This is a genomic window from Enterocloster sp. 210928-DFI.2.20 (assembly GCF_020554465.1).
Classification (GTDB): domain Bacteria; phylum Bacillota; class Clostridia; order Lachnospirales; family Lachnospiraceae; genus Enterocloster; species Enterocloster bolteae.
In genome coordinates this window covers 115,344-230,686 of the sequence record NZ_JAJCHK010000003.1, presented here as the reverse complement: position 1 = coordinate 230,686, position 115,343 = coordinate 115,344, and the positions used below count along the sequence as shown (strand labels likewise).

The following is a 115,343-nucleotide window of genomic DNA, read 5'->3' as shown; positions in this document are numbered from 1 at the left end:
GCTGTTTTTGATGGTGCTCATAGATGATTTTATCACCCCTCTCCTGGGGCAGCAGCATCCTGATTTTACGGTTCTGAACCATGTTATGGCAGGGCTGGCAGCCTTTTATGTGGCCGGGGTTATTTGTACCTACACTTATAACCGTCTGATGATAAATATTGGCCAGGGCGTCCAGAAGCGTATCAGGGATGAGATGTTTGAGCATATGCAGACGCTGCCTGTACGGTATTTTGACCGTCATCCCCATGGAGAGCTTATGAGCCGTTATACCAATGATATCGACACCCTGAGACAGATGATTAACCAGGCTCTGCCCATGGTATTGTCCTCCTTTGTCACCATCATAGCCATATCCGCGGTGATGATAGGTATCAGCGTTCCCCTCTCTGTCCTGGCAGCAGCCATGATAGTTCTCATGCTCTTTGTCAGCAGGACTCTGGCAGGCCGGTGCGGACGATATTTCGTGGCGCAGCAGCTGGCTATCGGAAAGGTGACGGGATACATTGAGGAGCGTTTAAGCGGACAGAAGGTCATCAAGGTATTTAACCATGAGGAGGAGACCAGGGAGGAATTCGACAAGCTGAATGACCGGCTCTATGACAGCGCATTCCACGCCAACAAGTACGCCAATGTTATTATGCCGGTCATTACCAACATAGGCAACCTGCAGTTTGTGCTCACAGCTATCGCAGGAGGAATTCTGTCACTAAGCGGCCTGGCAGGGCTGACCCTGGGCCAGATTGCTTCTTATCTCCAGTTTACAAAGAGCTTTAACCAGCCCTTTGCCCAGATATCCCAGCAGTCCAATTCCATTATCATGGCCCTGGCAGGGGCAGAACGTATTTTTAATATGATGGATGAGGAACCGGAGACAGACCGGGGAGATGTGACCCTTGTCAATGTCCGTATGGATGAAAGCGGAAAAATGACAGAGGTACCGGAACGGACCAGCCTGTGGGCCTGGAAATGTCCCTGTGAGGACGGCACGGCCGCATACACAAGACTTACCGGTGATGTGCGGTTTCAGGATATGGACTTTGGATACGAGCCGGGGCATGCAGTGCTCCATGACATCAGCTTGTATGCGAAGCCGGGGCAGAAGCTGGCTTTTGTGGGAGCCACAGGGGCGGGAAAGACCACCATAACCAATCTGATTAACCGTTTTTACGACATACAGAAGGGCTCTATCACATATGATGGTATTGATATCCGCCATATAAAGAAAGACGACCTGCGCCGCTCTCTTGGCATCGTGCTCCAGGATACCCACCTGTTTACCGGTACAATCAGAGAGAATATACGATATGGAAAGCTGGATGCCACGGACAGGGAGATCTGCGATGCGGCGAAGCTGGCCAATGCCGACCAGTTTATAGAGATGCTGCCGGAAGGATACGATACCATGCTTACAGGAGACGGCGAGGAGCTGTCCCAGGGCCAGCGCCAGCTTTTAGCCATTGCGCGGGCAGCCATTGCAGATCCTCCGGTCCTGATTCTGGATGAAGCCACTTCCAGCATTGATACCAGGACAGAGGCTATGGTGCAGAGAGGCATGGATGAGCTGATGAAGGGCAGAACCGTATTCGTCATAGCCCACAGGCTTTCCACCATCCGCAATTCCGACGCTATCATGGTACTGGACCATGGACGTATTGCTGAGCGGGGAGACCACGAGAGCCTGATAAGGGAGAGGGGAATGTATTACCAGCTGTATACAGGCGGGCTGGAGCTGGAGTAGGAGAGGCGCCCGGCCACAGGGAGGTGGCAGGGAGGTGGCAGGTGACGTGGCCGGCCCAGCCAAACTGCTTTCCATGTATTGACTTTCCACGGAGAATGCAGGTATAATTTCCTGTATTGGATTCTGCCAAACGGGAATCCGTTAAAAACTAGGAGGAAATGTTATGAAGAAAAAATTAAGCCTATTGCTGTGTGCAGCCCTGACAGCCACTACCCTGGCCGGTTGCGGCCAGGCACAAAGCAGTCCTGCCGGTACAGATGCCGGTACAGAAGCTTCGGCAGCTGGGACCGCCGGGTCAAAAGAGGGAGAAAAGATCCTTACCTATGCAGTGATGGAGGAACCGGAAACACTGGACCCTACACTGAATAACTACAGCACATCGTCCACCTTCCTGCAGAATATGTTCTGCGGCCTGTTCCAGCTGGAGGCAGACGGAAGCCTGAGCAATGCCATGTGTGACACATATGAGGTAAGCGAAGACGGGCTGACCTACACCTTCACATTGAAGGACGGACTTAAATGGTCCGATGGAAGTGATCTGACGGCAGGAGACTTTGAATATTCCTGGAAGCGCGTCCTGAATCCTGATACGGCTTCCCCGGCTGCTTGGGAACTGCACTATCTGAAGGGCGGGGAAGAATACAACACACAGGGCGGCTCTGCCCAGGATGTGGGGGTAAAGGCTGTGGATGACAAAACCCTGGAGGTAACCCTGAAAGCACCTACGCCATATTTCCTTTATCTGACAGCGTCCAGCAACTTTTTCCCTGTCAAGCAGGAGGTGGTGGAGGGACAGGATCCCTGGACCAAATCCGCGGATACCTATGTGTGCAACGGTGCATTTACCCTGGAGAAGATAAATCCCCAGAGCAGCTATGTGCTGAAGAAAAATCCCAATTACTATGACGCTGATTCCGTCAAACTGGACGGAGTGGAAATCGTGATTATCCAGTCTCCGGAGTCAGCCCTGTCCGCATATAATGCAGGTGAGATTGACGCTATGGGCGATAACCTGGTAACTTCCCAGGCCATTGACCAGTATGGGAATACAGAAGAACTGAAAGGATATGACAAGATTGGAACCAGATATTACGATTTCAACTGTTCCAAAGAGTATCTGTCCAATCCGGATGTGAGAAGGGCCCTGGCCATGGCTATTGACCGCAGGACAATCTGCGAGTCCATCGTTCCGTCAAAGCCTGAGCCGGCCTACGGATTCGTGCCTTATGGGATACCATATGAAGGCTCCTCCGAGGATTTCCGCACCGTATCAGGTGATTTGATTCAAGAGGATGTGGAAGCTGCAAAGAAACTCCTGGCAGACGCGGGATATCCCAATGGAGAGGGACTGCCTGTTCTGACCTTTATTGTTACCAACACAAAAGAGAATAAGGACATTGCCCAGGTAATCCAGTCCATGTGGAAGGATAATCTTGGAGTCCAGGCAGACATTGTTACCTTTGAGTCCAAGGTGTACTGGGATGAGCAGAAGGCCGGAAACTTTGATGTTTGCTTTGACGGATGGACCGGTGACTATCTGGATCCGGACACAAACCTGAACTGCTTTACCCAGGCCCGCGCCTATAACCAGAACCGCTGGAGCGGGGACAATGCCATGAAGTATGACAGCATGATAGAAGAATGCCGGAACCTGGCGGACAACAGCAAGCGTATGGAGATATTCAAGGAGGCGGAGGCCATCCTGATGGATGAGATGCCCATTATACCGCTGTATTATCTGAATGCCATCGTCCTGGCTAAGCCTGATGTGACCGGTCTGGTGAAGAACGCAAACGGCCATACCCTGTTCAGAAATGCGGATAAGCTGTAATGGCTATGATTTAAAACAGAAGATTGGCAGCGCCGGATATCTCTCCTTTGGCAAAGGTAAGGGATCCGGCGCTGCTTTTTGCATGGATATAAAGCGTATTTACTCCGTTTAAAAGCAGGGGAGATATTGAAAGCAGTACCTTTATATGTTATACTGGACCAATCAGATTGTTTCTGAACAATCTATATAAAAATCTTTTCCGGCATAAAATCCAATGTTTTTGCCGGGTACTGGCGTATCTGCCGGGATTTCCGCTCATATCACATAAATCAAATAGTTCATGGAGGACAATGCCTATGGGAAAATGGCACAAAGGGCGTATCAGACGTTTTTTTAGGGAAGGAAAGAAAAAAGTGGATTTGCAGCTAAAACAGCTGGCAGACAGCGGAAGGCCCCTGGATATAAGCCTGACCAATGACTTCGCCTTTAAGAAAACATTCCGCAACAAGACTGCGCTGACAGGGCTTTTAAGCAGTCTGCTGGACATTCCGGCAGGTGAGATCACCAGTCTGGAATTCCCGGACACATTTCTCCACGGGGAATATGCTGATGACCGGGAAGGAATACTGGATGTAAAGGTGCGCCTGAACCACTGTAAGAAAGTGAATATAGAAATACAGCTTTTGTCACATCCTTTCTGGGAAGAACGGAGCCTCTTTTATATCAGCCGTATGTATACAGAAGACTTTTTGAAAGGCCAGAATTATGATGCGTTGGAGGAGTGTATACATATCAGCATCCTGGGATTTCCACGGAAAGGAACAGAGCATTTTTATTCGGTCATACGGCTTATGGATGATAAAACCGGGTGTGTCTATAGTGGCAAAATCAGCCTGCGTGTGCTATACTTAAGTCAACTGGTTTCCTGCAGTGAGGAGGAAAAACAAACAGAGATATATCACTGGGCAAAGCTTATATCCGCCCGTGACTGGGAGGTGCTTAAAGATATGGCAAAGAGAAACCGTTATATGAAGGAAGCGGTGGAGGAACTGGAACGCCTGAATGCCGACAAAGAACTGCGTTATCTGTACCTGGAGCGCCTTAAGGCAGCCAGTGACGAAGCTACCATGCAAAGCTATTATAAGAGGCTTGCAGAAGATGCGCAGAAGAATGGGCTGGAGCGGGGCTTGTCGCAGGGCTTGTCACAGGGCATTAAAGCCCTTATAAAAGATAACCTGGAAGAGGGGAAAGACAAAAAAGTCATACTGGCCAAGCTGGAGAAACATTTTTCATTGACAGAAAAAGAGGCGGAGGCCTATTTTGATATGTATAACAATATGAGTTAGGAAACAGAACCGGCCAAAAGGCCGGTTCACTGTTTCTCTATTCTGTTTTACCATGGGATAGGTCAATTATTTCTCTGTATGAGGCAGCCGTCCCCTGAGAAAACGCTTTTTTAATTCTGAGAGGCTAAATGGAATCAGAGGATAAATATAGCTCTTTCCGGCAATGGTTCTGTTGAATATGATGGCACAGGCGGACAGGATGATTCCGATGACAAATCCCCATATATTCAGGATGGATGTCAGTATTAATATGATGATACGCATGAATTTCATGGCATATCCTAATTCAAAGCTGGCCTGGGAATAATTGGCAATGGTAACAAAGGCCATGTAGAGCATGGTCTCACTGTTGAACCAACCTGATTTTACTGCATATTCGCCCAGAACAATACCGGCAATCACACTGAGGGGGGTGGTCAGCATATTGGGGGTATTGACAGCCGCCAGCCGCAGGCCGTCAATGGCAAATTCCAGTATGAGAAGCTGCCAGATTAAAGGCACATTAAGCGGGTCCGAAAGCCGGATAAATGCCAGCCAGTCCGGTATGAGCTCCGTATTCTGCATGAACAGAAGCCATGTAGGGGTTAGAAGCAGGGACAGCAGGGATATGGTCATCCTGGACAGACGGAGGTAAGTGCCTGTTATAGGAGGAAAGTAGTAATCATCTGCCTCCTCAATGATATCAAAGACAGAGGAGGGAAGTATCATGGCAGAAGGAGAGTTGTCTACCAGGATGATGATATTTCCTTCCAAAATTGAGGCGGCAGCTGTGTCCGGCCGTTCTGAAAATTTAAATTTCGGGAATGGATTGAACCATTTATAGGGAAAGAGACACTCTGCCAGGCTTTCCTGATTCATGGTCAGCGCATCTACCTTCAGATTCTGAATCCGTTTCTTGATTTTATCCAGGAGCTGCTTATCAACCCTGTTTTCCATATAACAGATGGCAATGTCAGTGTGGGAGCTCTCTCCGGCAGATGTTATTTCCACGGTAAGCCTGGGATCGCGGATTCTCCGCCGAATCAGGGCCGTATTAAAAATCAGGGTTTCCACAAAGCCATCTCTGGAGCCCCGCATGACTTTATCCTTTTCCGGTTCGCTGACACCGCGGGAAGGATAGGTGCGGCAGTCAATCGTAATACATTTATCATAACCGTCAATAAAGAGGCAGGATACACCGGACAGCAGCTGGACGGTCATATCCTGGTCATTGGAAAGCAGTCCGATCTCGCCGTATGGAACATACTGTTTGGAGAAGCCGTGGGCGTCCTTTGGCATATCCTCCGGTTTGATGGTGGAGAACACCTGCAGAATTTTCAACAGGGATTCATCCTTTGTAAAACCATCTATGAAATAAAGACATGCTTCCCGGCCGCCGATGTGGACTACGCGGTAAACCACGTCAAAATTCGTCTCTACATTCAGCTTCTTGTGAAGGTAAGTAATGTTGTCTTTTAAATTTTGGGAAAATTCCATGGTTTCTTCCTTTCTGTGTGACTTCAGATAAAAATTATGGCTTAAGTTAGTATGTACCGATGAAAGATAAATATACAGAAGACATTTGTCTTTGGTCTGCGGACGGATGGGAGAAATTTATATAAAAACTTGTATATAGGGGAAAGGAATTCACTAATATGCACAAAAATGATTGACAAATCATGGGAGCGGTGGTATAGTGTCCATGTAAGAAGCACAAAGGAGTGCCTTACGGGTTTTTGTTTGGTATGGGGATGCCAGATAAACTAATAGTGTGACGGTTTTTGATCGTGACTGAGAGCTGCCTTCTGTGGGGGAAGGGCGGCTCTCATTTTTTTGTCCGGATGCTTCCGGCATTCTGCCCCGGTAATGGCAGCGGGTATAAAAACTGTCATCCGGGGCTGTTTGAGGAGTGTTTTGCCGGAAGGAATCAGATTGATTTTTTCCACAGTCCGTGAAGATTACAGTAAGCGTAAGCAGCAGCAGGAGCGTCCCCTTCTTCCAGGGTGAAGGATGCCACTGGTTCGCAGTCAGGGGTCAGGGGAACACGCATGACACAGCCGGCTTTTGTCACAAGGCACACCCATCCGATGCTATGTTCCTGACCCATGGGATGGAAAATGTTTCCAACCTTGACTGTTACATGGAGTCCGTCCTGTTCCACTACCGGAAGATGTTTTTCCGCTGCGCCCTCAGTGGTTGTGGGCTCCAGGATTTCAAAGGGTTTGCAGGAATCAGGGAGAGCTGCATTGGGAGCCGGTGAAAGGGCCTCCAATACGATATTGTGGTTTTTGTCAGTCAGGAATAACGGTTCATTCTTCATGAAAATCCTCCGTTCTCAATCGTCAGCAGGCCGGCCTTATGGAATCGGACCTGCAATTTTTCTCAGTTTCCATATTATTTTCCCGAAAATAGTGCACTCTATTCATAAAGCATTTAGGCAGACCTGGCAGGGAAGATAACTTACTATTGACATATTTCCTACAGGAATAGTATGATATACTCATGGCAGGATAAAATTTAAGACAAAGGACGTGAACATACATGCTAGTATCGACAAAAGGCCGTTATGCTCTCCGCACTATGGTGGATTTAGCCATCCACGGAGACGGCGAGCCCGTTAAAATAAAAGACATAGCCAACCGGCAGGGGATATCCGGTAAATATCTGGAGCAGATTATCTCTATCTTATCCAGAGCCGGATTTGTGCGCAGCATCAGGGGAAATCAGGGGGGTTATTATCTGGCCAGACCGTCATCGGACTATACGGTGGGTTCCATTTTGAGAATCACAGAGGGAAGCCTGGCTCCGGTGGACTGCTTAAGCGGAGATAAAAACCCCTGTACCAGGCAGATGGACTGTGTGACCCTGCGTCTGTGGCGCGAGCTGGATGAGGCCATCAGCGGAGTGGTGGATAAATATACGCTGGAGGATTTGGTACAGTGGCAAAAAAGCATGAAGGATAATTATGTGATATGATAACTAAATGAAACAGGAGCGAATTTTCCTATGGGACAGATTCTGAGAATCTCAGCTTTTATCAATCAATGGAAGAAAGACAGGCGGGTAAGAACCGGTATCACAGTGGCTGCGGTGTTTGTATCCGCTCTCATCCAGTCCTATGCACTGCAGGTTTTTGTGCGGCCGGCCGGTATCATATCCGGTGGATTTACAGGCATGGCCATGCTTGTGGAACGGCTGGGGGAATTGAACGGGCTTAATATTCCCATGCAGGTCACCATGATTATGCTGAATATTCCGGTGGCAGTCCTGTGCTGCAAGGGAATCAGCTTCCGTTTTACCATATTTTCCCTGGTCCAGGTATTCTTAAGCAGTATTTTTCTGCAGATATTCAACTTCAGCCCCATCTTTACAGATGAGGTGCTGAATGTTATTTTTGGCGGCGTCATCTTTGGAAGTGCAATCGTCATTGCTCTCAGGGGAAACGCGTCCACCGGAGGCACGGACTTTATAGCCCTGTTTGTATCCAACCGCACCGGGCACTCCATCTGGTCCTATGTGTTTTTTGGAAATGCTGTTATGTACTGCTTTTACGGCGCCATTTTCGGCTGGAAGCACGCGGGATACTCCATTATCTTCCAGTTCATCTCCACACGCATGATTTCCGCCTTCCACCACCGCTATGAGCTGGTTACCCTTCAGGCAACCACCATGAAGGGGCAGCAGGTGGTGGACGCCTATATCAGCCATTTCCGCCATGGAATGTCCTGTGTGGAAGCTATGGGAGGGTACAGCAAAAAGAAAATGTACCTTTTAAATACAGTCATATCAGCCTATGAGGTAAACAACGCCATCCACATCATGCAGGAAGCAGATGAACATATCATTATCAATGTGCTGAGGACACAGCAGTTTGTAGGCAGGTTTTACCGGGCGCCCCTGGAATAGGGCCGGTATGAATCATTATAAAACGAAGAGGGATATCTGCGGCTAAGCCAGCCCGCAGATATCCCTTATGATTTCTCCTGCAATAACAAGTCCGGCCACAGGCGGTACAAAAGAAATGCTTCCGGGAGTGGCGCGGCGGCACCCGGTATCCTCCGCTGTCTGTCCGGGGGTAAGAGGCTGTTCCGGCGACCAGCAGACCTTTAGTTCCCTGATGTTCCTGGCTTTTAGTTCCCTGCGCATTACCTTGCAGAGGGGGCATACAGAGGTCTGGGAGATATCGGATATACGAAAGAGTTCCGGGTGAAGCTTGTTGCCGGTACCCATGGAAGCGATCACAGGGACAGCGTGGGAGGCGGCAAAGCCTGCCAGGGCAAGTTTGGCTGTCACGGTATCTATGGCATCCAGGATATAATCCACAGAGCTGCCCTGTCCCATCTGGTGCTTCATACGTTCAAAAAGGCTTTCTATATTATCGGGAAGCACAAATTCCTCAAAGGTAATAACCTGTGTGCCGGGACAGATGTCAGCAATTTTGTCCTTCATGACCCGGGTCTTAAACTGCCCCATGGTACTGTGGAGCGCAATACTCTGCCGGTTAATGTTGGTGAGGGAAACCGTATCATTGTCCACAAGAATCAGGCGCCCCACCCCGCACCTGGCCAGGGCCTCCGCTGCATGGGACCCAACCCCTCCGACTCCGAATACAGCCACTGTGGAGTTCTTAAGCTTACTCATCCCCTCAGTGCCTATGAGCATCTCAGTTCTGGAAAATTCATTTATCATCATAGAAACAACTCCTGTATTTTATTTGTTTTTATGATTGTATAATAGAATTGAGGGGATGTAAATGGGGAGTTTTCCCCAAACTCTTCCCTGGTTCATGTACCTATCCGGCCCAATTCCTCCCTATATTTTTCTGTCAATCTGTGGTATATTAAATCAAAACAATTATTTTCAATGGAGGCCAGACATGAAAGATGGATTTTTAAGGGTAGCAGCTGCCACGCCAAAGGTCAGGGTGGCTGACCCACAATATAACGCACAGCAGATTATGGACTTGATTGGTCAGGGATACAGCAGGGGAGTGAAGCTTATGGTGTTTCCGGAGCTTTGTCTTACCGCGTATACATGTGCGGACCTGTTTGGTCAGAAGGCCCTGCTGAGAAGGGCGAAGGAAGAGCTGGGCCGTATTGTCCGGTTTACGGACGGAAAGGACATCCTGGTGTTTTTGGGGCTTCCCTGGGAGCGGGACGGGAAGCTCTACAATGCAGCGGCAGCCATCCAAAAGGGCAGACTTATAGGCGTAGTGCCCAAGCGGAACCTGCCCAATTATTCGGAGTTTTATGAGGCTAGGAATTTTTGCCCGGGCAATGAACGGCCGGTGATGACCTGCTGGAACGGAGAGAAGGTCCCCATGGGCACCAACCTTTTATTCAGGTGCAATACCATGCCGGAACTTACGGTGGCAGCTGAAATATGCGAGGACGTGTGGGTGCCATGCCCGCCCAGCATCAGACATGCCCTGGCCGGGGCCACGGTGGTGGTAAACTGCTCTGCCAGCGATGAGACCACAGGCAAGGACATGTACCGCCATGATCTGATATGCAGCCAGTCAGCCAGGCTGGTGTGCGGGTATGTCTATGCCAATGCGGGGGAGGGGGAATCCACCCAGGATTTGGTGTTTGGCGGCCAGAATATTATAGCTGAAAACGGGACCTGTCTGGTGGAGTCCAGACGGTTTATCAACGAGAGCATATGTGCTGATATGGATTTGGAACGCCTGGACAGTGAGCGCAGGCGCATGAGCACATTCCCGGACCCGGCAGCAGCCAGGGAGGAAGGCGGGTATCTGACCGTGGAGTTCAGCTTTGATGCGGTTTCGGAGGACAGCGCAGGGAGTCAGGATACCCAGACCCATGGTTCCACGCAGCCGGGCGGTGATGTGCTCCGGTACGTGGACCCGGCTCCCTTTGTGCCCAGGGATGAGAGACAGAGAAACAGGCGGTGTGAGGAGATACTATCCATTCAGGCCATGGGTCTTAAGAAGCGTCTGGAGCACACGGGATGCCATGAAGCAGTGATAGGACTGTCGGGAGGGCTTGACTCCACGCTGGCTCTGCTGGTAACTGTGAGGGCTTTTGACAGCCTCAGGATCCCCAGGTCCGGCATACATTGCATAACCATGCCCTGCTTCGGGACCACAGACAGGACTTATAATAATGCCTGCACCCTGGCCGGAAAGGTGGGGGCAAAACTCCGCGAAATTAATATCAGGGAGGCGGTGACACGCCATTTTGAAGATATCGGCCATGATATGGACAAACATGATGTGACCTATGAGAACAGCCAGGCCAGAGAAAGAACCCAGGTTCTCATGGATATCGCCAATGAGGTGGGAGGCCTGGTAATCGGGACCGGAGACATGTCGGAGCTTGCCCTGGGATGGGCTACCTATAACGGCGACCACATGTCCATGTATGGTGTCAATGGGTCGGTTCCCAAGACCCTGGTCCGTCATCTGGTCCGCTACTATGCGGATACATGCAATGAAAAGGAGCTGGCGGATGTGCTCCTTGATGTGCTGGATACACCTGTGAGCCCTGAACTTCTGCCCCCGGAGGACGGCCAGATTTCACAGAAAACAGAGGATTTGGTGGGGCCTTATGAGCTTCATGACTTTTATCTTTACTATATACTCAGATACGGATATGCCCCGTCCAAGATTTACCGTCTGGCAATCCAGGCATTTAAGTCTCAGTATGACAGGGAGACGATCCTTAAATGGCTGAACGTGTTCTACAGACGTTTCTTCAGCCAGCAGTTTAAGCGTTCCTGCCTTCCGGACGGGCCTAAGGTGGGTTCTGTGGCGGTTTCCCCCAGAGGGGATTTGAGGATGCCCAGCGATGCATCGGGCAGGGTGTGGCTGGAGGAACTGGAAGGCATCAAATAAGCAGTGTCAGGAGAATGAATACGGATGATTAACAGTACATCAAACAAGCAGGTAAAGCGTGTTGTGAGCCTGAGAAGCAAAGCAAAGGCCCGGCGGGAAGAGGGCATGTATGTGGTGGAAGGCCTCAGAATGTGCAGGGAGCTGAACCCGGAGGATGTGGATGCCCTGTATGTTACGGAGAACTTTGCAGGGGACGCGGATAACAGGAAATGGATGGGGCGGTTCCGGCCGGAGACAGTCAGCGATGTGGTCATGAATGTTATGGCAGATACGCAGACGCCCCAGGGAGTGCTGGCCGTGGTGAGGCAGAAGCGCTATACCATGGATGACATTGTAAAACCAGCACCAGACGGCAGGTCTCTGGCCATCATGGTACTGGAGACGATACAGGACCCCGGAAACCTTGGTACCATAATCAGGGCAGGAGAGGGCGCTGGTATCACCGGCATTGTTATGAATCATGATACGGCAGATATATATAATCCAAAAGTGATACGATCCACGATGGGATCCATATTCAGGATGCCCTTTGTGTATGCAGATGACCTGCAGGATGCCTGCCTGCTCATGAAAAACAGGGGAGTGCGTCTTTTTGCGGCCCATCTGAAAGGTATGAATAATTATGACCAGGAAGATTATACTGACAATGTGGGCTTTTTAATTGGAAATGAGGCCAATGGTCTTACGGAGGAAACCACCTCGCTGGCAGACTGCCTGGTGAAGATTCCCATGGAGGGAAAGGTGGAATCCCTGAACGCTGCAATTGCTGCTTCCGTTCTTATGTTTGAGACAGCCAGACAGAGAAGAAGCTGCAGCGTCCCGGCGGAGACAGCATAAGGAAAGGACTTTTGGCCATATCTGCCCGCAGGAAGGAGAAGGTGCATATGTTATCAGTTGGATGGCTTGTATCATTTTTGATTTTTCTGGGAGTGGAGCTGGCTTTCGGATGTCTGACTTCCCTGTGGTTTGCCGCAGGGGCCATAGGCGGATTTGCGGCAGCTCTGGCAGGGCTGCCCATGGAGGCGCAGCTGGCAGTGTTCGTGGCCGTATCATTCCTCACGCTTATTCTTATACGTCCTTTGGCATTTATTCTGGGCAGACGGGAAAGGGCAGGTGGACATCATTAAGCTGCAGCTGGATTTGAGTAAGGAATATGGAATTGTCCTGGAGGGCGGAGGGGCAAAAGGCGCTTATCAGATAGGCGCCTGGCGCGCCCTCAGGGAAGCGGGCATCAGGATAAAGGGCGCCGCGGGTACTTCGGTGGGCGCCTTGAACGGTGCCCTTATTTGCATGGATGATTTTGAAAAGGCAGAGCGCATCTGGGAGAATATCAGTTACTCCAGGGTCATGGATGTGGATGATGAACTTATGGAACGTCTGACAAAATTCAGCCTTAAGAATATTTCCAGTCTGGCGCCCCTTAATGTGGGGGAACTCATAGCCGGGGCCATACGGGTTCTGAGGGACGGCGGCTTTGATATTGCTCCCCTCAGGGCTTTGATTGAGGATGTGGTGGACGAGGAAAAGATACGAAATTCTGACAGGGAGCTCTATGTGGTAACCTACTCCATTTCTGACCGGCATCCCCTTATTGCCGATGTGAAGGAGGCTCCTGAGGGAGGAATAGCGGACCTGCTTATGGCCAGCGCCTATCTGCTGGGCTTCCGTCAGGAGCGGCTGGGCGGCAAGTATTATATGGACGGCGGCGGAATTAATAATGTGCCGGTGGATGTGCTTCTGGACAGAGGTTACAGGGACGTGATTGTTCTGCGGATATATGGTTACGGTGTAGACACGGAAAAGAAGCTGGAGGTGCCGGAAGGAGCAACCCTGTACCATGTGGCGCCGAGGAGGGATTTGGGCGGCCTTCTGGAGTTTGACAGACGCCGGGCGAGAAGAAACATGCTGCTGGGGTATTTCGACGGAAAACGTATGCTTTATGGCCTGGCGGGACGTGCCTATTATATTGATGCGCCGGAAGGCGAGCCTTACTATTTTGATAAAATGATATCGGAGATACAGAGCCTCCTTTCTTACATGGAACCGGAGCTGCAGGAGGCAGGAGAGGCAAAGCACGGGCGGGAGGAACAGAAGGACCTCTCTCCGGGATACCGTGTTTATACAGAACAGGTATTTCCCCGGCTGGCAAAGGAACTGAAACTGAAGGAGGGATGGGACTATAAGGAGCTGTACCTGTCCATACTGGAGGATTTGGCAAAACAATACCGTATAAGCCGTTTTAAAATTTATACAGTGGAGGAACTGCTGCGCCTGATTCATAAAAAAGCTGGTGCCGCTGCATTAAAAGCCATGATTCCCATACTTGACAGCAGCACTCAGGTGTAGTATATTATGCATAAAGATGCATAAATATAAATAACTATGCGTTTTTGAATAGAAATGCATGGTTATTTATTGCAGAAAATCAAGCCGGGGCCATGGCAGGACATGGGCGGCATAACAGGGAGGACGCTATGGACTTAAAAGGAAGACATTTTTTGACACTGAAGGATTATACACCGGAGGAGATTACATATCTGCTGGATTTGGCAGCGGACCTGAAGGATAAAAAGAAACAGGGGGTTCTGGTAGATTCGCTGCGCGGAAAGAATGTGGCCCTTATCTTTGAGAAAACCAGTACCAGAACGCGGTGCGCCTTTGAGGTGGCAGCCCATGACCTGGGTATGGGGACCACTTATCTGGACCCGTCTGGGTCACAGATTGGAAAGAAGGAAAGCATTGCGGATACAGCAAGAGTTTTGGGAAGAATGTATGAGGGCATCGAATACCGCGGTTTCGGACAGGAAATCGTGGAGGAACTGGCAAAGTACGCCGGTGTGCCTGTCTGGAACGGCCTGACCAATGAGGACCACCCCACCCAGATGTTGGCGGATCTTCTCACCATACGGGAGCATTTGGGATGTTTGAAAGGCTTAAAGCTTGTGTATATGGGAGATGCGCGTTATAATATGGGTAACTCCCTGATGATTGCCTGCACAAAGATGGGCATGCATTTCGTGGCCTGTGCTCCGGCTAAGTATTTCCCGGACCCATCTCTGGTCAAGGAATGCGAGGCCTATGCGGCGGCCAGCGGCGGTTCCGTTACTCTCACAGAGCATGTGGCGGAAGCGGTTAAGGGAGCGGATATCATTGATACGGATGTGTGGGTATCCATGGGTGAGCCTGACGAGGTATGGGAGGAGAGGATTGAGGAGCTGACTCCATATAAGGTGACAAAGGCTGTCATGGACCTGGCCGGACCTAATGCCATTTTCCTGCACTGCCTGCCCTCTTTCCATGACCTTAAGACCAAGATTGGCAAGGAGATGGGAGAACGTTTTAATGTGTCCGAGCTGGAGGTAACAGACGAAGTATTCGAGTCAGGCCAGTCGGTTGTGTTTGACGAGGCTGAGAACCGGATGCATACCATCAAAGCAGTTATGCTTGCAACGTTAGGAGAATCATAATATATGCAGGGACAGAGAGGACGGAGTGAACGCCATTCCGGGGTATTCCTGGACATGGTGCACCTGATACTTGGGATTGCCATTGTAATCCTGGCTGTGCTGTCATTCATTAACCCGGAGGGAAATCATATGCTTTTCCCTCTGGTGTTTTTGCTGGCAGCATTGTTAAATGCGGTAAACGGAATATTTGAGCTTAAGACCAGGGGAAGGGATAAGAAAAAGTTCGGTGCCAGCATCCTGCAGCTGGCTTTGGCGGCAGGTCTTATGGTCCTTGGCATCGTAAGCGCCATCAGTATCTGGGCATAGAGGAGCGGCATATGAAGACAGAGATTTTGCGGATGCTCAAAAGCACCGAAGATTACCTGTCCGGACAGCAGCTGTGCGGGATGCTGGGAGTTTCCCGCACTGCTGTCTGGAAGGCTGTAGGTGAACTGAGGGAAGAAGGATATGTAATAGAGGCGGTCCGGAACAGGGGATACCGGCTTGTGGAAGGTGCTGACGTCATAACCCAGGCTGAGCTTGCATCCATGCTGCACACGCAGTGGATTGGGACCAGGCTGGAATATTTTGATGAGACGGATTCCACCAATATAAGAGCCAGGAAACTGGCAGAAGAGGGAGCGCCCCACGGAACACTGGTGGTTGCAGACCGCCAGACCGCCGGAAAAGGGCGGAGGGGGAAAAGCTGGGTCTCCCCGGCCGGTACAGGCATCTGGATGAGCATGGTGCTCAGGCCGGTCATGTCTCCCATGAGCGCATCCATGCTGACCCTTATCGCGGGGCTGTCAGTGGTCAGGGGCGTGAAGGAGAGCACGGGACTTGAGGCCATGATTAAATGGCCCAACGATGCGGTTCTGAATGGCAAGAAGATATGCGGAATCCTCACGGAGATGAGTACGGAAGTGGAATGCATCCGCTATGTGATACCCGGTATTGGAATCAATGTAAATATAGATGACTTTCCGGAGGAAATCAGGGCAACAGCCACCTCCCTTAAGCTGGAGGCAGGCAGGAGCATTAAGCGCAGCTTAGTCATTGCCGCAGTGGCGGACAGTTTTGAATATTATTATGATATCTTCATGAAGACATGTGATATGTTGGGTCTCAGGGATGACTACAATAAGGCCCTTGTCAACCTGAACAGAGAGGTCCTGGTGCTGGACCCCAGAGGTCAGTACAAAGGAAAGGCCCTGGGCATTGACAATGAAGGCAGCCTTCTGGTCAGACGGGAGGACGGAAACATATCAGCCGTCATTTCAGGGGAGGTATCGGTAAGAGGTATATATGGATATGTATGATACAGGACATTTGTATGACCGCCTCCAGGTACTGGAGAGGGAGGAGATGCCTCTTGGACGCAGGGAACGTCTCAGTGCTGTGGAACGCCCCCTGCTGGCCTGGTATTCATCCAGGGCCCGCTCCCTTCCATGGAGGGATGATCCGAAGCCATACCGGGTATGGATATCGGAAATCATGCTCCAGCAGACCAGGGTAGAGGCGGTCAAGCCCTATTTTGAGCGCTTCATGGAAGCGTTTCCCACTGTGTCCCATCTGGCACAGGCAGAAGACGATCATCTCATGAAGATGTGGGAAGGCCTGGGATATTATAACCGGGCCAGAAATTTAAAGGCAGCGGCCCAGATGATTATGTCAGAATACGGCGGCTGCCTTCCTGCATCCTTTGATGAACTGATACGGCTGCCGGGAATCGGAAGCTATACAGCAGGGGCCATTGCATCCATTGCCTACGGCATTCCGCTGCCGGCCGTGGACGGCAATGTGCTCCGCGTCATTTCCAGGCTCCTGGGGGACCGGGAGGATATAAAGAAAGCCTCGGTGAAGGCTGGCATCGAGGCAGAGCTTAAAGCCGTGATGCCGCAGGATGAGGCCAGCCATTACAACCAGGGTCTCATAGAAATCGGGGCCCTGGTGTGCATACCCGGCGGCGAACCCAGATGCAGCCAGTGTCCTCTGGCCTCCATCTGCCTTACAAGAAAGAACGGCTGGTGGAAGGAGATTCCGTACAAATCTCCGGCCAAGGCGAGGAAGATCGAGGAGCGGACCGTTTTTATCATAGAATACCGGGATAAGGTGGCCATACGCAAGCGCCCTCCCAAGGGACTGCTGGCCTCCCTTTACGAGCTTCCCAACATTGAGGGAAAGACTTCCGGGGAGACGGTGCCGCAGGTGCTGGGACTTGACAGGGAGCAGGTGGCGTCGGTGGAGCTGCTGCCGGAGGCAAAGCATGTGTTTTCACATGTGGAGTGGCATATGACCGGGTACAGGGTGGTTCTCTCACAGGAGGAGGAGCCCTTATCCTGTTTCATGGTATCCAGGGAGGAACTGGAGCACACATACGCTTTGCCCAATGCATTTAACGCATATACAAAGCTCATTGGATAAGATTGACAAAAATGGTTACACTGAAAGGGAGGAATGCAGGATGAAAAAAATGTTGTTTGTATTCAATCCCCGTTCCGGCAAGGAACAGATCAAGGGACAGCTGATGGAAATACTGGATATTTTCACCAAGGCCGGATATGAGCTTCGTGTCCACGTTACCCAAAAGCAGAAGGATGCCATGGAAGTGGTGGCCCGGCTGGGTAAAAAGGTGGATGTGGTGGTGTGCAGCGGCGGAGACGGCACACTCAATGAAACCATATCCGGAATGATGAAGCTTAAGAAAATGCCGCTTCTGGGCTATATTCCTGCCGGATCCACCAATGACTTTGCCACCAGCCTGGGAATACCAAAACGCATGCCCCTGGCTGCCTGGGATATTGTGGAGGGAACCCCCTTTGCCATTGACACCGGAACCTTTTGCGAGGACATGAATTTTATGTATATAGCGGCTTTTGGGGCTTTTACAGAGGTGTCCTATCTGACATCCCAGGACAGGAAGAATCTTTTGGGACACCAGGCCTATATGCTGGAAGGCGTAAAGAGCCTGGCAGGACTGAAGCCCTATCATATGAAGGTGGAGTGGGACGGACAGGTGCTGGAGGAAGATTTTGCCTTTGGCATGGTGACCAATACCATCAGTGTAGGCGGGTTTAAGGGGCTGGTGAACCAGTCTGTGGCCCTCAATGACGGTCTCTTTGAGGTGCTGCTCATACGGATGCCCAGGACACCGGTGGATTTGAGCAATATCATATCCTACATGTTTCTCAGGGAAGAACCCAACGAGTATGTGTATAAGTTCAAGACATCCTCCATACGCCTTACTTCGGAACAGGAGGTGGACTGGGTGCTGGATGGCGAGTATGGCGGATCCAGGACCGAGGTCACCATTGGAAATATCAGGGAGAACGTGCAGATTCTGTTGAGAAATCATCCGGAAGAGGGATCAGGGCGGAAACAGATAGAATAAAAATAAATGTCGAAAATTGTTGAAATAAGGTTTTCGATGGTATATAATGATAAGTTGTGGGAGTTTCCACATTTACCTTTAAGCGAAAGGACGTTTATCAGTGGAAAAGGACGATTTTTTAAAGAAGCTGGAAAAGCTGGTCGAACATGCAAAAACCAAACACAACACATTGGATGCAGGGGAGATTAATGATTTTTTTACCGGGGATAATCTGTCACCGGAACAGATGGACCAAATTTACAGTTACCTGGAGGGCCGCAACATTGACGTGGTTCCCGTACTGGACGAAGCGATGCTTACCGAGGACACTGTTCTGCTTGATGACATTGATTTGGACCTGGATTTAGACGACGACAGCTTCATTAAAGATGCAGAAGAGGAAGAAATCGACCTGGATGCAGTGGATCTGTTAGAGGGAATCGGAACAGAGGACCCGGTCCGCATGTATCTCAAAGAAATTGGCACCGTGCCCCTTCTTACGGCAGACGAAGAGCTTGATTTGGCCCAGCGCAAGGCTGACGGCGATGAGTTTGCAAAGGAGAGGTTAATCGAGGCCAACCTGCGTCTTGTGGTCAGCATTGCAAAGCGCTATACAGGCAGGGGCATGAGCTTCCTGGACCTGGTACAGGAGGGCAATTTAGGACTGATCAAGGGCGTGGAAAAGTTTGACTATACAAAGGGTTACAAACTAAGTACATATGCTACATGGTGGATCCGCCAGTCCGTTACAAGGGCTTTGGCAGATCAGGCGAGGACAATCCGAGTACCGGTGCATATGGTAGAGACCATCAACAAGATGTCCAAGATGCAGAGAAAGCTGACGCTGGAGCTGGGCTATGAGCCTTCTGTGACAGAGCTGGCAGAGGCTCTTGATATGACGGAAGATAAGGTCATGGAAATCATGCAGATTGCCAGGGAGCCGGCTTCCCTTGAAACACCCATTGGTGAGGAGGACGACTCCAATCTGGGTGATTTTGTGGCGGACAACAATGTGGTGACTCCGGAGGGCAATGTGGAATCCGTGATGCTGCGGGAACACATTGACGCTCTTTTGGGAGACCTTAAGGAGAGGGAGCGCCAGGTCATTGTACTGCGGTTCGGCCTGGAAGACGGTCATCCCCGTACATTGGAGGAAGTGGGCAAGGAATTCAATGTAACCAGGGAACGCATCCGTCAGATTGAGGCCAAGGCTCTGAGAAAGCTGCGCAATCCGGTGAGAAGCAAACGAATCAGGGATTTCCTGTAAGACTTACCGTGCATAGGCCCAGAGGGGTTTGGGCCTGCTGTTATGATAAGAAAATTCGGGAGTATTTTAAAAAGAGGGGCCGTAAACGGGCGGCCTCTCTTTTTGGCAGGTAAAAATAACAGAGGGTTCAGGAAAGGACAAAAAAGGAATGACACAGCCAGGACAGAAGCGCAACTACCAAAAGGAATTGGACCGGCTTATAGAGGGACTGCGGGAAGAGGGACGGGTCCCTAAGCTGCTGCTGCACAGCTGCTGTGCTCCCTGCAGCAGCTATGTGCTGGAATATCTGAGCCAATATTTTGATGTGACCGTGTATTATTATAATCCCAATATTTTTCCTGAGACAGAGTATGAGGCCAGGGTGAAGGAGCAGGAACGGCTGATACGGGAAATGGAGACGGAAAGGCCGGTCAGGTTCCTGGCAGGCAGCTATGAACCGGAGGAATTCTTTTCAGTTGCCAGGGGCCATGAGAAGGATCCGGAGGGTGGGGAGCGGTGCTTCCGCTGCTATGAACTGCGGCTTGACCGCGCCGCCAGGGCAGCGGTTTCAGGAGACTTTGATTATTTCACAACCACCCTGTCCATCAGCCCTTTAAAGAATGCCCAGTGGCTCAATGATATCGGATGCAGACTGGCCGGGCAGTATGGAATTCCTTATCTGGTTTCGGATTTCAAGAAGAAAAACGGCTATAAGCGTTCCGTGGAATTATCCGCGTTGTACGGACTTTACCGTCAGGATTACTGCGGCTGTGTTTATTCCCGGGCAGAAGCAATTGAAAGACAAAAAGCGCCTGCCGTGCAGCGTCTGCAAAGTTCCTTCGTACGAATGAACACGCGTGGTCAGGAATGATGCCGGAGCTTTTTTCTGACATCAAGATTGTGAAAAAGTTGCTTAGGATTTTTCCGATTAACTTGACATAGGAAGTCAGATGTAATAGAATCTTTCATAAGGGACATGGGCAGTGGCAGTGTCCAGAGTACAAAATAGTGAATAAGGAGAGTGTATTATGATCAGCAAAACATTAACGGTTGTAAATCCATCCGGATTACACTTAAGACCAGCAGGAGTTCTTTCACAGACAGCTATGAAGTTCAAGAGCGACATCACAATTGAATGTGGGGAGAAGAAGATTGTTGCTAAGAGCGTTCTGAACGTTATGGCAGCCGGAATTAAGTGCGGCACTGAGATTAACCTGATTTGTGACGGCGAGGACGAGGAAGAGGCTATGAAGACCCTGACCGAGGCCATTGAGAGCGGATTAGGCGAGATGTAATCTGCCTTTTGCAGTAACATAATTAAATGAAATTCACAAGAATGACCGCAGGCGGTACCTAGAGACAGGTGCCGCCTTTTTTGTTTTGAAATTAGTTTATCAAATCCCCCCCATTTTTGCAAAGAAAGGAAGAAAGACCTATGGAATCCAAACAGAAACAGCCAGGACTGTATGAACCACGTTTTGAGCATGATAACTGCGGCATCGGCGCAGTGGCCAATATAAAGGGGATAAGGAGCCACCGCACAGTGGACCAGGCCCTTCATATTGTTGAAAATCTGGAACACAGGGCAGGAAAAGACGCTGAGGGCAAGACAGGAGACGGCGTGGGTATCATGCTCCAGATTTCCCACGGATTTTTTAAGAAGGTGACTGAACACCTGGGCTTTCAGATAGGAGACGAGAGAGCGTATGGCGTGGGTATGTTTTTCTTCCCCCAGGATGAACTGATCCGCAGCCAGGCCATGAAGATGTTTGAGATTATTGTGCGCAAAGAGGGTATGACCTTCCTGGGATGGAGAGAGGTACCCACTGCGCCTGAAATTCTCGGCAGGAAGGCCGTGGACGTGATGCCCTATATTGCCCAGGGCTTTGTGGGCAAGCCCGCCGGAATGAAGGCAGGACTGGATTTTGACAGAAAGCTTTACATTGCCCGCCGTGTTTTTGAGCAGAGCAATGAAGACACCTATGTGGTATCCTTAAGCAGCAGGACCATTGTCTATAAAGGTATGTTTCTGGTGGGTGAGCTGAGGCTGTTTTTTTCGGATCTCCAGGATGAAGATTATAAGTCAGCCATTGCTATTGTACATTCCAGATTCAGCACCAACACCAATCCCAGCTGGATGCGGGCCCATCCCTACCGCCTTATTGTCCACAACGGTGAAATCAATACCATCCGCGGCAATGTGGATAAGATGGTGGCCAGGGAGGAGAACATGGAATCCGAGTATTTCAGATACGACATGCACAAGGTGCTGCCCATTATAAACCAGGAAGGCTCTGATTCCGCCATGCTGGACAATGCCCTGGAATTTATGGTTATGAGCGGCATGGACCTGCCCCTGGCCGTCATGGTCACCATCCCCGCGCCCTGGGAAAACGACAAGTACATGGACAGCGAAATCAAGGATTTCTACCGGTATTATGCCACCATGATGGAGCCATGGGACGGACCTGCTTCCATCCTGTTTACGGACGGCGACGTGGTGGGGGCTGTGCTGGACCGAAACGGGCTTCGTCCCTCCCGGTATTACATAACAGAGGACGGCTATATGATACTGGCCTCTGAGGTGGGAGCCATAGACATTGACCAGACTAAGGTGGTGAAAAAGGACCGCCTGCGCCCCGGAAAAATGCTGCTGGTGGATACAAAGCAGGGAAGGCTTATTGATGACGATGAGCTTAAGCACTACTATGCGTTCCGCAACCCATACGGGGAGTGGCTGGATTCCAACCTGTGGAGCATAAAGGACCTGCCGGTGCCAAACAAATGCATACCCGCCATGAAGGATGAAGAACGTCTGAGGCTTCAGAAAACATACGGTTACACATATGAGCAGTATAAGACCATGATTCTCCCCATGGCTCTTAACGGGGCAGAGGCAGTGTCCGCCATGGGTGTGGACAGCCCCCTGGCCGTGCTTTCCAAGAAGCACCAGCCCTTATTCAACTATTTTAAGCAGCTTTTTGCCCAGGTGACCAATCCGCCCATTGACGCCATACGTGAGGAAATCGTGACATCCACAACCGTCTACGTAGGCGAGGAGGGCAATATTCTGGAGGAGGCCGCAAAAAACTGCAAAATCCTAAAAGTGGAGAATCCCATCCTGACAGAGTTGGATTTACTTAAAATTAAGAACATGAAGAAGCCTGGGTTCAAAGTGGAGGTAATTCCCATTACCTATTATAAGAATACCTCCCTGGAAAAGGCCATTGACCGCCTGTTCCTGGAGGCGGACAGGGCTCACAAGGACGGTGCCAATATCATCATACTCTCAGACCGGGATATTGATGAGAACCACGTACCCATCCCCTCCCTGCTGGCTGTATCAGCCCTGCAGCAGTATCTGGTAAGGACCAAGAAACGCACCAGCGTGGCTCTGATACTGGAAAGCGGCGAGCCAAGGGAGGTCCATCATTTTGCCGCCCTTCTGGGGTACGGGGCCTGTGCCGTCAACCCCTATCTGGCCCATGAGTCCATTCGTTCCCTGATTGATTCCGGCATGCTGGACAAGGACTATTACGCGGCTGTCTGCGACTATGATCTGGCTGTGCTTCACGGCATTGTGAAGATTGCCTCCAAGATGGGCATTTCCACCATCCAGTCCTATCAGGGCGCCCAGATTTTTGAGGCCATCGGCATCTCAAAGGATGTGGTGGATAAATATTTTACGGACACTGTGAGCCGTGTGGGAGGTATTACATTAAAGGACATTGCGGGGGATGTGGACGTCCTTCACTCCGCTGCCTTTGACCCTCTGGGGCTGGATGTGGATTTGACCCTGGAAAGCGCGGGCAGTCACAAGTCCCGCTCCGGTGAGGAGGATCACCTTTATAATCCGCTGACCATCCATCTCCTTCAGGATGCAGCCAGGTCGGGTAATTATGATATCTTTAAACAATATACGGCCCAGGTGGACAGAGAAGATAAGATGTACCATCTGCGCTCCCTGATGGATTTTAAGTTTCCTGAGGACGGAGGCATCCCGCTGGAACAGGTGGAGTCTGTGGAATCCATTGTCAGGCGTTTTAAGACAGGGGCCATGTCCTATGGGTCCATCTCCCGGGAAGCCCATGAATGCCTGGCCATAGCGATGAACCGTATTCACGGCAAATCCAACACAGGAGAGGGCGGGGAGAGCCTGGACCGCCTGATTCCCGGGCCGGCAGGGAACAACCGCTGTTCCGCCATCAAACAGGTGGCTTCCGGGCGTTTTGGGGTTACCAGCCGATACCTGGTAAGCGCCCAGGAGATTCAGATAAAGATGGCCCAGGGAGCAAAGCCGGGCGAGGGCGGCCAGCTGCCCGGAGGCAAGGTCTATCCGTGGGTGGCAAAAACCAGACACTCTACCACGGGAGTAAGCCTTATATCGCCTCCGCCCCATCATGACATCTATTCCATCGAGGATCTGGCCCAGCTCATATATGATTTAAAGAATTCCAATACCAGGGCCAGGATATCCGTCAAGCTGGTATCTGAGGCTGGAGTGGGAACCGTGGCCGCCGGCGTGGCCAAGGCCGGGGCCCAGGTAATCCTGATCTCAGCCTATGACGGAGGGACAGGAGCCGCCCCCAGGAATTCCATTTACAACGCAGGACTTCCGTGGGAGCTGGGTGTGGCAGAGGCCCATCAGACCCTGATTATGAACGGACTTCGCGACAAGGTGATTCTGGAGACGGACGGAAAGCTTATGACCGGAAGGGATGTGGCAATGGCCTGTATGCTGGGGGCGGAGGAATTCGGCTTTGCCACGGCGCCGTTAGTGACCCTGGGATGCGTGATGATGCGTGTCTGCAACCTGGATACATGTCCTATGGGCATTGCCACCCAGAACCCGGAGCTGAGAAAGCGTTTCAGGGGCAAACCGGAGTATGTGGTGAACTTCATGCTGTTCATAGCGCAGGAGCTGCGCGAGTACATGGCAAGGCTGGGTGTGCGCACTGTGGATGATCTGGTGGGGCGTACAGACCTTCTAAAGAGGCGTGAGAACCTTCCCCTTGGCCGGGCCAATCAGGTGGATTTAAGAAGGATACTGGATAACCCTTATGAAGGTCAGAAGGTGGCCGGATACAGCGGGAAACAGGTCTTTGATTTCCGTCTGGAGGATACCATGGATGAGCAGGTGTTTTTGAGAAAATTTAAGAGCGCTCTTGGAAACGGCCAGAAAAAGCGCATTCAGGTGGAGGTGACCAATGTGAACCGTGCCCTGGGGACCATATTCGGCTCCGAGATAACCAGGAAATACCCGGAAGGGCTTTCTGACGATACATTTACCGTCAGCTGCAGCGGAAGCGGGGGACAGAGCTTTGGCGCATTTATCCCAAGGGGACTGACCCTGGAGCTGGCAGGGGATTCCAATGACTATTTCGGCAAGGGACTTTCCGGAGGCAAGCTGGTGGTATTTCCTCCGAAAGGCGTGCTCTTTCAGGCTGAGGAGAATATCATAATCGGCAATGTGGCCCTATATGGAGCCACCAGCGGAAAGGCTTTCATAAACGGAATCGCAGGGGAGCGCTTCTGCGTCCGGAATTCAGGTGCCACCGCTGTGGTGGAGGGCATGGGAGACCATGGCTGTGAATATATGACAGGCGGCTGCGTGGTGGTGCTGGGAGCCACGGGCAAGAACTTCGGGGCCGGCATGAGCGGCGGCATCGCCTATGTGCTGGACGAGGACCGCAGCTTTTACAAGCGCCTCAATAAGGAGCTGGTATCCTTCGAGGAAGTGACCGGCAAATATGATGTACTGGAACTGAAAGGCCTGATTGAAGAACATGTGGCCTGTACCAACTCTCTGAAAGGCAGGCGGATCCTGGAGCATTTCAGTGAATACCTGCCTATGTTCAAGAAGGTTGTTCCCCATGATTACCGGCGCATGATGAATGCCATTGTGCAGATGGAGGAAAAGGGACTGAACAGTGAACAGGCGCAGATTGAGGCATTTTACGCCAATTTAAGAGGGTAAGGAGGCAGAACAAACATGGGTAAATCAACAGGATTCTTGGAATATGAGAGAGAAGTGGGAAGGGGGAAAACTCCTGAGGATCGGATTAAAAACTGGAATGAGTTTCACGCTTCCTTAAGCGAGGAGGAACAGAGACGCCAGGGGGCCAGGTGTATGGACTGCGGTGTGCCCTTCTGCCAGTCAGGCATGATGATTGGAGGGATGGTCAGCGGATGCCCCCTGCACAATCTGGTGCCTGAATGGAATGATCTGGTGTATACCGGCAACTGGAAACAGGCATACAACCGGCTAAAAAAAACCAACAGCTTCCCGGAGTTCACCTCCAGGGTATGTCCGGCACCCTGCGAAGCGGCCTGCACCTGCAGTCTGTACGGAGATGCAGTGACCATAAAAGAAAATGAGAGAGCTATCATTGAAAAAGCATACAGCAGCGGATATGCCCTCCCTAATCCGCCCTCCATCCGCACCGGAAAAAAGGTGGCGGTTATCGGATCCGGTCCCGCGGGGCTGGCAGCTGCGGACCAGCTGAACAAACGGGGGCACAGCGTCACAGTATTTGAGCGGAACGACCGTGTGGGCGGCCTGCTGATGTACGGCATACCCAATATGAAGCTGGAAAAATGGGTGATTGAGCGCAAGGTAGATGTGATGAAGAAGGAGGGAATCACCTTTGTGACGGGAGCGGATGTGGGCAGGAATTACCGGGCCGGCAAAATCAGGAAGGAATTTGACCGCATCATCCTGGCCTGCGGGGCCTCCAACCCAAGGGATATCGACGTGCCGGGCAGGGACAGTGCAGGCATATACTTTGCGGTGGATTTTCTGAAAGCCACCACAAAGAGCCTGCTGGATTCCGGACTGGAGGACGGAAGTTTTATATCGGCAAAGGATAAGCATGTGCTGGTAATCGGAGGCGGAGACACTGGAAATGACTGTGCAGGCACATCCATCCGGCACGGCTGCGTCTCAGTCACCCAACTGGAGATGATGCCCAAGCCTCCCGCAGAGCGGGCGGAGAACAACACCTGGCCGGAATGGCCCAGAATCCTCAAAACAGATTACGGCCAGGAGGAAGCCATAAGCATATTCGGTTCAGACCCAAGGCAGTACCAGACCACTGTAAAGGAATTCATAAAAGACGGGGAAGGCAAGGTGTGCAAAGCCATAATCACAAACCTGGTTCCCAAAAAAGACGAGGAAACAGGCCGCACCATCATGGCAGCTGTGGAAGGCAGCGAGCGTGAAATTCCTGCCGATCTGGTGCTCATAGCCGCCGGCTTCACAGGAGCCCAGGCCTACGTGGCAGACGCCTTCGGCATAGACCTGGACGCCAGGACAAATGCAGCCACAGAACCCGGCACCTACCGCACCAGCGCAGACCAGATATTCACAGCCGGCGACATGCACAGAGGCCAGTCCCTGGTCGTATGGGCCATACAAGAAGGCCGTGAAGCCGCCAAAGCCGTAGACCGTGATATGATGGGGTATACAAACCTGGCCTAGCTACAAGCAGTGCGCATAGAGACACGGAAGGCCGGGAGGGCAAGCTCGCTTACCCTCCCGGCCTTCCGTGTCTCTATGCATACGGCGCCAGCCGTCCATCTTGAAGGAGCGCAGCGGATTCAAGATGGCAGCACTGCGAACTCACGGAACCGCCAAGAGCCGCCAAAGCTGACGGACAGAGTGATATCATAAAAAATAGAATCATAAAGCATAAAATCATAAAGCAAACACACAATCATAAAGACAACACATGGACACAATAGTCATAACAAGAGCAGATGAATCCACTTGACAGATTCAACATTAAAAATTAGAGTGGAAGGAACAAGAATATTCATAGTAGGCTGATAAAGTGCACTCGACAAACAGAATTTATGGAGGAATTTTTATGAAAAAGATATTAAGTTTTCTTATTGCTGGTATTATGGCCTGTTCTTCAGCCGGTTGTTCACAAAAAAATGCAAATCCGATTAGCTTACCAGAGGAAAGCACCATACAGTCAATTGATGTAACGGTTGGAGAAGAAACGGAAAAATATTCTGACAGTGAGTGGATAAGCCAATGTATATCGTCTATGAACAATGCACAAGCAACAGCGAAAGAATCCGTACAGGATATACCACAAGCTGATGAGTATATAAAAATTGATATAAACACAGAAGATGCAAAAAGCACACTGTTTGTCTATTTAGAAAAAAATGATTATTACATTGAACAGCCCTATCAGGGCATTTACAAGACAGACTCAGCATTTTATCAGACAATAACAGGAAATCATTAATCTCCAGACTACCCAACTATTTAAGAGCATTTTATTGGTAAACAGTGCCTTTGGCGGAAAAGGGGAACGAAAAGGCGAACGAAAAAATACATTTACAGAAGAGGAGAATAGGAATGAAAAACACAGATAGAGGTTATTTTGAACGCTTTTCCTTTGGCGATAGCCCCGAAATGGCAGACGAACTTTTAGCCCTGGTACTTGCCGGAAAGAAAACGGCAACAGTTTCGGTTATATTGGAGGATGAGCAGGCGCCAAGCGTTGGTGATTTATCACTGGTACTTGACGGTCGGAGCACTCCGGCTTGTGTGATTAAGACAGTGCATGTTGAAACCGTCAGGTTTTGCGGCCTGACTTGGGATATGGTAAAACTTGAGGGTGAGGACGAAAACTTTGAACAATGGAAATCGGGCAATATACGCTATTGGACACGGGACGCTGCCAAGCGCGGTTATACTTTTACCGATCAGACACCTATTACGTTTGAACGCTTTGAGGTTGTGGAGGTGCTGTAACAAATAACATATAGTCGATATTATGACACTATGAAAATAAACAGACATATGTTAAAGTAAATCAATCAGATCATATCAAATTATATCAGAGAATATCAGAGTATATCAGAACATATCAGAACATACCCCCGCACCCCCATAAAGAACTCAGTAAAAAAATCCCCACAGTTTCTATTTGACGTCAATAGTCAAAAACTGTATAATTGAGTAAGAATTTGGAAACCTGTGGTGTAACCCAGGGCAGGAGAAGGTTATGATTGCATTGAAAGTAGAGGATGTAAAGACATTTACATCCAAACTGTTCCTGAAGGAAGATTTTGACAGCTTCCTGGTTAAGGAAGTGAACATTGTCACCTACAACAATTTTTCCATCGACGGACACATCAGACAGGGATATTATACAGATGAAGAGCTGGAGGAGAACCAGATTGAATTCTTTTCCTCCTGGAAAGTGCTTCGCCCCGTATGTTTTTCACTAATAAAAGGAAAAAAGCTGCCGGGGAGTTTCCATATCGTCCTGCTGCTTCCTCCTTCGGACACGGAAAAATTCGCTTCCACTTCCGGAAGCGGGATAAGCAGTGAGCAGATACAGGGACTTTATCTGAATATCCGTTACGAAGACGGAGCATTATATTGTGTGACGGGAACTTCGCTGCACCTTTTTACCATGGACAAGACCCTGGAAAATGAGTGGGATAAGGCAGTAGCAAAGTTTATGCGTTCCCATGAGATAGTATGTACCTAACGTACCCGCAGACCCAGTAACGGTACTGTGCTGCGTAAGCCCCGCTGTTTAAAGAGGGATTTACGCAATACAGTACCTATATTTAGTATGTCCCAGGAGAAGGGGGAGGATAACATATGGATAAAATGGAATTGTCTAAGAGACTGGAACAGCTGGTCGGTGAAGCGGCCGCCCAGGAAGGTCGTCTGGAGATGACCCAGGTGCTGGACCATTTCCGGGATGTTCAGATGACGCCGGAAGAGATGGAGGATGTCTATCTGAAGCTGGAGCGCAAGGGTGTCCACATACAGGCTCCCGAGGAACCGGAAGAGGAATTGCCGGAGGGGGACTTTCTTTTAGACGATGATGCCGAGCTGGACCAGCCGTCTCTGGCGAAGGAGGAATTCAGATGGGGAAGAGACCGCCTGGATCCGGATGAGATGCTGGATGGCGGCAGTATGGTTTCCGGCGGGGATGAGGAAGAGGAGGAATACGACGGATATGGCCAGGAGCGGCTTCTGGAAGGCGTGTCCACAGCAGACCCAATCCGTGAATACTTAAAAGAGATTGGTTCCATTGCACTGCTTACACCGGAGGAGGAATCAGACCTTGCAAGACGCAAGTCAGAAGGTGATGTGGAAGCGGGCCGCAAGCTGGTGGAGGCTAACCTGCGCCTGGTGGTCAGCATTGCCAAACGATATACCGGCAGGGGTATGAGTTTTCTGGACCTGGTTCAGGAGGGGAATCTGGGGCTTATGAAAGCAGTGGAAAAGTTTGACTATGCCAAAGGTTACAGGCTCAGCACCTATGCCACATGGTGGGTGAAGCAGTCCATTACCAGGTCCCTGGCGGACCAGTCCAGGACCATCCGGCTTCCGGTCCACATGGTGGAGGCGGTAAATAAAATCCGCCGTGCCCAGCGCAGCCTGTCTGTGAAGCTGGGACGTGAACCGTCTATGGAGGAAGTGGCTGAGGAAGTAAACATGTCCGGGAAAAGAGTGGCGGAGCTGATTCAGGCATCGGGAGATACCGTATCCCTGGAGACCCCGGTAGGTGACGAGGAAGGCTCCAATCTGGGGGATTTTGTGGCAGATGACGCCAATGCCTCCACAGAGGATAAGGCAGAGAGTTTTCTTTTGCGGGAGGAGATTGACAGCATGCTTCAGGGGCTGAATCCACGGGAGCGTGAGGTCATCATTCTGCGTTTCGGCCTGGAGACCGGGCATCCCCTGACCCTGGAGGAAGTGGGGAAACGGTTCAACGTGACCAGGGAGCGCATTCGGCAAATTGAGACAGCGGCTCTCAGAAAGCTTCGTAATCCTTCTAAAAGCAAGAAAATCAGGGATTTCCTTCCGTAAAAAAGGGATATAAGTGTAAGAGATAAAACGCACCATTCGTGCTTTACCTCTTACACTTTTTTTATGATTATGGAAGTAACTGCTCTGGTTAGACCCTTTTTATGTATGTGGATTGATGCTATTATCAAATTTTCATTAAATCTCATTTTGTTACCTGGTTGTAACCCAAATTTGGTAGACTAAATTTAGTTGATTACGGATTTATCCCAGATGATACAGGTGATAAAGATAATGAGAGGAGTGACAGGGTGAACAGTCAAAAAAGGGGTGGGGGAAGAATGAGGACATTATATGATTTACAGAAACGGTGGTTAGCGTTCCTGCTTGCGGCAGCTATGGTACTAACAAATGCGGGTACCGGAATAAATACTGTTTATGCGGCAGACTCGGCAGAAACTGTTGCATTTACGATGGATGGTACCAAGTTGCTGAATGCAGTCCGGGAGTCTATTGTCAGTGATAATCAGGTGTCTGTCAGTGACCTTGATTTTACCAATGGAAAGGTTGCAGAATTCGAAAGCATGTTTTTCGGAGAGGGAAAATTAATGGAAGTATTCCCGGAACCGGAAGGCGGAAGTGTGGATGTGGAGTTAAGAGTGTTCATACGAGTGCCGGAAGATGCTGATGATATGTATATGGTAACAGGTGCTGAAGAGATTATTTTTTTATATGTGAACAACGGGGAAGATACCATTAGCTGCACCACCAATATCATAAGGTTTGATAATGGAGAAGAAAAGGTCAAAAAGACCAAACGGATTACTGTAAAGAATTTTGATGCGGCATATGGGGATGAGGAAGTTAATTACATTTCTAAGCCTGTAGAGGAGACGACAGCTCCTGATTCCACCGTACCATCTAAAGAAGAAACCGCAGATGGCACTACCACAGTTGTTCCGGATGAGAGTGAGACAAGCGCACCAGCAGAGGAACATACGACTGCTTCAGAAGAGGCAGGCACGGCTTCGACAGAGGGTGAGACTGAGACTTCTACAGAAGCAGCTGAAGCAGCTCCTACCGGTGAAGCAACCACAGATTTGGAAACTACTGAGGAAAAAACTCAGGAAGCAACTCAGGAAGCAACAGAAGCAGAGACAAGAGAAACAGAAGCTCCGGAGACGGAGGCAGCAGTTGAACCGGAAGCAGCAGATGGTGAGCCAGTGGCATCTATTATCCGCCGTTACGCTCCTGTAGTTGGTGACAGTGAAACCGGAGATGTTTCGGAACTGCCGAAGGCAGAGATGGTAAAGGAGTCTGAAACAGATACAGAATCAGAAGTTGTTGATAAAACAGAGAAAAGTACAGAAAAAGCAACGGAGACGGGCAACCAGGAAGAGACAGAACGTACATCAGAAGAGAAATCGGATGACACAACAAAAGCAGCACAGGAAGTAATTACATCAGCAGCGGATGATACCGCAGAGGAAACAGCGGCTGCACCCGGGAATAGTGAAAGCAGTGAAACTATACCAGAAAGCAGTGAAACTGTACCAGAAACTATAGTCGAAACAGATGTGCCGGAAAAACAGCCGGTAGCAACACCATCTAACGGAACTGAAAAAGAGACACAAAATGACACTGTAAAAACAGGCATAAGTGGTTTGGTTGGTCTTGGTAACTGTGCCACAGCAAAAGCATATAGAACAACGCTCAGTAAGCTGAATATCATGGCTGAGAGGGTCATTGTCTCCACTGTAGCGGACGATGGAGCTGTGATAGCAGTATCTGGTTCGGAAAAAGCCATGGAAAATATTGCGGATGTTAAGGCCGAAGTTATGAGCGATACTGATGGCTTTGTAGAAAGGTTAAACTCTGAACTAGCTGCTTCAGGTGAAAAGGTTGACTGGATTGCTGTTTATGATGTAACTGTAATAGATGGCACTGGAAATGAAACACAGCCCAATGATGAGGTGAACGTATCCATACAGGTTCCGGAGATAGTTGGAAATGAGAGTGAGGTCGGCGCGTTCCATGTAAAAGAATTTACAGAGGGTGCGCAGGAATATGAGATAGAGATAAAAGACGCGGTTGTAGATGCGTCTCAGGGAATGGTAGAGATGGAGACGGACAGCTTCTCTCCTGTAGGTGCTTTCTCTGTTATGTCGGCGGCTGCAGGTTCTACCTATAAATCCTGGGAAGACAGCAGTTGGAAGACAGATCCGATTATACTTGCTCCCACATCAGATGGTATCGAATTTTCATATGAAATATTAAATTCTAATTATAAAAATTTTGAGGCAGTCATAGAAATTACCATTGGGGAAAATGTGGACGCCGATGAACTGAATATTAATCTTCAAGATTATATCATGGAAGAGATTATCCCCAATATAGATGATTATATGTGGAATGAGACACAGGCAGGTGATAAATATCAATTTAATGTAAAAATCATTAATAAGTCCCAGCTTGATTATCAATACAAAGCTAATAGTTTTGTTTATACAATTCTCAATGACGGCGAGGATTCTGGCTTCGATTCATATACCGGTCAGATCATTCCTAAAGGAACTGTAGTGTGGAACATGGGAAATACAGCTCTTGCCTCTCTGTTCAACTGCACAGTAGACAGGGTTCCTTCCTATAACAAATGGAATCTGGACAATTTCAAATTTACAGATTCAAAAGGAATATCCCATGACTATACCGGAGTTGAGGATTTGGTCCGGTATTATCTTGATTTCTACAATGACAAATATGATTTGCAGGTAAAACAGCTTGACCAGTTTCCGGATTATGTGATAGCCGAGATTTTTGGATTTAATCCCACGCCTAATTGGGATATAGGATTTCAGGGCCAGAATGTTGGAGCGCGTACAACGGATTATGAATTAGCCGAAGTGGCTTACAATTATTTTTATAATTCATGTCTGCGGTTATTTGTAAATACAGATAGTTATGATAGGGATGGGCTGGACCGGTATTATTTAGAGAGTGTGGATGCATCAACCTATTCACTTGGAAGCCATATGCGAAGCCGTAATGATTATGGCACCACTATGATGGAACCGTACTTTGCAGGTGCATTTTCCAACATTCAATCCGGTTCTTCAAATAAATTGGAGAATAATATAGTCATGGCTTTGGATGGTGACTATACAACTGATGCATATCAGGTGAATCACTTTGGTTTCACATTTGGTTTTCAGCTGGAAAAGCCGGCGCCAGTATCAGGAACCGTTGTATTTAATGGTGAAAAGGTATTGACTGGACGTGATTTTTCGGAGGATGATGAATATACCTTTTCCTTGAAAAAGAATGATTTTGAAGTTGACAGGATTACTATAAAGCCGTTTGAAAACACCAGGTTTAAACTGGCAGACATGCTTGCCGCTGACGAGACAGGAACACAGGTTGTGTATTCCATCTCTGAAGTGGGAGGTGGTACCACTGTCAATGAGGTGACTTATGATAATACCGTATATCAGGGGATGTATGAAATAATTTTTGATGAATCGAATAACACATTGATTGCCGTATATGCTGGCGGAAGTAATCTGGAACAAGGCGTGATTTTTACTAATGTATACAGCCATGGTTTCACACCAGAGACTCCAGGCGGAGGCAGCGGCGGCGGGGGCGGCGGGGGCGGAGATAATTCAGGCGGACACCGTGCCACTCCGGATATTAATGGTCCCGGCATAACCATTAATCCGGAGGAAGTGCCATTGGCTTCTCTTCCTGATGCGCCTGTTGTTATTGATGAAGATGAAGTTCCTCTGGCACCATTGCCGAAAACCGGTCAGGGGACTGGCGGAACCACATTTACTATGCTGTTGTCTGGTCTGCTCCTTGTTCTGACAGCCATAAGTAAGAAAAAGAGGGAAGAATCCTGATGGTTAATTAAAACAGGGCTTAACCAACCAATCAAAAACGCTCTCCGTGCAAAAGAATCCGGAGAGCGTTTTTGACTCATTATTCGTCCATGTCAGGGCCGGTTAAGGAACACAGATATCTTATCGGACAGAATCATAATAACGATTTTTCACCAGGCTGTTCATAAAACCATCAACATCCATTTCCGCTCCGGTACTGCAAATCCTTACAGTAGTTAAAACAAAATCATTTGACTGGAAAAAGCAGTGAACATTTGACCAGTGTTTCTGATAGTCCCCAACATAACCAGTCAATTGGACATGGCTCCATGGGCCAGAACGGTATTCTTTAGTATCTCTTAAAACAACAGTTGCTTTTAATGTGGTTTGGACCGCATCAGCATTTCCGTCCTGAAAACTGGCATCTGTTGTGCCCTCTGCCGTTCTGAAATAGTCGGCTTAGTTTCTATAATCGTTAATGCTGAAGCCAATCAGCCGGGTTCCTTGCGTATCCTCAAAACGGGCAGAATTTCCATCAATCCATTGCCATGTATGGGCCAAATATGTGCCGTCGTTGTTTAAATACTTCCAATACTCCCCTTCCTGCTGTGTCCAGATAGGATGCGGAAAATGTGTTCACAGTATAGGCGTCCGTAATGGCGGCCGCAGAAATCCATAATGGCCGCTGCATAAATCCTGTCTTTGACATTTTAAGTTTATTTTGATATAGTTACTTATTATAGCGATGCAGGCGTACCTGCATGAGCTGAGTAAAATAGGTTGAACAGGTCTGCTGCTGATGTTTCTGCGTACAGTTTCATCGAAAAGGCAGTTGGCGGGTTCACTGTTTTGTTCGGCTCTTTTTATTTTGGGAGGAAAACATATGAACGCTGTTATATGAAACGTATTACAGCCCCAAAACTGCCGTCAGATGGAAAACCCATCAGGATATATTACATTAAAACGAAAGGTGAATTAATATGAATCTGAAAAATAATAATCAATTACATTTTGAACCGGTAAATAGTGAGAACCGAATGGAAGCCGAAAATCTGTCGGTCTTTTCTGAACAGTCCGGATTTATCGAAAGTGTAGGCGAATGCTTACAAGAAGCGGACAACTTAAATCTATGGCGGCCTGTTTGTATCTATGATGGAGATATACTGGTTGGCTTTGCGATGTACGGCTATTTTCCTTCCCCTTTTCCGGGACGGTTATGGCTGGATCGGCTGCTGATTGACAAGAGATATCAGGGAAAAGGATATGGGAGGCAGGCCGTGCTTGCCTTGCTTGACAGACTCCATGCCGAATATTCAGACAGCACGGTATATCTCAGTGTGTATGAAAATAATACAAGGGCAATCCGCCTTTATGAACAGATTGGTTTCTGCTTTAATGGCGAATATGACACGAAAGGCGAACATGTGATGGTGTATCTTTGGGAGAAAGGAAGGGAGGGAAAATAAAATTTTTGTTATGATATAAGATACTTTTTAATTCCGTAAAAATTAAGGAAAGATACATATATAAGTCCGCCTCTTTATGATAAAATTGCAATATATAATTGAGCGATAGATGTTTGGTAATACGAATGGATGGAAGATTAAACTGCACATACCATGGGAGGAGAATTCTATGAAACGATACGCACAACTTGCATTTTTAAAAGCACTGGTAATTACGGTTGGCTTTGATTTGATTTGTATTATTTACGGGGTGATATCCGGTAATCCATATAGAATTTCATTGCTGGGTGGCGTGCTCCTTTTTGCAGTCCTGTTCTCTATCGGGTTAATAGAATATTTATGGAAGAACCGAAAGAATTAAGGAGGTTACAGATGAAAAAAGTCACATGGTTAAGAACTTTAGTGACTGTAGTGTTATCAGTAACAGTTGTTTCAATGGTATATGTCTTTACAAAAGGCTGGCCTCTTATGCGTCCTCCCAGGATGGAAGATATCAAAGAGGTGACAATGACAGATACAGAATCCGGAGTTAAAAAAGAGTTTGTTGATGAAGAAAATAAAGAGCTGGCTGTTAAACTAATAAATTTTTTAAATTATGTTCCTTTTTCCACGGCATCGGATACATATGAACCGCTTATAATAATCACCTATGTTTTGGACGATGGTACTGAAATAAAAATATCCGCAAACAATACGGAGGTTTTCTTTAATGGTAATGGTCATCAATTAAAGGATGCTGAAATCTTTGGTAATTTAACGAAGGCAGTTTTCTTTTCGGAAGAGACTGCAAGAGAGAGTGCGCAATAAGGAGAGGGCAATGAAAAAAATAGCTTTGGCACTAAGTATAATATTTATAATCTTAACCTTTGCCGGAGTTGCCTATGTTCTCTATAACAGAGGACAGGTAAATGCAGGATATGCTGTTGTACCTATGGTGTTTTCACTGACTTTTACGTCTTATTACAGGAATAAAAAGTAACATCCTTTGGTGAATTACGCCGCCATTGGAGACAATGAGCCGCGCCCCGGAAACGCCTTGTATTCTCATGGTTTTTCCGGATTTTTCCGGTTTTTTTCCAGACTTTTCCGGGCATTTCTCCAAGGATGCATGACATTTCCCCGCTGCTGTGGTAAACTGTTGGTATCTCAACAAAAAGGCGGTGAAGCTATGTCAAAGAAGGGCTATACCAAGGTGGAGAGGGAACAGGTGGGGCGGGATTTGCTGACGGTGGGCCTGGAAATGCTGTCCCAGCGAGGGCTGAAGGGAACCACTCTCCAGGACATACTCCAGGCTGTAGGCATCTCCAAGCCATTCTTTTACGGCAATTATTACACTTCCCTGGCCGAGCTGGTCATCCATATCATCGACTATGAAATTTCACTTTTGCTCCGGGAAGTACGGAACACTGCGGGAAATAAGGGGATGAGTCTGGAGGAGACTATCTATCATTTTTTGGATATGGTGGTCCACAGCCGTCAGCACCATTTCTTTGTGATGACCCAGGAAGAAGAAATGTGGGTTTATAAACATTTAAGCCCGGTAGAGTTTGAGGTTTACCAGCAGGGACAGGCGCGGTTTTATGAACAGGTACTGGCTCTCTGGCAGATTCCCCAGGAAAAATGCAGTCCCAAAGAGCTGGGCAACCTGATCCTCTCAGTGGTACTGATCTATAACTCGGCGGCCCGGTCGCTCCCTTTCTTCTTTCCGGAGGAGCTGGAACAGACGGCCAAGGCCCAGGCAACCGCCCTATCCCGTTATCTGGCCTCTCTGGCCGATGCGGACAAATGACAACAAACAGCGCACCATTTAAGCGGTGCGCTGTTTTTCTATGCGCAGGTCTTGCTTTTTTTCCGGCTTTTATGTATAATTCACTTAATTACTAATTGAAAACAAAAGTAATTAAATGCATACATCGACTGGTCAGGTACCGGTGCAGTGGGATTTGAAAGGATAATAAAGATAAGAATTACAGAACCGTTTATCAGGCTGATTTTCATATGGATTTTATATAAGCCGGATGGAAAGGAGAAACACATGAGCGGCTTATACACTAGATTTATGGAATGGATTATGCCGTTTCTGGAAGCAAACTGGCAGCTCTTTCTTATTATGGCAGGGGCGTTGTTCCTGCTGGGGGCGATCTTCCGCTGGAAATGGGTCTGCGATCCTCAGGGGGAAGATGGATTGGGCTTTCGCGCTTTTGTCTATCGGAACTTTGGAGAAAAAGGGTATCGCATCCTGCAGGGAATCGGCGGAGCTGTCATTATCCTGTGCAGCGCGGTGCTGTGGGTACTGATGTAAAATCAATGATAGAAAAGGAGAATTATCATGGGACTGTTTGGATTTGACCCGGTAAAAGAGGCCGGCGGCTGGGAAGCTGCCATGACTGAGGAAGAAATTGCTGAGATGGAGAAAAAGGGATATGATATGTCCTCTGTCCGAGGCAGGCAGACGGAGATGGCCGTGCAGGAGGAGGCGGACAAGGCCGCATTTGCGGACCGGCGGAAAGCTGCCGCCGTCCCTACGGATTTGAATAAGCTGACGCCTTACCGCTCCACCCCACGCAGTGCGGAAAGCTGCTTCTTTCGGGATGTGGCCGGAAAGGCGCCCTTCTTTGGCAGGGAGAAATGGCGGGAGAAGTATGCCAATGCCCCCATGGTCTACGGTGCGGTGGTACAGGCCAACAGCGACCTTTGGCTCCCCGGTACAGGAGAATATCTTCCTGAGGTTTTTGTATTTGCCCTGGACAGCCCCCATATTTACGATGTGGAATGGCTGAGGGACACGGCGGAGAAAATCAGTGAGATGAAAGTAAGCAGCGCCGTACCCGCGGACTGTCAGGAGTTCATCCACATCCTGCGGGACGATCAGAGCGAGTTCTGCTTTCCGCTGGGGGCTTCTCTGGCTGACGGCGCAGACGCATGGTGCGTCACCTTTAAATTCGACAAGCAGGCGATCCTGCCGGGAAACCGTCTGCCGGAGGATGGGATTGTGCCGTTTTTGCTGGAAGCGCGGCCGAAAAAGCAGATGCCCATTCAGCTTACACCAATTCCCGGAAAATATTATCAAGCATGATAGTTGAGAAAGAGCTTCGGACCGCCATGAATCCTTCCATTCAAAGACTGGATTATTAGCACTCAACAAAAATGAGTGCTAATTTTTTATTGACATTTTATTCGTCTCGTACTAAAATGTATTTTGTGAGTAAACATTGCAAAACATGAAGAACTATTATTATATAAGAAAGAGGCGGATAAAAGATGGCAAAGAAAGGCAGTTTATCAATTACAAGCGAGAACATTTTCCCAGTAATCAAGAAATGGCTGTACTCTGACCATGACATTTTCTACAGGGAGCTGATTAGCAATGGCAGCGATGCCATTACCAAGCTTAAGAAACTGGAGCTCATGGGCGAGTACGAGAGACCGGAGGATTTGGAGTACAAAATCCAGGTGTCCGTGAATCCAAATGACAAGACCATAAAGATCACAGACAATGGACTTGGCATGACCGAGGACGAGATTGACAAGTATATTAACCAGATTGCATTTTCCGGTGTTCAGGATTTCATGGAGAAGTACAAGGACAAAGCCAATGAGGACCAGATTATCGGTCATTTCGGACTGGGCTTCTATTCTGCGTTTATGGTTTCCGACAAGGTATCCATTGACTCCCTGTCCTACCAGAAGGATGCCAAACCAGTCCACTGGGAATCAGAGGGCGGCATTGACTTTGAGATGGAGGAAGGGGATAAGGCTGAGGTGGGAACCACCATTACCTTATATCTGAACGAGGACAGCACCGAGTTCTGCAACGAGTACAGGGCCAGGGAAGTGATTGAGAAGTACTGTGCATTCATGCCTGTGGATATCTTTCTGGACAATGAGACAGCGGAGCCACAGTATGAGACCATTGAGAAGGACGAGCTGACCGACAAGGATACCGTGGTGGAGACCGTAATCGAGCCTGCCAGGACCGAGGAGAAGGAAAAGGAAGACGGTACCAAGGAAACCGTGGAAATCGAACCTTCCAGGGAAAAATATAAAATCAACAAGCGCCCTGTGGCCTTAAACGACACCAATCCTCTGTGGAACAAGCATCCCAATGAGTGCAGCGAGGAAGATTATAAGAGCTTCTACCGCAAGGTGTTCAGGGATTACAAGGAGCCGCTGTTCTGGATACACCTGAACATGGATTATCCATTTAATTTAAAGGGCATCCTGTACTTCCCGAAAATCAATATGGAGTATGACAGCCTGGAGGGAACCATCAAGCTGTACAACAGCCAGGTGTTCATTGCAGATAACATCAAGGAAGTGATCCCGGAGTTCCTGATGCTTTTAAAGGGTGTCATCGACTGTCCGGATCTGCCTCTTAACGTGTCCAGAAGCGCTCTGCAAAATGATGGATTTGTGAAGAAGATATCCGATTACATTACAAAGAAGGTAGCGGACAAGCTGTCCGGCATGTGCAAGACAGACAGGGAAAATTATGAGAAATATTGGGACGACATTGCACCCTTTATCAAGTTCGGATATATCAAGGATGAGAAGTTTGCCGAAAAGATGGGAGATTTCATCCTGTACAAGAACCTGGAGGGCAAATACCTGACCCTTCAGGACTGCCTGGATGAGAACAAGGAAAAGCATGAGAATACCATTTTCTATGTGACCAATGAAAAGGAACAGAGCCAGTACATCAACATGTTTAAGGAAGAGGGCATTGACGCGGTGATTATGCCTGCTGCCATAGACAGCCCGTTTATCTCACATGTGGAGCAGAAGAAGGAAGGCCTTAAGTTCCTGCGCATTGATACGGACCTTAACGCGGCGTTCAAGGAAGAAGTAAAGGAAGACGATGAGGAGTTCAAGAAAACATCCGAGGAGCTGACGGAATACTTCAAAAAAGCCCTGAACAATGACAAGCTGGACATCAAGGTTGAGAAGATGAAGAATGCGGGAGTGGCTTCCATGATTACCATATCCGAGGACACAAGACGTATGCAGGATATGATGAAGATGTACAGCATGGGCGGTATGGATATGGGCATGTTCGGGGGTACGGGAGAGACTCTGGTGCTCAATGCCAACCATCCTCTTGTGCAGTATGTACTGGGTCATAAGGAAGATGCCAATACATCCAAGATCTGCGAGCAGCTGTATGACCTGGCAAGCTTAAGCCACGGCCCTCTGGCTCCGGAGCGCATGACAGCATTTGTAAGCCGCAGCAATGAAATCATGATGATTATGGCTGGCGAAAAAACAGATTCTGAAAAAACAGAGTAATCCTGCATAACACACGGTATTATAACAAGAACCATTACAAAAGTATGGGAACTGGTTGCAAGAGGGAACTTTTGAAACCAGTTCCTATTTGCGTTGCACGGGCATTCTAAATCGGTTATACTGGAAATATCTTATAGTAGGAAGGAGAGGGGTTGTATGAGAGGTAAACGTTTTACGGCAGTGCTGCTTAGCGCAGTACTGACTGCGGCAGGCGCGATGACTGCCTGGGCGCTTCCCACGGGGCTCAGCACCATCGCGGGCAGTACGGTGAGAAGCAGCATGGCTGGATTTGAGGCCACATTTCCGGCAGGTTTTGAGGTGGGAAGGTATGGAGGTAACCTGGGATTAGATTATCTGTCCTATATGGAAGAGGACGGGGTGAAGATTGATTTCATTGCCGCTGCCATTGATGAGGAGAATGAAAGCTATCTTGCCATGGCCGGCATAGTGGCAGACCTGGAAGGCGAGAGCCTGGAGGGAGTCATGCAGGAGATGCTTCAGATGCTGGGCCAGGATGCATCCTATGGTTCCTATGTAGCCATGGGGACGGCCGGCATAGCAGGAGCTGGCTATTACTCTGTTAAGATTAATTACGGAGCCCTGATGGCGCAGTATATGTCTGCCTGGATGGGAAGTTATGACATGACCCCGGAGGAAAAGCAGGAATATGACGCCTACATGGAAGAACTGTCCAACCGTATGTTCCTGGATGTCTACATGAGGGAGATTGGCGGAAACTGTTACATGCTGGTCCAGATCTATTCCGGTGACCAGGCAGGAAACGCAGCCCTGCTTTTAAGCCAGATGCAGCCATACGCAGGAGGCGGCTGGAGCTATACGGATGCAGGCGGATGGCAATATCACCACGGGGACGGTACCTTCGGCACCAATGAATGGGCCTTGGACGAGAACGGCCTTACATACCGTCTGGACGGCAACGGCCAAATCATGTACAAAGCATGGATTGAAGAAAACGGAAGGTGGAAATATGTGGATGAATTCGGCCACATGGTGACAAACCTGACCAAGACCATAGACGGCAGCCAATATACCTTTGACGCCCAGGGCTACATGGTAGAAGGAAGCCAGCGGCCGGCTCAGGCCTATGAAACAGGCACCATATCGGGAAAGACCTACAGCAACCGCTGGGCCAATCTGTTTATGAAGTTCCCTGAGGCAGCAGAACTGATGCTGGGCGACGGAAGCTATTACAGCTATCCCTTGGAGGCTGGTGAGAATATGTACTACTGGTACGATGGAGGAACCGGCTACCTGCTTACCATAGACTACACCGATTCCACCCAGCAGCTGGACCGCTACCTGGAATGGCTCATTGATTATGCGGGCTATTATGATTACACAGTTGACAGCACAGGTACTGTAAACATGGGCGGCTACGAATACAAGTATATAAAGACCTCCGGCCAGAACAGCGACGGCACCACGGAGCATGAGGACACCTACTTCCGCCAGATAGACGGCAAACTTATGGAAATCTCCATCGAATACACCGGCGACCGTCAAGCCACCATTGACCAGATTTTATCAGCCATAGAGCAGGCCCGCTGAGAAGCCGGAATGATATAAAAAACCGGAATGAAATTTCACACAGACAATAACATTAACAATCACACCAGCATCAGCCGTATTTTTTACCTCCCCATTTAATCCTTATGAATGGGAGCAGGCAGGGCAGGAGAGGCAGGGGTATCTGCGGGGTAAGAAGGCCAAAAGCCTTCTTACCCCGCAGCCGTCCAATCATCCGCAGCCGTCCAATCATCCGCAGCCGCCCGTTTCCACCAACGGGGCTATCACCCCATCCGGTCCTTCTTCCAAAAAATCAGTCCAAAAAATCTCCATAAAACTGGAAACATATAAGCATTGCATTTTACCATCCATACTGTTATAATAAGTAGTAATGAATACTACATGTGAAAAGACATGGATAAGAAAAACCGGAGGACATAATTATGACCTATAAGATTATCGGGGATAGTTGTCTTGATTTAACAGAGGATATGAAGAAGGATCCCAGATTTCAGATGATTCCGCTGACACTGCAGGTAGGCAGTGCCCAGGTGGTGGATGATGAGACATTTGACCAGAAACGGTTTATAGAGATGGTAAAGGCGTGTCCGGAATGCCCAAAGACAGCGTGTCCGTCACCGGAGACCTTTAAGGCTGCATTTGAGGAGGCGGAAGCGGAAGCAGTATTTGTCATCACTCTGTCCAGCCACCTCAGCGGAAGCTATAATTCGGCGGCAGTGGCAAAGAAGCTGTATGAGGAGGAGATGACGGAAAAAGGTATGGCGGAGCAGGCCAAGAAGGTGGCTGTTATTGACTCGCTTTCCGCATCCTCAGGGGAGTTGAATATTGCCCTCTTTATCCAAAACCTGTGCGATTCCGGACTGGAGTTTGATGAGGTGGTGGAGAAAACCCTGGCATACAGGGACGGCATGAATACTTACTTTGTGCTGGAGAGCCTGGATACACTCCGCAAGAACGGGCGTCTGTCGGGCCTGCAGGCTTTTTTTGCCACAGCCCTCAACATCAAGCCTGTTATGGGCGCGGATACAGGAACCATCATCAAGCTGGACCAGGCCAGGGGAATGAACAAGGCCCTTCAGAGAATGTGCGATATTGCGGTAAAGGAAGTGGCGGACGCGGCCAGTAAGATTGCGGTTGTCTGCCATGTGAATAACCCTGAGCGGGCTGAATACGTAAAGGATGAGCTGGCTAAGAGGGTGGGATTCAAGAAGATTGTGGTTACCAACGCGGCAGGCGTGGCCACTGTATATGCCAATAATGGAGGGATTGTACTGGCAGTCTGATGTCCGCCAGGAGAGGTTTTATGAAGAGAACAGGATGTATTGTGGCAGCAGCCTTATTATTAGGGCTGCTGCTGGCCGGTATTACGGGATATTTAATATGGCACTCAGCACAGGACAAATATGTCAGGGCTGAGATGGTAGGTGTCTCGGGAGGCACCGGCGTGGCTGGCGTGGAGGCGCCGGAACCGGAGGAAGGGGACGGGGCAGAAACAGGCGGCGCCGCAGATTCGGACGGCGCCCAAGGAACAGACGGCCTGCAAGGAATGGACGGCGCCCAAGGAACAGACGGCCCGGATGCAGCGGATGGCGGTTTATCCGCCCATTCAGACAATGCTGAAGCACAGGGGCCCGGAACAGGAACATCGGATGAGGACTCTCCGCTAAAACTTGTATTTGCAGGGGATATCCTTCTCTCAGACCACGTGCTGGGCGCATACCGGAAAGCAGGCAATATAGGCGGAGTGGTGGACAGCGGATTCCGCCAGGTGATTGACGGCAGCGATATCTTTATGGCAAATGAAGAATTCCCCTTCAGCAGCCGCGGAACAGCTGCTGCTGATAAGCAGTTTACCTTCCGGCTGCCGCCTGAACATGTATCCATGTTTCAGGAGCTGGGAATAGATATCGTGACCCTGGCCAACAATCACGCTCTGGATTTCGGTACAGATGCCCTGCTGGATACATGCAGCACCCTGGATGATGCCGGAATCCTGCGGGTGGGAGCCGGAGCCAATCTGGAGGAAGCCAAAAAGCCGGTATTCATGGAGGCAAAGGGCCGCAGAATCGGGTTCCTGGGCGCGTCCAGGGTCATACCGGAGGGTTCCTGGAACGCCACTTCCAAGGGACCGGGCATGCTCACCACCTATGATCCGTCCTTGCTGTTGGAGGAGATCAAAAAGGCCAGGGAAGTCTGCGATTACCTTGTGGTATATGTGCACTGGGGAATTGAACGTGACGAGCGGCCCCAGGAGTACCAGAGGACCCTGGGACAGCAGTATATAGACGCGGGAGCCGACCTTGTGATAGGCAGCCATCCCCATGTACTGCAGGGGCTGGAATATTATAAGGGCAGGCCTATCGTGTACAGCCTGGGTAATTTTGTGTTCGGCAGCAGCATTCCGAAAACAGCTCTGCTGACCGTGGAATGGGACGGGGAAGACGCGCTGCTGCGGCTGGTGCCGGGCACATCCTCTGGAGGATATACCAGGATGCTGGAGGATGAAGGAGAAAAGGCGGGTTTTTACCAGTATATCACATCCATTTCCTATGGCGTGACGGTTGGGGAGGATGGAATTGCGGCGCCGGTGGAGGAAAAGGCGGCAGAGTAGGAGGAATCAGGGACATACCTTTTTCCCTGCCAGGTGTTCCTCTCCTTGAAACGGCGGTGCAGGGTGTTTAATACCAGCCGTTTGTTGCCGCTCCACAGAGGGGCCAGGAGAAGGGATTTTGGACCGTCCCCTGTCAGGCGGTGAATGGTCAGTTCAGGGGGAAGGATTTCCACACAGTCTATGACAAAATCAATGTATTCCTCCATTGTGAATATGGGAAAGGGATTGGTGCGGCAGTAATCTGCCAGGCCGGTCCCTTTTAAAATGTGGAGAAGCTGGAGCTTGATTCCGTCTATGGGGCTTTGGGCCAGATAATGTACGGTTTCCGCCATCATGAGCCTGGTCTCGCCGGGCAGGCCCAATATGACATGGACAATGACGGTCAGGCCAGCTGCCTTAAGGCGTCTGAGGGCGTCCTCAAACACAGGAAGTCCGTAACCACGGCGGATAAAGGCGGCGGTGGAATCATGGATGGTCTGGAGGCCCAGCTCCACCCATACCGGTTTCACACGGTTTAAATCCTTTAACAGGCCGATAACCTCAGGCTCCAGACAGTCCGGCCTGGTGCCGATGGACAGGGCTGCGACGGCAGGATGGGAGACTGCTTCCCCAAACAATTGCTTCAGATAGGGCAGGGGAGCGTACGTATTGGTGTAGGACTGGAAATAGGCAATATAAGAACCCTGTGAGCCGTCAGGCATCTTTCTCTTTACCTGAGCCATGGCCTGCTCGATCTGCCGGGAGACAGCCGTCTGTCTGGAAGCGGCAAAATCACCGGAGCCGCCTTGGCTGCAAAAGATACAGCCCCCTGTTCCCAGAGTGCCGTCCCGGTTGGGACAGCTCATGCCTCCGTCCAGGGACAGCTTATAGATTTTCCGGCCGAACTGCTGCCTCAGCTCATAGTCCAGGGAGTGATATGGTTTTCCGTTCCATTCCATTGTAAATACCTGCTTTCTTACATGATACTGTTTTAAGAGATTATAACAGCAAAGCATGTCCGGTGTCATCTTTATTTAAAAAAACATATAAAGACAGGAGAATATTGTATTGTTGTTTTTGTGCCATGTGTGATAAACTGAATTCAGAAGTTTCAGAAAAGATAGGAGAGGTAAGTCATGAAGGTAAACGAGACAGTAAAACTGCTGGAGAGCGGCGCCGCCAGGACTCTTATGGCGCAGCTCTACGGGGAAGACGGGGTAGAGGCTAATGTAAAGCGCTATGAGGATTTGCTGGCCGGGTATGAGAAGATGTTTGGCGGGGAAGGGGATGTGAAGCTGTTTTCCTCACCCGGCAGAACGGAAATCAGCGGCAATCATACAGATCACAACCACGGCAAGGTGCTGGCAGGCAGCATTAATCTGGACTGTGTGGGGGCGGCCGGAACGAATGAATCCAATCAGGTACATATTGTCAGCGAGACATATAACCAGGATTTTACCATTGATCTGAACCATCTGGAGCCCAGTGAGAAAAAGGCGGGAACCGTGGACCTGGTAAAGGGACTTCTCCAGGGATTTAAGGATTCCGGCTACCGTGTGGGCGGATTCAACGCGTATATCACCAGCAATGTCATAAGCGCGGCAGGGGTCAGCTCATCAGCCTCCTTTGAGATGCTGCTGTGCTCCATGCTCAACACATTTTTTAATGAAGGCCGTATGAGCACCGTGGCATATGCCCATATCGGCAAGTTCGCTGAAAACAACTACTGGGACAAGGCGTCCGGCCTGCTGGACCAGATGGCATGTGCTGTGGGCGGCCTTATCACCATTGATTTTATGGAGCCGCTGGTACCTAAGGTGGAAAAGATAGACTTTGACTTTGGTTCCCAGGACCACAGCCTGATAATTGTACAGACCGGCAAGGGCCATGCTGACCTGAGCGCGGATTATTCCTCGGTTCCCGCGGAGATGATAAAGGTGGCCAGGTATTTTGGAAAAGAGGTATTGTCCCAGATTTCCGAGGAACAGGTGATAGACAACCTGGCAGAGGTACGGCAGTTTGCCGGGGATCGATCCGTGCTGCGCGCACTGCATTTCTTTGAGGAAAATAAAAGGGTGGAGGCAGAGGTCCTTGCCCTTAAGGAGAACCGTTTTAAGGATTTCTTAAACAATATAACGGCATCCGGCAATTCCTCATGGAAATGGCTCCAGAACTGCTTTACCAACAGCGATTACCAGGAGCAGGGAATCACGGTTACCCTGGCGCTTACGGAGCTGTTCATTGCAGAAAAGCAGAAGGGGGCCTGCAGGGTCCACGGAGGAGGCTTTGCCGGCGTTATCATGGCAGTGCTGCCCAATGAACTTGTGGACGAATTCATACACTATATTGAAAAATGCACAGGAGAGGGAAGCGCTTACCGAATGAGCATCCGCCCATACGGAGCCATCTGCTTTAATGACCTGATTTAGCCGCGTACTGCTTTTTTCGACATAAAACGCCGTGATTTACGGGGCTCACGCTTACAGTTCCCGCGGATTCCTGTGGTAAGGCGGGGGGATTTGCGGTATAATGATGTCAGAGTATGCGGGTATCAGACATGCTCTGGAGCAATCAGAACAAGAGGAGGACTGAGCGGGTATGATTGGCGAAAAAACATTGGAACTCCTGAAGCAGGTATTGGCTGAAAGCAGCTATACGGTTGCCATCTGCGGTTCCGGGATGATGGAAGAGGGAGGCATTCTGGGACTTAAACAGGAAGGACGGGCTTATGAGATTGAACAGAAATATTCGGAATCACCGGAGGAGCTGTTTCACATTTCCTGTCTGTCCAGAAGGCCGGAACGATTCTATGAATTTTACCGCGAGGAGATACTGAAAAAGATTCCTGACATGACTCCGTCTGTCAGGGCGCTGGCCAGGATGGAGGAAGAGGACAAGCTTCAGTGTATTGTTACCACCAATATTTTCGATTTGCCGGAACAGGTGGGCTGCCGGAATGTGATTTACCTTCACGGAAGCATATACAAAAACAGGTGCCCCCACTGCGGCAGGCTGTATTCCATGGAAGAGATCAGGGATTCCAGACATGTTCCTCATTGTAAGAACTGCAAAACCATGATACGTCCCGGAACCTCTCTCTACGGGGAGATGGTGGACAGCAGCATCATGAGCCGTACCACGGAGGAGATAGCCAGGGCCGACGTGCTCCTGGTGCTGGGAACCAGTCTGCGGTCAGAGGTATACAGCAACTACATACGGTACTTCCAGGGCAGGAAGATGGTAATTATCCACCGTATACCCAGGCCCCTGGATGAGAAAGCCGATATGGTCATATACGACCTTCCCCAGAATGTCCTTCCCCTTCTGGTGGATGGCGGGATTTAAGGGAGCCGGAAATACCTTCCGGGAACATTGGCAGCTGAGTGGGATAAGATGGGAAATTAGTAAAGGCCGGAGATGGTTCCGGCCTTTTGCACGTCTATGTCTGTTTATTTTCTGTGGAAGGAATCCAGCAGCTGGTTCTTTGTGTGCCACAGCTCATTGGACAGGTCCACATGGACTGTGTGGGGGTTGATGAGACGCTTGGACTCATCCCACAGGGTATCCAGCTCTTTTTTACAGTAGGCCTGGATATCCATTACCTTCGGAGACTGGTACACGCACCTGCCGTCCAGGAAAATGGGGATCATCAGTTCACGCATGGTATAGCTGTCTGGCGCCAGCATGGTCTTTTTCCATGTCTCTAAGGGGTCGAAGAGAAGGAGGGAATTGCGAGTGTCGAATTCCTCGCCCACCAGACAAATCAAATCTGCTATGATTTTGCCGGTGGCCTTATCATAAATCCTCTGTATGGTCTTGTTGCCCGGGTTGGTGATTTTCTCCGCGTTTTCGGACAGCTTGATTTTCGGCACAAACTGGCCTGTGGCCTTGTCCATCACAGCAGCCAGTTTGTATACGCCTCCGAAGGACGGACAGTCTTTGGCTGTAATCAGGTTGGTGCCCACTCCCCAGGAATTGATGGTGGCTCCCTGCATTTTCAGGGAGTTGATCAGGTTCTCGTCCAGGTCGTTGGAGGCGGAGATCACTGCGTCCGGGAATCCGGCCTCGTTGAGCATCTTTTTGGCCTTTTTGGACAGGTAGGCCAAATCACCGCTGTCCAGACGGATGCCGTAGAAGGTAAGAGGAATACCGGCTTCTCTCATCTCCTTAAATACCTGGATGGCATTGGGAACGCCGGAACCTAAGGTATCATAGGTATCCACCAGCAGAATGCAGGCGGAAGGATAGAGCTTGGCATAGGTGCGGAAGGCGGTCAGCTCGTCGGGAAAGCTCATAATCCAGCTGTGGGCATGGGTTCCCTTTACCGGGACATCGAACATTTTCCCGCAGAGTACATTGGAGGTGCCGATGCATCCGGCTATCATGGCTGCCCTTGCTCCGTAGGTGCCGGCATCCGGTCCCTGGGCCCTGCGCAGTCCGAATTCCATGACGCCGTCGCCCTTGGCCGCGTAGACGATGCGCTCTGTCTTGGTGGCAATGAGGCTCTGGTGATTGATGATATTGAGCAGCGCTGTCTCGATGAGCTGGGCCTGCATAATGGGGGCAATGACCTTGACAAGGGGTTCCCTGGGGAAAACCACGGTACCCTCCGGAATGGCGTAAATATTGCCTGTAAAGCGGAATTCATTGAGATAGCTCAGAAAGTCCTCCTCAAACATATCCAGGCTTCTCAGGTATTCAATGTCGCTGTCATCAAAATGCAGGTCCTCAATGTACTCAATGACCTGCTGCAATCCGGCACAGATGGCAAAGCCGTTGCCGTGGGGATTGGTCCTGTAAAACATGTCGAATACAACGGTTTCGTTGGCGTCCTTTTCTTTGAAATACCCCTGCATCATGGTTAGCTCATACAGGTCTGTGAGTAAGGTAAGATTTCTCTGCTCCATATAGGTTCCTCCCTGGGCGCAGCCGGTGTGCTGTACGCAGGGTATGCGGTGCGGCAGGATTTTGACGGCTGTGCAGTAATATTGGTTAGTAGTATAACACATATTCTGGAAAAGGCAAACGAAATGATAAAAATTTAACAATCAAAGGCGGAACAACTGATATGTCAAAATAAACGAAAATCAGATACACGGTTGACATTTTACGCATGCATTATTATAATAAAGAAGTTAAATGAAAAAGGCATAGATGGAGACAGTAGGCCTGCAGGAACGCCTCAGAGAGCCGGAGATGGTGGAAACCGGTGCAAGTAATGCAGAACTGAAGATCACTCCGGAGCTGTCCGGCTGAAGGGATGCGTCAGCAGCGCATGATAGGCCGGGACGCGTTTCCCGCGTTAAGGGAACTCATATGATGGTATGCAGTAATAGGTGGTTAAACGAAGCGGTTTATGGCTTTCGTCCTGTTCGGGACGGAAGCCTTTTTTGCTTCATGGAAGGATATACAATCTTTTTCACATACCAGAATAGAAATCTATCATGAATGGAACGGAGGAAGACGTTATGTATGACAAAGTCCCCACAGACCTTAAGTTTGTGGAACGGGAAAAAGAAGTGGAGAAGTTCTGGGAAGCAGAGCACATCTTTGAGAAAAGCATTAAAATGAGGGAGGGCTGCAAGCCCTATGTATTCTATGACGGACCGCCAACTGCCAACGGCAAGCCTCATATCGGCCATGTGGAGACCCGTGTAATCAAGGATATGATTCCCAGATACCGGGCCATGAAGGGGTATATGGTGCCGAGAAAGGCCGGATGGGACACCCACGGCCTGCCTGTGGAGCTGGAAGTTGAGAAGAAGCTGGGACTGGACGGCAAGGAGCAGATTGAGCAGTATGGTCTGGAGCCGTTTATCAAAGAATGTAAGGAAAGCGTCTGGAAGTACAAGGGCATGTGGGAGGATTTCTCCAACACCGTTGGCTTCTGGGCTGATATGGACAATCCCTATGTAACCTATGACAACAGCTTTATCGAGTCTGAGTGGTGGGCTCTTAAGCAGATTTGGGACAAGGGTCTTTTGTACAAGGGCTTTAAGGTGGTTCCCTACTGCCCGCGCTGCGGCACCCCGCTGTCCTCCCATGAGGTGGCCCAGGGTTATAAGGATGTAAAGGAGCGTTCCGCCATTGCCCGCTTTAAGGCCAAGGGAGAAGACGCATATATCCTGGCATGGACCACTACGCCGTGGACCCTTCCCAGCAACCTGGCCCTGTGTGTGAACCCCAAGGAAGACTATGTAAAAGTAAAGACAGGCGACGGCTACACCTACTATATCGCTCAGGCCCTGGCAGATACCGTGCTGGGTGAAGACTATGAGGTGCTGGAAACTTACAAGGGCAAGGACCTGGAGTTCAAGGAATATGAGCCCCTCTATGACTGCTCCGTGCCCCTGTGCGAGAAGCAGCACAAGAAAGCCTACTATGTGGTCTGTGCTGACTATGTAACACTGACAGACGGTACCGGCATCGTACACATTGCACCTGCCTTTGGTGAGGATGATGCCAACGTTGGCCGCAAGTACGACCTTCCCTTTGTGCAGCTGGTGGACGCCAAGGGCGATATGACGGCGGATACGCCTTTTGCAGGCACCTTTGTGAAGGATGCGGACCCCATGGTGTTAAAGGATCTGGAGTCCAGAGGGCTGCTTTTCTCAGCCCCCAGCTTCGAGCACAGTTATCCCCACTGCTGGCGCTGCGGAACCCCTCTCATTTACTATGCAAGGGAGTCCTGGTTCATCAAAATGACTGCTGTGAAGGATGACCTGATCCGCAACAACAATACCATTAACTGGGTTCCGGATTCCATCGGCAAGGGCCGCTTCGGGGACTGGCTGGAGAATATTCAGGACTGGGGTATTTCCAGAAACCGTTACTGGGGCACCCCGCTCAATATCTGGGAGTGCGAGTGCGGACACCAGCATTCCATCGGAAGCATCGAGGAATTAAAGAGCTTATCCGACAACTGCCCTGATGAAATCGAGCTTCACCGCCCATATATTGACGCTGTAAACATCAAGTGCCCCAAGTGCAATAAGCCCATGAAGCGTGTGCCTGAGGTGATTGACTGCTGGTTTGATTCCGGAGCCATGCCCTTTGCGCAGCACCATTATCCCTTTGAGAACAAGGAACTGTTCGAGTCGCAGTTCCCGGCCCAGTTTATCTCCGAGGCAGTGGACCAGACCAGAGGATGGTTCTATTCCCTCCTTGCTGAGTCCACCCTGCTGTTCAACAAGGCGCCTTATGAAAATGTAGTTGTCATGGGGCTTGTGCTGGATGAAAACGGACAGAAGATGAGCAAGTCCAAGGGCAATGCAGTGGATCCCTTTGATACTCTGGCAGCCCACGGCGCAGACGCCATCCGCTGGTTCTTCTACACCTGCAGCGCTCCCTGGATTCCAAAGCGTTATCAGGATAAGGCAGTGACCGAGGGACAGCGCAAGTTCATGGGTACCCTTTGGAACACCTATGCTTTCTGGGTGCTGTATGCCAATATTGACAATTTTGATCCCACCAGATATACCCTGGAATACGACAAGCTTCCGGTCATGGACCGCTGGATGCTGTCCAAGATGAATTCCATGGTAAAGACAGTGGATAACAGCCTGATGAATTACCAGATTCCTGAGGCAGCCAGATCTCTCCAGGAGTTCGTGGATGACTTAAGCAACTGGTATGTGCGCAGAAGCCGTGAGCGCTTCTGGGCAAAGGGAATGGAGCAGGATAAGATTAATGCCTTCATGACCCTGTACACGGCCCTTGTGACCGTGGCAAAGGCGGCTGCTCCCATGATTCCGTTTATGACAGAGCAGATTTACCAGAATATCGTGAGAAAGGTGGACGGGAACACGCCTGAAAGTGTACACCTGTGCGACTTCCCGGAGGTGAATGAGTCCTGGATTGATGCGGAGCTGGAATCCGACATGGATGAAGTGCTGAAGGTGGTTGTCATGGGACGTGCGGCCAGGAATGCGGCCAACATCAAGAACCGCCAGCCCATTGCCCGGATGTATGTGAAGGCCGACCATGAGCTGTCAAGGTTCTATGTGCAGATTATTGAGGAAGAACTGAATGTGAAGCAGGTGATTTTCTCCGATGATGTAAGGGAATTTACCTCCTATACCTTCAAGCCCCAGTTAAAGACCGTGGGACCAAAGTACGGCAAGCTGTTAAACCGTATTCGCCAGACTCTGACCGATATCGACGGCAGCGCTGCCATGGATACCCTGAATGAGAAGGGACAGCTTACCTTTGACTATGACGGCCAGGAAGTGGTGCTGACAAAGGACGACCTGCTGATCGATGTTTCCCAGAAGGACGGCTATGTGACAGAGGAAGACAACTATGTGACCGTTGTGCTGGATACCAACCTGACTCCTGAACTGATTGAGGAGGGCTTTGTGAGAGAACTCATAAGCAAGATTCAGACCATGCGCAAGGAGGCCGGATTTGAGGTCATGGACCACATCAGCGTATTCCAGGATGGAAATGACCGGATTGCAGAACTGATTAAGGCCCATGCGGACGAGATCAAAACAGAGGTCATGGCGGACCATATCAGCATCGGCGCCATGTCCGGCTTTGTTAAAGAGTGGAACATTAACGGCGAAAATGTAATGCTCGGTGTTGAAAAGACCATGAAATAATGGTAAGATTGTGAGGCGGGGCCCATAAAACCCCGCCCCGTCTGATAATTTGGGAATGATTTACATACAATAGTTCTGTAATAGAAGAGGAACTTAAAGCAGGAGGATAATGGCCGATGAATAAAGGATTTGATAAGGAAACGTTCAAGCGCAGTGTGGTGGACAACGTAAAGAACATGTTCCGAAGGACCATTGATGAGGCGACTCCCCAGCAGGTATTTCAGGCAGTGGCCTATGCTGTGAAGGATGTTATCATTGACGAGTGGATTGCCACTCACAAGGAATATGAGAAAAAGGACGTTAAGACAGTATACTACCTGTCCATGGAGTTCCTCATGGGCCGTGCTCTGGGCAATAATATCATCAATATCTGCGCCAGGGATGAGATTAAGGAAGCCCTGGATGAGATGGGCTTTGATTTAAATGTGATTGAGGACCAGGAGCCGGACGCAGCCCTGGGAAACGGCGGCCTGGGACGTCTGGCGGCCTGTTTCCTGGATTCGCTGGCAACCCTGGGATATCCGGCATATGGCTGCGGCATCCGTTACCGCTACGGCATGTTCAAGCAGAAGATTGAGAACGGTTACCAGGTGGAGGTGCCGGATAACTGGTTAAAGGACGGCAACCCCTTTGAGATCCGCAGGCCGGAGTATGCTTCCGAGATTAAATTCGGAGGTTATGTGCGCATTGAGAACCAGGGCGGAGTGAACCATTTCGTACAGGACGGATACCAGTCTGTCCGCGCGGTGCCCTATGACCTGCCGATTATCGGATACGGCAACAATGTGGTGAATACCCTGCGTATCTGGGATGCAGAACCCATCAACACCTTTAATTTGGATTCCTTTGACAGGGGAGATTACCAGAAGGCAGTGGAGCAGGAGAATCTGGCCAAAACCATTGTGGAGGTCCTTTACCCCAATGACAACCACTACGCAGGCAAGGAACTGCGCCTGAAGCAGCAGTATTTCTTTATTTCCGCCAGCGTACAGAGGGCGGTTAAAAAGTATAAAGAAAAGCACGATGACATCAGAAAATTCTATGAAAAAGTAGTGTTCCAGCTGAACGACACCCACCCGACGGTTGCCATCCCTGAATTGATGCGGATTCTTCTGGACGAGGAGGGACTTACATGGGATGAGGCGTGGGAGGTAACCACCAGGACCTGCGCTTATACAAACCACACCATCATGTCAGAGGCGCTGGAGAAGTGGCCCATTGAGCTGTTTTCACGGCTTCTGCCCAGAATTTACCAGATTGTGGAGGAAATCAACCGCAGGTTCCAGAACCAGATTCAGACCATGTATCCGGGCAACCAGGAGAAGCTGCGCAAAATGTCCATTATTTACGACGGACAGGTGAAGATGGCTTACATGGCGATTGCAGCCAGCTTTTCCGTCAACGGCGTTGCCAGGCTTCACACAGAAATCCTTAAGCACCAGGAGTTAAAAGACTTCTATGAGATGATGCCGGAGAAGTTCAACAACAAGACAAACGGCATAACCCAGAGACGGTTCCTGCTTCACGGCAATCCGCTGCTGGCAGACTGGGTCACCTCCAAAATTGGCGATGAGTGGATTACCGGCCTTCCCCACATCAAGAAGCTGGAACTCTTTGCAGGGGATGAGAAGTGCCAGTTTGAGTTTATGAACATCAAGTACCAGAATAAGCTGCGCCTTGCCAGATATATCAAGGAGAATAACGGCATTGACGTGGACCCGCGCTCTATTTTCGACGTGCAGGTCAAGAGGCTTCATGAGTATAAGCGCCAGCTGATGAACATTCTCCATGTGATGTATCTGTACAACCAGCTGAAGGATAATCCTGATATGGATATGATTCCCAGGACCTTTATCTTCGGCGCGAAGGCAGCCGCAGGCTATAAGCGGGCTAAGTTGACCATCAAGCTCATCAACTCAGTGGCGGATGTCATCAACAATGACAAGTCCATTAACGGCAAGATTAAGGTGGTGTTCATCGAGGATTACCGCGTATCCAATGCAGAGCTTATATTTGCGGCGGCTGATGTCAGCGAGCAGATATCCACGGCCAGCAAGGAGGCTTCCGGCACCAGCAATATGAAGTTTATGCTCAACGGGGCCCTTACCCTGGGAACCATGGACGGAGCCAATGTGGAAATCGTGGAGGAAGTGGGAGCGGACAATGCATTTATCTTCGGCATGTCCTCCGACGAGGTTATTAACTACGAGAACAACGGCGGCTATTACCCCATGGATATCTTTAACAATGACCAGGAAATCCGCCGTGTGCTCATGCAGCTGATTAACGGATACTATGCACCGGATAACCCAGAGCTGTTCAGGGATATCTATAACTCTCTCTTAAATACCAAGAGCAGCGACAGGGCTGATACCTACTTTATCCTCAAGGACTTCCGTTCCTATGCCGAGGCGCACCAGAGGGTGGATAAGGCTTACAGGGACCAGGCGTGGTGGGCTAAGGCAGCCATCCTTAACACGGCCAACTGCGGAAAGTTCACATCTGACCGTACCATTGAGGAGTATGTGAAGGATATCTGGCATCTGAAGAAAGTGACCGTAGAAATGTAAATGCTTGCTCCGGCAATCCTGATTATTGGGGTGCCGGAGCTTTTTTGGATGACGCATGAGGAAGGGAAACAGAAATGAAAATACGCGACATACTGGCAGAAGGAAAGCCCACCCTCTCCTTTGAGGTGTTCCCCCCAAAGACAGAGGATGCATATGATTCCGTGGAGAAGGCAGCCGCGGAGATTGCAAAATTAAAGCCCTCGTTTATGAGTGTTACATATGGGGCAGGAGGGGGAACCAGCGAATATACGGTTGGAATCGCCTCCGCCATCAAGGAGGAATATGGAGTGACGCCCCTGGCTCATCTCACCTGTGTTTCATCCACCAGGGAAAAGGTGCACCATGTGCTGGGTGAGTTAAGGGAGCGCGGCATTGAAAATGTACTGGCCCTGCGCGGGGATATCCCCCAGGACGGCAGCACGCCAAAGGAATACCACTATGCTTCAGAACTGATACGGGAAATCAAAAAGGCAGGTGATTTCTGCATCGGGGCAGCATGTTACCCGGAGGGCCATGTGGAATCAGCCAACAAGTCTGTGGACATAGATTACCTGAAGCAGAAGGTGGAGGCCGGATGCGATTTTGTCACCACCCAGATGTTTTTTGACAACAGCATTCTTTACAGCTATCTGTACCGCATCCGTGAAAAGGGAATCCAGGTGCCTGTGATTGCCGGCATCATGCCTGTGACCAACGCAAAGCAGATACGGAGGATTACCCAGATGTCGGGGACCTACCTGCCATCCAGGTTCATGTCCATTGTGGACCGGTTCGGGGACAATCCCGCGGCCATGAAGCAGGCCGGAATAGCCTATGCCACGGACCAGATCATTGACCTGATTGCCAACGGAGTCAACGGTATCCATGTGTATTCCATGAATAAGCCGGATGTGGCCATGAAGATAAAAGAAAACCTGTCGGAGATTTTATAGGGCTGAATGCAACACTGGAAAAAAACTCATGAGAAAAAACTCACGAGAAAAAACCTCATGACTATATCCGAGAGAATAAAACTTAGAAGAACGAATACCAGAAGAACGAATGTCGGGAAAACGAATATCAGAAGAACGAACATCGGGAGAAAAGACATATGGACATACAGGACGTAGACAGGAGGGAGGTCCTCCGCTATCTGGGGTACAGGGGTCAGGAGGCTGACGGGGCAGTGGCGGCCATGGTGGAGCAGTCCATGGCGGAATTATGGGAAGCTGCCACACCCAGGCATCTGTACCGGGAATATCCCTTGTCACTGGGAGAGGATTACAGAATTGACGGGGGATGTTTCAACGCCAGGAGCAGGAACCTGTGGGGGAATCTGAAGGACTGCGATCAGATTATTGTGTTTGCGGCCACCCTTGGCTGCGGGGCCGACCATCTGATTCAGAAGTACAGCCGTCTCCAGATGAGCAGGGCCGTGGTCATGCAGGCAGCGGCAGCGGCCATGATTGAGGAGTACTGCGACCAGGTGTGTACTGTGATAAAGTCGGAATATGAGGCAAAAGGCCGTTATCTGCGCCCCAGGTTCAGCCCCGGTTACGGAGACTTTCCGCTGGAATGCCAGGGTATGCTGTTAGAGGCCCTGGAGGCCGGAAAACGCATCGGCATCAAGCTGACGGACAGTCTTCTCATGATGCCCTCCAAATCTGTTTCAGCGGTCATGGGAGCCAGCAGGAAACCTTACCGCTGCGATGTAAAAGGCTGTGAAGCCTGTGCCAAGACGGACTGCCCCTACCGGAGGTGACAGGGAAAAGCCCTTTAAGGCGGCATAAAAATAAAATAAAAAGGGGAATTATATTATGATTCGTTTTAATTGTGATTACAGCGAAGGCGCCCATGAGCGCATACTTAAGAAACTGGCTGAGACTAATCTGGAGCAGACGCCCGGATACGGGGAGGACCATTACTGCGCAGAGGCCGCAGGCATCATCCGCAGCCTATGCGGACGGGAAGATGCAGCGGTCCATTTCCTGGTGGGAGGAACCCAGGCCAATCTGACGGTCATAGCATCTGCCCTGCGTTCCCATCAGGGGGCGGTGGGGGCTGTGACGGCCCACATCAATGTACATGAGACAGGCTCCATAGAGGCCACCGGACACAAGGTGCTGGCCCTGCCCTCTGAGGACGGCAAGATTACGGCAGAGCAGGTGGAGGAGCTGTACCAGGCCCATATCCGGGACGAGAGCTTTGAGCACACGGTGCAGCCAAAGATGGTATATATCTCCAACCCCACGGAGCTGGGCACTATTTACACCAGGGCTGAGATGGAGAACCTGTATGGGGTGTGCAGGAAGTACGGCCTGTACCTGTTTGTGGACGGCGCCCGTCTGGCATACGGCCTGGCGGCGCAGGGGAATGACCTGGACCTTAAGTCCCTGGCAGCTTCCTGCGACGTATTCTACATCGGAGGAACCAAGGTGGGGGCTCTTTTCGGGGAGGCCGTGGTTATATTGAACGATGAGCTGAAGGCGGATTTCCGCTACCATATCAAGCAGCGGGGCGGTATGCTGGCCAAGGGCCGCCTTCTGGGCATACAGTTTGGAGAGCTTTTGCGGGACGGCCTGTATTTTGAGCTGGGAGCCCATGCGGACAGGCTGGCAGACAAGATACGCTGCGCCTGTGTCAAAAAGGGATATCCCTTCCTGGTGGAAAACACCACAAACCAGGTATTTCCCATCATGCCGGATGCCCTTTTGGAGTCGTGGAAGGATAAGTACAGTTACACCAACCAGGGAAGGGTGGATGAAAGCCATACGGCTATCCGCCTCTGCACCAGCTGGATTACCAGCGGGGAGCAGGTGGACATCCTGGTAAACGACATTTTGAACAGTTAAGAGGACTTGCGGAGAATGATGATGACAATATTAGAAGAGATGAAGGTACGCCGCCTGTTCTGCGACGGCGGAATGGGGAGCCTGCTCCAGGCCCAGGGCCTGAAACCGGGAGAGCTTCCGGAAACGTGGAACCTGACCCGCCGGGATGTGCTTATATCCATACACCGGTCCTATCTGGAGGCCGGCGCAGACATCATGACCACCAATACATTTGGCGCCAACAGGCTTAAATTTAAAGATGATTTGGAGTCCATCGTGACAGCCGCAGTGGAAAATGCCAGAACCGCGGTCAGGGAAGCAGGACACGGATACGTGGCCCTGGACCTGGGACCTACGGGGCGCCTGTTAAAACCTTTGGGGGATTTGGATTTCGAGGATGCGGTGAAGCTTTATAAAGAGGTGGTATCCATTGGCGCCAGGGCGGGAGCGGACCTGGTTCTTATAGAGACCATGAGCGACAGCTATGAGCTGAAGGCCGCGGTGCTGGCTGCCAGGGAGGCGGGATTCAGGCCGGATACAGGGGAACGTCTGCCTGTGTTCGCAACCGTTATATTTGATGAAAAGGGAAAGCTTCTGACCGGCGGAAACGTGGAGTCCACCGTGGCCCTGTTAGAGGGATTGAGGGTGGATGCCCTGGGAATCAACTGCGGTCTGGGACCTGTGCAGATGAAGGGTATCCTGGAGGAAATTCTGAGGGTGTCCTCCCTTCCCGTGCTGGTAAACCCCAATGCAGGCCTTCCCAGAAGCGAGAACGGGAAGACGGTGTACGACATAGACGCTGAGGGCTTTGCCCTTGTCATGGAGGAAATCGCGGCCATGGGCGCTGTGGTGGTGGGAGGGTGCTGCGGCACCACCCCGGAGCATATACGCCTGATGACACAGCGGTGTAAGGACATGCCTGTGGTGTGGCCCGAGAAAAAACACCGCACTGTGGTGTCCTCCTATGCAAAGGCAGTGACCGCCGGCCGTAAGACAATCATTATCGGGGAGCGCATAAACCCCACCGGCAAGTCCAAGTTCAAGCAGGCCCTGCGGGACCACAACCTGGAATATATCCTGAAGGAGGGGGTCAGCCAGCAGGACAACGGGGCGGATGTGCTGGATGTGAACGTGGGACTTCCTGAAATCCATGAGCCGTCCATGATGGAGGAGGCTGTGAGGGAGCTTCAGGCCATCATCGACCTGCCTCTTCAAATCGACACCTCGGACATGGAAGCCATGGAGCGCGCCATGCGTATATACAACGGAAAACCGCTGATTAACTCTGTCAACGGCAAGGAAGAGTCCATGAGCCGCATATTTCCGCTGATGGCAAAATACGGCGGAGTGGCGGTGGGACTCTGCCTGGATGAGTCCGGCATTCCCGATACGGCAGATGGACGTCTGGCCGTGGGCAGGAAAATCATAGAACGGGCAGCGGAGTACGGAATCGGGCCGGAGGATATCATTCTGGACGGACTCTGCATGACGGTCAGTTCCGACAGCAAAGGGGCCCTTACCACCCTGGAGACCCTGCGGCGCATCCGGGATGAGCTGGGAGTGGGAACCGTGCTGGGGGTATCCAACATATCCTTCGGACTGCCCCAGAGGGAAATCATCAATGCCGCATTCTTTACCATGGCCATGGAATGCGGGCTGGGAGCTGCCATCATAAACCCTAACTCCGAGGCCATGATGCGGGCTTACTACAGCTTTAACGCGCTTATGGACCGGGATCCCCAGTGCGGCCAGTATATCAGCGTGTACAGCGGACAGAGCGCGGGCCTGGGCCAGACCATTGGAAAGAGCGGCAGCCAGAACGGGATAAAGGCAGACAATCATTTTGGCTCAGGAGAGCATCAAGGAGGAGGAAGCCAGGGGCCGGCTCTGACAGCAGCCATTGAGAGAGGCCTGAAAGAAGCCGCCCACAACGCGGTGACGGAACTGTTAAAGGAGAGGGAGCCGCTGGATATTATCAACAGTGAGATGATACCGGCCCTGGACCGTGTGGGAAAAGGGTTTGAGAAGGGAACCGTGTTCCTGCCCCAGCTTCTTATGAGCGCGGAGGCCGCCAAGGCTGCGTTTGAGGTCATCAAGGCAGCTATGGATGGAAGCGGACAGGCCCAGGAAAAGAAAGGTACCATCATCCTGGCAACGGTGAAAGGCGACATCCATGATATCGGCAAGAACATCGTGAAGGTTTTGCTGGAAAATTACAGTTATGAGGTCATCGACCTGGGAAGAGACGTGCCGCCGGAGGTCATTGTAAAGGAGGCCGTGGAGCGTCAGGTTGCCCTGGTGGGCCTGAGCGCCCTCATGACCACCACTGTGCCCAGCATGGAGGAAACCATCCGCCAGCTAAGGGCTGCATCCGTCACTGTCAAGGTGATGGTGGGAGGCGCTGTGCTGACGGAGGATTATGCCAGGACCATAGGCGCTGACGCCTATTGCAGGGATGCTATGGCATCGGTAAATTATGCGGAGCAGGTATTCGGCGCTTAGAGCGCCGGGAAGCTCCTGGGTTTTCATAGACTGATACGGGAATCCCCATCCACCTGAGGAACTATCTGCCCCAGCTGTTTCAGCTGACGTGTAATGTGGTAGACAGTGAACAGGTTGAGGGGATTTTTGTGTTCGTCAATAATCAGTTTGCCTCTGAGCATGAACCACAGCCATGCACCGTCCTTCCTGCGAATCCGTATGATGCAGCTGCGTACGGTGTCGTCTGTGGAAAATACGGTCATGGTCTCCTGGAATGTATGGGTGTCATCCGGGTGCAGCTGCCTGAGGAACGATAAGGAGCTTCCGGACAAAAGCTTGTATTCGGACAGACTGCAGTAGCCAAGGGCGTGAAGCAGCCTGGAATTCATATATATGACCTCCGGGGATTCTGCCTGGTAGCTGGTCAGGAGGATGCCGCCGTTTACCACCTGGTTCAGAAGCCCCAGCTCATTATTGCCGTACAGCTCAAAATAGTGCTGGTCCGTTACATCCTCAATGAGACAGCCGCAGTAGCCTTCGTGGAATTGAAAGCACTCTATCTTAAGGTACTTGCTGCGTTCCGGGCTGAAATCATAAAACATCTGCCGTCCGCCGTGCATGGCTGTTTCATAGTAGGCGGGAAGGCGCCGCGTATCGGCGTCCGGGTAATGGCTCAGGAAGCTTTTTCGGTAGAGGATGTTTCTGGAACGGCATTCCAGGCGGGCACAGGCTTCATTTACATATACATAGGAAAAATCACAGGCCTGTCCGTCCTTTGCCTGAATTTGAATGATGGCAAAGGGGAAGGGGATGCTGTCATATATAAGTTTTGCGTGCTCCAGTTTGTCCTCCAGGGATAGGTCGGAGCTGGGAGCCGGATTCAGTTCCCGGAAGGAAATCATATTCTTTCCGTGGCTTTTGGCGTAGTAAAGCTCATCATCCGCTGCCCGTACCAGCTTGTGGTAATCATCCATGGAGGTAAGGACTGTGCTCACGACCCCTGCGCTGATCGTCACAAAGGGGGAGGCGCTTCGGTTGGCAGCGGGAATCTTTAAATCAGCCACAGATTTCCTCAAGCGGTCTCCAACCTTGATGGCGTCAGAGGGGTGGACATCACAGAGCAGTATTTGAAACTCTTCCCCTCCAAACCGGCAGATCAGGTCGTTCTCACGGTGGATGCTGCCGGACAGGGCTGCGGCTACCTTTTTCAGGCATTCGTCGCCCTGTACATGGCCGTATGTATCATTGTACTGTTTGAAATAGTCAATATCTATCATGATGACAGCCACAGGTACATGAAGCCGTATGCTATAGGGAATCAGCTCCTCCAGCCGGAGGGAATAGCCGTTGCGGTTGAAAAGCTGTGTCAGCGGGTCCTTGTCGGCCCGTTCCTGAAGACAAACCTGTTCATCCCTGGCCTTTCTTACCATTTGCAGGTTGCTCACAATAATGTGGCAGCGCATCTGGGACAGAAACAGGCTGATGAAGCTGTAAAGGAACAGGTTGGAATACAGGGCCGGCGGTACATGGTGGGCCCTGAAAGCCGGAATCGCGGCCAGGGCGGTAGCCAGCACTGAGGCCAGCGCTTCTGTAAGGGAATAGATGGGGCCGGCGGCAATGTAAATGTAAAACATAAGGACGCTTTCTGCTGTCAGGCGGCTCTGCAGGCAGATGTGGTTCACTGCAATGCAGTACAGGGCAAATATGGCAGTGAAAAAGTATGTATGGTGTTTCAGCCTCCGCCTTGTGGAACAGGTCCGCTGCTGTTTCAATAAGTATTTGCAATATACAATATTAAAGGCGATGAACAGAAGGAACAGCAGCATGGTAAAGCTGAGCATGGAAGCAGCTCTGCCTGTAAAGTCTGTGGCCAGATATACGATTAGACTGAAGGCTTCCATAATGATTAAAAGGATGGAATAATTCAAGGTCTGGCTGATGTTCATGGTCTGCACCGTATCGTAAATTTCGTCCGCATACAGACATCCTTTGCCATGGTCCTGTGCGGGAAAGATACAGGATAAATTTTTCTTTACATATTCTAACATAGTATAATATACAACCCCTGTCTTAATCGTGATTGCCATGCCCGTACCTGACTGGCCTGTCCGCTGTACAGCAGGCATGCAGCAGTTATAAGTAAAACCGGCGCTGGTATCATGCGTATTTTTTTGTTTGCGTCAATTACATAATACTGATAATATATGAGGGATATTGGGGAAATATTACCAAAGAACATGAAAAATCCGCAAAAAAAGACAAAAGTCGTTGTTTTTCCAATAACTCCCAGACACAGGACTCCTAATATGTGATAATATAGTTTTGCAACAGAAATGTAACAGATTTGTAATATCTGTAAGAAAGAAAGCGAGGACATACTATGTTATCAGTTTCATCTATGGCACTTGCTGCAATGCTGGGTTCTGCATGCGGCACTAATATGGCAAATATAAATGACTGCAACGCAGCACTTTACAATACGGGAAATTGTCCCCAGGCAGTACAGTACCAGAAGGGCGGACAGGACCTGAATTCCATGCTGTCACAGATGGGAGTCGGCATGATGCCTGGAAATTCCCAGTGCGGTGTTAATTAAGCGTATTGATTAAATACATTAATTAAATACATCGGATCCATATTCCGTTTCATTATCACATAATCATATTCCTCAAAAATAAATCCCGGAGAAAGGCAGAACTGCCTGTCCTCCGGGATTATTTTCATGTCCGGGGCAATAATAAGCCGTACCCGGACATAAATATATACAGAAAATTAATTCACTTTTCCGGCTGCATGGGGTAGAATATCGTTACTGTTGTTCCGGAAGGGACGCGCGTGCAGTAAGGTCACAGAAGGTGAAAAGGAGTATTTCCAGTGAATCGAGATAATGTGAAAATCATTTTAAAAGGAATGTGGATAGGGGGGACCATGACGGTGCCCGGAGTAAGCGGAGGGTCCATGGCCATGATTATGGGGGTTTATGACAGACTCATTTCATCCATCAGCTCCTTTTTCAAGGAACCTGCAGGAAGCATGGCCTTCCTGCTCAAATTCGTCCTGGGGGCAGGAACCGGAATGGTGCTGTTTTCGCGCTTTATCAGCTACCTGTTCACAACCAGGGCCGATGTTCCGCTCCGGTTTTTCTTCCTGGGAGCGGTGGCAGGAGGTGTTCCCATGATATACAGGGAGGCAGGCGTGAAAAAACTGGACCTGGGAGCGGTGGCCTATCCTGCCATAGGCATCCTGGGGGTGGTGCTTCTGGCGCTGATTCCCTCCGGACTTTTTACACCGGACGGAAGTTTCGGGCCCGCGGCCCTGCTCCTTCAGCTGGCTGGGGGATTCATCATTGCGGTGGGGCTGGTCCTGCCCGGAATCAGCGTGTCTCAGATGCTCTATATGCTGGGAATCTATGAAACCATTATAGGAAACATCAGCTCCTTTCATATCCTTCCCCTGATACCGCTGGGAGCCGGCGTGCTGGGCGGCATTTTCCTGACCACCAAGGTGCTGGAGCGGCTGATGTCCCGTCATCCCCAGCCCACCTATCTGATTATCCTGGGATTCATGTTCGGTTCCCTGCCGGAACTTTTTCCAGGTATCCCAACAGGCGCGGATCTGGCAGCGGCCCTTATAGCCGGAGCTGCGGGTTTTGCGGCTCTGTATGTGATGTCCATGAAAGAACAGAGAACCTAAAGGGCCGGAGCGCGGCCGGGGCGCGTCAGAAAGCAGTTTTCAGACACACTCTACACGGTTCTGCCGTCTCCCCAGAAAACCAGGCATACGGTGCCGGGACCGGTATGGGAGCCGATGACAGTGCCGATATCCACGATGAAAACCTTTCCGTTTAAATGAGGGAAGGTTTCCTCTACCAGGCTGGCCACTGCCTCGGCATCTTCGGGGCAGGAGGATTGGGACAGGAAGCATTTTCCTTTATAGGCAGCGCCCTGTTCAGCATGTTCCTTCATCCGCTCCACCATTTCCCGGATAACGCGCTTCTTGCCCCGGTACTTATCCCGGGGAATCAGTTTGCCTTCCGCATTCACTTCCAGCAGGGGACATATGTTGAGCATATTGCCAAAGAAGGCAGCTGAGGCAGAGATGCGTCCTCCCCGTCTTAAATGGGTCAAATCAGAGGTGAAGAACCAATGATGGACCCTTTTTTTATTCTCCTCAATCCAGGATACAAGTTCCCTGTATTCTGCACCTGCCTGCATCATCTCCCAGGCCGTGTCCACCAGAAGTCCGTAGCCCGCTGAGGCGCAGCAGGAGTCAATGACGGCAATCTGCCGGTCCGGATAACGCTCCAGCATCTCATCCCTGGCAATGACTGCCGAATTATAGGTGCCGGATATGCCGGAGGAGAGGGTCATGTGGATGATATCCTTTCCTTCTTTTAATATGGGCTCAAACATGGCTTCGTATTGTTCCGGGTTCACCTGGGACGTGGTGGGCATGGCGCCCTGCCTGATGTTCTCGTAAAAATCCTCAATGGGAATGGACTTTCCCAGGTCGTCGTCATATTCCATGCCGTTCATCCGGAAATGAAAGCAGGAGTAGGGGATGCCTCTCTCTGTCAGATAAGACGCCGGCAGATCGGCTGTGGAACAGCAGGTAATCATATAGGAATTCGTCATGGTTTGCTCCTTTTAAAGTGGGAAAAATTAGCTGTCTTGTGTTGAAAAAAGTATAGCATGCCAGGGGTGCGGTGTCAAATGCAGTGGAAAAACAGATGGAACTGTGCTATGATGTAGGTTGTGTCAAGACAGATTTGCGTATAGCCATGGAAAGGAATGGTAACCATAATGTATAAATGCTGTATATTCGACCTGGACGGGACCCTTGTGAATTCAATCTATGCCATCCAGAAGTCAGTGAATGATACCCTGAGTTATTGGAACATGCGTGAAATCAGCGTGGAGGAGAGCCGGCTTTATGTGGGGGACGGTTATAAGAAGCTGCTGGAGCGGTCCCTTATTGCCTGCGGGGATAAGGAGCTGACCCATTATGAGGAGGCGGTGGAGCGGTATCAGGACATTTTTCGGGAATGCTGTATGTACCGTGTGGAGGCATACGAGGGAATCGGGGAGCTTCTGGAGTTTTTAAAGTCGCAGGGCATTTTCATTGCAGTGCTGTCCAACAAGCCCCATCCCAGAACACTGGATAATGTGCAGGGAGTGTTTGGAAAGGGGTATTTTGACCTGGTCTACGGAGAGCGGGAGGATAAGGGAATCAAGAAGAAGCCTTGCCCTGACGGCGTATGGGCCATAGCGGAGGAACTGGGACTTTCAAAGAGCGAAATCCTCTATCTGGGGGATACCAACACGGACATGGAGACCGGGGACAATGCAAAGGTGGATACAGTGGGAGTGACCTGGGGATTTAGGACAAGGGAAGAGCTTATGGCTTTCCATCCGGCGCTTATTGCGGACCATCCGTCCCAGGTTGTTCAGTATATAAAGGATGTGAATGGAATTGAATGATAGAATGCCCCTGAGATACAGGGGAATTACGTGGCTTATGGCCTTGCTTGGTTTCGCGGTCATGGCCATAAGTATATGGGGATGCGCCGCCGGACAGAGGCCGCCTGAATCAGGAAAGGCGCCTGCTGCCGGCCAGGAGGGAAAGGATGACCGCATCCTTGTGGTAACCACCATCTTTCCCTACTATGATTTTGTGCGCCAGATTGCAGGGGACCGGGTGAAGCTTAAGCTGGTGGTGCCCGCGGGTATGGACAGCCATTCCTTTGAACCTACGCCTGCTGATATGATTGCCATGCAGGAGGCCGATGTGCTGATCTGCAACGGCGGCGAGATGGAGCAGTGGGTGGAGAAAGTGCTGGGCTCCCTGGACACCAGCCACATGAAGGTTCTGACCATGATGGACTATGTGGACGTGGTGGAGGAAGAGCATGTGGAAGGCATGGAGGAGGAGGAAGAACACCGCCATGAGGACGGCTTTGAGATGCACATTGAATACGATGAGCATATATGGACCTCTCCTGTCAATGCCCGGGCCATTGTAAAAATAATAAGCCAGACCTTGTCAGAGGCAGCTCCCCGGGAGAAAAGCCGTTTTGAGGATAATACCCAGGCATACCTGAAGGAACTTAAGGAACTGGACAGCCAGTTCCGACAGGTGGTAAACCAGGGGCGTCTCCATATGATTGTGGTGGCAGACAAGTTTCCCTTCCGCTATTTCGCGGATGAGTACGGCCTTTCCTACCGCGCTGCCTTTTCCGGGTGCAGCGGGGACACGGAGCCCAGCGCCAGGACCATTGCCTATCTGATAGACAAGGTAAAGGAGGACCGGATTCCGGCTGTCTATTACCTGGAGCTTTCCAGCCACAGGACAGCGGAAATCATTCAGGAGGAAACAGGAGCAATGCCCCTTCTTCTCCATTCCTGCCACAACGTGACCAGGAAGCAGTTCGACGAGGGCGTCACCTATCTCCAGCTTATGAAACAGAATGTGGAGAACCTGCGGTATGGGCTGGAATAACCTGAGCCGGGATAATCCGGGCTGGAATAACCAATTGTAAAAGGGGTAAAATATGTCACCATTAATTCAATGCCAGCATGTGGACTTCGGATACGATAACCAGGATGCTGTGACCGATGTAAATATGGAAGTGGACCCCGGGGATTATCTGTGCATCGTGGGTGAGAACGGATCCGGCAAGAGTACACTGATGAAGGGGCTTTTGGGCTTAATCAGGCCTACGGGCGGCAAGCTTGTAACGGCAGATGAGCTAAAGAGGACCGGTATCGGCTACCTGCCCCAGCAGACGGCCGCCCAGAAGGATTTTCCTGCCACTGTCTCAGAGGTGGTCTTAAGCGGCTGCTTAAACCGCAGGGGAATGCTTCCGTTTTATTCTAAGAAAGAAAAAGAGATTGCGGACAGGAACATGGAGAAGCTGGGGATCACACCCATCAGGAAGCAGTGCTACAGGGAGCTGTCCGGCGGGCAGCAGCAGCGGGTACTTATAGCCAGGGCCCTGTGCGCCACCAGCTCCCTGCTGATACTGGACGAGCCCATCACTGGGTTAGACCCCACGGCCATCCAGGAGTTTTACACCATGATCCGGAGGTTGAACAGGGAGGACAAGGTGGCTATACTCATGGTGTCCCATGACCTGAGAAATGCGGTGGAGGAGGCCAATAAGATCCTTCACCTGCAAAAGCGTGTCCTGTTCTACGGGCCTGCCCACGACTATATGAACAGCCAGGCAGCCGGCCATTTCTTCCATGAAAAGGAACAGGGCAGATGCAAGCCCACAGCCGGATGCCACACGGTGAAGCTGCACATGCACAAGGAGGATAAATCATGAATCTGATACGAGAAATGCTTTCCTACCCGTTTCTGGTAAGGGCTCTTGCGGGCGGCATGATGGTATCCCTGTGCGCGTCCCTGCTGGGAGTGAGCCTGGTGCTCAGGCGGTACAGCATGATTGGGGACGGCTTGTCCCATGTGTCCTTCGGGGCCCTTTCCATTGCCCTGGCCATGGGATGGTCCCCCCTTAAGATATCCATTCCGGTGGTGGTCCTGGCTGCTTTTTTCCTGCTTCGGATTACGGAGAACAGCCGGATTAAAAGCGATGCGGCCATTGCCCTCATATCAGCCAGCGCCCTGGCGCTAGGCATCATCGTCACTTCCCTGACCACGGGTATGACCACGGATGTGAGCAGTTATATGTTCGGAAGCATCCTGGCCATGAGCAGGGAGGATGTTTGGCTCAGCGTGGTGCTGTCCCTGGTGGTGCTGGGGCTGTTTGTAATATGCTACAACCGCATATTTGCAGTGACCTTTGACGAGAATTTTGCCAAGGCAACAGGGGTCAATGTGGGCCGCTACAATATCATTATAGCTGTTCTCACGGCAGTGACCATTGTGCTGGGAATGAGGATGATGGGGGCCATGCTTATATCCAGCCTTGTGATATTTCCATGCCTTTCCTCCATGCGGGTATTCAAAAGCTTTGGAGGCGTCATGGTGTCCTCGGGCCTTCTGTCCCTGGCCTGCTTTTTCGCAGGCATGGTGGCATCCTACCAGTTTTCCATACCGGCCGGGGCCAGCGTGGTGGTGGTGAATCTGTGCGCTTTCCTTTTGTTCATGGCGTGGCAGTCCCTGGGCCGCCTGAGAGGCTGATGCCTCCGGCCGGGGCCGGCTGTTTTATCCGCCGGCTATATCCTGTTTTGCAGTAGACAGTCCGGGGCTAAAGTGCTAAAATGCTCTTTATGCGGAGGGATCCGCGGTAAAAATAACTTATGGGATTTAAAATGAGGGGAACATGAATGAGAAGCTGTTTGGAAAAAAACCAAAACATTACCGTTTAAAAAAACATATATCACAGACCCAGTTCATTGCCTATGGGTTTTTCCTGATTATCATGACAGGAAGCCTGCTTCTGATGCTTCCCATAGCCAGCAGGGACGGGCAGAGCGAGCCATTCCTCAACTGCCTGTTTACGGCAACCAGCGCTTCCTGCGTGACGGGGCTGGTGGTGGCAGATACCTGGACCCAGTGGAGCCTGTTCGGCCAGATGGTGCTGCTGGTGCTGATTCAGCTGGGGGGATTGGGATTTATCAGCATCGGCATTTTCCTGTCTATTGTTCTGAGAAGGAAAATCGGACTCAAAGAGCGAGGGCTTATGCAGGAAAGCGTCAACACCCTGCAGATTGGCGGCATGGTGAAGCTGGCCAAGAAAATCATCATCGGCACAGCTGTTTTTGAGGGAGCAGGCGCTGTTATACTGGCCTGCCGGTTTATTCCGGAGTACGGTCTGGTCCACGGTACCTGGTATGGAATATTTCATTCTGTTTCGGCCTTTTGTAATGCCGGCTTTGACCTGATGGGACACACCAGCCAGTATAGTTCTCTTTGTAATTATGAGGGGGACTGGGTGGTTATAGGAACTATATCCTTCCTGATTATTACAGGCGGTATCGGATTCATTGTCTGGGACGATTTGTCCAGGAAGAAGCTGGATTTCCGCCACTACATGCTTCACACCAAAATCGTGCTGGTTACAACGGCAGTTCTTCTGATTACCAGCACCATACTCTTTTATCTGATGGAGCGCAATAATATTTTAGTGGGAATGAATGGTTCGGAGTCCTTTCTGGCCTGTTTCTTCAGCGCGGTCACACCCAGGACAGCCGGATTTAACAATGTAGACACGGCAGCCCTGACAGACGGAAGCAAGTTTTTGTCAGCCATCCTCATGTTCATCGGAGGAAGCCCGGGCTCCACGGCCGGCGGTATCAAGACCAGCACCCTGGCAGTGCTTCTGCTTTACGTCCATTCCAATATCCGCCAGACATACGGGGTGGAGATATTCGGGAGAAGGCTGGAGGACGAGTCCATCAGGCAGTCGGCCTGTATTCTGACCATCAACCTGGGTCTGATGCTGGCAGCCACCATAGCCATTATGGTGTCCCAGAACCTGCCTATGTCGGATGTGTTCTTTGAGACATGTTCCGCTATAGGCACCTCAGGAATGAGCACAGGAGTTACCAGAAGCCTGAATTCATTTTCCCGGATTGTTATTATACTGCTTATGTACTGCGGACGAATCGGAAGCTTGTCCTTTGCCCTGGCATTCACCAGGTCCAACCGCAAGCCCCATGTGCAGCTGCCGGCAGAGCGGATTACCATAGGATAGAGAGGGGTATTAGAGATGAAATCAATTCTTGTTATCGGAATCGGAAGGTTTGGCCAGCACCTGTGTGAAAACCTGGCCAAGCATGACAATCAAATCATGGCAGTGGACATATCAGAGGAGAAGCTGGAGCCCGTCCTTCCTTATGTGGTCAGCGCCAAGATTGGAGACTGTACCAATGAGGCCGTGCTTAAGAGCCTGGGAATCGGCAACTTCGATATCTGTTTTATCTGTATCGGAAATAATTTCCAGAACAGTCTGGAGGTTACCAGTCTGATTAAGGAGATAGGGGCAAAGTACGTTGTCAGCAAGGCGAACCGCAATATTCACGCCAGGCTGCTGCTAAAGAACGGGGCGGACGAGGTGGTTTACCCGGACCGGGACGTGGCAGAGAAGGTAGCGGTGCGTTACAGTGCCAACAATGTGTTTGACTATACGGAGCTGGCAGATGGCATTTCCATCTATGAAATCAAGCCCCTTCCCCAGTGGGTGGGAAAGAGCATAAAGGATTCCGATATCCGGCGGCTGTACGGCATATCGGTTATCGCGGTGAAAAACCCGGACGGACACATGAGGTTCATGCCCGGTGCCGACCATGTCATAGCAGGGGATAACCACCTGATGGTGATTGGAAAACAGGAGGATGCGGAGAAGATTGTGAAGCATCTGACGAAAAATGTATAAGAAGGATGATGAGTCCAACGGATAATAGGGCCGGAGAAATGGCTGCCTGTGTTGACAGGCTGCTGTTTCTCCGGTTGTTTTCGTTCTGCGGTGTCTGTAACTGCTGAAGAGGGCCAGAGGTGGGGAGAGGGGAAGTTTGAGTGTTAAATGTAAGACGAATTTTCAATAAGACGTCGGAAACATTATTGCCGGTATAAGGTTTTTTTAGTATAATTATGCTATGCAAATCCTGTAAATAACACTTTAATTGGAAGTTATACATAATAAAGAGGAGGTGCACACTGTGAAAGAACTGTCAATAGGACAGATGGCCCGGCTTAACGGGCTGTCAGAGCAGACGCTGAGGCTGTATGACAAGGCAGGCCTGTTTTCACCCATGTACCGGGATGCGGAAAACGGCTACCGTTACTATGATATCCGCCAGAGCGCCCAGCTGGATATGATTCAGCATATGAAGGCCCTGGGCATGTCCTTAAAGGACATCAGGGAGCAGATGACCCATTTTGAGCTTGATATGTTCAAGACAATCCTGCACCGGAACCTGGAGGAGCTGGAGTTGAGATCCAGGGAGCTGATGTACCAGAGAAGGGCCATAGAGCGGACCCTTGAAAGCTATGAATGGTATGAAAACGCGCCGCCGGACGGGACCATTGTGCTGGAATACATACCCCGGAGACTGACGTATATGACGGATTCAGGAGTGAATTTCTATGATTACGACATTGATGTATATGAAAAGATACTGAGGGATTTGAAGGAGAACCTGATTGCCAACCAGCTCTCCCCCATTTATTTTTACAATGCAGGCACCGTGATGCGCAGGGAACACCTGATGGAGGGGAGGTACTATTCCACGGAGATATTTGTGCTGGTGGACCGGGGCTTTGTAAAGGACAGCCTGATTACGGAGATACCGGCCAGCACATACCTGTGCATTTACTGCAATGGATTTGAAAGGGAAAAGGAGTATATGGGCCGTCTGGTGGAGGAAATCAGGACAAAGGAGTATCAGGTGACAGGCGACTATATCTGCGAGGTGGTGGCGGAGGTGCCCATGGATATGCAGGAGAGAGGCATGTTCCTGCGCCTTCAGGTGCCGGTATCTTTCAGGAAAAATAACCCTTGACCTGATACCGTGTATAAGCTTTATACTATTAACAGAAGCTAATAACACGTAACTTATTTTCAGGAAAGGGGTTTAAGAATCATGATGAATTGCGAGAAAATCCGTGTGGTACAGTATGGCTGCGGCAAGATGGCCAAGTACATCCTGCGCTATCTTTATGAAAAGGGCGCTGAGATTGTAGGGGCAATTGATGTGAATCCGGCCGTGGTAGGAATGGACGTAGGTGATTTTGCAGGGCTTGGCACAAAGCTGGGCGTGGTGATAAGGGAGGACGCTGATGCGGTCCTGGATGAGTGCGACGCTGACATTGCCGTGGTTACCCTGTTCAGCTTCATGTCGGATGTATATCCCTATTTTGAGAAATGCGTGTCCAGGGGAATCAATGTGGTGACCACCTGCGAGGAGGCCATCTATCCATGGACCACGTCCTCAGCCGTTACCAACAAGCTGGATAAGCTGGCTAAGGAAACCGGCTGCACCATAGTGGGAGCCGGTATGCAGGATATTTTCTGGATTAACATGATTGGCTGTGTGGCGGGAGGCGTACACCGCATTGACAGGATTGAGGGAGCCACCAGCTATAACGTTGAAGATTACGGTCTGGCACTGGCAAAGGCTCACGGCGTGGGGCTTACACCGGAGGAGTTTGAAGCTCAGATTGCCCACCCGGAGACACTGGAGCCCTGTTATGTATGGAATTCCAATGAAGCGCTGTGCAATAAGATGGGATGGACCATCAAGTCCCAGTCCCAGAAGTGCGTGCCATATTTCTATCCCACGGACCTGTATTCAGAGACCATGGGAATGACCATACCAAAGGGAAACTGCATCGGTATGAGCGCCGTGGTCACCACCGAGACCTTCCAGGGCCCGGTTATAGAGACCCAGTGTATCGGCAAGGTATACGGACCGGATGACGGTGATTTGTGCGACTGGAAAATCATAGGCGAACCCGACACCACCTTCTTTGTACAGAAGCCGGCCACTGTGGAGCATACCTGCGCCACCATTGTAAACCGGATTCCGACCATTTTAAATGCTCCGGCAGGTTACATTACGGTGGAGAAGCTGGAGGATGTGGAGTATCTTTCCTATCCGATGCATATGTATTTGGATATGTAAGAGGAGATGTAAGAGGAAACTGGCCGGCAGAATCATGGACTTAACCGGCTGAGCACGGCGAAAGCCGGTCAGGCAGAACGGAGATAAAGAAAAAAGAATGGGCAAGGGCCCGCGGTACCGGGACAACAGCCAGGCAGGCGAGAAGGTCTGCCTGGCTGTTTGCTGCATTTTTTCTCAAAAACTCTTGCCTGACCCTTTGGAACGGTTAAAATATGGATAAAATGAAAGTGTGATACGGCAGAATAGAAACAGAGCGGTAATAGAATAGCAATAGAATAGGGCCATATGTCTTGACTTTATCCAGTGAATGTGCAACAATATTCAATTGACAGGCTTTACAAACAGAGCTTTGCCAGGACAGGGCGGCGGATGGTTTCACTTGCTTTCAGGACTGGCAGGGCTTCGGATATTGAGAAAGAGGGAAAGAATAAAATGACAAAGATTGATATTATCTCCGGATTCCTGGGAGCGGGCAAGACTACGTTCATTAAGAAGCTCCTGGAGGAGGCCATTGCCGGAGAACAGGTTGTCCTGATTGAAAATGAGTTTGGCGAGATTGGAATTGACGGCGGTTTTCTGAAGGATTCAGGCATTGAAATCCGGGAGATGAATTCAGGCTGCATCTGCTGCTCTCTGGTAGGTGATTTTGGTACATCCCTGGCTGAGGTTCTGACACAGTACAAGCCGGAGCGCATCATCATCGAACCGTCCGGTGTGGGCAAGCTGTCAGATGTGATGAAGGCAGTCATTGACGTATCAGCAGATATGGATGTGGAGCTAAACAGCGCTGTAACCATTGTGGATGCGGCAAAATGCAAAATGTACATGAAGAATTTTGGAGAGTTCTTCAATAATCAGATAGAGAATGCAGGAACCATCGTACTGAGCCGTACAGACATTACGGATGCCTCTAAAATACAGAAGGATGTGGACATGATTCGCGAGAAGAATGCAAATGCTGTCATTATCACCACTCCTCTGGACCAGCTTGGAGGAAGCCAGCTTCTGGAGATTATTGAGAAGAAGGATACTATGCTGGATGATCTGCTGGCAGAGGTGCGGGAGAGCCGCCATCATGACGGTCATGGCGAGGAGTGCTGCGGGCACCACCACGGCCATGATGAGGAATGCCATGAGCATCACCACGATCACGATGAGGAGTGCCATGAGCATCACCATGACCATGATGAGGAGTGCCATGAGCATCACCACCACGGTCATGATGAGGAATGCCATGAGCACCACCACGGCCATGACGAGGAATGCCATGAGCATCATCACCACGATCATGATGAGGAATGCCATGAGCACCACCACGGCCATGACGAGGAATGCCATGGGCATCACCACCACGATCACGATGAGGACTGCCATGAGCATCACCACGGCCATGACGAGGAATGCCATGGGCATCATCACCATGATGGCTGCGGTCATGAGCATCACCATCATCATGCAGACGAGGTGTTTACCAGCTGGGGAATGGAAACCATTGTTCCGGTGACCCATGAGCAGCTGGAGGATATTCTGAAACGTCTCTCCTCCACCAGGGAGTTTGGAGATGTGTTAAGGGCCAAGGGAATGCTTCCCACAGAGAATCCCGGTGAGTGGCTGTATTTTGATTTGGTGCCGGAGCAGTATGAAATCCGCCAGGGCAGACCGGATTATACAGGCAAGGTATGTGTGATTGGCGCCAGCCTGAAAGAGGAAGAGCTGAACAGCGTGTTCGGCAGAGGCTGATTGGATAAGGGGAAACAGACATGGCTTATGAGATAGAAGACGATATTATGCCTTTGTTTTTAATCAATGGCTTTCTGGAGGCCGGCAAGACCCAGTTTCTGGATTTTACCATGCAGCAGGATTACTTTAAAACAGAGGGAAAGACCCTTCTCATTGTGTGTGAGGAAGGCGATACGGAGTATGACGAGAAAAAGTTAAAGAAGAATAAGACGGCAGTGGTGTTTGTGGATGACATGGAGAAGCTGACCCCCCAGTATCTCAATGAACTGGAGGTTATCTACCAGCCGGAACGCGTGCTGATGGAGTGGAACGGCATGTGGAACCAGGATGATTTAAAACTGCCGGATGACTGGACCATTTATCAGCAGATTACCATTATTGACGGTTCTACCTTTGAACTCTATGTGCAGAACATGAAGCCGCTTCTGGGGGCCATGCTGCGGGGATCGGAGCTGGTTATCGTGAACCGGTGCGACGGGATTGGGGATGACAAGCTGACCGCGTACCGCAGGACCATACGGGCCATGAGCCGGGAAAGCGAGATTGTCCTGGAGGACAAGGAAGGGGAAATCGAACAGGCTGCCCTGGAGGAGGATCTTCCCTATGACCTTGGCGCGGATGTGATTGAAATTAAGCCTGAGGATTACGGTATTTGGTATATTGACTGTATGGACCAGCCGGAGCGCTATAAGGACAGGGTGGTGGAATTCACTGCCATGGTTCTTAAAACTCCTAAATTCCCCAAGGGCCAGTTTGTGCCTGGCCGCATGGCCATGACATGCTGTGAGGCGGATATGACGTTTCTGGGCTTTATGTGCAAATGGCCGGAAGCGGAGGATTACAAGACAAAACAGTGGGTGAAGGTCCGGGCAAAGGTAGGTATTGAATACCAGAAGGATTATCACGGCGAGGGGCCGGTCCTTTATGCCGAACATGTGGAACGGGCGGAAGAGATAAAGGATGTTGTGCAGTTTTAGGAAAGATAGTTTACAGTTATGGGACATGCCTTAGGGCGCTAAAAAACAGCAGCAAAACGTGTTGCCCTGCATGGGAGGGACGCGGCGGGCTGCTGTTTTTCGTATAACATGCTTCGTATAACATCTCATTCCATTGCCAAATCCATTGTCGATTTCATCGCCAATTCCATATGTGGTTCTATATCCATTACGCAACCTGTCAGAACCCTCTGGATTTTATCTTGCAAAATCCGGAAAAGTCCATTACAATATAGAGAAAGGGCTTTCACGAAAAAAGCAGGAGCAGAGCAGGGGATGAAAGCACAGAAGTGTAAAGGAATAAAAGGGGTGAAGGGATGAATATTTATGACATTGCAGCCGAGGCAGGGACCTCTATCTCCACTGTTTCGCGGGTGCTCAACAATAAGGGAAATGTGAATCCCAAGATAAGGGACAGGGTGGAGGCCGTTCTTAAAAAGTATGACTATAAGCCCAGCGCCATAGCCAGGGGCATGGTCTCCAAAACCATGAAGAATATTGCTATCCTGACAGTGGATGTGCGGGTGACGCATTATGCCAGGATGATATATGTGATTGAACAGGAGTTCAGCAATCTGGGATATAATGTTTCGGTGTGTAATACAGGCGGGTCCATACAGGAATGCGACCGGTATTTCGAGATACTGTCAGAGAAACAGACAGACGGAATTGTGCTCATCGGCTCTGTATTCAATGAGCTGATAAATTATCCTGAGATTACTGCCAAGATAAAGGATACACCCGTAGTCATTGCCAACGGACAGGTAAAGCTGCCTAATTTTTATTCAGTCCTGGTGGATGACACAAAGGCAATCCGCATGGCTTCGGATTATATGTTTGACCATGGGCGTATGGACTTATTCTATGTTTTTGATATTGCCACAGACAGCGGCAGGGCAAAACGGCAGGGATTTTTAGAAGCCATGAAGCTGAGGGATGTACCTGACGGAAACGACCGGGTGGTGATTGTGGATGAAAGCAGCCTGGAAGGGGGAAGGGATGCCGCCAGAAAGATTCTTGCCGCCGGCCGGCCTGTCAACGGGGTGGTGTGCGGCGAAGACATCACGGCCATCGGACTCATGAAGGAATTTAAGGAAAGGGGATACCGGGTGCCGGAGGATATAGCCATTACCGGCTGCAATAATTCGCCGGATTCCAGAATATGCGAACCTGAGCTGACTACCCTGGACAACAAGCCGGAGCTTTTGGGCGGAATGTGCGCTTCCCTGCTCAGGGACAGGATGGAAGGAAAGGAGTCGGCCACAAGCGTGGCCATCCAGCCGGAGCTGGTGGTGCGCGGTTCCGCGTTATTTTGAAAGATTGGGTAAGACAGCACGCATAGTGCCGGTGCCTGGGTATATCAGGCGTCCTGCCGGCGTACAGCCGTATAACACAGAACAGGGCTTGGTATGAGGAAATACGGAAAAGCGCTTTTTTAGAATTGGAGTTGGTAAAAACAAAGATAATTTGTTCCAACTCCTTTTTATTTTTCAATAATAAGAAAACGCTTTTATAAACAAGAAAAAACGGGATTATAATGCACAAAAAGCATGAGACAATATAGTGCAAATTGTATAAAGATAAAGAGATTAAACACTTTTATATTGACATAAATCTTGATAATGCTATAATAGTGTCATGAGAAAGCGCTTTCTTAAAAAAGAGAAAGCTAACATAAAAGGAGAGAGCCATGAGAGTAAAGTATGAGGATTTATTAGAGAAGTTCCAGAGGATTTTAGAGAGCAGAGGTTTTTCAGGAAAGCATGCAAAGGACGCGGCCACCGTATTTGCAAACAACAGCCTGGACGGCGTATATTCCCACGGTGTGAACCGCTTCCCCAGGGTGGTGGAGTATCTGGATAAGGGAGAGATTGATTCCGCCGCCATTGCAACCTGTGAATCCTCCATGGGAGCCATTGAGCGGTGGAACGGACACAGGGGATTCGGCCCCCTCAATGCAAAGCTGGCCATGGACCGGGCTGTGGAGCTGGCAAGGGAGTACGGCGTGGGCGTGGTGGCCCTTGGAAATAATAACCACTGGATGCGGGGCGGCAGCTACGGCTGGCAGGCAGCGGACAAGGGATGCATCGGTATCTGCTGGTCCAACACCATGCCCAACATGCCTGCCTGGGGCGGAAGGGACAGAAAAATCGGAAACAATCCATTTATCATGTCCATCCCCAGAAGCAACGGAAAACACGCTGTCATTGACTGCGCCGTATCCCAGTTTTCCTACGGAAAGATAGAGGAGGCAAAGCTTAAGGGACAGCAGCTTCCGGTTCCCGGAGGCTATGATACAAAGGGCAACCTGACCACGGACCCGGCTGAGATTGAGAAAACATGGAGGGTGCTTCCCATGGGATACTGGAAGGGCAGCGGCATCTCCATTGCCCTGGACCTGATAGCGACGGTTCTGACAAACGGCAATTCCGTCAGCAGGATTGGCACCTTTGGGGACGAGGTGGGACTGAGCCAGATTATGATAGCCATTGACCCCTTAAGATTCAACACGCCGGAGGAAACGGACTCCATTGTGGATGAGATTCTGGCCGACATCAAGTCCTCAGAGCCAATCAGGGAAGGCGGGGAAGTGTATTATCCGGGAGAACTGGAACTCATCACCAGAGAGACCAATACAAGAGACGGAATTCCGGTCATTGACGAGGTGTGGGAAACGCTTAACAGCCTTGAGCGCTGAAGCACAGAGCTAAAATAGCAATATAGAGGGGAGATTTAACTTATGGAATATATCATAGGAATACTGATTTTAGCATCGTTCTTTGGCCTGGCCGTCTACGCGGCCAGGGGCGGAAACCTGATGATGGGAATGCTGATTATGGCCATTCTCTGGACCATCCTTCCCATGACAGGCAACCTTCTGGCGTCTAATCCTGAATTTATCGCAGCCAATGGAGACAGCATACGGATTACATGGATACAGGCATTTTCCAAGGTGTTCCAGAGCGGCCCGGAGGGCTGGGGCTCAGTGCTGGTAAATGTAGTGTTTGGGGCATGGTTCGGCCGGGTGCTGTTAGAGACAGGCATCGCAGCCACCCTTATCCGCAAGACCACGGAGCTGGGCGGCGACAAGCCCGCCGTCACCTGTATCCTTTTGTGCATTGTTACGGCTGCCATATTTTCCTCCCTGTTCGGGGCCGGCGCAGTGGTAGCTATCGGCGTTATCATCCTTCCCATCTTCATGTCCCTGGGAATTCCCAAGGTGCTGTCCGTTGTATCCTTTATGCTGAGCATCGGAGCGGGAATGTTTTTGAACCCTGTACTCTTCGGACAGTACACCGCGTTCTTCCTGGACGGGGACGGCAAGGTCCTGTACCCCTATGAGCAGTATGTGAAATGGGGCGGCATTGCACTGGCCGTACAGCTGGTATTTACCATTATACTGATTCTGTTCTGCATGAGAAAAAAATCGGTCCATTCCTGGGCAGCCAGAAGGCCGGTACGCCAGAAACTGGATTTTGCTCCCACACCGTCCCTGCTGACGCCCTTTATCCCTGTATTCCTTTTAATTGTGTTCAAGGTGCCCATTATCATGGGCTTTCTGATCGGCGGCTTCTATGCGCTGTTTGTATGCGGAAAGCTGAAAAGCTTCCGGGCTGCCTGCAGGACCTTTAACAAGGACTTCTTTGACGGCGTGGTGGACACGGCTCCCCTGGTAGGCTTCCTGCTGGTGGTTCCCATGTTCAACAAGGCGGCAGAACTGTGCATTCCATATTTCAACGCGCTATTGGGAAATATCATTCCCCACAGCACCTTATTCATCACCGTTATTTTCTGTGTGCTGGCGCCCCTTGGAATGTTCAGAGGACCCTTCACCCTTTACGGCTGCGGCGCGGCTACCCTGGGCATTTTAAAGGGCGTGGGTTTTGAGGTGGCCTTCCTGGCTCCCCTGATGATTGCCGCCACCACGGTTATGAACGTGTCCTGCTGCATCACCCAGTCATGGATTGTATGGGGAATCAGCTACGCAAAGGTATCTACCAAGGAATTCTTAAAGATGAGCGTGGTGTGCGGCTGGATTATCTGCTGCATCCTGCAGGTTATAACATTTATCATGTTTGGTTAACGGGAGGAGAAGAAACATGGGAAACAGACTGGTGAGAATGGGAATCGACGTTGGAGGAACCCATACAAAGGCGGTAGCGATTGACAACGCCACACATGAAATCATAGGAAAATCTTCTGTCAAGACCACTCATGATGACAGGTACGGGGTGGCGGCCGGCGTGGTGAAGGCATTTCAGAACTGCTTAAGGGAAAATGATATTGCCCCTGAGGATGTTATTTTCGTGGCCCACAGCACCACCCAGGCCACCAATGCCCTGATTGAAGGCGATGTGGCCTGCGTGGGCGTGCTGGGCATGGGGCCCGGAGGCATGGAAGGCTTTCTGGCAAAGCATCAGACCCGCCTTAAGGATATCGACCTGGGATCCGGCAGAAGCATAAAGATAAAGAACCGTTATCTGAGCGACAGTGAAGAGGACGAGAATACGGTCAGGAAGGCGGTTGAGGAGCTTAAAGCGGAGGGCGCCCAGGTGCTGGTGGCGTCAGACGCTTACGGGGTGGACGACATTGCCGGGGAGCAGTTTGTGTTCGAGATTGCCCATGACGAGATGGGCATGGAGACAACCGTTGCCTCGGACATTACCAAGCTCTACGGCCTGACCAGACGGACCAGGACAGCTGCCATAAACGCCAGCATTCTGCCCAAGATGCTGAACACGGCCAATTCCACGGAGGAGAGCGTGCGAAAGGCCGGCGTGGAGGTGCCTCTCATGATTATGCGTGGAGACGGCGGGGTCATGGAAATCAATGAGATGAAGAAGCGCCCGGTGCTGACCATGCTTTCCGGTCCGGCTGCCAGTGTTATGGGATCCCTTATGTACCTGAGGGCATCCAACGGCGTGTATTTTGAGGTGGGTGGAACCACCACCAATATCGGCGTTATCAAGAACGGACGCCCTGCCATTGATTACTCTGTGGTAGGCGGACACAGGACCTATATCAGCTCCCTGGATGTGCGGGTGCTGGGCGTTGCAGGCGGAAGCATGATTCGGGTGAACAAGAGCGGCGTCCACGATGTGGGCCCACGTTCCGCCCATATTGCGGGACTGGATTACGCCGTATTTACAGATGAGGAAGAAATCGTGGAGCCCCGGCTGGAATTCTTTTCTCCGAAGGAGGGAGATCCGGAGGATTACGTGGCTATCCGCTTAAAGAGCGGTAAGCGCATCACCATCACCAACAGCTGCGCGGCCAATGTGCTGGGACTGGTGACGCCCAAGGACTTTTCCTACGGCAGTGTAAATTCGGCCAGGAAAGCCATGCAGCCCATTGCCGATTACCTGAACACCACGGTGGAGGATGTGGCTTCCCAGATTCTTACCAGGGCCTATGAGAAGATCGAGCCTATTATCATGGAGCTGGCTGACAAGTACCGCCTGGAGCATGACCAGATATCCCTGGTGGGCGTGGGCGGCGGCGCCACATCCCTGATTGGGTTCTGTGCCAATAAGATGAATATTAAGTACAGTGTGCCTGAAAATGCAGAGGTTATTTCCTCCATAGGCGTGGCTCTGGCCATGGTCCGTGACGTTGTGGAGCGGGTGGTACCCAACCCCACGCCGGATGATATCAGAAGCATCAAGCGGGAGGCGGTGGACAAAGCAGTGGAGAGCGGGGCAGCGCCCGGATCCGTGGAGGTCCACATTGAAATTGACCCGCAGACCTCCAAGCTCACTGCCATTGCACTGGGTTCCACGGAGGTCAAGACAACGGACCTTCTTAAGGAGTGCAGCGAGGAGGAGGCAAGGAACCTGGCGGCGGAGGATTTAAGGTCCGGGCCGAAAGAGCTGAACCTGGTGGGCCAGACGCCTAACTTCTATGTCTATAATATGGAAAGCAGGGGCCGAAAGCCACTTCGTATCCTGGATAAGAAGGGATTTATCAAGGTGCAGAGGACAGACGGGGAAGTGGTTCTTGCCAAGGCATCCTCCTACCGGAGCATTGTTTCCAGAATGTGGGAAGAAATGGCCATTTTCAAGGCAGATGCCATCCTGCGGCCCGACTACTATCTGTGTGTGGGCGCCAGAGTCATGGACTTTAACGGCACAGGTGAGCTGGAGCAGATTCTCATGCTCATGGATGTGGAAATGCAGATGGTGGACCCGTCGGAAGATATTGTGATTGTCGGAGCAAAGAATCAGTTGTAGAATAGAAGGGGACAGGTGCAGAGGAGGTTTTTCCATGAAGAGAGAAGACGGCAGAAAGCTGTTCCGGGCTTTTTTGGGAAACAGCAGGGAAACGGCAGGGGAACAAAGGGCCATGATGGAGCAGATGGCGGTTCCGTCAAGGGAGAGGTCCCTGTATTCCATGGTGGAACACCTGCTGTCCCTGGACGAGACAGCCTGGTACCTCTATGCCTGGTCCAGGGACCCGCTGGAAGGCAGGTTTTCCAGGGAACAGAAGCTGGCATACGGCTTTCGGGCGGCAGAGTGCGGGCGAAGTGAGGCGCAGCTGATTCTGGGGAAGACAGATGTCTGGGATATTGCTGCCGGCATGGGGCTTAAGGTTTTAACGCCCCAGGTGCCGGGGGGCGGCGGGCATGTGATTTTTGCCCAGTATCAGGAACCGGATTCCATTACCATTTTCATGGACGGCGCAGAGCGGGCGCAGAAGCTGATTCGGGAAGAAAAGCTGGAGGGGCTTCTGGGCAACAGGGCAGTGGAAGACGTGCTGCTGGCCCATGAACTGTTCCATGTGACGGAGTACAGGAAAAAGGATTCCATATTTACCCAGACAGAAAAGGTGGAGCTGTGGAAGAAGCCGTTTTCCAACCGTTCCAGGATACTGTGTCTGGGAGAGATCGCGGGCATGGAGTTTGCCCGCTGCCTGACAGGAATCACCTTCACCCCATATGTCCTGGATGTGCTGATGATGTACGGCTATGACAAAGAGGCGGCCACGGCCCTCTACGAAGAAATCGCGGCGTTTGCCGGAAACGGCGAAGGAAAGGAAGGTTGACATGCTGACCACAAGTATTGATTTAATCCAGAAATACGATTACCTGGAGGACAAATTCAAAAAAGGCTATGAGTTCTTAAGAAACACGGATTTAAAGGCGCTGCCCCTGGGCCGTGTTGATATTGACGGGGATGAGGTATTTGCCTCGGTGCAGGAGTATACCACTATGCCGGCAGATGCATGCAGGTATGAATCCCACGATCTGTATTTTGATATACAGTATGTGGTGGAGGGCCAGGAGCAGTTCGGCTACACAAAGCGGGCAGGGCTGGAAGAGGAAGCTCCTTATAATGAAGCGGATGATATCGTGTTCTTTAAGGAACCGGAGCAGGGCGGCGCCGTTCTTTTGAAGGCCGGGGACTGCGCGGTGGTGGCTCCTGAGGACGCCCACAAGCCCAGATGTATTGCAGGTACTCCCTGCAAGGTGCGTAAGATTGTAGTGAAGGTCAGGGTTTAGGAATAAACTATATTTCACCTGCTTCCCTCTGTCATATCCGGCTGTGCCAGTGCATATGTACCTATTACCGGTACGGCATTGACACAGGATAGGGCGGAGGGATTTATTATGGGATATGGATTGGCACTGGCAGGCGGCGGAACCAGGGGGGCAGCCCATGTGGGGGTGCTTAAGGCCCTTATGGAGGCGGGACTGCGCCCGGATGCAGTGGCAGGAGCCAGCGCAGGGGGAATTGTGGCAGGACTTTTTGCCTCCGGAATGTCTGTCTCCCGGATGGAGCAGGCAGTGCTTCATCTGGAGAAACACGGAGGCGAGTATCTGGACCCGGATTACAGCGGCCTGCTGGCATTTATGCCCCAGCTGCTGACGGGAAAGGGCGTAAACCTGTCCGGTCTTATTAAGGGAGATAAGCTGCAGGACTATTTTTTTCAGATGACCGGCAGGAAGCATATGGACGAGGCTGTGTTTAAGTTAGTCATACCGGCAGTGGACCTGATTAGCGGAAATACCATCTGCTTTACAAACAGCGACCAGGTAAGGGAGATGGAGCACGTGACATGGGAGTGGAACGGATATCTCTGTGAAGCCATGATGGCCGGAGCCAGCGTGCCTGCCATATTTGCGCCCAGAAAATTGGGGCGGTATTTTCTGGTGGACGGAGGCGTTACGGATATTCTCCCGGTCAACCTTCTGCAGGCAGCCGGTATCCGGGATGTGCTGGCAGTGGACATCGGAGGGGATTACGAAGCGCCTTCGGACCACAGCGTTATGGAGGTGGCTTCCCACTCCTTTTCCATTATGAGCGGCCGGCTGAAGGATTGCGCCTCCACAGGTGAGGTGCTGCTGCTGAAGCCGCCCTTAAGCTCCAAGGCAGGCCTTCTGACCTTTGAACTGATGGGGGAATGTATGGAACGGGGGTATGAGTACACCAGGAAAATGCTTCCGCAGATACGCAAAGTCCTTAATTGAATGAGAAATTGTGTGAAAACAGCTGCTTTAATCCTGCGAAAGTCTGGTAAATTCATGAAAAAATCAGGCCGGGACCGTGAAAAATGCTTCATTCGGGCATTTTCACGGGAACCGGCCCTGAAATTGATATAAAAATCTATAACCCCTCCATTGACACTGACTTTTATATCTGTTATAGTTAATAACCGTACGAAGCGAGAGGATGAAAGGCCCGAGACGTGCCTGTTTACCCCTCGTTTTTTTGTTCGCGTGGAGGACTTCGTTTCACGAAGAAACTAATAAATTGCGGTGCATGGTATGACGTATGCGTAGCCGGTGCGGTATCTGGCCGGGGGCTTTGGAAGGCCTGCTTGGGGGTTCGGGGGAAATGTCCTGGAAACAGGCAGACGGATGCGTGGCAGCGGAGTCAGGGAATATGCACAAGGCGGCCTGCCGGAGGCTCTTTTATATGGGACGGCAGAGGAAGAAAGGATATTAACTTTATATGGAGACAGTTAAGTTTGACGAGTTACAATTAGACGAGCGGATTATCCGCGCCATCACAGAGATGGGATTTGAGGAGGCATCACCGATTCAGGCTCAGGCCATTCCGGTAGCCATGGAAGGCCGTGACATGATTGGCCAGGCACAGACCGGAACAGGCAAGACAGCTGCATTTGGTCTGCCTCTTCTTCAGAAGGTGGACCCGAAGGTGAAGAAGCTTCAGGCTATCGTGCTGCTTCCTACCAGGGAGCTGGCCATCCAGGTGGCGGAGGAGATGCGCCGTTTTGCAAAGTTCATGCACGGTGTGAAGGTGCTGCCTATATACGGCGGCCAGGATATCGTAAAGCAGATTCGTTCCTTAAAGGACGGAACACAGGTTATCGTGGGAACCCCGGGCCGTGTCATGGACCATATGAGAAGAAAGACTGTAAAGGTGGACCATGTCCTCACCGTAGTGCTGGACGAAGCGGATGAGATGCTGAACATGGGTTTCCTGGAGGATATGGAGACTATTTTAAGCCAGCTGCCTGAGGAGCGCCAGACCCTGATGTTCTCAGCTACCATGCCCCAGGCCATTGCGGAGATTGCCAGGAAGTTCCAGAAGGACCCGGTGACGGTCCGGGTGATTAAGAAGGAACTGACCGTGCCTAAGGTGACCCAGTATTACTATGAGGTTAAGCCGAAGAATAAGGTAGAGGTTATGAGCCGTCTGCTGGATATGTATGCGCCGAAGCTTTCCATCGTGTTCTGCAATACAAAGCGTCAGGTGGATGACCTGGTGCAGGAACTCCAGGGAAGGGGATATTTTGCAGAGGGCCTTCATGGAGATTTGAAGCAGGTCCAGCGTGACCGTGTCATGGACAGCTTCCGGAACGGCCGCACCGATATTCTGGTGGCCACGGATGTGGCTGCGAGAGGCATAGATGTAGGGGATGTGGAAGCAGTGTTCAACTATGACATTCCCCAGGATGACGAGTACTACGTGCACCGTATCGGCCGTACCGGCAGAGCGGGAAGGGAAGGAAAGGCATTCAGCCTTGTTATGGGCAAGGAGGTCTATAAGCTCAGGGATATCCAGCGTTACTGCAAGACTAAAATCATTCCCCAGGCCATTCCGTCTTTAAATGATATCACGGAAATCAAGGTGGAGAAGATTCTGGACCAGGTTCAGGAGGTGTTAAATGACACAGACCTGACCAAGATGGTGAACATTATTGAGAAGAAGTTAATGGAGGAGGATTACACCTCCATGGATTTGGCAGCTGCCCTTCTCAAGATGAGCATGGGAGATGAGAGCGAAGACATCATCGACAGCTTTGAGACAGCCCGTTCCCTGGATGAACTGGACAGCTTTGGACGTGGAAGCAGCCGCGGCAGAGGCCGTGAGCGCAGCGCCTACGGAAACCGACGCAAGGGAGCAACAGACCGCGCTGCTGTGGATTACGTGCTGGGCGAAGGGGATGAGAAGATGGCAAGACTGTTCATCAACATCGGCAAGGCCCAGAGAATCACCCCAGGAGACATTCTGGGAGCAGTTGCCGGAGAGTCGGGAATTCCGGGACGCATGGTGGGAAGCATTGATATGTACGACGGATATACCTTCGTGGATGTGCCCGGACGCTATGCGGACGATGTGCTGAAGGCCATGGCCCATGCCAAGATCAAGGGAAAGAATATTCACGTGGAAAAAGCCAATACTAACAGAAGATAAGAGCGGGACTTACAGACCCGTATAACCACAGCCCGGCAGGACTTCTATCTGCCGGGCTGTGCCTGTATTTACATTTTACCGGAGGTGTGATATGGTGAAGGTCAACAGGAAGGAGGCAGAGCCGATGAAGGAAGGATATGTGGACAACCGTTTTGCGTCTCTTTATTATAAGGAAATGGGACAGGGTATGCCTCTCATCATGCTCCACGGCAATGGTGAGAGCCACGAAATATTTGCCAGGCTGTCTGAGCTTATGAGCCGGTATTACAGGGTGATTCTCATGGACAGCAGGGGCCACGGGTCCTCTCTTATGAAAGAGGAGGCGGCCGGAGGAGATCTGACCATCCCGGATATGGCGGCGGATGTGGTTCAGGTCATGGAATTCCTCCATGTGCCCAGGGCGGTGATACTGGGCTTCAGCGACGGGGCAAATGTGGCCCTGGAGACAGCCAGCTGCTATCCGGGGCGTGTGTCCGCCGTGGTGGCGGTCAGCGGAAATGCCCTGCCCAGAGGAATGAGCGCAGCCTCGCTTATGGAGGTAAAATTAAAATACGCCCTTTGGCGCGGTCTGGAAAAGGTGCCGCTGCCCCGGGGCGTCAGGGAAAGGGCTGTGAAAAGCCGCCAGCTGTTAGGCCTTATGGCCAGATGGCCCAGGCTGGACAAGGATAAGCTGTCCTGTATCCAGGCGCCTGTCCTGATTCTTACGGGCCGCAGGGACATGATCCGCCCCCGCCACTCTCTGTGGATGGGAGAACAGATTCCCGATTCAAAGGTGGTGTTTGTCAAAGGGGCGGACCATTTTACCCTCCTCAAGAAAGAAAAGGCATACGGGGCCCATATCATGGCCTGGCTCAGGCAGCGGGGACTTTAAGGAAACGGGCTTATTTCCATTGGGTGCTCAAAAAGTCTACGATATCCGCTGCTTTAGGGGGACAGCCGCCCAGGGTTTTGGCAAAGCAGGAGGTACATTGTCCCACGCCGATGGCGCCATCCTGCCCCTTGTAGCCCTGGCCGATGCATACAGGAGGCAGGCCCTTCCTCAGATACCCCATGTCGTTCAGGCGGTCCAGGGCATATATAAGGGAGCCGTAGCAGGCACTGCACGCGTCTTCCGGGGCCGTGTAGGCAGCCAGGTGCTGTACGCGCCTGGTCATGCGGAATTTACTGTCGGCCTCCGTGGCCTGGTTCAGATAGATCATGTTGGCATGGGCTGTGTCCGTGCTTCCCACCCCCAGTTTTTCGGCCATGGTTATGTAAGGCACGTCGTCCACTGAATAACCCATGCAGTCGCATACAAAGGCATCGCAGAGCACCGGATCTTTAAAGCCCAGCACACGGTTCATGACCACGGGATTGCCTCCCTCCTCAAAATCCAAATCACCGCAGATATTGTCCACCAGGATGAAGTCACTGCGGGCAATGGTGTTTAAGTGGGCAATGGGCTTGTGAAGCCCCAGGGTGTGGAAGCGGCGTTTTTCTGAATTGGGAATCACACCCTTGTTGTTTTTCAGGGCACAGGTTACGGTGGTTTGGCAGTGTCCCTTCAGCACCGGCATGTTAATCATATAATCCACGGCAGCTGCTTTATCGCACAGCTTGATTTTCATGCCTGCTGCATCGTATTCCTTCCAGGTATCGCGCTGCAGGTCCACGAAGGGGACGCTATACCGGCTGCAAACCTGATGGTATCCCGCGGCCTGGAAAGCGTCTTCCGTGTGGTCGCCAACCCAGGAACCCTCCATGATGGTGATGTTTTGAAAGCCGTGTTCCCGGAGGTATTCTATGACACCGGCCAGCAGCTCACTGTGGGTGGTGGCTCCGCTGGAGGGCGCCTTGGCAGTTACCAGATTGGGTTTTAATGCAATCTTTTTATTCACATCACCGATGTCTGCCGCCACGCCGGCCTGTTCCAGGACCCGCTTGGCCATGTTCTTGTAATCTGTTCCGTGTATGATGATGATATCATTCTTTTCCATATATGAGATTTCCTTTCCTGCCGTTTGCGTATTTATTTCCCATTATAACCGTATAATATTACTTTGTGAATACTCCATTCCACTTTCTTTTAAACGTTTAAGGGAGGCTGTTTTGGGTTTGATTGACGGGCAGCGGAAAAAAGAGTATGATATTCCTGAAACATGGTCCGCAGGGAAAAGCGGGCCGGTTAAAAGGAGTGTTTGGTATGGTTAAGACAAATGTAATGCGTCTTCTGGACGCAGCCCGTATAGTGTATGAAACAGGTACCTATGAAGTGGATGAAAACGACCTTTCCGGCAGCCACGCCGCAGACCTTATGGGGGTGGACCACGACAGGATGTATAAGACCCTGGTGCTGAAAGGTGAGAAAAAAGGATATCTGGTGTGCTGCATTCCTGTGGATGAGGAGCTGGACCTTAAGAAGGCTGCCAGGGCAGCGGGGGAGAAGAAGGTGGAGATGATTCACGTAAAGGATATGTTTGATATCACCGGCTACATCCGCGGGGGCTGTTCTCCCATCGGTATGAAGAAACATTTCCCTACTTATATAGAAGAAATGGCTCAGCTATACGACACCATCATGGTCAGCGCAGGCCAGAGAGGCGTGCAGGTCACCCTGTCCCCGGAGGATTTGAGAAGCTATTTGCAGGGGCAGTTTGTTTCCCTTGTTTAAGGGGCTGGCTTATATTATAATGGTAGCAGAACAACAGGCCGGGGCCGGGCTGGAGGCAGTATCCGAAGGTCCGGTCCCTGGCCCGGGCAGAAGGAGGAGGGGGAATTTGGAGAGAGAATTATTGATACAGACAGCCCTGGACGGTCTTGGGCGCTCCTATGCACCGTATTCCCATTTTCATGTATCGGCAGCCCTGCTTTGCAGGGATGGGAAGGTGTACACAGGCAACAACATTGAGAATGCAGCCTACAGTCCCGGCATCTGTGCGGAGCGGTGCGCTTTTGCAAAGGCGGTGAGCGAGGGCGAGAGGGAGTTTGAGGCCATTGTCATATGCGGAGGTCCAGACGGAAAAGCAGGGGATTACTGCCCGCCCTGCGGCGTGTGCCGGCAGGTCATGCGGGAGTTCTGCAATCCGGACTCATTTTGCATTATCCTGGCTAAAAGCGCGGAGGAATACAGGGAATATACCCTGGCCCAGCTGCTTCCGGAGAGCTTTGGACCTGACCACTTGGGAGGTGCGTGATATGAGAATGTATGACCTGATCGAAAAGAAAAAGCGGGGCGGTTCCCTTTTGACGGAGGAGATTGCCTATATGGTGCGCGGATTCGTGGCAGGAGACATTCCTGATTATCAGATGTCGGCCATGCTGATGGCTGTTTATTTTAAGGGCATGGATGACCGGGAGATAACGGACCTGACCCTGGAGATGGCGCATTCCGGGGACATGGTGGATTTGTCGCCTATTGAGGGAATCAAGGCGGATAAACACAGCACCGGCGGCGTGGGGGATAAGACAACCCTGGTGACAGGCCCCATTGTGGCTGCCTGCGGCGTCAAGGTGGCCAAGATGAGCGGACGGGGCCTGGGACATACCGGCGGGACCGTGGATAAGCTGGAGAGTATTCCCGGGTTTAAGACTGCCATACCAAGGGAAGAATTCTTCCGCATTGTCAATGAAAACGGCCTGGCTCTTATCGGTCAGTCGGGCAACATGGTTCCGGCAGATAAAAAGCTTTATGCCCTGAGGGATGTGACGGCCACCGTGGACAGTATTCCCCTTATTGCCTCCTCCATCATGAGCAAAAAACTGGCGGCCGGCAGCGACTGCATTGTCCTGGACGTAAAGACGGGAAGCGGCGCCTTTATGAAAACCCTGGAGGACTCCATCAGCCTGGCCCGGGAGATGGTTTCCATCGGAACCCTGGCCGGCCGGCGCTGCTGTGCCCTCATCACCAATATGGACGTACCTCTGGGCCATGCCATCGGCAATTCCCTGGAGATGGAAGAAGCCATTGAGACCCTGAAGGGCCGCGGACCAGAGGATTTGACCTGCGTATGCCTGGAACTGGCTGCCAATATGCTTCACATGGCAGGCAGGGGGGATATGGAACAGTGCAGGAAGATTGCCCAAGGCGCCATGGAGGATGGGAGCGCCCTTAAATGCCTTAAATCCATGGTTGAGAGCCAGGGCGGGGATGGCCGTTACGTGGAAAATCCGGGACTGTTTCATAAGGCGCCTCTCAGCCGGGAAGTGAAGGCTTCTGAGACCGGCTTTATCACCCATATGGATACAGAGGGAATCGGAGTGGCCTCTGTGATGCTGGGGGCAGGCAGGAATAAAAAGGAGGATACCATTGATTACAGCGCAGGCATCCTTCTGGAGAAAAAATATGGAGACAGTGTGAGAGAGGGAGAGACCATAGCAGTCCTTTACGCCTCTCATGAGGAGTTGTTTGGACCGGCAATGGAAAAATTTCTGGCTTCCTGCACCCTGGGGAAACAGATGCCGGAACCGGAGCCCCTTATATTTGCAAGGATTTCTGACGCGGGTGTGGAAAGAAGGACCATTGAGGAAAAAATTCCATAAATGTTCAGAAAAATCAACTTGAAAAACCCAAGTCTTTGGGGTATAATAACACCAGATAAAAGAAGTGGAACTGTAATTTCCTGGGGTGTTCGATACTCTTACCAATTTTGAACCTACATTAGACAAAAGGGATTCCAATATTTTTAAGCGGATGTCAGGCCTCCGTAGAGTGGAAGGCAGATGTTTAAGTGAGGTTGCCCACCTAGCATTGCTAGGCGTCAATAAGTAAGAGACGGCATTCTGGGGTTACACATGATAAAAGCAGCGGTTACCCCGCTGCTTTACTTCGTTTACAGGAGCTGGACCGAATATGAAGAACAGGATGATTGCATGGGTAAGCGGCGTGGTGCTGGTGGTGGTCACGCTGATGGTGATAATAGTAAAGCTGGAGCCGCCCAGGGACGGAATCATAAGGGCACAGGCAATGAAGGCCATGGCTCTGGCCCTTACGGACAAGGAAGAGTGTGAAAAGAGGGCCAAGGAGCGGGGAACCTCCCATTTTTCCGCAAAAGAAAAGGACAACTGGTTTGTCAAATACATGGATTATCTCTACGACGAGGGCTATCTGGACCCGGAGCTTACGCCGGCTTCCCTGGCCTCAGCCCAGGGATATCTTACATACGCGGAGGCTGCATACATGGCCGGCCAGGTGTCCGGCAAGCTGAAGCTTCAGGCCGGTTCCACCAGAAACAACCGGGACCAGGCATTTCCGGAAGAGGACTGGTGGCAGCTGTACGGTTCCATTCTGAAGGAGACTGACCCGGAGGGGAAGGTGGAGGAGATGGAGGCCGTGCTCTACGGCACCCCGTCCAATCTTGACCAGGCTGAGAGCTGGACCGCCTATACCACGGTTGGCAACTTTGGATTCCAGGGACTTGCCCTGGACACGTTCCTGGACTGTGAGATACGGTTTCTGGCCAGGAGCGGGGAGATGATTACATCCAGCCTTGTGTCCAGAAACGTGGTCTATGAGAATGTCTGGCTGGCTGAAAGCGACGGCAGGCATTTTAAGGCGTATCTGGGTACGGCCTACCGGGAATTCCCGGTGAGCGCCAAGCTTGGCGGGGAGGACGGGATGGCCGGGAATCTGGCTGACCTGCACATGGAGGACGGCAAGCTGGTCAAAATCACTATGAAAAGGGACAGGTTAAGCGGCAAGGTGCTGTCCGTAACAGAGGATGCCATTGAGATAGAAGGTTATGGCGAGATTCCTCTGGCTCCTAATTTTCATGTATATAAGGTATACGGTGATTTTAAGGTGCTGAACGCGTCGGACATACTGGTTGGCTATAACCTTCAGGAATTTGTGGCAGCAGACGGAAAGCTGTGCGCGGCTCTTTTAGAAAGGGAATTTGACGCCAAGACCATCCGCGTCCTTCTGATGGACACCGGCTTTAAGAGTGTGTTCCACGCATCCGCGGATCTGGTGCTGGGAAGCGGCGCTGATTTGGAATATGAGAATGCCAAGGGAAAGATGGTGGGAGAGCGCCTGGAGGCAGGCACGCAGCTTACGGTTGGTCCTGACAGCCCTTATCTGGAATATGGGCGTATGATCATTACGCCGGATGAGCCGGAGGCAATCACTATCCGATCCATTGAGCGGAGCCAGGGCACGCCGGTTTACAGCGGAAGCCTGGAAATCAAGGGAACACCGGAGGGGCTGGTTCTTGTCAATGATTTGTTTTTGGAGGATTACCTGACAAAGGTAGTGCCCAGCGAAATGCCGCCGTCCTATGAGAAGGAAGCCCTGAAGGCCCAGGCCGTGTGCGCCAGGACCTATGCCTACCGCCAGATCCAGGGAAATACCTACAGCCAGTATGGCGCCCATGTGGATGACAGCACAAATTTCCAGGTCTATAATAATACATCTGCCAATGATAAGTCCACCCAGGCTGTAAAGGAGACTTACGGGAAGATGCTGTTCTATGAGGATAAACCCATTGAGGCCTTTTATTTCTCCACCTCCTGCGGACGCACGGCAGATGCAGGCGTATGGGGCACTGACAGCGGAAAATACCCCTATCTGAGAGCCGTGGAGGTAAAAGAGGGAGGAAAGAGCCTGGGCAAGGAGGACAACGATGGCTTTGAATCCTATATCAAGAGGGAGGATGTGATTGCCTATGACACCTCCTACCCCATGTTCCGCTGGCAGACAGATCTTCCGGCCGACGTGGCTTCCGCCCAGATCAGCGGGGCGGGCCAGATACAGGATATGACCGTCACAGACAGAGGTCCGGGGGGCATAGCGGGCGAGCTTACAGTCACAGGTACTGACGGCACCGTGACCATCAAAGGACAGTCTGCCATCCGCTCTGCACTGGGAAACCCGTCCCTGATCATCACCAAGAAGGACGGGGGCACCATGACCGGAAGCGCCACCCTTCCCAGCGCCTTTATCGCCATTGAGAAGAGGACAGGGGAGGACGGAAGCCTTTCCTTCCATATATATGGAGGCGGTTTTGGCCATGGTGTGGGCATGAGCCAGAACGGCGCCCAGGGAATGGCAAAGACAGGAAAGGGCTACAAGCAGATATTGGACTTTTTCTACCATGGTACGGAACTGCGGGAGTGCAATGAGGGTTAGAGCCTGTTTAAACGTGAAAACGATAAACCGGAAAAAAGAACAACCCGGAAAAGCCTTTATGGGCTTTTGCCGGGTTGTTCTTTATGATTGAACCAGATAGACCTCTGCGCTCTGGGTGCCGTGCTGGCGTGTCTCGGCATGGGTGTTGAAGAAGATGTCGATGTGATTGCCTCTGACAGCTCCGCCGCGGTCCTCCGCTGTGTAGACAACACCGTTAATCATCACCTTGGAACCGTAGGGAATTACCCGCGGGTCAACGGCAATGGTGTGGCCGGCCGTGGCCACTGCGCCGGTGCAGGTATGGCGTCCCCAGCCCTCGGAGCAGGCCCTGCACGGGCAATACCCTGTTGTCTTGAACACGCCCAGGGGAACCAGGTTCTGGGCCTGGGCAGCAGGGGTTTCCTGTTTGGCGTCAGGGTTGCCGTTGGTATAGGTTCTGGGGTTGGAAAAATCATTGTCTCCCACATAGCCTTCCACCAGATAAACGCCATCGGGCAGCGCGCTCCAGTCCATATTGAGGGTAAAGGCGTGACAGCCATTTCCCTTTCCGCTGTCGTAAAGCTTGTCGCTGTATTCCCCGGCTGTCATCCTCTGGGAAAAAACTTCCTCACCTGTATTTTTATCTTTGACGGATATCCGTACGTTAAGCGCATCATCAGGCGTACTGCTGTTGTAAGCCCAGCCGCTGATGGTGGTGCTGTTCACTGTTTCGAACCTTCCCTTTGGCGCTGCTGCAAGGGCTGTGATGGCAGTGGCCGCAAGCAGGCTGACGGTAAGAATGGTTCCGGTCAGTAAGTGTCTTAATTTCATGGTGTAATACCTCCTATTGCTCAAGTAATAATTAGAAAAAGATTTTTAACACATTAATAAATAATATGTAATACTTTTGTAATATATGAGCAATAAACAAGTTTTTATCATATTTTCTTCCTGTTGTCAAGGAAAAATATGGAAATAACACCACTTTTATCCATATACAGCTGAATTTTGGTAATAATTTCTGTCCCTGCGCTATCTTTTCCGGAGAAAGGCAAAAAATTACCAGGCTCATATGCCTGGTAGTTTTTTCCTTACATCATACATCAATCCTGCACTAAAAATACCTCTGCAGTGTATGTACCTTTGGCCAGGGCCTCCTCATGGGAGCCGTAGAAAATATCGAGAATATTACCGTTTACAGAAGAACCTTTGTCCTCCACCGTGTAGACAGTACCGTCAACTTTCAGCCTGGTGCCAAGGGGAAAATAATCTAAATCAGCGGAAATAGTGTGGTTTGGAGTGGGAACCGTACCTGAAAAGGTAAGATTATGACCGCCGGAGCACTGTTCGCAGCCACAGTATCCTGTAATGGTAAAGCGTCCAAGTGATGTCTCCTTGGGGGCCGGAGCTTCCTCCTTCTCCTCCTTTTGGGCGCCTGGTCCCTGGGCTATGTATTCTTCTTCATTCATTACAGCGGCTCTGCGGCCTTTGGATTCCCGGGAAGCGGAAGTTTCCTGGATTTCCTGGGACGAGTCCTCAGACGTATCTGATGCACCGGCCTCCACTACGGTCACATCCATTCCCACAGGCTCGTCCGCAAATGCCGGAAAAGCCACCGTGAGGCTGAATGCAGCCATGGCTGCGGCCAGAAGGGTTTTCTTAAAGTAATGCATACAACGACCTCGCAATCTTATCATATTGTTATGGTTTTATATGGCTTATAAAGTTGTACCTTCATTATATTACAAAAATGTTACTTGTCAAGTTAAAATAATTAAGCAAGTGTTACAAGAGTATAAAAAGTGGAGAGAAAAAGCCTTGAATTTGGAGTGTTTATGTAAAAAGTGGAGGATGAATTCCAATATTTAGTTGATACTGAGAGGGAAATGGCACATGATGTGCCGGCAGGAAACGGGAGGCCTTAAATAATATGAAAAGAATTTGGATTTATCTCTTGACAAATGACTCCAGAAGGAATATATTATGGAATGTAGATGTTAGCACTCCCGAACGTTGAGTGCTAATAATAAAAGAAAGGAAGGTGAGCAGATGCCATTGGATGCACTCCTGGACGACAGGAAGGTGACTATATTAAAGGCCATCATCAAGACATACCTGGAAACCGGAGAGCCGGTGGGCTCCAGGACCATTTCCAAGTATTCAGACCTTAAGCTCAGCTCTGCCACCATCCGAAATGAGATGTCAGACCTGGAAGAGATGGGGTATATCGTTCAGCCCCATACCTCAGCGGGACGTATTCCTTCCGACAAAGGGTACCGGTTCTACGTGGACCAGATTATGCTGGATAAGGAGAGCGAGGTAACCGAGTTCAAGCAGATGATGGTCCAAAAGGTTGATAAGCTGGAACTGGTCCTAAAGAAGATGGCTCAGGTGCTGGCAGCTAATACCAACTATGCGACCATGATCAGCGGCCCCAGTTATCACAAGACAAAGCTTAAGTTCATCCAGCTTTCCAAGATGGAGAAGCATAAGCTTCTGGTGGTTGTGGTGGTGGAAGGCAATATCATTAAGAACACCATGATTGATATTGAGGATAATCTCAGCGACGAGGAGCTCCTTAACCTGAACATCCTGCTTAACAGCAGCCTGAACGGGCTGACCATAGAGGATATCAATCTGGATGTTATCAGCAAGCTAAAGGGCGATGCAGGCATCCACAGCCAGGTGGTGGATCTGGTACTTAACGAGGTGGCGGAGGCCATCAAGGCAGGGGAAGAGGACCTGCAGATTTATACCAGCGGAGCCACCAACATTTTCAAGTACCCTGAGCTTTCGGACGGCGACAAGGCCAGCCGGCTCATTGATACACTGGAACATAAAGAAGTGCTGCAGGAATTTGTGGCGGAAGTCAATTCCGGTACAGAGGAAGAAGCAGGCATTCAGGTTTATATCGGTGATGAGAGCCCGGTGCAGTCCATGAAGGACTGCAGTGTGGTCACTGCCAATTATGATTTGGGAGGAGGCCTTCGGGGAACCATCGGTATTATAGGGCCCAAGCGAATGGATTATGAAAAGGTTCTTGGGACTCTGCGCAATCTGATGAATCAGCTGGATACAGCATTTAAAAAAGATGAAAGGTGATAAGCTGTGAGTGAAGATATGAAAGACGAAGCGTTAAAAAAGGAAGACGAGGCCCTGAATACAGAGCAGGAAGCGGGAACAGAACAGACTTCTGAGGCCGGATCCGGGGAGGCCGGGAATACAGAGGCTGCCGCTGAGACCGGAGAGACGGCAGAAGATGTGCCGGAAGGCGCAGAGGAAGATACAGAGCAGGCGCCTGCCGCTGAAAAGGAAGAAAAAAAGGGATTTTTTAAGAAGAAGAAAGACCCCAGGGATGAAAAGATAGAAGATCTCACCGACCGGGTGAAACGTCAGATGGCGGAATTTGAGAATTTCCGCAAGCGGACAGACAAGGAAAAGTCCGCCATGTATGAGATGGGAGCCAAGGACATCATAGAGAGAATCCTTCCCGTCATTGACAACTTTGAGAGAGGCCTGGCAACCGTGCCTGAGGATGCAAAGGGAACACCCCTTGCAGAGGGTATGGAGAAGATATATAAGCAGTTCCGGAAAACACTGGAGGAAGCCGGCGTGAAAGCCATTGAAGCAGTAGGCCAGGAGTTTGACCCCAACTACCACAACGCAGTGATGCATGTGGATGATGAAAGCCTGGGAGAGAACATAGTGGCGGAGGAATTGCAGAAGGGTTATATGTACAGGGACAGCGTGGTCAGACACAGTATGGTAAAAGTGGCAAATTGACATTGGATATTTACTTAAATTCTCATAAAATAATCAGGAGGAAAAGACTATGAGCAAGATTATAGGTATTGACTTAGGTACGACAAACAGCTGTGTGGCTGTTATGGAAGGCGGAAAACCAACTGTTATTGCCAACGCGGAAGGCGTAAGGACAACACCATCCGTTGTGGCATTCACAAAGACAGGAGAGAGGCTGATTGGCGAGCCTGCAAAGCGTCAGGCAGTTACCAACGCAGATAAGACCATCTCTTCCATCAAGCGCCACATGGGCACGGACTACAGGGTAGACATCGACGGAAAGAAGTACACTCCACAGGAGATTTCCGCCATGATTCTGCAGAAGCTGAAAGCTGACGCAGAGAGCTATCTGGGTGAGACTGTGACAGAGGCAGTTATCACGGTTCCGGCATATTTTAATGATGCCCAGCGCCAGGCTACCAAGGATGCAGGCAAGATTGCAGGCCTGGATGTAAAGCGTATCATCAACGAGCCTACGGCAGCAGCCCTGGCTTACGGACTTGACAATGAAAAAGAACAGAAGATCATGGTATACGACTTAGGCGGCGGTACCTTTGATGTTTCCATTATCGAAATCGGCGACGGCGTAATTGAGGTTCTGTCTACCAACGGCGATACCCGTCTGGGCGGCGATGACTTTGACAACGCAATTACAAACTGGATGATTTCCGAGTTCAAGAAAGCTGAGGGCGTGGATCTGTCCAATGACAAGATGGCTCTCCAGAGACTGAAGGAAGCAGCTGAGAAGGCAAAGAAGGAGCTGTCCACAGCTACCACAACCAATATCAACCTTCCCTTTATCACTGCAACTGCCGAGGGACCAAAGCATCTGGATATGAACCTGACCAGGGCTAAGTTTGACGAACTGACCCACGACCTGGTAGAGCGCACTGCTATCCCGGTACAGAACGCGCTTAAGGATGCAGGCATCACTGCTTCTGAGTTAGGCAAGGTGCTGTTGGTAGGCGGTTCCACACGTATGATAGCTGCACAGGAAAAGGTTAAACAGCTGACAGGCAAGGAACCCAGCAAGACCCTGAACCCGGATGAGTGCGTGGCCATCGGCGCTGCCATTCAGGGCGGCAAGCTGGCCGGCGATGCAGGTGCAGGAGACATCCTTCTTCTGGATGTAACGCCTCTCTCCCTGTCCATCGAGACCATGGGCGGCGTGGCTACCAGACTGATTGAGAGGAATACCACCATTCCTACCAAGAAGAGCCAGATATTCTCAACCGCTGCCGACAACCAGACAGCCGTGGATATCCATGTGGTTCAGGGCGAGCGCCAGTTTGCAAGGGATAACAAGACACTGGGACAGTTCCGCCTGGATGGAATTCCGCCTGCAAGAAGAGGAATTCCGCAGATTGAGGTTACCTTTGACATTGATGCCAACGGTATTGTAAACGTATCCGCAAAGGATCTGGGAACAGGTAAGGAGCAGCACATCACCATTACCTCCGGTTCCAATATGTCAGACGATGATATTGATAAGGCAGTGAAAGAAGCAGCTGAGTACGAGGCACAGGACAAGAAGCGCAAGGAAGCCATTGACGCAAGGAACGATGCGGACTCCATGGTATTCCAGACCGAGAAGGCCCTGGAAGAGGTTGGGGATAAGATTGCTCCCGGCGACAAGGCAGAAGTGGAAGCTGACCTTAATTCACTGAAGGAAGCCATCAACCGCGCTCCGGTTGAGGAGATGACAGACGCACAGGTAGAGGACATCAAGGCCGGCAGAGAGAAGCTGATGAACAGCGCTCAGAAGCTGTTTGCAAAGGTTTATGAGCAGGCTCAGGCCTCCGGTGCAGCAGGCCAGGCAGGTCCTGACATGGGCGGCGCCGGAAACGCAGCAGGCGGCGATGACGTTGTGGACGCAGATTTCAAGGAAGTATAAATTCAGGGAAGTAAAATAAATCCAGGAAATAAATCCGGATAAAACAAACAGGGGGCTTAGGAGCCGGGAAACCGGCCACTACCCCCTTTGTGGCTGATAAAGAGTGCTTTTGAAACTGCCTGTCAGGGCCAGTTTTGCGGCGTTCAGATAGATTAAGAGGTAAACAACATGGCAGAGAGTAAGAGAGATTACTATGAAGTTCTGGGCGTTCCCAAAGATGCAGATGAGGATGCATTGAAAAAAGCATACAGGAAACTTGCCAAGAAATACCACCCCGATGCCAACCCAGGCGATAAAGAGGCAGAGGCCAAGTTTAAAGAAGCTTCCGAGGCATACAGCGTGTTAAGCGACCCTCAGAAACGTCAGCAGTACGACCAGTTCGGCCATGCTGCATTTGAACAGGGAGGCGCAGGGGCAGGCGGCTTTGGTGGCGGCTTCGGCGGCTTTGATTTTGGCGGGGATATGGGCGATATCTTCGGTGATATTTTTGGTGATATTTTTGGCGGCGGCAGGTCCGGGAGGGCCAGAAGCGGACCATCACGGGGCGCCAACATAAAGACTTCTGTTAGGATTACATTTGAGGAAGCTGTATTTGGCTGTGATAAAGAGATCGAGATTAATTTTAAAGAAACCTGTGCCAGCTGTCACGGCACAGGCGCTAAGGCAGGCACTTCCCCTCAGACCTGTTCCAAGTGTAATGGAAAGGGTAAAATCATGTACACCCAGCAGTCCTTTTTCGGTACTGTACAGAATGTGCAGACATGTCCTGACTGTAATGGTACCGGACAGGTTATCAAGGAAAAGTGTCCTGACTGTTATGGTACAGGTTATAAAACAGTGCGCAAGAAATTTAAGGTATCCATTCCGGCAGGCATTGACAACGGCCAGTGCGTGCGTCTGGCAGGGGGCGGCGAGCCCGGCACTGGCGGCGGTGAGCGCGGTGATTTGCTGGTGGAGGCAGTTGTTTCCCAGCATCCCATATTCAAGCGCCAGGATACCAGTATTTATTCCACGGTGCCCATATCCTTTGCCCGGGCAGCCCTGGGAGGCCCTATCCGCATAAAGACAGTGGACGGCGAAGTGGAGTACGATGTAAGGCCGGGCACCCAGACAGATACCAAGGTGCGCTTAAAGGGAAAAGGTGTTCCCTCGCTGCGCAGCCGCAGTGTCAGGGGCGACCACTATGTTACTTTGGTGGTTCAGGTGCCGGAGCGTATGAACCAGGCGCAGAAAGATGCCTTAAGGCGGTTTGACGACGCGATGAACGGCGTTGCATCACCGGAGGAAGAGAAGCCTAAGAAGAAGGGCATATTCAAATAGAACGGAAAAGTATAAGCCCGGACAGACGGCACAGAGAGCCTGTCCGGGCTTTTTGCGTTCATTCCCGGTATGGTGCAATGGTATTGTACAATAGGCAAAAAAAGGGTATGATAGAGAATAGGCTATGGCGGGGAAAGAGGCCGTAACAGGGAAAAGCCACAGCAGGGAAAATGAAAGGGGAGATTCAGATGGATAACAGTTATTTTGATTCTCTGGCGGTTGTGCTGCCGGAGGATATAGAAAAATTAAAGTGGAGAGGGGAGTTTGACAGGGCTGTCCGCAGGATTGACAGCAGGCTGGAAAAGGATATTCCCCAGGCTTTGAGAAAGCGCCTTATGATTGAAAAGGAGATTCTTAAGCGGATGCCGGGACAGTACCCCTATACATGGGCAGAGGCCCTTGGCATACTGCGGGACAATGTAAGGGATTTTAAGGACTGTGAGCTGGAAACCCTGTGGGAGGAGGATGCAGCGGACTGGATTTACGTGGACGGAGAGGTGCGCTTCCGGAGCAGCTTCCTGAAAAATGTCTTGAAGACCAGGAAAGAATATGAGAACCGGGCAATGGATCTGGAACTGGTCCGGTCTAAGGCGAAAAACTTCGCGCTTCTTAACAGAACCATTGCGTCCATGAAAGAACAGGGAGGCGCCGGATGCAGGTTTTGTATCCGCGGCACACTTGGGATTCTGGAGGAAGCGGAGCGGGACGGCGAAGATATCAAGGTCTATCTTCCTCTGCCGATTGAATACGCCCAGGTAAAGAATGTGAAAATCCACAGCGTAAGAATCGGGGAAAGGGAAGCCGAGGCACAGGAATATACCATTGCGCGCCCGGATGCCTTTCAGCGCACCATCTGCTTCCATACAAAACACAGGAAGGGGCAGAAATATTCGGTGGAGTTTTCCTTTGAAAACCGGGAAGCATACAAGGATTTCTCCCATGGCAGCCTGGAACACGGCGGCCCGGAACGCATCAAAGAGAGAACCGGAGCAAATGGTTTTGCAGAGCCCATGGATGCCTGGCTGGCGCAGCAGCCGCCCCATATCCGGTTTACTCCCCTGATACGGGAACTGGCGTCTGACATTGTGGGGGAGGAAAAGGACCCCTTAAAGAAGGCCAGAAGGATATATGACTATATCACCACCCATGTGATGTATTCATTTGTGCGGAGTTATTTTACCCTGACTGACATTGTCCAGTATGCGGCCTCATCCATGAAGGGAGACTGCGGCGTACAGGCGCTTTTGTTTATCACCCTGTGCCGTGCGGCAGGCATTCCGGCCAGATGGCAGGCAGGACTCTATACATCACCCCTTGAAATCAGCTGCCATGACTGGGCGCAGTTTTATACCCCATCCCATGGCTGGCGCTGTGCGGACTGTTCCTTCGGAGGAGCGGCCTTCCGGGAGGGGGAGACAGAGCGGTGGGATTTTTACTTTGGAAATCTGGATCCCTTCCGTCTTCCGGCAGCCAGAGAGTTCGGATATGAGTTTGAGCCGCCCATGGATCATTTGAGAAACGATCCCTATGACAATCAGACAGGGGAGGCGGAATACAGGGACAGAAGTCTTGCACAAGAGGAATACCGCACGGAATATGAGATGATTTCCCTGGAAGATATAATATATTAAAGAAGAGCCTGTTAAAATATTAAGAAATCCGTAAAGAATTGTAAGAATTAGTGGGCTATAATGTTATCATATCTGTAGAAAGGCATAAAAACAGAATGAACAGACGCTTATTGATAACAGGGGCCGGGGGATTTCTCGGTTCCCGGATTTGTGAATATTATAGTAACAGGGACGGATATGAGGCAGTGGGGGTGACGCACAGGGAACTGGATATTGAGGATTTTGTGGCGGTTTCCGCCTTTATAAAGGCTATCCGGCCAGATTATGTCCTGCACTGTGCGGCAATTTCAAACACAGGTACATGTGAAAGAAATCCGGTCCTCTCAGAGAAGGTCAATGTAAGGGGAACCATCAACCTGGCCAAGGCATGCAGGAACGCCGGCAGCCGTATGATATTTACCAGTTCCGACCAGATTTACAACACATCCCATTCCATGGAGCCCAACCGTGAGGGCAGCGAGGGAAAGCCAGGAAATGTGTATGGAAGAGACAAGAAACGGGCGGAGGAAGCCATGCTCACATACCTGCCGGATGCAGTGGCCCTCAGGCTTACTTGGATGTATGACGCTCCGTCCAGGGGAAGAGCGGCGGGCCAGGGGCTGTTGCAGAAGCTGGCGGACGCGTTAAAGGATAGGCGGGAGGTGGAGTTTCCTGTCCATGATTACAGGGGAATCACCTATGTGTGGGAAGTGGTGCGCCATCTGGAAGAGGCCATGGGGCTTCCCGGAGGTGTTTATAACTTTGGAAGTGAGAACCGGTACAACACCTTTGACACGGCCAGGCTGTTCCTCAGGGAATTAGCAGGAAGCGATTCCGGCGGTATATTAAAACGCAATGATGAGAGGTTTGCCTCCTGTCCCAGAAATCTGACCATGGATACGGACAAGATAAAATCCTATGGAATACGGTTCTTTAATACTTCCGAGGGAATACGCAAGTGCTGTATGGAACACAGGGAAATGTCCCGGGCCAGCTGTTAAAAGGCTATGAAAGGATTGCATAATATGAACAGACGCAACATATCGCCCCAGGCCGTCAGAATCTGCGGTCTGACACTGCTTTGTCTGGCCATCATGTTCGGGGTGGCTGCAGCCAACAAGGCAAAGGGCGGAGAAAAGCTGGTAAGTGAATATACGGTGCAGGACGATGTGCTTCCCAGGCATGTTAAATTTGAATCCATGCCCGCGGACATGCCTCAGATGACAGCTGCCTGGTTTTATAAGTATAAGGGTCTGGGCCAGTTCGACATGTGCAGCAGGCTGTTTCCGCAAGATCAGCTGGAAGCCCTGAATTTTGAACAGGAGGACCGGGATTTTAAAGACGGATATTATATACAGGAGTACATTGTCCACGGGTTTAAGACCCTGTCCCAGGAGGAATATGAGGACCAGAAAGCCCGTTACGACCAGCTGGCGGCCTCCTACGGATATAAGGAGTACAAGGTGGTACGGGTCTCTTTCTCGCAGAAATGGTCTCTCAAGGCCCTGCAGAAGGCCCCTCAGTGGGGGGACGGAGCGTTCACCAGGGATTTTGCGGTGGGCAGGGAAGCAGGGCTGCGGGAGCGATGGAAGATATTTGAGCTGGGCATGATGTGATTTGTCCGGCAGGCAGATTTTGATGAGACAGAAGGAGTGGAGTGAATGAGACAGGGAAGCAGCACAGGAAGCCGTACAATGGTGCAGCGGCACGGAATTGCAAGGGACCTGACGGTATGCGGGCTGTTTACGGCGTTGACAGCAGTGGGGGCCTTTATTAAGATTGTCATACCGGTGGGAGCGGACACCATGAATTTTACCCTTCAGTGGTTCTTTGTGCTTCTGGCAGGCCTTTTGCTTGGCTCCAGAAGGGCCTTCCTCAGTGTGTCCACCTATCTGCTGATTGGACTGGTGGGAATTCCTGTATTTGCGCGGGGCGGAGGACCTTCTTATCTGATTCGCCCCACCTTTGGGTTTCTGCTGGGATTTGCTCTGGCAGCCTATGTGATGGGTAAGATAGTGGAGTGGATGCACGCCTCAAAGCCCGGGGCCTGCCTGTTTAGCGCCACGGTGGGGTATGTGATTTATTACGGAATGGGAATCCTTTACTTTTACTTCATCACCCATTTTGTGGTGGTGACTCCCGACACAGTGGGATGGGGCGCCATCTTTGCGGTATACTGCCTGCCCACCATGATTCCGGATTATATACTCTGCATTCTTGCAGTGACGGTGGTCGGACGCCTGCGCCCGTCTATGGGGCGGCTTATGGAGTGACACAGCTCATTCCCTTCCCTGCCTGACGCTGCGCTCGTAATAAAAAATATATTGCTGCATGATGCCGGCACAGCCGCTGTATCGCCCGAACACATCTTCTACGATTGTTTCGCAGAGACGGTTTTTGGGGATGCGGCGGTATTTTTTTCTGTCAAAATACTGCTCCATCAGGATTTTTTCGATCCATGTATCTACCGGAAACGCGTCTATGTGGTGGAGGCCGAAAAGACACACACAGTTGGCTACCTTTTTTCCGATTCCGTAAAATCCGGTGAGATATTCCATGGCTTCCTCATAGTTAAGGGCAGCCAGACGGGAAAGGTCCAGCCTGCCTGAAACCGCGTCCTGGCAGAGCCTGTGGATGTACTTGGCCCGGTAGCCCAGCTTAAGCCCCATTAAATCTTCCAGGGAAGCAAGACAGAGCTGGCTGGGGGCAGGAAAGGAGAAGGCCGGCGGGAGACTTTCTTCCAGGGCAGCACCTTCCCTCCGGGCACCTTCTTTCTCCCGGACCTCATCTTTCTCCCGGACCTCACCGTTCCCACGGTTCTGTCTATCATCCAGAAGGGTGCCGTACCGGCTGCTGAGGGCTTCCACCAGCTGACGTATGTTGGGAATGGTCTTTTGCTGGGAGATCACGAAGGTAATGATCATCTCCCATGGGTCCTGGCGCAGGATGCGTATGCCTGTCCCGCTCATGGCAGCTGCCCTCAGGTAGGTATTTTCCCGGTCAATGGAGGCGATGACAGCCTGGTAATCCCGGTCCATGTCCAGATAGGACAGCCAGAAGGAAAGGTCCTCATGGGGACAGTCCAGGCAGACGAAAGGGCCGTCCTGCCACGCGCGCAGGACGCGGAGGCCGCTGATGAGCCGGTAGCCGTTCTTTGCCCCTGAAGGGTATGTATGTTCCGGCAGGGGAACCATGCGGAAACATTGGCCGGACTGATGAATCTGCTGCAGGTCCATACAGGGAGTTTCATAACGATGAATCATATGGGTATGCCTTTCTTTTGTAATGTATTTTGGAAGGACCGCCACAAAATGGCCCCTGAATATAACTTTACCCCTTCTTTTTTTCAAAGTCAAATGTGTTTTTCTGGCTTTCCGCTTGACATTTTCAGAAAATGTGACTAGAATGTAGGTTAGATTTGATAATCAAAAGCGATGAAGGTGCATAGTAGACGTTTATTTTCCATCAGAGAGGGGAGGCCACCGGCTGAAAGCCTGCCCGGGTTCAGATAGACGGTTGAAATTCCCACCGGAGCTGTACGGGCAAAAGGATGCTTTCGCCAATCCGTGAAAGGATTCCGGTAGTCTGTGACGCAGGCACACGTTACGTGCATCAAGTGTCTGTATACTCCAGTTATAGGTTCTGGGGTGATACAGGAAGCAGGGTGGTACCGCGAGTTTACAGTCTCGTCCCTTCAGTGATGAAGAGACGGGGCTTTTTTGTTTCCTGGAACGCGGCTCCCATGAAGCAAAAATGTTCCCCGGGGATTGCAGCTTCAGGAATGCCTGACGCGGACGGACAATCCCGGGAGCAGGATTCTATCTGGTTACAAAGAAAAGGAGAAGCCATGAAAGAGCAGTTAGAGAAAATCAAAGAAGAGGCGTTAAGGCAGATTGAATCTTCCGAAGCGCTGGAGAGACTGAATGACATCCGTGTATCTTATCTGGGTAAGAAGGGAGAACTGACGAACCTGTTAAAGAGCATGAAGGATGTTGCCCCGGAGGACCGGCCAAAGGTGGGCCAGATGGTCAATGATGTAAGGGGGCTTATCGAGGGAAGACTGGAGGAAGCTAAGACTGCCCTGGCCAGGAAAGCCAGAGAGGAGCAGTTAAAACGGGAGGTCATCGACGTCACCCTTCCGGCCAGGAAGAACAATGTGGGCCACAGCCATCCGAATACCATTGCCCTGGAAGAGGTGGAGCGTATTTTCGTGGGAATGGGATATGAGGTAGTGGAAGGTCCTGAGGTGGAATATGACAGGTATAACTTTGAGAAGCTGAACATTCCCAAGGGCCACCCGGCCAGGGACGAGCAGGATACCTTCTACATCAATGAAAACATTCTGCTGCGCAGCCAGACATCACCGGTACAGGTGCGTACCATGGAGAAGGGCAGGCTTCCCATCCGCATGATTGCGCCGGGCCGCGTGTTCCGTTCCGACGAGGTGGATGCCACCCATTCCCCCTCCTTCCATCAGATTGAGGGCCTTGTGATTGACAGGAATATTACCTTTGCGGACCTGAAGGGAACGCTGGCTGAATTCGCCAGAGAGCTGTTCGGGCCTGAGACAAAGGTGAAGTTCCGCCCCCACCACTTCCCATTTACCGAGCCCAGCGCCGAGGTGGATGTGACCTGTTTCAAATGCGGCGGTTCGGGCTGCCGGTTCTGCAAGGGTTCGGGCTGGATAGAGATTCTGGGATGCGGTATGGTACACCCCCATGTACTGGAGATGTGCGGTATTGACCCGGATGAGTATTCTGGATTCGCATTTGGAGTGGGACTGGAGCGTATTGCTTTGCTTAAATATGAAATTGACGACATGCGTCTGCTGTATGAAAACGATATCCGTTTCCTGAAACAGTTCTAAGATCATGCGCCCTGATAAACATTCACAGCATAGAAGGAGAGAGAACACATGAACACAGCATTATCATGGATAAAAGCATATGTCCCTGATTTGGATGTCACGGCCCAGGATTACACGGATGCCATGACGCTCACAGGAACAAAGGTAGAAGGTTATACATGTCTGGATAAGAACCTGGAAAAAATCGTTGTCGGAGAGATTCTTGAGGTCAAGGGCCATCCGGATGCAGATAAACTGGTGGTATGCCAGGTCAACGTGGGAGCGGAAGAGCCGGTGCAGATTGTCACAGGCGCTCCCAATATCACGGAGAAATCCATAGGTGAGAAGGTGCCTGTGGTGCTGGACGGAGGCCGCGTGGCGGGAGGCCACGACGGAGGCGCCCTTCCTGAGGAAGGAATCAGGATTAAGCAGGGCAAGCTAAGAGGCGTGGAGTCCTGCGGCATGATGTGTTCCGTGGAGGAACTGGGAGCCAGCAGGGATATGTACCCGGATGCCCCGGAGAGCGGTATCTACATCCTTCCGGGGGACAGCGTGCCCGGATCCGACGCAGTGGAAATCATGGGACTGCGGGACGTGGTGTTCGAATATGAAATTACATCCAACCGTGTGGACTGCTACAGTGTGATTGGCATAGCCAGAGAGGCCGCGGCCACCTTTGGCAAGGCATTCCATGCCCCGGTGGTCACACCAACAGGCAACGGCGAGGATATCCACGACTATCTGAATGTGCGGGTGGAGAACAGCGAGCTGTGTCCCCGTTACTGCGCCAGGATGGTTAAAAATATAAAGCTTGCGCCTTCTCCCCAGTGGATGCAGCGCCGTTTGGCGGGAAACGGCATCCGTCCCATCAACAATATTGTGGACATCACCAACTATGTCATGGAAGAGTACGGACAGCCCATGCACGCCTTTGACTACGACCAGCTGGCAGGCCGCGAAATCGTGGTGAAATGCGCTAAGGACGGGGATGTATTCCAGACCCTGGACGGACAGGAGAGAAAGCTGGATTCCACCATCCTCATGATCAATGACGGGGAAAAGGAAGTGGGAATCGCAGGCATCATGGGCGGAGAGAATTCCAAAATCACGGATAATGTACAGACCATGGTATTTGAGTCAGCCTGCTTCAACGGCACCAATATCCGTCTGTCTGCCAAGAAGGTGGGACTGCGCACGGATGCTTCCGGAAAATACGAGAAGGGGCTGGACCCCAACACAGCGGAGGAAGCGGTAAACAGGGCCTGCCAGCTCATTGAGGAGCTGGGTGCGGGAGAGGTTGTGGGCGGCATCATCGACCTCTATCCTGAGAAGAGGACCAGTAAGCGGATCCCCTTTGACGCTGTTAAGATAAACAGGCTTTTAGGCACGGACATTCCTGAGGAGACCATGCTTTCCTACTTTAAGACCATTGAACTGGACTATGACCCTGAGACAAAAGAGGTGATTGCTCCTACCTGGCGCCAGGACCTGGAGCGCATGGCTGATTTGGCTGAGGAAGTGGCCAGGTTCTACGGCTATGACAAGATCCCCACCACACTGCCTTCCGGCGAAGCTACCACAGGAAAGCTTTCCTACAAGCTTCAGATAGAGGAGGTGGCCAGGGAGATAGCAGAGTTCTGCGGATTTTCCCAGGGCATGACCTATTCCTTTGAAAGCCCCAAGGTATTTGACAGAATGCTGATTCCTGAGGACAGCGCTCTGAGGAAAACAGTGGAGATTTCCAATCCCCTGGGAGAGGATTTCAGCGTCATGCGCACCACTTCCTTAAACGGCATGCTGACCTCCCTGTCAACCAACTATAACCGCCGCAACAAGGACGTGCGCCTGTACGAGCTGGCCAATGTGTACCGTCCCAAGTCACTGCCTCTCACAGAGCTTCCTGACGAGCGTATGCAGTTCACCCTGGGAATGTACGGGGACGGCGATTTCTTTACCATGAAGGGCGTGGTGGAAGAATTCTTTGAAAAGGCCGGAATGCATAAAAAGCCCCATTATGATCCGAGTGCAGAGCATCCTTACCTTCATCCCGGAAGAAAGGCCGACATCCTGTATGACGGCGCAGTAGTAGGCTTCCTGGGCGAGGTACATCCGGATGTGGCTGATAACTATAAAATTGGCGACAGGGCTTACATTGCCGTCATTGATATGCCGTCCATCATGGATTTCACCACCTTTGACCGCAAGTATACCGGTATAGCCAGGTTCCCGGCTGTGACCAGGGACATCAGTATGGTGGTGCCAAAGGATATCCTGGTGGGACAGATTGAGGATGTGATTGAGCAGAGGGGAGGAAAGGTCCTGGAAAGCTACAAGCTCTTTGATGTGTACGAGGGAGCCCAGGTACTGGCAGGCCACAAGTCGGTGGCATATTCCATTACCTTCCGGGCCAAGGACCACACCCTGGAGGAAAAGGAAGTCACATCTGTGATGAACAAGATACTCAACGGACTTGGCGGGCTGGGAATCGAGCTCAGGGCTTAAGACAGCTGATATAATTGAATCGTGTATGTGCGAATGACTGCCGGCAGGATGAATTGGACCTGCCGGCAGTTGTTTTTTGCTGAGTTTTATGGTTGTAAGTTTTATGGTGTTTCTTTATATTGTAAGTCCCCGGAAAGTGAAGTATAATCAAGGCATATACCTTTAACGCGCACAATCAGGGGCGCGGAGTGTATGAAGACAGAGAGACAAAGGATGGACCTCATATATATGAATGAACAGATTATCTTGCTGAATGATTCCATGCCGGCAGGTTTTTTCCGTTGCTGCGCGGGCGAAGACAGAAGGCTGGACATAGTTAACCATGAACTTCTGAGTCTTTTTGGCTGCACGGACACAAAAGAACTGGAAGAATTGACCGGAGGGACTCTGAAGGGAATGCTGGATGTCAGGGATCATGCCAGGGTTCTGGATGAGGTGCTGGAGCAGCTGCATCAGGGTAAGGAAATTATAAAGGCCCAGTTCAGAATCCGATCCAGGAACGGAGGCATCTGTTGGGTGGACTTCCGCGGCCGCGTTGTGGAGGACGAAAGGGGAAATAACTGGGTCCATGCCGTGATGATAGATGACACAGAGGCTCAGAACCAGAAGCAGGAGTACTGGGAAAAGTCCATGCGGGATTCGCTGACAGGACTGTTTAACAGGGATGCTGCCGTACAGTCTGTCAACCGGTATATGCAGGATGGGGACAAAGCGCCGGACGGAACACTGATGGTCATTGATCTGGATAATTTTAAGGAGATTAACGACACCAAAGGCCATCTCTTTGGAGACAGCGTACTGACAGAGGCAGCCAGGTGCATTGCCGGCGTTTTTGACAGCCAGGATATGGTGGGAAGGATTGGCGGTGACGAGTTCCTGGTATTTTCAAAACAGCTTTCAGGCAGGGAAGAAATTATGAAACGCGGGAGGCAGCTCATAGAAGACATTGCCAGCCTTCCTTCTGTGAAAAAGAGCGGAAGCAAGCTGAGCTGCAGCATCGGGGCAGCTGTGTATCCGGCGGACGGCAGCACATACGAGCAGCTGTTCCTGAAAGCGGATATGGCTCTCTATGCAGGAAAAAACTGGGGTAAGGGCCGCTGCGTTGTTTACGATCCATCCCTAAGGCCTGCGGACAGCGGAAAACATGCTCTGGGAAGATTTACGGACGGCACTATGATAGATTCTGAAAATGGCCGTTATTTTGTAGCAAACAAGGTAATCCACTATGTGTTCAAAGCATTATATGAATCCACGGACCTGCGGGAGGCCATCAACACCATCCTTAAAATTATCGGACTCCAGTTTAATGTGAGCAGGGCTTATATTTTTGAGGACTGCCTGGACGGGCTGGCTATGGATAATACCTTTGAATGGTGTAATGAAGGCATAGAACCCCAGAAGGATAAGCTGCAGCATATGTCATATGAGTGGAGCGCGTATGGATACAGGGAGAATTTTGGGGAGGACGGCGTATTCTTTTGCATGGATATCGACCACCTTCCCAGGAACCAGAGGGAGGTATTAGAGCCTCAGGGGGTCCGTTCCCTGCTGCAGTGCGGCATCTATGACTCCGGTCAGATGGTGGGCTTTGTGGGCTTTGACGAGTGCCGGGAAAACCGGCAGTGGAGCAGGGAACAGATTGAGGTGCTAACCTATGTGGCCAGGGTTATAGGAATTTTCCTGACAAAGGACAGGGCCCATAGAATACTGGAGCAAAGGCTTGCAACACTGGAGAACGTGCTGGAGGAGACGTCTGGAAAGGTAAGAGGCAGCAGCAAGGGAGCCTTCGATGCCCTGACCAATCTGCTGACGGCAGGGGCATTCCAGGAGCAGACGGAGCAATACCTTGAAACGGGACCAGCGCCCTACACCACGGCCCTGTTTATCCTGGACATGGATGATTTTAAAAGAATCAATGAGGAGAAGGGAAAGCTTTTTGGCAATGTGGTTCTCATGAATGTTGCCAACAGCCTGAAGCAGGCCTGCCGGGAAGGTGATTTGATTGCCCGCTTCGGCGGGGATGAGTTTCTTGTGCTTTTAAAGAATACCAACAGGGAAGACGCGTCTGCGGCGGGCAGAACCATTCAGAAGGAGATAGGCGGAATACTGTCGGATACGGGCAGCAAAAAAGAGCGGATCAGCTGCAGTATGGGCGTTCGCCTGGCTGGTGAGGGAGAGAGGAACTTTTCCGATATCATTGTAAAGGCAAATCAGGCCCTTTTGCAGGTTAAGAAATCCGGAAAGGGAGGAATCCTTTTCTACGAAGCGGTGGAGGACAAGGAGAATGGCAGCATTTCCTATGATTATCTGAAACAGGCCAGGGAGGCAAAACGCCGGGAGCAGAGCAGCCTGGATGACAAGACCACTACGGCCGTGGCCCTGGAGGTGTTTGAGAAATCCGCCACCGTTGACGAGGCAATCCATATCCTGATGGGATTTGTGGGCAACCGGTTCCGCCTGAACCGGATTGTTCTCTACATGAACGGAGAGGGAGGCCATGGGAAACAATCCGCTTATCAGTGGGTGGATGACAGGACCGCTTTATTGTATGATCCTACGGACAGCTTCCGGAGGGAGGAGTTTTACATCTTCTACCATCTCTATGACGGGAACGGGATTGCTGTCCTGAGGCGCAGGGAGTACGAGTCATACAATGCGGGGCTGAAGCGGATTCTGGACAGGGCAGGGGCCCATACCATGCTGTCTGCAGGTATATTTATAGAGGGCAGGTACAGCGGCATGATACTTCTGGTGAACACGGAAACGGAACGTGAGTGGAGCCGTGCTGAGTGTGAGGCTGTTTCTGAGATGGCCCGTATCGTCGCCTCCGGCATCAAGAATACATCCATGCTGATTGAAGCAAAACAGGAGGCGGAGTATTACCGGAATCACGATGCGCTTACGGGGCTTATGAGGTATGACCGGTTTAAGGAATCATGCCAGATGCTGATGGATGAAGGCAAAGAAGAGTATGTGCTGGTGGCCAGTGATATCAAGGGATTTAAATTCATTAACGAGGCCATTGGTTATACCCAGGGAGATAATATCCTGCGCATGTTCGGGGACATGCTGACCCAGAACGGTCTGGAGACCAACTGCTATACCCGTGTCAGTGCGGACCAGTTCTTAAGCTTCGGGGTGTGCGGGATGGACCGCAATGATTTTGTGAATATGGTCCAGGGCCTGAACAATGAATTCTGCCGGATGGAGAATGAAATTTACTCCAATATAAATCTGATGATCCGTTCCGGCATCTATTTTATTGAAAAGGACTGCCGGGAGATAGAGACCGCGGTGGACAGGGCCACTATTGCCAGGAAATCAGTGGACTATATTATCCGATCCACCTCCGTGGTATTCAATGACGGCCCCTTTGACAGCAGTTACCGGGAAAATGAAATCATAAACCGCATGGAGTACGCGCTGAAACACGGTGAGTTCAAGGTCTATCTACAGCCCAAGGTGGGACTGGATGGTTTGGGGATCGTCGGTGCAGAGGCCCTGGTGCGCTGGCAGCATGAGGACGGAAGAATCGTTCCGCCGGGGGATTTCATCCCGCTGTTTGAAAAAAATGGTTTTATCACCCAGGTGGATACCTATGTGTTCGGGACGGTCTGCAGCCAGCTGAGCCAGTGGATGGAACAGGGAGGGGAGCCCCTTCCCATATCTGTCAATCTTTCAAGCGTGGACATTGCGTCAGAGCAGCTCATACCTCAAATCCTGGAGATTACCCGGGCCTGCGGCCTGGACCACCAATACCTGGAATTTGAATTGACAGAGACTGCCTTTCTCAGTGATTCCGCCCGAACCTTCCATGTGATGAAGACCCTTCAGGAGGAAGGGTTCATCACGTCCATAGATGATTTTGGGTCAGGGTATTCCATTATGAACATGATGGCCGACATTCCCACGGATGTGATTAAGCTGGACTGCGGCTTTGTCCAGTCCTGTACCAAGACAGGAAGAGGACGGGAGTTTCTGGGCCAGCTCATCCAGATGACCAACAAAATGGGCTTCACTTCTCTGTGCGAGGGAATCGAGACCGCCCAGGAGCTTAAGATGCTCCGGGAGATGGGATGCGAGCTGGGCCAGGGTTACTATTTTTCCCGGCCGCTTCCAATGAATGTATTTTTTGAAAAATTTTGCCGAAAAGTGATTGACAAATCATAAATCATCCTTTATAATAACCTACGTTGCTTGCGAGAGCAGCGTAACGCAGAAGTGGCGGAATTGGCAGACGCGCACGGTTCAGGTCCGTGTGGTAGTAATACCTTGTGGGTTCGACTCCCATCTTCTGCACTGGTTCATGGAACAGGAAGCTGAATGGCTTCCTGTTTTTGCGTTCCCGGTATTTTTTTGGAATCCGGTGGTTTTTGATGTATTTGCAACAGACAAATTCCACCATAAGAGGTAAAGTTTTGATAGTAATTTAGTAGGAAATGGTATATACTGTAAGTTGTGGCTTAAAATAAGCAGTACAGTGTGTGAAAGAAAAGAAGAGAGGAAGGAACATCATGCTTACTTTAG

Annotated in this window: 91 protein-coding genes, 1 tRNA gene, 1 other RNA gene and 1 other annotated feature (2 of these 94 cut by a window edge); of the genes, 82 read left to right on the top strand and 11 right to left on the bottom strand. The window is 50.9% G+C overall.

The features are described 5' to 3' along the window. The 3 genes from LI015_RS05450 to LI015_RS05440 form a co-directional block, all read left to right on the top strand. Nucleotides 1-1,738: the 3' portion of an ABC transporter ATP-binding protein gene (locus tag LI015_RS05450; RefSeq protein WP_227124283.1), read on the top strand. It extends 152 nt beyond the left edge of the window; 1,738 of the gene's 1,890 nt are visible here — the last part of the coding sequence; its start codon lies beyond the left edge, outside the window; the stop codon is at nt 1,736-1,738. 163 nt (nt 1,739-1,901) lie between these two features. Then, nucleotides 1,902-3,569, top strand: a complete 1,668-nt coding sequence (locus LI015_RS05445; RefSeq protein WP_227124282.1) for a peptide ABC transporter substrate-binding protein — start codon at nt 1,902-1,904, stop codon at nt 3,567-3,569. Between the two features lie 296 nt (nt 3,570-3,865). Continuing rightward, nucleotides 3,866-4,855 (top strand): Rpn family recombination-promoting nuclease/putative transposase, encoded by a 990-nt coding sequence (locus LI015_RS05440; protein ID WP_117626189.1) that lies wholly within the window; start codon nt 3,866-3,868, stop codon nt 4,853-4,855. A gap of 66 nt (nt 4,856-4,921) precedes the next feature. Here LI015_RS05440 and LI015_RS05435 read toward each other — a convergent pair whose 3' ends face one another. Together LI015_RS05435 and LI015_RS05430 are read right to left on the bottom strand one after the other, a co-directional pair. Next, nucleotides 4,922-6,331, bottom strand: a complete 1,410-nt coding sequence (locus tag LI015_RS05435) for a spore germination protein (RefSeq protein WP_002564799.1) — start codon at nt 6,329-6,331, stop codon at nt 4,922-4,924. 430 nt (nt 6,332-6,761) lie between these two features. Continuing rightward, complete coding sequence (locus tag LI015_RS05430; RefSeq protein WP_227124281.1) at nt 6,762-7,154, bottom strand: desulfoferrodoxin family protein; 393 nt, start codon at nt 7,152-7,154, stop codon at nt 6,762-6,764. Between the two features lie 221 nt (nt 7,155-7,375). On the opposite strand from LI015_RS05430, the gene LI015_RS05425 reads away from it, so the two are divergent. Then, nucleotides 7,376-7,810, top strand: a complete 435-nt coding sequence (locus LI015_RS05425) for an RrF2 family transcriptional regulator (protein ID WP_002564797.1) — start codon at nt 7,376-7,378, stop codon at nt 7,808-7,810. A gap of 30 nt (nt 7,811-7,840) precedes the next feature. Continuing rightward, the gene (locus LI015_RS05420) at nt 7,841-8,740 is read left to right on the top strand and encodes a YitT family protein (RefSeq protein WP_002564796.1); all 900 of its coding nucleotides are present in this window, start codon (nt 7,841-7,843) and stop codon (nt 8,738-8,740) included. Nucleotides 8,741-8,782: 42 nt separating this feature from the next. Here LI015_RS05420 and LI015_RS05415 read toward each other — a convergent pair whose 3' ends face one another. Continuing rightward, entirely contained in the window at nt 8,783-9,523 is a 741-nt protein-coding gene (locus LI015_RS05415) for a tRNA threonylcarbamoyladenosine dehydratase (protein WP_117626252.1), read from the bottom strand. Nucleotides 9,524-9,710: 187 nt separating this feature from the next. On the opposite strand from LI015_RS05415, the gene LI015_RS05410 reads away from it, so the two are divergent. The 30 genes from LI015_RS05410 to LI015_RS05265 all read left to right on the top strand — a co-directional run bounded on the left by LI015_RS05410 (nt 9,711) and on the right by LI015_RS05265 (nt 45,333). Continuing rightward, nucleotides 9,711-11,690: an NAD(+) synthase gene (locus tag LI015_RS05410; RefSeq protein ID WP_002564794.1), complete on the top strand. Its 1,980-nt coding sequence runs from the start codon at nt 9,711-9,713 to the stop codon at nt 11,688-11,690. Between the two features lie 24 nt (nt 11,691-11,714). Continuing rightward, entirely contained in the window at nt 11,715-12,527 is an 813-nt protein-coding gene (locus tag LI015_RS05405; protein ID WP_002564793.1) for a TrmH family RNA methyltransferase, read from the top strand. Nucleotides 12,528-12,574: 47 nt separating this feature from the next. Continuing rightward, nucleotides 12,575-12,817, top strand: coding sequence for an NfeD family protein (locus tag LI015_RS05400; RefSeq protein ID WP_002564792.1), 243 nt, complete (start codon nt 12,575-12,577; stop codon nt 12,815-12,817). Beyond that, nucleotides 12,804-14,036, top strand: coding sequence for a patatin-like phospholipase family protein (locus LI015_RS05395; RefSeq protein WP_002572565.1), 1,233 nt, complete (start codon nt 12,804-12,806; stop codon nt 14,034-14,036). The genes LI015_RS05400 and LI015_RS05395 overlap by 14 nt, the downstream gene beginning before the upstream one ends. A gap of 128 nt (nt 14,037-14,164) precedes the next feature. After that, nucleotides 14,165-15,157 carry an ornithine carbamoyltransferase gene (gene argF, locus LI015_RS05390; protein ID WP_002564790.1) on the top strand — a complete coding sequence of 331 codons (993 nt, stop codon included), beginning with the start codon at nt 14,165-14,167 and terminating at the stop codon, nt 15,155-15,157. 3 nt (nt 15,158-15,160) lie between these two features. Further along, nucleotides 15,161-15,463, top strand: a complete 303-nt coding sequence (locus LI015_RS05385; RefSeq protein WP_002564789.1) for a DUF6637 family protein — start codon at nt 15,161-15,163, stop codon at nt 15,461-15,463. A gap of 11 nt (nt 15,464-15,474) precedes the next feature. After that, complete coding sequence (locus LI015_RS05380) at nt 15,475-16,455, top strand: biotin--[acetyl-CoA-carboxylase] ligase (RefSeq protein ID WP_227124280.1); 981 nt, start codon at nt 15,475-15,477, stop codon at nt 16,453-16,455. Continuing rightward, nucleotides 16,442-17,560: an A/G-specific adenine glycosylase gene (gene mutY / locus LI015_RS05375; protein WP_117626194.1), complete on the top strand. Its 1,119-nt coding sequence runs from the start codon at nt 16,442-16,444 to the stop codon at nt 17,558-17,560. The genes LI015_RS05380 and mutY overlap by 14 nt, the downstream gene beginning before the upstream one ends. A gap of 40 nt (nt 17,561-17,600) precedes the next feature. Further along, complete coding sequence (locus tag LI015_RS05370; protein WP_002564786.1) at nt 17,601-18,527, top strand: diacylglycerol/lipid kinase family protein; 927 nt, start codon at nt 17,601-17,603, stop codon at nt 18,525-18,527. Between the two features lie 100 nt (nt 18,528-18,627). Beyond that, nucleotides 18,628-19,773, top strand: a complete 1,146-nt coding sequence (gene rpoD, locus LI015_RS05365; protein ID WP_002564785.1) for an RNA polymerase sigma factor RpoD — start codon at nt 18,628-18,630, stop codon at nt 19,771-19,773. A gap of 148 nt (nt 19,774-19,921) precedes the next feature. Then, complete coding sequence (locus LI015_RS05360; RefSeq protein ID WP_002572562.1) at nt 19,922-20,623, top strand: epoxyqueuosine reductase QueH; 702 nt, start codon at nt 19,922-19,924, stop codon at nt 20,621-20,623. Between the two features lie 157 nt (nt 20,624-20,780). Then, entirely contained in the window at nt 20,781-21,047 is a 267-nt protein-coding gene (locus tag LI015_RS05355; protein ID WP_002564783.1) for an HPr family phosphocarrier protein, read from the top strand. A gap of 140 nt (nt 21,048-21,187) precedes the next feature. Then, nucleotides 21,188-25,729, top strand: coding sequence for a glutamate synthase large subunit (gene gltB, locus LI015_RS05350; RefSeq protein WP_227124279.1), 4,542 nt, complete (start codon nt 21,188-21,190; stop codon nt 25,727-25,729). 15 nt (nt 25,730-25,744) lie between these two features. Then, nucleotides 25,745-27,232 (top strand): glutamate synthase subunit beta, encoded by a 1,488-nt coding sequence (locus LI015_RS05345; RefSeq protein ID WP_002564781.1) that lies wholly within the window; start codon nt 25,745-25,747, stop codon nt 27,230-27,232. Between the two features lie 388 nt (nt 27,233-27,620). Continuing rightward, nucleotides 27,621-28,013 carry a DUF5301 domain-containing protein gene (locus tag LI015_RS05340; RefSeq protein ID WP_118017988.1) on the top strand — a complete coding sequence of 131 codons (393 nt, stop codon included), beginning with the start codon at nt 27,621-27,623 and terminating at the stop codon, nt 28,011-28,013. Between the two features lie 113 nt (nt 28,014-28,126). After that, on the top strand, nt 28,127-28,525 hold the full coding sequence (locus LI015_RS05335; protein WP_195631687.1) for an ASCH domain-containing protein: 399 nt from the start codon (nt 28,127-28,129) through the stop codon (nt 28,523-28,525). 253 nt (nt 28,526-28,778) lie between these two features. Next, a complete protein-coding gene (locus LI015_RS05330; protein ID WP_002564778.1) occupies nt 28,779-29,270 on the top strand; it encodes a DUF5721 family protein in 492 nt (163 codons plus the stop codon). Nucleotides 29,271-29,386: 116 nt separating this feature from the next. After that, nucleotides 29,387-30,607, top strand: coding sequence for a sigma-70 family RNA polymerase sigma factor (locus LI015_RS05325; RefSeq protein WP_002564777.1), 1,221 nt, complete (start codon nt 29,387-29,389; stop codon nt 30,605-30,607). Nucleotides 30,608-30,885: 278 nt separating this feature from the next. Continuing rightward, the gene (locus tag LI015_RS05320) at nt 30,886-34,443 is read left to right on the top strand and encodes a doubled motif LPXTG anchor domain-containing protein (RefSeq protein ID WP_227124278.1); all 3,558 of its coding nucleotides are present in this window, start codon (nt 30,886-30,888) and stop codon (nt 34,441-34,443) included. Nucleotides 34,444-35,402: 959 nt separating this feature from the next. Beyond that, nucleotides 35,403-35,888 carry a GNAT family N-acetyltransferase gene (locus LI015_RS05315; RefSeq protein WP_117626197.1) on the top strand — a complete coding sequence of 162 codons (486 nt, stop codon included), beginning with the start codon at nt 35,403-35,405 and terminating at the stop codon, nt 35,886-35,888. A gap of 169 nt (nt 35,889-36,057) precedes the next feature. Next, nucleotides 36,058-36,249, top strand: coding sequence for a hypothetical protein (locus LI015_RS05310; protein WP_119204561.1), 192 nt, complete (start codon nt 36,058-36,060; stop codon nt 36,247-36,249). Between the two features lie 11 nt (nt 36,250-36,260). Then, entirely contained in the window at nt 36,261-36,695 is a 435-nt protein-coding gene (locus LI015_RS05305; RefSeq protein ID WP_002564772.1) for a hypothetical protein, read from the top strand. Nucleotides 36,696-36,705: 10 nt separating this feature from the next. Beyond that, nucleotides 36,706-36,867: a hypothetical protein gene (locus LI015_RS05300; protein ID WP_002564771.1), complete on the top strand. Its 162-nt coding sequence runs from the start codon at nt 36,706-36,708 to the stop codon at nt 36,865-36,867. Nucleotides 36,868-37,056: 189 nt separating this feature from the next. Next, nucleotides 37,057-37,677 carry a TetR/AcrR family transcriptional regulator gene (locus LI015_RS05295; RefSeq protein WP_002572555.1) on the top strand — a complete coding sequence of 207 codons (621 nt, stop codon included), beginning with the start codon at nt 37,057-37,059 and terminating at the stop codon, nt 37,675-37,677. 246 nt (nt 37,678-37,923) lie between these two features. Beyond that, nucleotides 37,924-38,190 carry an immunity 17 family protein gene (locus LI015_RS05290; RefSeq protein ID WP_119204595.1) on the top strand — a complete coding sequence of 89 codons (267 nt, stop codon included), beginning with the start codon at nt 37,924-37,926 and terminating at the stop codon, nt 38,188-38,190. A gap of 27 nt (nt 38,191-38,217) precedes the next feature. After that, nucleotides 38,218-38,964 (top strand): hypothetical protein, encoded by a 747-nt coding sequence (locus LI015_RS05285; protein WP_227124277.1) that lies wholly within the window; start codon nt 38,218-38,220, stop codon nt 38,962-38,964. A gap of 185 nt (nt 38,965-39,149) precedes the next feature. Next, the gene (htpG, locus tag LI015_RS05280; protein WP_002564767.1) at nt 39,150-41,174 is read left to right on the top strand and encodes a molecular chaperone HtpG; all 2,025 of its coding nucleotides are present in this window, start codon (nt 39,150-39,152) and stop codon (nt 41,172-41,174) included. A 156-nt stretch (nt 41,175-41,330) separates the two neighbouring features. Next, a complete protein-coding gene (locus LI015_RS05275) occupies nt 41,331-42,743 on the top strand; it encodes a hypothetical protein (RefSeq protein ID WP_002572553.1) in 1,413 nt (470 codons plus the stop codon). 401 nt (nt 42,744-43,144) lie between these two features. Then, nucleotides 43,145-44,005 carry a DegV family protein gene (locus LI015_RS05270; RefSeq protein ID WP_227124276.1) on the top strand — a complete coding sequence of 287 codons (861 nt, stop codon included), beginning with the start codon at nt 43,145-43,147 and terminating at the stop codon, nt 44,003-44,005. A 20-nt stretch (nt 44,006-44,025) separates the two neighbouring features. Next, the gene (locus LI015_RS05265) at nt 44,026-45,333 is read left to right on the top strand and encodes a CapA family protein (protein WP_227124275.1); all 1,308 of its coding nucleotides are present in this window, start codon (nt 44,026-44,028) and stop codon (nt 45,331-45,333) included. On the opposite strand, the gene LI015_RS05260 is transcribed toward LI015_RS05265, so the two are convergent. Further along, complete coding sequence (locus LI015_RS05260; protein ID WP_227124274.1) at nt 45,270-46,271, bottom strand: TIGR01212 family radical SAM protein; 1,002 nt, start codon at nt 46,269-46,271, stop codon at nt 45,270-45,272. The genes LI015_RS05265 and LI015_RS05260 overlap by 64 nt on opposite strands. Nucleotides 46,272-46,448: 177 nt before the next feature. Here LI015_RS05260 and LI015_RS05255 point away from each other — a divergent pair, with 177 nt between their 5' ends. Together LI015_RS05255 and LI015_RS05250 are read left to right on the top strand one after the other, a co-directional pair. Next, nucleotides 46,449-47,741 carry a galactokinase gene (locus LI015_RS05255; RefSeq protein ID WP_227124273.1) on the top strand — a complete coding sequence of 431 codons (1,293 nt, stop codon included), beginning with the start codon at nt 46,449-46,451 and terminating at the stop codon, nt 47,739-47,741. A 169-nt stretch (nt 47,742-47,910) separates the two neighbouring features. Continuing rightward, nucleotides 47,911-48,657 carry an SIR2 family NAD-dependent protein deacylase gene (locus tag LI015_RS05250; RefSeq protein ID WP_117626205.1) on the top strand — a complete coding sequence of 249 codons (747 nt, stop codon included), beginning with the start codon at nt 47,911-47,913 and terminating at the stop codon, nt 48,655-48,657. Between the two features lie 104 nt (nt 48,658-48,761). Here the strand turns inward: LI015_RS05250 and LI015_RS05245 are convergent, their stop codons facing one another. Then, the gene (locus tag LI015_RS05245) at nt 48,762-50,219 is read right to left on the bottom strand and encodes a nicotinate phosphoribosyltransferase (RefSeq protein ID WP_002572548.1); all 1,458 of its coding nucleotides are present in this window, start codon (nt 50,217-50,219) and stop codon (nt 48,762-48,764) included. Nucleotides 50,220-50,780: 561 nt separating this feature from the next. On the opposite strand from LI015_RS05245, the gene ileS reads away from it, so the two are divergent. The 6 genes from ileS (at nt 50,781) to LI015_RS05215 (ending at nt 61,797) form a co-directional block, all read left to right on the top strand. Beyond that, nucleotides 50,781-53,915, top strand: a complete 3,135-nt coding sequence (gene ileS / locus LI015_RS05240) for an isoleucine--tRNA ligase (RefSeq protein WP_002572547.1) — start codon at nt 50,781-50,783, stop codon at nt 53,913-53,915. Between the two features lie 116 nt (nt 53,916-54,031). Next, the gene (locus LI015_RS05235) at nt 54,032-56,485 is read left to right on the top strand and encodes a glycogen/starch/alpha-glucan phosphorylase (protein WP_118017962.1); all 2,454 of its coding nucleotides are present in this window, start codon (nt 54,032-54,034) and stop codon (nt 56,483-56,485) included. A gap of 74 nt (nt 56,486-56,559) precedes the next feature. Beyond that, nucleotides 56,560-57,417: a methylenetetrahydrofolate reductase [NAD(P)H] gene (gene metF, locus LI015_RS05230; protein ID WP_002564756.1), complete on the top strand. Its 858-nt coding sequence runs from the start codon at nt 56,560-56,562 to the stop codon at nt 57,415-57,417. Between the two features lie 158 nt (nt 57,418-57,575). Continuing rightward, nucleotides 57,576-58,226 carry a vitamin B12 dependent-methionine synthase activation domain-containing protein gene (locus LI015_RS05225; RefSeq protein ID WP_002564755.1) on the top strand — a complete coding sequence of 217 codons (651 nt, stop codon included), beginning with the start codon at nt 57,576-57,578 and terminating at the stop codon, nt 58,224-58,226. A 55-nt stretch (nt 58,227-58,281) separates the two neighbouring features. Then, nucleotides 58,282-59,316 (top strand): threonine aldolase family protein, encoded by a 1,035-nt coding sequence (locus LI015_RS05220; RefSeq protein WP_117626207.1) that lies wholly within the window; start codon nt 58,282-58,284, stop codon nt 59,314-59,316. 21 nt (nt 59,317-59,337) lie between these two features. Then, entirely contained in the window at nt 59,338-61,797 is a 2,460-nt protein-coding gene (locus tag LI015_RS05215; RefSeq protein ID WP_227124294.1) for a homocysteine S-methyltransferase family protein, read from the top strand. Nucleotides 61,798-61,820: 23 nt separating this feature from the next. Here the strand turns inward: LI015_RS05215 and LI015_RS05210 are convergent, their stop codons facing one another. Continuing rightward, nucleotides 61,821-63,824, bottom strand: a complete 2,004-nt coding sequence (locus tag LI015_RS05210) for a diguanylate cyclase (RefSeq protein WP_227124272.1) — start codon at nt 63,822-63,824, stop codon at nt 61,821-61,823. A gap of 332 nt (nt 63,825-64,156) precedes the next feature. Between LI015_RS05210 and LI015_RS05205 the strand changes: the two genes are divergently transcribed. Further along, a complete protein-coding gene (locus tag LI015_RS05205; protein WP_002564751.1) occupies nt 64,157-64,372 on the top strand; it encodes a hypothetical protein in 216 nt (71 codons plus the stop codon). A gap of 278 nt (nt 64,373-64,650) precedes the next feature. Then, a complete protein-coding gene (locus LI015_RS05200; protein ID WP_038281605.1) occupies nt 64,651-65,469 on the top strand; it encodes a DUF368 domain-containing protein in 819 nt (272 codons plus the stop codon). Nucleotides 65,470-65,519: 50 nt separating this feature from the next. Here LI015_RS05200 and LI015_RS05195 read toward each other — a convergent pair whose 3' ends face one another. After that, a complete protein-coding gene (locus LI015_RS05195; protein WP_227124270.1) occupies nt 65,520-66,410 on the bottom strand; it encodes a DegV family protein in 891 nt (296 codons plus the stop codon). 168 nt (nt 66,411-66,578) lie between these two features. Between LI015_RS05195 and LI015_RS05190 the strand changes: the two genes are divergently transcribed. The 19 genes from LI015_RS05190 (at nt 66,579) to LI015_RS05100 (ending at nt 88,633) form a co-directional block, all read left to right on the top strand. Continuing rightward, complete coding sequence (locus tag LI015_RS05190; protein ID WP_002564748.1) at nt 66,579-67,256, top strand: HAD family hydrolase; 678 nt, start codon at nt 66,579-66,581, stop codon at nt 67,254-67,256. Beyond that, on the top strand, nt 67,243-68,274 hold the full coding sequence (locus tag LI015_RS05185; RefSeq protein ID WP_227124269.1) for a metal ABC transporter substrate-binding protein: 1,032 nt from the start codon (nt 67,243-67,245) through the stop codon (nt 68,272-68,274). The genes LI015_RS05190 and LI015_RS05185 overlap by 14 nt, the downstream gene beginning before the upstream one ends. Nucleotides 68,275-68,326: 52 nt before the next feature. Continuing rightward, nucleotides 68,327-69,103: a metal ABC transporter ATP-binding protein gene (locus LI015_RS05180; protein ID WP_227124268.1), complete on the top strand. Its 777-nt coding sequence runs from the start codon at nt 68,327-68,329 to the stop codon at nt 69,101-69,103. After that, entirely contained in the window at nt 69,100-69,921 is an 822-nt protein-coding gene (locus tag LI015_RS05175; RefSeq protein WP_002564745.1) for a metal ABC transporter permease, read from the top strand. Before LI015_RS05180 ends, LI015_RS05175 begins: the two co-directional genes overlap by 4 nt. A gap of 142 nt (nt 69,922-70,063) precedes the next feature. After that, entirely contained in the window at nt 70,064-71,437 is a 1,374-nt protein-coding gene (locus LI015_RS05170; RefSeq protein ID WP_002564744.1) for a TrkH family potassium uptake protein, read from the top strand. 15 nt (nt 71,438-71,452) lie between these two features. After that, nucleotides 71,453-72,118 (top strand): potassium channel family protein, encoded by a 666-nt coding sequence (locus LI015_RS05165; RefSeq protein WP_002564743.1) that lies wholly within the window; start codon nt 71,453-71,455, stop codon nt 72,116-72,118. A gap of 283 nt (nt 72,119-72,401) precedes the next feature. Further along, on the top strand, nt 72,402-73,244 hold the full coding sequence (locus LI015_RS05160; RefSeq protein WP_002564742.1) for a MerR family transcriptional regulator: 843 nt from the start codon (nt 72,402-72,404) through the stop codon (nt 73,242-73,244). 81 nt (nt 73,245-73,325) lie between these two features. Then, complete coding sequence (locus tag LI015_RS05155; protein ID WP_002572539.1) at nt 73,326-74,366, top strand: NAD(P)H-dependent amine dehydrogenase family protein; 1,041 nt, start codon at nt 73,326-73,328, stop codon at nt 74,364-74,366. A gap of 432 nt (nt 74,367-74,798) precedes the next feature. Next, entirely contained in the window at nt 74,799-76,106 is a 1,308-nt protein-coding gene (locus tag LI015_RS05150) for a CobW family GTP-binding protein (protein ID WP_227124267.1), read from the top strand. Nucleotides 76,107-76,126: 20 nt separating this feature from the next. Beyond that, nucleotides 76,127-77,083 (top strand): TIGR03943 family putative permease subunit, encoded by a 957-nt coding sequence (locus tag LI015_RS05145; protein WP_002564739.1) that lies wholly within the window; start codon nt 76,127-76,129, stop codon nt 77,081-77,083. Nucleotides 77,084-77,418: 335 nt separating this feature from the next. Further along, nucleotides 77,419-78,417, top strand: coding sequence for a LacI family DNA-binding transcriptional regulator (locus tag LI015_RS05140; protein WP_002564738.1), 999 nt, complete (start codon nt 77,419-77,421; stop codon nt 78,415-78,417). Between the two features lie 374 nt (nt 78,418-78,791). Next, complete coding sequence (gene yiaK, locus LI015_RS05135; protein WP_002564737.1) at nt 78,792-79,799, top strand: 3-dehydro-L-gulonate 2-dehydrogenase; 1,008 nt, start codon at nt 78,792-78,794, stop codon at nt 79,797-79,799. 42 nt (nt 79,800-79,841) lie between these two features. After that, a complete protein-coding gene (locus LI015_RS05130) occupies nt 79,842-81,185 on the top strand; it encodes a citrate transporter (RefSeq protein ID WP_227124266.1) in 1,344 nt (447 codons plus the stop codon). A gap of 16 nt (nt 81,186-81,201) precedes the next feature. After that, nucleotides 81,202-83,331: a hydantoinase/oxoprolinase family protein gene (locus LI015_RS05125; RefSeq protein ID WP_227124265.1), complete on the top strand. Its 2,130-nt coding sequence runs from the start codon at nt 81,202-81,204 to the stop codon at nt 83,329-83,331. Nucleotides 83,332-83,365: 34 nt separating this feature from the next. Next, entirely contained in the window at nt 83,366-84,142 is a 777-nt protein-coding gene (locus LI015_RS05120; RefSeq protein ID WP_054353890.1) for a hypothetical protein, read from the top strand. Between the two features lies 1 nt (nt 84,143). Then, complete coding sequence (locus tag LI015_RS05115) at nt 84,144-84,599, top strand: YhcH/YjgK/YiaL family protein (protein WP_054353891.1); 456 nt, start codon at nt 84,144-84,146, stop codon at nt 84,597-84,599. A gap of 108 nt (nt 84,600-84,707) precedes the next feature. Next, nucleotides 84,708-85,568, top strand: a complete 861-nt coding sequence (locus LI015_RS05110; protein WP_002564732.1) for a patatin-like phospholipase family protein — start codon at nt 84,708-84,710, stop codon at nt 85,566-85,568. Nucleotides 85,569-86,052: 484 nt separating this feature from the next. Then, nucleotides 86,053-87,762: a DEAD/DEAH box helicase gene (locus LI015_RS05105; RefSeq protein ID WP_002564731.1), complete on the top strand. Its 1,710-nt coding sequence runs from the start codon at nt 86,053-86,055 to the stop codon at nt 87,760-87,762. Between the two features lie 91 nt (nt 87,763-87,853). Then, nucleotides 87,854-88,633, top strand: a complete 780-nt coding sequence (locus LI015_RS05100) for an alpha/beta fold hydrolase (RefSeq protein ID WP_002564730.1) — start codon at nt 87,854-87,856, stop codon at nt 88,631-88,633. 10 nt (nt 88,634-88,643) lie between these two features. Here the strand turns inward: LI015_RS05100 and LI015_RS05095 are convergent, their stop codons facing one another. Beyond that, on the bottom strand, nt 88,644-89,738 hold the full coding sequence (locus LI015_RS05095) for a DUF362 domain-containing protein (RefSeq protein WP_002564729.1): 1,095 nt from the start codon (nt 89,736-89,738) through the stop codon (nt 88,644-88,646). A 206-nt stretch (nt 89,739-89,944) separates the two neighbouring features. On the opposite strand from LI015_RS05095, the gene ybaK reads away from it, so the two are divergent. From ybaK to LI015_RS05070, 5 genes are all read left to right on the top strand, one after another. Then, a complete protein-coding gene (gene ybaK / locus LI015_RS05090) occupies nt 89,945-90,412 on the top strand; it encodes a Cys-tRNA(Pro) deacylase (RefSeq protein WP_002564728.1) in 468 nt (155 codons plus the stop codon). A 106-nt stretch (nt 90,413-90,518) separates the two neighbouring features. Next, entirely contained in the window at nt 90,519-90,935 is a 417-nt protein-coding gene (gene cdd, locus LI015_RS05085; RefSeq protein WP_002564727.1) for a cytidine deaminase, read from the top strand. A gap of 1 nt (nt 90,936) precedes the next feature. Further along, nucleotides 90,937-92,280, top strand: a complete 1,344-nt coding sequence (locus LI015_RS05080; RefSeq protein ID WP_002564726.1) for a pyrimidine-nucleoside phosphorylase — start codon at nt 90,937-90,939, stop codon at nt 92,278-92,280. A 74-nt stretch (nt 92,281-92,354) separates the two neighbouring features. After that, nucleotides 92,355-92,531, top strand: a non-coding RNA gene (gene ssrS / locus LI015_RS05075) — 6S RNA. A gap of 59 nt (nt 92,532-92,590) precedes the next feature. Then, on the top strand, nt 92,591-94,864 hold the full coding sequence (locus LI015_RS05070; RefSeq protein WP_227124264.1) for a SpoIID/LytB domain-containing protein: 2,274 nt from the start codon (nt 92,591-92,593) through the stop codon (nt 94,862-94,864). Nucleotides 94,865-94,945: 81 nt separating this feature from the next. On the opposite strand, the gene LI015_RS05065 is transcribed toward LI015_RS05070, so the two are convergent. Then, complete coding sequence (locus LI015_RS05065) at nt 94,946-95,674, bottom strand: 3D domain-containing protein (protein ID WP_227124263.1); 729 nt, start codon at nt 95,672-95,674, stop codon at nt 94,946-94,948. 272 nt (nt 95,675-95,946) lie between these two features. Then, entirely contained in the window at nt 95,947-96,516 is a 570-nt protein-coding gene (locus tag LI015_RS05060; RefSeq protein WP_002564723.1) for a 3D domain-containing protein, read from the bottom strand. A 376-nt stretch (nt 96,517-96,892) separates the two neighbouring features. On the opposite strand from LI015_RS05060, the gene hrcA reads away from it, so the two are divergent. From hrcA to LI015_RS05020, 8 genes are all read left to right on the top strand, one after another. Then, nucleotides 96,893-97,945 carry a heat-inducible transcriptional repressor HrcA gene (gene hrcA / locus LI015_RS05055; RefSeq protein ID WP_227124262.1) on the top strand — a complete coding sequence of 351 codons (1,053 nt, stop codon included), beginning with the start codon at nt 96,893-96,895 and terminating at the stop codon, nt 97,943-97,945. An 18-nt stretch (nt 97,946-97,963) separates the two neighbouring features. After that, nucleotides 97,964-98,626, top strand: a complete 663-nt coding sequence (gene grpE, locus LI015_RS05050) for a nucleotide exchange factor GrpE (protein ID WP_002564721.1) — start codon at nt 97,964-97,966, stop codon at nt 98,624-98,626. A gap of 49 nt (nt 98,627-98,675) precedes the next feature. Further along, entirely contained in the window at nt 98,676-100,538 is a 1,863-nt protein-coding gene (gene dnaK / locus LI015_RS05045) for a molecular chaperone DnaK (RefSeq protein ID WP_002564720.1), read from the top strand. A 168-nt stretch (nt 100,539-100,706) separates the two neighbouring features. Continuing rightward, nucleotides 100,707-101,858 (top strand): molecular chaperone DnaJ, encoded by a 1,152-nt coding sequence (dnaJ, locus tag LI015_RS05040; protein ID WP_002564719.1) that lies wholly within the window; start codon nt 100,707-100,709, stop codon nt 101,856-101,858. 170 nt (nt 101,859-102,028) lie between these two features. After that, nucleotides 102,029-103,489 (top strand): transglutaminase-like domain-containing protein, encoded by a 1,461-nt coding sequence (locus LI015_RS05035; RefSeq protein ID WP_319638716.1) that lies wholly within the window; start codon nt 102,029-102,031, stop codon nt 103,487-103,489. A 95-nt stretch (nt 103,490-103,584) separates the two neighbouring features. Beyond that, nucleotides 103,585-104,469 (top strand): SDR family oxidoreductase, encoded by an 885-nt coding sequence (locus LI015_RS05030; RefSeq protein WP_002564717.1) that lies wholly within the window; start codon nt 103,585-103,587, stop codon nt 104,467-104,469. 24 nt (nt 104,470-104,493) lie between these two features. Beyond that, nucleotides 104,494-105,084, top strand: coding sequence for a hypothetical protein (locus LI015_RS05025; RefSeq protein WP_227124260.1), 591 nt, complete (start codon nt 104,494-104,496; stop codon nt 105,082-105,084). A gap of 45 nt (nt 105,085-105,129) precedes the next feature. Then, complete coding sequence (locus LI015_RS05020) at nt 105,130-105,741, top strand: biotin transporter BioY (RefSeq protein WP_227124259.1); 612 nt, start codon at nt 105,130-105,132, stop codon at nt 105,739-105,741. A gap of 6 nt (nt 105,742-105,747) precedes the next feature. Here the strand turns inward: LI015_RS05020 and LI015_RS05015 are convergent, their stop codons facing one another. Then, nucleotides 105,748-106,731 (bottom strand): DNA-3-methyladenine glycosylase family protein, encoded by a 984-nt coding sequence (locus tag LI015_RS05015; protein WP_002572522.1) that lies wholly within the window; start codon nt 106,729-106,731, stop codon nt 105,748-105,750. A 162-nt stretch (nt 106,732-106,893) separates the two neighbouring features. Continuing rightward, nucleotides 106,894-107,165: a binding site (T-box leader), on the top strand. Nucleotides 107,166-107,315: 150 nt separating this feature from the next. Between LI015_RS05015 and pheS the strand changes: the two genes are divergently transcribed. The 5 genes from pheS to LI015_RS04990 form a co-directional block, all read left to right on the top strand. Then, nucleotides 107,316-108,335, top strand: coding sequence for a phenylalanine--tRNA ligase subunit alpha (pheS, locus tag LI015_RS05010; protein ID WP_002564713.1), 1,020 nt, complete (start codon nt 107,316-107,318; stop codon nt 108,333-108,335). 48 nt (nt 108,336-108,383) lie between these two features. Then, nucleotides 108,384-110,816 (top strand): phenylalanine--tRNA ligase subunit beta, encoded by a 2,433-nt coding sequence (gene pheT / locus LI015_RS05005; protein ID WP_002564712.1) that lies wholly within the window; start codon nt 108,384-108,386, stop codon nt 110,814-110,816. 192 nt (nt 110,817-111,008) lie between these two features. Then, a complete protein-coding gene (locus LI015_RS05000) occupies nt 111,009-114,986 on the top strand; it encodes a diguanylate cyclase domain-containing protein (RefSeq protein WP_227124258.1) in 3,978 nt (1,325 codons plus the stop codon). Between the two features lie 45 nt (nt 114,987-115,031). Beyond that, nucleotides 115,032-115,115 (top strand) — tRNA-Leu (locus LI015_RS04995). A 215-nt stretch (nt 115,116-115,330) separates the two neighbouring features. Beyond that, nucleotides 115,331-115,343, top strand: the beginning of a protein-coding gene (locus tag LI015_RS04990; RefSeq protein WP_002564710.1) for an ABC transporter ATP-binding protein. It continues 725 nt past the right edge of the window; 13 of the gene's 738 nt are visible here — the first part of the coding sequence; its start codon is at nt 115,331-115,333; the stop codon falls past the right edge of the window.

What these genes read in the sequence shown, in the direction of transcription:
- LI015_RS05445 (WP_227124282.1), top strand. Translation starts at nt 1,902, where the DNA reads ATGAAGAAAAAATTAAGCCTATTGCTGTGTGCAGCCCTGACAGCCACT.
- LI015_RS05440 (WP_117626189.1), top strand. Translation starts at nt 3,866, where the DNA reads ATGGGAAAATGGCACAAAGGGCGTATCAGACGTTTTTTTAGGGAAGGA.
- LI015_RS05435 (WP_002564799.1), bottom strand. Translation starts at nt 6,331, where the DNA reads ATGGAATTTTCCCAAAATTTAAAAGACAACATTACTTACCTTCACAAG.
- LI015_RS05430 (WP_227124281.1), bottom strand. Translation starts at nt 7,154, where the DNA reads ATGAAGAATGAACCGTTATTCCTGACTGACAAAAACCACAATATCGTA.
- LI015_RS05425 (WP_002564797.1), top strand. Translation starts at nt 7,376, where the DNA reads ATGCTAGTATCGACAAAAGGCCGTTATGCTCTCCGCACTATGGTGGAT.
- LI015_RS05420 (WP_002564796.1), top strand. Translation starts at nt 7,841, where the DNA reads ATGGGACAGATTCTGAGAATCTCAGCTTTTATCAATCAATGGAAGAAA.
- LI015_RS05415 (WP_117626252.1), bottom strand. Translation starts at nt 9,523, where the DNA reads ATGATAAATGAATTTTCCAGAACTGAGATGCTCATAGGCACTGAGGGG.
- LI015_RS05410 (WP_002564794.1), top strand. Translation starts at nt 9,711, where the DNA reads ATGAAAGATGGATTTTTAAGGGTAGCAGCTGCCACGCCAAAGGTCAGG.
- LI015_RS05405 (WP_002564793.1), top strand. Translation starts at nt 11,715, where the DNA reads ATGATTAACAGTACATCAAACAAGCAGGTAAAGCGTGTTGTGAGCCTG.
- LI015_RS05400 (WP_002564792.1), top strand. Translation starts at nt 12,575, where the DNA reads ATGTTATCAGTTGGATGGCTTGTATCATTTTTGATTTTTCTGGGAGTG.
- argF (WP_002564790.1), top strand. Translation starts at nt 14,165, where the DNA reads ATGGACTTAAAAGGAAGACATTTTTTGACACTGAAGGATTATACACCG.
- LI015_RS05385 (WP_002564789.1), top strand. Translation starts at nt 15,161, where the DNA reads ATGCAGGGACAGAGAGGACGGAGTGAACGCCATTCCGGGGTATTCCTG.
- LI015_RS05380 (WP_227124280.1), top strand. Translation starts at nt 15,475, where the DNA reads ATGAAGACAGAGATTTTGCGGATGCTCAAAAGCACCGAAGATTACCTG.
- mutY (WP_117626194.1), top strand. Translation starts at nt 16,442, where the DNA reads ATGGATATGTATGATACAGGACATTTGTATGACCGCCTCCAGGTACTG.
- LI015_RS05370 (WP_002564786.1), top strand. Translation starts at nt 17,601, where the DNA reads ATGAAAAAAATGTTGTTTGTATTCAATCCCCGTTCCGGCAAGGAACAG.
- LI015_RS05360 (WP_002572562.1), top strand. Translation starts at nt 19,922, where the DNA reads ATGACACAGCCAGGACAGAAGCGCAACTACCAAAAGGAATTGGACCGG.
- LI015_RS05355 (WP_002564783.1), top strand. Translation starts at nt 20,781, where the DNA reads ATGATCAGCAAAACATTAACGGTTGTAAATCCATCCGGATTACACTTA.
- gltB (WP_227124279.1), top strand. Translation starts at nt 21,188, where the DNA reads ATGGAATCCAAACAGAAACAGCCAGGACTGTATGAACCACGTTTTGAG.
- LI015_RS05345 (WP_002564781.1), top strand. Translation starts at nt 25,745, where the DNA reads ATGGGTAAATCAACAGGATTCTTGGAATATGAGAGAGAAGTGGGAAGG.
- LI015_RS05340 (WP_118017988.1), top strand. Translation starts at nt 27,621, where the DNA reads ATGAAAAAGATATTAAGTTTTCTTATTGCTGGTATTATGGCCTGTTCT.
- LI015_RS05335 (WP_195631687.1), top strand. Translation starts at nt 28,127, where the DNA reads ATGAAAAACACAGATAGAGGTTATTTTGAACGCTTTTCCTTTGGCGAT.
- LI015_RS05330 (WP_002564778.1), top strand. Translation starts at nt 28,779, where the DNA reads ATGATTGCATTGAAAGTAGAGGATGTAAAGACATTTACATCCAAACTG.
- LI015_RS05325 (WP_002564777.1), top strand. Translation starts at nt 29,387, where the DNA reads ATGGATAAAATGGAATTGTCTAAGAGACTGGAACAGCTGGTCGGTGAA.
- LI015_RS05320 (WP_227124278.1), top strand. Translation starts at nt 30,886, where the DNA reads ATGAGGACATTATATGATTTACAGAAACGGTGGTTAGCGTTCCTGCTT.
- LI015_RS05315 (WP_117626197.1), top strand. Translation starts at nt 35,403, where the DNA reads ATGAATCTGAAAAATAATAATCAATTACATTTTGAACCGGTAAATAGT.
- LI015_RS05310 (WP_119204561.1), top strand. Translation starts at nt 36,058, where the DNA reads ATGAAACGATACGCACAACTTGCATTTTTAAAAGCACTGGTAATTACG.
- LI015_RS05305 (WP_002564772.1), top strand. Translation starts at nt 36,261, where the DNA reads ATGAAAAAAGTCACATGGTTAAGAACTTTAGTGACTGTAGTGTTATCA.
- LI015_RS05300 (WP_002564771.1), top strand. Translation starts at nt 36,706, where the DNA reads ATGAAAAAAATAGCTTTGGCACTAAGTATAATATTTATAATCTTAACC.
- LI015_RS05295 (WP_002572555.1), top strand. Translation starts at nt 37,057, where the DNA reads ATGTCAAAGAAGGGCTATACCAAGGTGGAGAGGGAACAGGTGGGGCGG.
- LI015_RS05290 (WP_119204595.1), top strand. Translation starts at nt 37,924, where the DNA reads ATGAGCGGCTTATACACTAGATTTATGGAATGGATTATGCCGTTTCTG.
- LI015_RS05285 (WP_227124277.1), top strand. Translation starts at nt 38,218, where the DNA reads ATGGGACTGTTTGGATTTGACCCGGTAAAAGAGGCCGGCGGCTGGGAA.
- htpG (WP_002564767.1), top strand. Translation starts at nt 39,150, where the DNA reads ATGGCAAAGAAAGGCAGTTTATCAATTACAAGCGAGAACATTTTCCCA.
- LI015_RS05275 (WP_002572553.1), top strand. Translation starts at nt 41,331, where the DNA reads ATGAGAGGTAAACGTTTTACGGCAGTGCTGCTTAGCGCAGTACTGACT.
- LI015_RS05270 (WP_227124276.1), top strand. Translation starts at nt 43,145, where the DNA reads ATGACCTATAAGATTATCGGGGATAGTTGTCTTGATTTAACAGAGGAT.
- LI015_RS05265 (WP_227124275.1), top strand. Translation starts at nt 44,026, where the DNA reads ATGAAGAGAACAGGATGTATTGTGGCAGCAGCCTTATTATTAGGGCTG.
- LI015_RS05260 (WP_227124274.1), bottom strand. Translation starts at nt 46,271, where the DNA reads ATGGAATGGAACGGAAAACCATATCACTCCCTGGACTATGAGCTGAGG.
- LI015_RS05255 (WP_227124273.1), top strand. Translation starts at nt 46,449, where the DNA reads ATGAAGGTAAACGAGACAGTAAAACTGCTGGAGAGCGGCGCCGCCAGG.
- LI015_RS05250 (WP_117626205.1), top strand. Translation starts at nt 47,911, where the DNA reads ATGATTGGCGAAAAAACATTGGAACTCCTGAAGCAGGTATTGGCTGAA.
- LI015_RS05245 (WP_002572548.1), bottom strand. Translation starts at nt 50,219, where the DNA reads ATGGAGCAGAGAAATCTTACCTTACTCACAGACCTGTATGAGCTAACC.
- ileS (WP_002572547.1), top strand. Translation starts at nt 50,781, where the DNA reads ATGTATGACAAAGTCCCCACAGACCTTAAGTTTGTGGAACGGGAAAAA.
- LI015_RS05235 (WP_118017962.1), top strand. Translation starts at nt 54,032, where the DNA reads ATGAATAAAGGATTTGATAAGGAAACGTTCAAGCGCAGTGTGGTGGAC.
- metF (WP_002564756.1), top strand. Translation starts at nt 56,560, where the DNA reads ATGAAAATACGCGACATACTGGCAGAAGGAAAGCCCACCCTCTCCTTT.
- LI015_RS05225 (WP_002564755.1), top strand. Translation starts at nt 57,576, where the DNA reads ATGGACATACAGGACGTAGACAGGAGGGAGGTCCTCCGCTATCTGGGG.
- LI015_RS05220 (WP_117626207.1), top strand. Translation starts at nt 58,282, where the DNA reads ATGATTCGTTTTAATTGTGATTACAGCGAAGGCGCCCATGAGCGCATA.
- LI015_RS05215 (WP_227124294.1), top strand. Translation starts at nt 59,338, where the DNA reads ATGACAATATTAGAAGAGATGAAGGTACGCCGCCTGTTCTGCGACGGC.
- LI015_RS05210 (WP_227124272.1), bottom strand. Translation starts at nt 63,824, where the DNA reads ATGTTAGAATATGTAAAGAAAAATTTATCCTGTATCTTTCCCGCACAG.
- LI015_RS05205 (WP_002564751.1), top strand. Translation starts at nt 64,157, where the DNA reads ATGTTATCAGTTTCATCTATGGCACTTGCTGCAATGCTGGGTTCTGCA.
- LI015_RS05195 (WP_227124270.1), bottom strand. Translation starts at nt 66,410, where the DNA reads ATGACGAATTCCTATATGATTACCTGCTGTTCCACAGCCGATCTGCCG.
- LI015_RS05190 (WP_002564748.1), top strand. Translation starts at nt 66,579, where the DNA reads ATGTATAAATGCTGTATATTCGACCTGGACGGGACCCTTGTGAATTCA.
- LI015_RS05185 (WP_227124269.1), top strand. Translation starts at nt 67,243, where the DNA reads ATGGAATTGAATGATAGAATGCCCCTGAGATACAGGGGAATTACGTGG.
- LI015_RS05180 (WP_227124268.1), top strand. Translation starts at nt 68,327, where the DNA reads ATGTCACCATTAATTCAATGCCAGCATGTGGACTTCGGATACGATAAC.
- LI015_RS05175 (WP_002564745.1), top strand. Translation starts at nt 69,100, where the DNA reads ATGAATCTGATACGAGAAATGCTTTCCTACCCGTTTCTGGTAAGGGCT.
- LI015_RS05170 (WP_002564744.1), top strand. Translation starts at nt 70,064, where the DNA reads ATGAATGAGAAGCTGTTTGGAAAAAAACCAAAACATTACCGTTTAAAA.
- LI015_RS05165 (WP_002564743.1), top strand. Translation starts at nt 71,453, where the DNA reads ATGAAATCAATTCTTGTTATCGGAATCGGAAGGTTTGGCCAGCACCTG.
- LI015_RS05155 (WP_002572539.1), top strand. Translation starts at nt 73,326, where the DNA reads ATGATGAATTGCGAGAAAATCCGTGTGGTACAGTATGGCTGCGGCAAG.
- LI015_RS05150 (WP_227124267.1), top strand. Translation starts at nt 74,799, where the DNA reads ATGACAAAGATTGATATTATCTCCGGATTCCTGGGAGCGGGCAAGACT.
- LI015_RS05145 (WP_002564739.1), top strand. Translation starts at nt 76,127, where the DNA reads ATGGCTTATGAGATAGAAGACGATATTATGCCTTTGTTTTTAATCAAT.
- LI015_RS05140 (WP_002564738.1), top strand. Translation starts at nt 77,419, where the DNA reads ATGAATATTTATGACATTGCAGCCGAGGCAGGGACCTCTATCTCCACT.
- yiaK (WP_002564737.1), top strand. Translation starts at nt 78,792, where the DNA reads ATGAGAGTAAAGTATGAGGATTTATTAGAGAAGTTCCAGAGGATTTTA.
- LI015_RS05130 (WP_227124266.1), top strand. Translation starts at nt 79,842, where the DNA reads ATGGAATATATCATAGGAATACTGATTTTAGCATCGTTCTTTGGCCTG.
- LI015_RS05125 (WP_227124265.1), top strand. Translation starts at nt 81,202, where the DNA reads ATGGGAAACAGACTGGTGAGAATGGGAATCGACGTTGGAGGAACCCAT.
- LI015_RS05120 (WP_054353890.1), top strand. Translation starts at nt 83,366, where the DNA reads ATGAAGAGAGAAGACGGCAGAAAGCTGTTCCGGGCTTTTTTGGGAAAC.
- LI015_RS05115 (WP_054353891.1), top strand. Translation starts at nt 84,144, where the DNA reads ATGCTGACCACAAGTATTGATTTAATCCAGAAATACGATTACCTGGAG.
- LI015_RS05110 (WP_002564732.1), top strand. Translation starts at nt 84,708, where the DNA reads ATGGGATATGGATTGGCACTGGCAGGCGGCGGAACCAGGGGGGCAGCC.
- LI015_RS05105 (WP_002564731.1), top strand. Translation starts at nt 86,053, where the DNA reads ATGGAGACAGTTAAGTTTGACGAGTTACAATTAGACGAGCGGATTATC.
- LI015_RS05100 (WP_002564730.1), top strand. Translation starts at nt 87,854, where the DNA reads ATGGTGAAGGTCAACAGGAAGGAGGCAGAGCCGATGAAGGAAGGATAT.
- LI015_RS05095 (WP_002564729.1), bottom strand. Translation starts at nt 89,738, where the DNA reads ATGGAAAAGAATGATATCATCATCATACACGGAACAGATTACAAGAAC.
- ybaK (WP_002564728.1), top strand. Translation starts at nt 89,945, where the DNA reads ATGGTTAAGACAAATGTAATGCGTCTTCTGGACGCAGCCCGTATAGTG.
- LI015_RS05080 (WP_002564726.1), top strand. Translation starts at nt 90,937, where the DNA reads ATGAGAATGTATGACCTGATCGAAAAGAAAAAGCGGGGCGGTTCCCTT.
- LI015_RS05070 (WP_227124264.1), top strand. Translation starts at nt 92,591, where the DNA reads ATGAAGAACAGGATGATTGCATGGGTAAGCGGCGTGGTGCTGGTGGTG.
- LI015_RS05065 (WP_227124263.1), bottom strand. Translation starts at nt 95,674, where the DNA reads ATGAAATTAAGACACTTACTGACCGGAACCATTCTTACCGTCAGCCTG.
- LI015_RS05060 (WP_002564723.1), bottom strand. Translation starts at nt 96,516, where the DNA reads ATGCATTACTTTAAGAAAACCCTTCTGGCCGCAGCCATGGCTGCATTC.
- hrcA (WP_227124262.1), top strand. Translation starts at nt 96,893, where the DNA reads ATGCCATTGGATGCACTCCTGGACGACAGGAAGGTGACTATATTAAAG.
- grpE (WP_002564721.1), top strand. Translation starts at nt 97,964, where the DNA reads ATGAAAGACGAAGCGTTAAAAAAGGAAGACGAGGCCCTGAATACAGAG.
- dnaK (WP_002564720.1), top strand. Translation starts at nt 98,676, where the DNA reads ATGAGCAAGATTATAGGTATTGACTTAGGTACGACAAACAGCTGTGTG.
- dnaJ (WP_002564719.1), top strand. Translation starts at nt 100,707, where the DNA reads ATGGCAGAGAGTAAGAGAGATTACTATGAAGTTCTGGGCGTTCCCAAA.
- LI015_RS05035 (WP_319638716.1), top strand. Translation starts at nt 102,029, where the DNA reads ATGAAAGGGGAGATTCAGATGGATAACAGTTATTTTGATTCTCTGGCG.
- LI015_RS05030 (WP_002564717.1), top strand. Translation starts at nt 103,585, where the DNA reads ATGAACAGACGCTTATTGATAACAGGGGCCGGGGGATTTCTCGGTTCC.
- LI015_RS05025 (WP_227124260.1), top strand. Translation starts at nt 104,494, where the DNA reads ATGAACAGACGCAACATATCGCCCCAGGCCGTCAGAATCTGCGGTCTG.
- LI015_RS05020 (WP_227124259.1), top strand. Translation starts at nt 105,130, where the DNA reads ATGAGACAGGGAAGCAGCACAGGAAGCCGTACAATGGTGCAGCGGCAC.
- LI015_RS05015 (WP_002572522.1), bottom strand. Translation starts at nt 106,731, where the DNA reads ATGATTCATCGTTATGAAACTCCCTGTATGGACCTGCAGCAGATTCAT.
- pheS (WP_002564713.1), top strand. Translation starts at nt 107,316, where the DNA reads ATGAAAGAGCAGTTAGAGAAAATCAAAGAAGAGGCGTTAAGGCAGATT.
- pheT (WP_002564712.1), top strand. Translation starts at nt 108,384, where the DNA reads ATGAACACAGCATTATCATGGATAAAAGCATATGTCCCTGATTTGGAT.
- LI015_RS05000 (WP_227124258.1), top strand. Translation starts at nt 111,009, where the DNA reads ATGAAGACAGAGAGACAAAGGATGGACCTCATATATATGAATGAACAG.